This window comes from Barrientosiimonas humi, assembly GCF_006716095.1.
In the GTDB taxonomy this organism is placed as follows: Bacteria; Actinomycetota; Actinomycetes; order Actinomycetales; family Dermatophilaceae; genus Barrientosiimonas; species Barrientosiimonas humi.
Window position 1 is genome coordinate 1641869 of sequence record NZ_VFOK01000001.1, and the last position, 115343, is coordinate 1757211.

97 protein-coding genes, 1 tRNA gene, 3 rRNA genes, 1 other RNA gene and 1 riboswitch (2 of these 103 running past the window's edge) are annotated in these 115343 nt (G+C 72.8%); of the genes, 21 read left to right on the forward strand and 81 right to left on the reverse strand.

Annotated elements, in window-relative coordinates; genetic code table 11:
• Positions 1-432: the 5' portion of a replication-associated recombination protein A gene (locus FB554_RS07660; protein WP_170206809.1), read on the reverse strand. Its footprint begins 1128 nt before the window's first position; 432 of the gene's 1560 nt are visible here — the first part of the coding sequence; it begins with the start codon at positions 430-432; its stop codon lies off the left edge, out of view.
• Between the two features lie 182 nt (positions 433-614).
• Here FB554_RS07660 and FB554_RS07665 point away from each other — a divergent pair, with 182 nt between their 5' ends.
• The gene (locus FB554_RS07665; protein WP_142005419.1) at positions 615-1415 is read left to right on the forward strand and encodes a GNAT family N-acetyltransferase; all 801 of its coding nucleotides are present in this window, start codon (positions 615-617) and stop codon (positions 1413-1415) included.
• Positions 1416-1534: 119 nt separating this feature from the next.
• Here the strand turns inward: FB554_RS07665 and FB554_RS07670 are convergent, their stop codons facing one another.
• The 4 genes from FB554_RS07670 to FB554_RS07685 form a co-directional block, all read right to left on the reverse strand.
• Positions 1535-2968 carry an HNH endonuclease signature motif containing protein gene (locus tag FB554_RS07670; RefSeq protein ID WP_142005420.1) on the reverse strand — a complete coding sequence of 478 codons (1434 nt, stop codon included), beginning with the start codon at positions 2966-2968 and terminating at the stop codon, positions 1535-1537.
• 186 nt (positions 2969-3154) lie between these two features.
• Positions 3155-3775, reverse strand: coding sequence for an HAD family hydrolase (locus tag FB554_RS07675; protein ID WP_142005421.1), 621 nt, complete (start codon positions 3773-3775; stop codon positions 3155-3157).
• A complete protein-coding gene (gene aspS / locus FB554_RS07680; RefSeq protein WP_142005422.1) occupies positions 3756-5666 on the reverse strand; it encodes an aspartate--tRNA ligase in 1911 nt (636 codons plus the stop codon). Before aspS ends, FB554_RS07675 begins: the two co-directional genes overlap by 20 nt.
• A gap of 290 nt (positions 5667-5956) precedes the next feature.
• On the reverse strand, positions 5957-6337 hold the full coding sequence (locus tag FB554_RS07685; RefSeq protein WP_236022333.1) for a YchJ family protein: 381 nt from the start codon (positions 6335-6337) through the stop codon (positions 5957-5959).
• A gap of 55 nt (positions 6338-6392) precedes the next feature.
• On the opposite strand from FB554_RS07685, the gene argG reads away from it, so the two are divergent.
• Positions 6393-7811, forward strand: coding sequence for an argininosuccinate synthase (gene argG, locus FB554_RS07690; protein WP_142005423.1), 1419 nt, complete (start codon positions 6393-6395; stop codon positions 7809-7811).
• Positions 7812-7902: 91 nt separating this feature from the next.
• On the opposite strand, the gene FB554_RS07695 is transcribed toward argG, so the two are convergent.
• Positions 7903-9303, reverse strand: a complete 1401-nt coding sequence (locus FB554_RS07695; RefSeq protein ID WP_236022334.1) for a sugar porter family MFS transporter — start codon at positions 9301-9303, stop codon at positions 7903-7905.
• A gap of 80 nt (positions 9304-9383) precedes the next feature.
• On the opposite strand from FB554_RS07695, the gene arfB reads away from it, so the two are divergent.
• Both arfB and FB554_RS07705 read left to right on the forward strand, forming a co-directional pair.
• Positions 9384-9809: an alternative ribosome rescue aminoacyl-tRNA hydrolase ArfB gene (arfB, locus tag FB554_RS07700; RefSeq protein WP_142005425.1), complete on the forward strand. Its 426-nt coding sequence runs from the start codon at positions 9384-9386 to the stop codon at positions 9807-9809.
• Positions 9810-9893: 84 nt separating this feature from the next.
• Complete coding sequence (locus FB554_RS07705) at positions 9894-12332, forward strand: ATP-binding protein (protein WP_142005426.1); 2439 nt, start codon at positions 9894-9896, stop codon at positions 12330-12332.
• Positions 12333-12364: 32 nt separating this feature from the next.
• Here FB554_RS07705 and FB554_RS07710 read toward each other — a convergent pair whose 3' ends face one another.
• The 15 genes from FB554_RS07710 to FB554_RS07780 all read right to left on the reverse strand — a co-directional run bounded on the left by FB554_RS07710 (position 12365) and on the right by FB554_RS07780 (position 29838).
• Positions 12365-13372 carry a penicillin-insensitive murein endopeptidase gene (locus FB554_RS07710; protein WP_142005427.1) on the reverse strand — a complete coding sequence of 336 codons (1008 nt, stop codon included), beginning with the start codon at positions 13370-13372 and terminating at the stop codon, positions 12365-12367.
• Complete coding sequence (locus tag FB554_RS07715; protein WP_211344550.1) at positions 13360-14103, reverse strand: D-Ala-D-Ala carboxypeptidase family metallohydrolase; 744 nt, start codon at positions 14101-14103, stop codon at positions 13360-13362. Before FB554_RS07715 ends, FB554_RS07710 begins: the two co-directional genes overlap by 13 nt.
• An 87-nt stretch (positions 14104-14190) precedes the next feature.
• Complete coding sequence (locus FB554_RS07720; RefSeq protein ID WP_170206811.1) at positions 14191-14775, reverse strand: chloramphenicol phosphotransferase CPT family protein; 585 nt, start codon at positions 14773-14775, stop codon at positions 14191-14193.
• Positions 14772-15443, reverse strand: coding sequence for an NUDIX domain-containing protein (locus FB554_RS07725; protein ID WP_211344551.1), 672 nt, complete (start codon positions 15441-15443; stop codon positions 14772-14774). The genes FB554_RS07720 and FB554_RS07725 overlap by 4 nt, the downstream gene beginning before the upstream one ends.
• Positions 15440-17188 (reverse strand): CTP synthase, encoded by a 1749-nt coding sequence (locus tag FB554_RS07730; RefSeq protein WP_142005430.1) that lies wholly within the window; start codon positions 17186-17188, stop codon positions 15440-15442. Before FB554_RS07730 ends, FB554_RS07725 begins: the two co-directional genes overlap by 4 nt.
• Before the next feature lie 6 nt (positions 17189-17194).
• A complete protein-coding gene (locus FB554_RS07735; RefSeq protein WP_142005431.1) occupies positions 17195-18292 on the reverse strand; it encodes a glycosyltransferase family 4 protein in 1098 nt (365 codons plus the stop codon).
• A complete protein-coding gene (locus FB554_RS07740; RefSeq protein WP_170206812.1) occupies positions 18289-19923 on the reverse strand; it encodes a lipid II flippase MurJ in 1635 nt (544 codons plus the stop codon). The genes FB554_RS07735 and FB554_RS07740 overlap by 4 nt, the downstream gene beginning before the upstream one ends.
• On the reverse strand, positions 19920-20738 hold the full coding sequence (locus FB554_RS07745) for a hypothetical protein (protein WP_236022335.1): 819 nt from the start codon (positions 20736-20738) through the stop codon (positions 19920-19922). Before FB554_RS07745 ends, FB554_RS07740 begins: the two co-directional genes overlap by 4 nt.
• The gene (locus tag FB554_RS07750) at positions 20738-21679 is read right to left on the reverse strand and encodes a copper transporter (RefSeq protein ID WP_170206813.1); all 942 of its coding nucleotides are present in this window, start codon (positions 21677-21679) and stop codon (positions 20738-20740) included. The genes FB554_RS07745 and FB554_RS07750 overlap by 1 nt, the downstream gene beginning before the upstream one ends.
• Entirely contained in the window at positions 21676-22854 is a 1179-nt protein-coding gene (steA, locus tag FB554_RS07755) for a putative cytokinetic ring protein SteA (protein ID WP_142005434.1), read from the reverse strand. The genes FB554_RS07750 and steA overlap by 4 nt, the downstream gene beginning before the upstream one ends.
• 34 nt (positions 22855-22888) lie before the next feature.
• Positions 22889-24664 (reverse strand): DNA repair protein RecN, encoded by a 1776-nt coding sequence (gene recN, locus FB554_RS07760; RefSeq protein ID WP_142005435.1) that lies wholly within the window; start codon positions 24662-24664, stop codon positions 22889-22891.
• Positions 24665-24748: 84 nt separating this feature from the next.
• Positions 24749-27028: a 5-methyltetrahydropteroyltriglutamate--homocysteine S-methyltransferase gene (metE, locus tag FB554_RS07765; protein WP_142005436.1), complete on the reverse strand. Its 2280-nt coding sequence runs from the start codon at positions 27026-27028 to the stop codon at positions 24749-24751.
• A 158-nt stretch (positions 27029-27186) separates the two neighbouring features.
• Positions 27187-27322: riboswitch (cobalamin riboswitch) on the reverse strand.
• 204 nt (positions 27323-27526) lie between these two features.
• Positions 27527-28426 (reverse strand): NAD kinase, encoded by a 900-nt coding sequence (locus tag FB554_RS07770; RefSeq protein WP_142005437.1) that lies wholly within the window; start codon positions 28424-28426, stop codon positions 27527-27529.
• Positions 28423-29244: a TlyA family RNA methyltransferase gene (locus FB554_RS07775; RefSeq protein WP_236022336.1), complete on the reverse strand. Its 822-nt coding sequence runs from the start codon at positions 29242-29244 to the stop codon at positions 28423-28425. The genes FB554_RS07770 and FB554_RS07775 overlap by 4 nt, the downstream gene beginning before the upstream one ends.
• A gap of 138 nt (positions 29245-29382) precedes the next feature.
• On the reverse strand, positions 29383-29838 hold the full coding sequence (locus tag FB554_RS07780) for a hypothetical protein (protein ID WP_142005439.1): 456 nt from the start codon (positions 29836-29838) through the stop codon (positions 29383-29385).
• An 81-nt stretch (positions 29839-29919) separates the two neighbouring features.
• On the opposite strand from FB554_RS07780, the gene FB554_RS17320 reads away from it, so the two are divergent.
• Positions 29920-31575 carry a hypothetical protein gene (locus FB554_RS17320; RefSeq protein ID WP_211344552.1) on the forward strand — a complete coding sequence of 552 codons (1656 nt, stop codon included), beginning with the start codon at positions 29920-29922 and terminating at the stop codon, positions 31573-31575.
• Positions 31576-31828: 253 nt separating this feature from the next.
• On the opposite strand, the gene FB554_RS07790 is transcribed toward FB554_RS17320, so the two are convergent.
• From FB554_RS07790 to FB554_RS07900, 23 genes are all read right to left on the reverse strand, one after another.
• Positions 31829-32878 (reverse strand): HAD-IIA family hydrolase, encoded by a 1050-nt coding sequence (locus FB554_RS07790; protein ID WP_142005440.1) that lies wholly within the window; start codon positions 32876-32878, stop codon positions 31829-31831.
• Positions 32879-32935: 57 nt separating this feature from the next.
• Entirely contained in the window at positions 32936-33286 is a 351-nt protein-coding gene (locus FB554_RS07795; RefSeq protein ID WP_142005441.1) for a single-stranded DNA-binding protein, read from the reverse strand.
• Between the two features lie 135 nt (positions 33287-33421).
• Complete coding sequence (locus FB554_RS07800; protein WP_236022337.1) at positions 33422-34198, reverse strand: tetratricopeptide repeat protein; 777 nt, start codon at positions 34196-34198, stop codon at positions 33422-33424.
• A 669-nt stretch (positions 34199-34867) separates the two neighbouring features.
• A 5S ribosomal RNA gene (rrf, locus tag FB554_RS07805) occupies positions 34868-34985 on the reverse strand.
• A gap of 74 nt (positions 34986-35059) precedes the next feature.
• A 23S ribosomal RNA gene (locus FB554_RS07810) occupies positions 35060-38189 on the reverse strand.
• Positions 38190-38582: 393 nt separating this feature from the next.
• Positions 38583-40116: ribosomal RNA gene (locus tag FB554_RS07815) — 16S ribosomal RNA — on the reverse strand.
• Together the 16S, 23S and 5S rRNA genes form the textbook arrangement of a ribosomal RNA operon.
• A 384-nt stretch (positions 40117-40500) precedes the next feature.
• On the reverse strand, positions 40501-41763 hold the full coding sequence (gene tyrS, locus FB554_RS07820) for a tyrosine--tRNA ligase (protein ID WP_142005442.1): 1263 nt from the start codon (positions 41761-41763) through the stop codon (positions 40501-40503).
• Between the two features lie 61 nt (positions 41764-41824).
• Positions 41825-42460 carry a DNA-3-methyladenine glycosylase gene (locus tag FB554_RS07825; RefSeq protein ID WP_142005443.1) on the reverse strand — a complete coding sequence of 212 codons (636 nt, stop codon included), beginning with the start codon at positions 42458-42460 and terminating at the stop codon, positions 41825-41827.
• Positions 42457-43896 (reverse strand): argininosuccinate lyase, encoded by a 1440-nt coding sequence (gene argH / locus FB554_RS07830; protein WP_142005444.1) that lies wholly within the window; start codon positions 43894-43896, stop codon positions 42457-42459. Before argH ends, FB554_RS07825 begins: the two co-directional genes overlap by 4 nt.
• Positions 43893-44396: an arginine repressor gene (locus tag FB554_RS07835; protein WP_142005445.1), complete on the reverse strand. Its 504-nt coding sequence runs from the start codon at positions 44394-44396 to the stop codon at positions 43893-43895. Before FB554_RS07835 ends, argH begins: the two co-directional genes overlap by 4 nt.
• The gene (gene argF / locus FB554_RS07840; protein WP_142005446.1) at positions 44393-45334 is read right to left on the reverse strand and encodes an ornithine carbamoyltransferase; all 942 of its coding nucleotides are present in this window, start codon (positions 45332-45334) and stop codon (positions 44393-44395) included. Before argF ends, FB554_RS07835 begins: the two co-directional genes overlap by 4 nt.
• On the reverse strand, positions 45334-46545 hold the full coding sequence (locus tag FB554_RS07845) for an acetylornithine transaminase (RefSeq protein ID WP_142007503.1): 1212 nt from the start codon (positions 46543-46545) through the stop codon (positions 45334-45336). Before FB554_RS07845 ends, argF begins: the two co-directional genes overlap by 1 nt.
• 14 nt (positions 46546-46559) lie before the next feature.
• Positions 46560-47468, reverse strand: coding sequence for an acetylglutamate kinase (argB, locus tag FB554_RS07850; protein ID WP_142005447.1), 909 nt, complete (start codon positions 47466-47468; stop codon positions 46560-46562).
• Entirely contained in the window at positions 47465-48613 is a 1149-nt protein-coding gene (gene argJ, locus FB554_RS07855) for a bifunctional glutamate N-acetyltransferase/amino-acid acetyltransferase ArgJ (protein ID WP_142005448.1), read from the reverse strand. The genes argB and argJ overlap by 4 nt, the downstream gene beginning before the upstream one ends.
• 34 nt (positions 48614-48647) lie before the next feature.
• On the reverse strand, positions 48648-49685 hold the full coding sequence (gene argC, locus FB554_RS07860) for an N-acetyl-gamma-glutamyl-phosphate reductase (protein ID WP_142005449.1): 1038 nt from the start codon (positions 49683-49685) through the stop codon (positions 48648-48650).
• Between the two features lie 68 nt (positions 49686-49753).
• Complete coding sequence (gene pheT, locus FB554_RS07865) at positions 49754-52270, reverse strand: phenylalanine--tRNA ligase subunit beta (RefSeq protein WP_142005450.1); 2517 nt, start codon at positions 52268-52270, stop codon at positions 49754-49756.
• Positions 52270-53364, reverse strand: a complete 1095-nt coding sequence (gene pheS / locus FB554_RS07870; protein WP_142005451.1) for a phenylalanine--tRNA ligase subunit alpha — start codon at positions 53362-53364, stop codon at positions 52270-52272. Before pheS ends, pheT begins: the two co-directional genes overlap by 1 nt.
• Before the next feature lie 133 nt (positions 53365-53497).
• Positions 53498-54598, reverse strand: a complete 1101-nt coding sequence (locus FB554_RS07875) for a sensor histidine kinase (RefSeq protein ID WP_142005452.1) — start codon at positions 54596-54598, stop codon at positions 53498-53500.
• A complete protein-coding gene (locus FB554_RS07880; protein ID WP_142005453.1) occupies positions 54595-55392 on the reverse strand; it encodes a TrmH family RNA methyltransferase in 798 nt (265 codons plus the stop codon). Before FB554_RS07880 ends, FB554_RS07875 begins: the two co-directional genes overlap by 4 nt.
• A gap of 48 nt (positions 55393-55440) precedes the next feature.
• The gene (gene rplT, locus FB554_RS07885) at positions 55441-55836 is read right to left on the reverse strand and encodes a 50S ribosomal protein L20 (protein ID WP_142005454.1); all 396 of its coding nucleotides are present in this window, start codon (positions 55834-55836) and stop codon (positions 55441-55443) included.
• A 37-nt stretch (positions 55837-55873) separates the two neighbouring features.
• On the reverse strand, positions 55874-56068 hold the full coding sequence (gene rpmI / locus FB554_RS07890; RefSeq protein ID WP_142005455.1) for a 50S ribosomal protein L35: 195 nt from the start codon (positions 56066-56068) through the stop codon (positions 55874-55876).
• A 108-nt stretch (positions 56069-56176) separates the two neighbouring features.
• On the reverse strand, positions 56177-56731 hold the full coding sequence (gene infC, locus FB554_RS07895) for a translation initiation factor IF-3 (RefSeq protein WP_236022338.1): 555 nt from the start codon (positions 56729-56731) through the stop codon (positions 56177-56179).
• A gap of 322 nt (positions 56732-57053) precedes the next feature.
• Positions 57054-58235: an MFS transporter gene (locus tag FB554_RS07900; RefSeq protein ID WP_142005456.1), complete on the reverse strand. Its 1182-nt coding sequence runs from the start codon at positions 58233-58235 to the stop codon at positions 57054-57056.
• A gap of 232 nt (positions 58236-58467) precedes the next feature.
• Between FB554_RS07900 and FB554_RS07905 the strand changes: the two genes are divergently transcribed.
• Entirely contained in the window at positions 58468-60063 is a 1596-nt protein-coding gene (locus FB554_RS07905; RefSeq protein WP_142005457.1) for a catalase, read from the forward strand.
• Between the two features lie 140 nt (positions 60064-60203).
• On the opposite strand, the gene FB554_RS07910 is transcribed toward FB554_RS07905, so the two are convergent.
• The 5 genes from FB554_RS07910 to FB554_RS07930 are packed head-to-tail and all read right to left on the reverse strand — an operon-like array spanning position 60204 to position 66243.
• The gene (locus FB554_RS07910; protein ID WP_142005458.1) at positions 60204-61601 is read right to left on the reverse strand and encodes a xylulokinase; all 1398 of its coding nucleotides are present in this window, start codon (positions 61599-61601) and stop codon (positions 60204-60206) included.
• Positions 61602-61632: 31 nt separating this feature from the next.
• A complete protein-coding gene (locus tag FB554_RS07915) occupies positions 61633-63126 on the reverse strand; it encodes a mannitol dehydrogenase family protein (RefSeq protein WP_142005459.1) in 1494 nt (497 codons plus the stop codon).
• Positions 63123-63986, reverse strand: coding sequence for a carbohydrate ABC transporter permease (locus FB554_RS07920; protein ID WP_142005460.1), 864 nt, complete (start codon positions 63984-63986; stop codon positions 63123-63125). The genes FB554_RS07915 and FB554_RS07920 overlap by 4 nt, the downstream gene beginning before the upstream one ends.
• Positions 63986-64921, reverse strand: a complete 936-nt coding sequence (locus tag FB554_RS07925; RefSeq protein ID WP_142005461.1) for a carbohydrate ABC transporter permease — start codon at positions 64919-64921, stop codon at positions 63986-63988. The genes FB554_RS07920 and FB554_RS07925 overlap by 1 nt, the downstream gene beginning before the upstream one ends.
• Complete coding sequence (locus tag FB554_RS07930) at positions 64918-66243, reverse strand: ABC transporter substrate-binding protein (protein ID WP_142005462.1); 1326 nt, start codon at positions 66241-66243, stop codon at positions 64918-64920. The genes FB554_RS07925 and FB554_RS07930 overlap by 4 nt, the downstream gene beginning before the upstream one ends.
• A gap of 206 nt (positions 66244-66449) precedes the next feature.
• On the opposite strand from FB554_RS07930, the gene FB554_RS07935 reads away from it, so the two are divergent.
• Genes FB554_RS07935 through FB554_RS07950 form a run of 4 tightly spaced genes read left to right on the forward strand, consistent with a single transcriptional unit; the run spans position 66450 to position 70822 of the window.
• Complete coding sequence (locus FB554_RS07935; RefSeq protein WP_142005463.1) at positions 66450-67436, forward strand: sugar-binding transcriptional regulator; 987 nt, start codon at positions 66450-66452, stop codon at positions 67434-67436.
• Between the two features lie 10 nt (positions 67437-67446).
• Positions 67447-68850 (forward strand): dihydrolipoyl dehydrogenase, encoded by a 1404-nt coding sequence (lpdA, locus tag FB554_RS07940; protein WP_142005464.1) that lies wholly within the window; start codon positions 67447-67449, stop codon positions 68848-68850.
• A gap of 20 nt (positions 68851-68870) precedes the next feature.
• Complete coding sequence (locus FB554_RS07945) at positions 68871-69785, forward strand: patatin-like phospholipase family protein (RefSeq protein ID WP_236022339.1); 915 nt, start codon at positions 68871-68873, stop codon at positions 69783-69785.
• On the forward strand, positions 69782-70822 hold the full coding sequence (locus tag FB554_RS07950) for a 1-acyl-sn-glycerol-3-phosphate acyltransferase (RefSeq protein WP_142005465.1): 1041 nt from the start codon (positions 69782-69784) through the stop codon (positions 70820-70822). Before FB554_RS07945 ends, FB554_RS07950 begins: the two co-directional genes overlap by 4 nt.
• 337 nt (positions 70823-71159) lie before the next feature.
• Here the strand turns inward: FB554_RS07950 and FB554_RS07955 are convergent, their stop codons facing one another.
• From FB554_RS07955 to FB554_RS08035, 17 genes are all read right to left on the reverse strand, one after another.
• A complete protein-coding gene (locus tag FB554_RS07955; RefSeq protein ID WP_142005466.1) occupies positions 71160-73460 on the reverse strand; it encodes a heavy metal translocating P-type ATPase in 2301 nt (766 codons plus the stop codon).
• Positions 73457-73753 carry a metal-sensitive transcriptional regulator gene (locus tag FB554_RS07960; protein WP_142007506.1) on the reverse strand — a complete coding sequence of 99 codons (297 nt, stop codon included), beginning with the start codon at positions 73751-73753 and terminating at the stop codon, positions 73457-73459. The genes FB554_RS07955 and FB554_RS07960 overlap by 4 nt, the downstream gene beginning before the upstream one ends.
• Before the next feature lie 172 nt (positions 73754-73925).
• On the reverse strand, positions 73926-74627 hold the full coding sequence (locus FB554_RS07965) for an SseB family protein (RefSeq protein ID WP_142005467.1): 702 nt from the start codon (positions 74625-74627) through the stop codon (positions 73926-73928).
• Entirely contained in the window at positions 74624-75358 is a 735-nt protein-coding gene (gene priA, locus FB554_RS07970; protein ID WP_142005468.1) for a bifunctional 1-(5-phosphoribosyl)-5-((5-phosphoribosylamino)methylideneamino)imidazole-4-carboxamide isomerase/phosphoribosylanthranilate isomerase PriA, read from the reverse strand. Before priA ends, FB554_RS07965 begins: the two co-directional genes overlap by 4 nt.
• Before the next feature lie 26 nt (positions 75359-75384).
• Entirely contained in the window at positions 75385-76011 is a 627-nt protein-coding gene (gene hisH / locus FB554_RS07975; protein WP_142005469.1) for an imidazole glycerol phosphate synthase subunit HisH, read from the reverse strand.
• Complete coding sequence (locus FB554_RS07980; protein ID WP_142005470.1) at positions 76008-76631, reverse strand: hypothetical protein; 624 nt, start codon at positions 76629-76631, stop codon at positions 76008-76010. Before FB554_RS07980 ends, hisH begins: the two co-directional genes overlap by 4 nt.
• Before the next feature lie 2 nt (positions 76632-76633).
• Complete coding sequence (gene hisB / locus FB554_RS07985) at positions 76634-77233, reverse strand: imidazoleglycerol-phosphate dehydratase HisB (RefSeq protein ID WP_142005471.1); 600 nt, start codon at positions 77231-77233, stop codon at positions 76634-76636.
• Positions 77230-78351 (reverse strand): histidinol-phosphate transaminase, encoded by a 1122-nt coding sequence (locus tag FB554_RS07990; protein WP_142005472.1) that lies wholly within the window; start codon positions 78349-78351, stop codon positions 77230-77232. Before FB554_RS07990 ends, hisB begins: the two co-directional genes overlap by 4 nt.
• Positions 78344-79687: a histidinol dehydrogenase gene (hisD, locus tag FB554_RS07995; RefSeq protein WP_142005473.1), complete on the reverse strand. Its 1344-nt coding sequence runs from the start codon at positions 79685-79687 to the stop codon at positions 78344-78346. Before hisD ends, FB554_RS07990 begins: the two co-directional genes overlap by 8 nt.
• A 72-nt stretch (positions 79688-79759) precedes the next feature.
• Positions 79760-82771, reverse strand: coding sequence for a bifunctional [glutamine synthetase] adenylyltransferase/[glutamine synthetase]-adenylyl-L-tyrosine phosphorylase (locus FB554_RS08000; RefSeq protein WP_142005474.1), 3012 nt, complete (start codon positions 82769-82771; stop codon positions 79760-79762).
• On the reverse strand, positions 82768-84108 hold the full coding sequence (locus FB554_RS08005) for a glutamine synthetase family protein (protein WP_142005475.1): 1341 nt from the start codon (positions 84106-84108) through the stop codon (positions 82768-82770). Before FB554_RS08005 ends, FB554_RS08000 begins: the two co-directional genes overlap by 4 nt.
• Before the next feature lies 1 nt (position 84109).
• Positions 84110-85333 (reverse strand): MFS transporter, encoded by a 1224-nt coding sequence (locus FB554_RS08010; RefSeq protein WP_211344553.1) that lies wholly within the window; start codon positions 85331-85333, stop codon positions 84110-84112.
• A gap of 36 nt (positions 85334-85369) precedes the next feature.
• Positions 85370-86242, reverse strand: a complete 873-nt coding sequence (locus tag FB554_RS08015) for a M48 family metallopeptidase (RefSeq protein WP_211344554.1) — start codon at positions 86240-86242, stop codon at positions 85370-85372.
• 71 nt (positions 86243-86313) lie between these two features.
• On the reverse strand, positions 86314-87156 hold the full coding sequence (locus tag FB554_RS08020; protein ID WP_236022340.1) for a glycosyltransferase family 2 protein: 843 nt from the start codon (positions 87154-87156) through the stop codon (positions 86314-86316).
• A complete protein-coding gene (locus tag FB554_RS08025; RefSeq protein WP_211344555.1) occupies positions 87153-88145 on the reverse strand; it encodes a glycosyltransferase in 993 nt (330 codons plus the stop codon). Before FB554_RS08025 ends, FB554_RS08020 begins: the two co-directional genes overlap by 4 nt.
• A complete protein-coding gene (locus tag FB554_RS08030) occupies positions 88142-89209 on the reverse strand; it encodes a glycosyltransferase family protein (RefSeq protein ID WP_142005477.1) in 1068 nt (355 codons plus the stop codon). The genes FB554_RS08025 and FB554_RS08030 overlap by 4 nt, the downstream gene beginning before the upstream one ends.
• A complete protein-coding gene (locus FB554_RS08035) occupies positions 89206-90216 on the reverse strand; it encodes a glycosyltransferase (RefSeq protein WP_170206814.1) in 1011 nt (336 codons plus the stop codon). The genes FB554_RS08030 and FB554_RS08035 overlap by 4 nt, the downstream gene beginning before the upstream one ends.
• 256 nt (positions 90217-90472) lie before the next feature.
• Here FB554_RS08035 and FB554_RS08040 point away from each other — a divergent pair, with 256 nt between their 5' ends.
• From FB554_RS08040 to ppgK, 7 genes are all read left to right on the forward strand, one after another.
• Positions 90473-91474, forward strand: a complete 1002-nt coding sequence (locus FB554_RS08040) for a glycosyltransferase family protein (RefSeq protein WP_142005479.1) — start codon at positions 90473-90475, stop codon at positions 91472-91474.
• A complete protein-coding gene (locus tag FB554_RS08045) occupies positions 91471-92700 on the forward strand; it encodes a glycosyltransferase (RefSeq protein ID WP_142005480.1) in 1230 nt (409 codons plus the stop codon). Before FB554_RS08040 ends, FB554_RS08045 begins: the two co-directional genes overlap by 4 nt.
• Positions 92694-93761, forward strand: a complete 1068-nt coding sequence (locus tag FB554_RS08050; protein WP_142005481.1) for an acyl-CoA dehydrogenase family protein — start codon at positions 92694-92696, stop codon at positions 93759-93761. Before FB554_RS08045 ends, FB554_RS08050 begins: the two co-directional genes overlap by 7 nt.
• Positions 93758-95077, forward strand: coding sequence for a PIG-L family deacetylase (locus FB554_RS08055; RefSeq protein WP_142005482.1), 1320 nt, complete (start codon positions 93758-93760; stop codon positions 95075-95077). The genes FB554_RS08050 and FB554_RS08055 overlap by 4 nt, the downstream gene beginning before the upstream one ends.
• The gene (locus tag FB554_RS17865) at positions 95074-95955 is read left to right on the forward strand and encodes a glycosyltransferase family 2 protein (protein ID WP_211344556.1); all 882 of its coding nucleotides are present in this window, start codon (positions 95074-95076) and stop codon (positions 95953-95955) included. The genes FB554_RS08055 and FB554_RS17865 overlap by 4 nt, the downstream gene beginning before the upstream one ends.
• A 183-nt stretch (positions 95956-96138) precedes the next feature.
• Positions 96139-96999, forward strand: coding sequence for a type I methionyl aminopeptidase (map, locus tag FB554_RS08070; RefSeq protein WP_142005484.1), 861 nt, complete (start codon positions 96139-96141; stop codon positions 96997-96999).
• Between the two features lie 40 nt (positions 97000-97039).
• Positions 97040-97855: a polyphosphate--glucose phosphotransferase gene (gene ppgK / locus FB554_RS08075; protein WP_142005485.1), complete on the forward strand. Its 816-nt coding sequence runs from the start codon at positions 97040-97042 to the stop codon at positions 97853-97855.
• Positions 97856-97862: 7 nt separating this feature from the next.
• Here ppgK and FB554_RS08080 read toward each other — a convergent pair whose 3' ends face one another.
• Both FB554_RS08080 and FB554_RS08085 read right to left on the reverse strand, forming a co-directional pair.
• Positions 97863-99005, reverse strand: a complete 1143-nt coding sequence (locus tag FB554_RS08080) for a lipid II:glycine glycyltransferase FemX (protein WP_142005486.1) — start codon at positions 99003-99005, stop codon at positions 97863-97865.
• 20 nt (positions 99006-99025) lie between these two features.
• A complete protein-coding gene (locus tag FB554_RS08085; protein ID WP_142005487.1) occupies positions 99026-99682 on the reverse strand; it encodes an MBL fold metallo-hydrolase in 657 nt (218 codons plus the stop codon).
• Positions 99683-99816: 134 nt separating this feature from the next.
• Here FB554_RS08085 and FB554_RS08090 point away from each other — a divergent pair, with 134 nt between their 5' ends.
• The gene (locus FB554_RS08090) at positions 99817-101280 is read left to right on the forward strand and encodes a GuaB1 family IMP dehydrogenase-related protein (protein WP_142005488.1); all 1464 of its coding nucleotides are present in this window, start codon (positions 99817-99819) and stop codon (positions 101278-101280) included.
• 18 nt (positions 101281-101298) lie between these two features.
• Here the strand turns inward: FB554_RS08090 and FB554_RS08095 are convergent, their stop codons facing one another.
• The 4 genes from FB554_RS08095 to rnpB form a co-directional block, all read right to left on the reverse strand.
• The gene (locus FB554_RS08095) at positions 101299-102480 is read right to left on the reverse strand and encodes a class I SAM-dependent methyltransferase (RefSeq protein WP_142005489.1); all 1182 of its coding nucleotides are present in this window, start codon (positions 102478-102480) and stop codon (positions 101299-101301) included.
• Positions 102481-102565: 85 nt separating this feature from the next.
• A complete protein-coding gene (locus tag FB554_RS08100; RefSeq protein WP_142005490.1) occupies positions 102566-103051 on the reverse strand; it encodes a hypothetical protein in 486 nt (161 codons plus the stop codon).
• 169 nt (positions 103052-103220) lie between these two features.
• Positions 103221-103721, reverse strand: a complete 501-nt coding sequence (locus tag FB554_RS08105) for a hypothetical protein (protein ID WP_142005491.1) — start codon at positions 103719-103721, stop codon at positions 103221-103223.
• 1091 nt (positions 103722-104812) lie between these two features.
• Positions 104813-105185, reverse strand: an RNA gene (rnpB, locus tag FB554_RS08110) — RNase P RNA component class A.
• 26 nt (positions 105186-105211) lie between these two features.
• Here rnpB and FB554_RS08115 point away from each other — a divergent pair.
• Positions 105212-106303: a PLP-dependent cysteine synthase family protein gene (locus tag FB554_RS08115; RefSeq protein ID WP_142005492.1), complete on the forward strand. Its 1092-nt coding sequence runs from the start codon at positions 105212-105214 to the stop codon at positions 106301-106303.
• A gap of 10 nt (positions 106304-106313) precedes the next feature.
• Here FB554_RS08115 and FB554_RS08120 read toward each other — a convergent pair whose 3' ends face one another.
• Positions 106314-107759 (reverse strand): RNB domain-containing ribonuclease, encoded by a 1446-nt coding sequence (locus tag FB554_RS08120; protein WP_142005493.1) that lies wholly within the window; start codon positions 107757-107759, stop codon positions 106314-106316.
• 95 nt (positions 107760-107854) lie between these two features.
• Here FB554_RS08120 and FB554_RS08125 point away from each other — a divergent pair, with 95 nt between their 5' ends.
• Together FB554_RS08125 and FB554_RS08130 are read left to right on the forward strand one after the other, a co-directional pair.
• Entirely contained in the window at positions 107855-108610 is a 756-nt protein-coding gene (locus FB554_RS08125; RefSeq protein WP_142005494.1) for a YaaA family protein, read from the forward strand.
• Positions 108607-109689 carry an SLC13 family permease gene (locus FB554_RS08130; protein WP_211344557.1) on the forward strand — a complete coding sequence of 361 codons (1083 nt, stop codon included), beginning with the start codon at positions 108607-108609 and terminating at the stop codon, positions 109687-109689. Before FB554_RS08125 ends, FB554_RS08130 begins: the two co-directional genes overlap by 4 nt.
• A 25-nt stretch (positions 109690-109714) precedes the next feature.
• Here FB554_RS08130 and FB554_RS08135 read toward each other — a convergent pair whose 3' ends face one another.
• From FB554_RS08135 to FB554_RS08170, 8 genes are all read right to left on the reverse strand, one after another.
• Positions 109715-110686 (reverse strand): cation diffusion facilitator family transporter, encoded by a 972-nt coding sequence (locus FB554_RS08135; RefSeq protein WP_142005495.1) that lies wholly within the window; start codon positions 110684-110686, stop codon positions 109715-109717.
• Positions 110679-111887: a bifunctional RNase H/acid phosphatase gene (locus tag FB554_RS08140; protein ID WP_142005496.1), complete on the reverse strand. Its 1209-nt coding sequence runs from the start codon at positions 111885-111887 to the stop codon at positions 110679-110681. The genes FB554_RS08135 and FB554_RS08140 overlap by 8 nt, the downstream gene beginning before the upstream one ends.
• A complete protein-coding gene (locus tag FB554_RS08145) occupies positions 111884-112690 on the reverse strand; it encodes a zinc ribbon domain-containing protein (RefSeq protein WP_338070557.1) in 807 nt (268 codons plus the stop codon). The genes FB554_RS08140 and FB554_RS08145 overlap by 4 nt, the downstream gene beginning before the upstream one ends.
• Positions 112621-113463, reverse strand: a complete 843-nt coding sequence (locus FB554_RS08150; RefSeq protein WP_338070558.1) for a Nif3-like dinuclear metal center hexameric protein — start codon at positions 113461-113463, stop codon at positions 112621-112623. The genes FB554_RS08145 and FB554_RS08150 overlap by 70 nt, the downstream gene beginning before the upstream one ends.
• Positions 113464-113503: 40 nt before the next feature.
• Positions 113504-113576, reverse strand: a tRNA-Val gene (locus FB554_RS08155).
• 185 nt (positions 113577-113761) lie between these two features.
• Positions 113762-114463: a 4a-hydroxytetrahydrobiopterin dehydratase gene (locus FB554_RS08160; RefSeq protein ID WP_142005499.1), complete on the reverse strand. Its 702-nt coding sequence runs from the start codon at positions 114461-114463 to the stop codon at positions 113762-113764.
• 90 nt (positions 114464-114553) lie between these two features.
• Positions 114554-115012, reverse strand: coding sequence for a peroxiredoxin (locus FB554_RS08165; RefSeq protein WP_142005500.1), 459 nt, complete (start codon positions 115010-115012; stop codon positions 114554-114556).
• Positions 115009-115343: the 3' portion of a DUF3052 domain-containing protein gene (locus FB554_RS08170; protein ID WP_142005501.1), read on the reverse strand. It continues 109 nt past the right edge of the window; 335 of the gene's 444 nt are visible here — the last part of the coding sequence; its start codon lies beyond the right edge, outside the window; its stop codon occupies positions 115009-115011. Before FB554_RS08170 ends, FB554_RS08165 begins: the two co-directional genes overlap by 4 nt.

Sequence of the window (115343 nt, forward strand, 5' to 3'; positions counted from 1 at the left end):
GTCCTTCACGCCTGCGTTGATCGCCGACAGCTCCACGAACGCCCGACGAGGCGTCGCCCGGCCAGCCTCGCGACCTGCGCCCCCCGGCTCCCCCGCAAGGTCCTGTTCTCCCGCGCGGTTCTGTTCCCGCGCACGGTCCTGTTCCCCACCAGAGGTCCGTTCTCCCGCACGGTCGTGCTCCCCCGCACGCGCCACGAGGTGCGCCAGGGTCGTCTTCCCGGTGCCGGGCGGGCCCCACAGGATCGCCGACACCGGCCCGGCGGCGCCCTGCACGCCCTCGACCAACCGGCGCAGCGGACTTCCCTGCCGCAGCACGTCGCCCTGCCCGCGCACCTCGTCCAACGACCGCGGCCGCATCCGCACCGCGAGCGGCGCCGACGCCTGCGCCGCCCCGGACTCCGTCGCCGCACTCGAGAACAGGTCATCGCTCACGCCGACACGCTAATGACCAGCACACACAACCCCACCGACGCCCCGGCGCCCACCGCGCGCTGCGTAGCGCGTGCTGCGACACGGGCACACACACGGGCCCCGACGGCCCACCACGCGCTGCACGCTGCGGCACGGGCACCCCACGGACGTCCCGGCGACTCCCGCGTGCTGTGATCTGCCTCGTGCAGCACGTGGACGTCGAACCGCTGGAAGTCGCGCCGGAGCCGATCACCACCCAGCGGGCGCTCGAGAAAGCCAGCCAGCACGACCCGTACGTGCTCTACGACGGGGCGCTGGCCTCCGGTGACACGGGCTACCGCTGGGGCAGCGCCTACGCCCTGCGCACCATGCCGCACTCCCCGCGGCGACGCGGGCCCCGCGGCACCGTGCTCGGCCCCGACGATGCCGACGCCGCCGAGCTGCTGGCGTGGATCGCCCGCACGCGTCCGTGGGGCGACCTCGCAGGCATCTCGGTCGAACGACACCGCGAACCCACGCTGCACGAGCACTTCGTCGTCGGTGACGGCGGCAACTGGGACTGGTGGTGGAGCACGGTCGCGCCGCCACGGACCCCCGGCCAGGACCTGGTGGTCCCGCTCGACGACACCGCCGACGCCCAGGCCATCACGGCGCTCAACGAGATCGGCAACCCGACCGCCGAGTCGGAGCCGGGCACGGGACGCACCGAGCTGTGGGCCGGCATCCGCGACGAGCTGGACCCGTCCCGCGTCATCGCCGCGGCGGCGCTGCACCGCTCGCGGACCGGCCACGGAGTGCTGACCGGCATCGTCGTCGACCCGGCCCACCGAGGCCGGGGCCTCGGCCGCGCCGTCACCGCCGCGCTGACCCGCGGCTGCATCGAGGCGGACGGCGTGGCGACGCTCGGGATGTACGCCGACAACGACACGGCCCGCAGCCTCTACAGCAGCCTCGGCTACCGCGTGGCCCACGAGTTCGCGAGCCGCGCCATCACCCCGCGCTGACCAGTGCCCTCCGCGCTCGCTGCCGGCAATCGGGCAGCGGCCACCCGCCAGGGTCCGTGGGCGCACCTGAACCCGGGTCGGCACCGCAGCGCTCACCGTCGTCACCATCTCGCTCTCCCCTACTCGCGTCGGTGGATCTGGACGGTCTTGCGGCCGTCGGGGCCGGTGGTGATGGTGGCCCGGGTGCCGGGTTTGTGGATGTCGCGGTGGTCTCGCCCGCACAACGGGACCGCGTGCTCCAGGTCGGTGGCCCCGCCCCTGGACCAGGGATGCTCGTGGTGCAGCTCGGTCCAGGCGAACGGGCTGTCACACCCCAGCACCGCGCACTGGTCATACCTCGTAGCCAGCGCGGTCCGTTGCGCCTCGCTGAAGAACCGTTTCGCCCGACCCAGGTCCAACGGCTGCGACGCCCCGCCCAGCACCACCGGCACGATCCCGGCGTTGCACGCCAACCGGCGCGCGTCCCCCGCGGAGATGTCGTGCCCGGTGTCCAGATGCGCCGCGGCCAGATCCGCCACCAGCTGCTCCCGGGTCATCGTCACCACCACGGTCGCGGCGACCTTGCCGGGCAACCGATCGGTCGGCAGATGCTCCAACAGCTCCACCAACGCCAGGCCGTACCGGTGCGGCCAGTCCACCCCCACCCACGACCCCCGCCCAGCGCGGCCGTCCGCGGCAGCCGCGGCGCCGGCCGAGGCCGTGCCGCTGGCCGGGGCCGGTGCGCTCCTCGCAGCGCCGGTGGCCGTGGCCCCGGCGCGGGTAACCCCGTCGCCGGTCGCGCCCGCGGCGCCGGTGCCGGTGGTGCTGCCGCGGCGGGGCGCGGCGAGCTGTTGCACGGCCTTGCGCAAGATGTCCCCGGCCAGGCGGGGCAGCACGAACGACCCGGACACCGTGCCGTCGCTGTTGTCATGCATGCTCAACCGGCACCGGCCCAACGCCGAGGCTTCCTCCCCGCGCAGGACCTGGTCCTCGTGCTCATCGACCGCCTGCTGATCGGGCTCGACCACGGCCAGCGCCCGCCGGGCCGCACCCCGCAACCGGGCCGGGCTCATCCGGGCCGCGTCAGCGACCAGTGACGCCTCGACCCGCGCCACCTGCTCCGCGGTCAAACCTTCGGGCAGCTGCTTGATCGCCCACGCGATCACTGCCGCGTGCTCCGGCGACACCGCCCCCTCGGCCAGGGCCTGCCCGGTCACCGGCAGCACCGACTCCAACGTCTCAGCCAGGTCGGCCTCCCGGGTCGCGGCACCACCGGTGGTGTGCGTCCGGCTCGCCAACCACGCCCCGGTCGTGGAGAACCCCGACCGGCGCGCGACCTGAGACCGGTTCGCGCACGCCACCAACCGCAGCCGCAACGAGGCCACCCGCCGGGACAGACGCTCCACCTCCGAGACCGCCCGCCCGACCGCGTCCGCCTCGGCGACCACCGTCGCGTCCGGCTGATCACCCAGGGCGTCCAACGTCGCGTGCAGCTGCGCCAACGCCGCCGCCACCGTCAAACGCTCCGGGACAACACCCCCGGTCGCCGGTTCCACCGTCGTGGTCGCGGTCATGGCCTTCACCCCCCTGGTGAATCGCACTGATGTTCGATACCAGGAACACTAGACCCGGCCACCGACAAGCCCCCCGAACCCGCGCCATACCGGGGAAATCTCGGTGAACCAGGGTCTCGATACGGCCTCGCCCCTCGGCCTACTCGACCGCCGTGTTGTCGGCCTGCTCGACCGGCTTGAGCCGGCCTACGTGCGTATGCCTGCCTCGCGCAGGATGCGGCGCAGGCCGGCCACCCCAGCTGCGGGATCGTGGCGGTAGGCGCGGATGCCGAGCGTGCTCGCGGTCTCGACGTTCGCCGCGGAGTCGTCGATGAAAACCGTTGCGGCAGCGTCGATCCCGAGCTTGTCGAGCACGATCTCGAAGTATGCCGGCGAAGGCTTCATCGCCCCCAGCTCGCTGGAGTAGAACACCCCGTCGAAATGCTCGTCGTAACCCAGCGTCTCGCGCATGAACCGTACGCGGTGGTCCTGCTGGTTGGTGGCCAGGTAGCACGGCGTCCCCGCGGCGCGCACCTGCGCAATCAGCTCGAACGCCGCACCGTCGACGTCGATGTCGTCCCACAGCGACAGCACGTCGTCGGCGTCGACGCCCAGCGCCCTCCCCTGCAGCACCTCGGCCACGGCGTCGCGGAACGGCCGCTCCCCGCGAAGCGGCGCGAGCTCAGCCTCGAACACCGCGTCGGCGAACCCCTCTCCCCCGATCGCCGTGAGCCGCTCGAACCACCCGACCCGGGCGTGCTGCAGGACGCCGTCGGCGTCCCACAGCACGGCCCGGGCGAGCGGAACGTCAGTTCCCTTGCGTGCCAACGCTGTTCGACTCCGGCTCGACTCCGTCGGTCGCGCCCGGCCCTGTGTCCGAGCCGCCGGCCGAAGCCGCACCCGAAGCCGCGCCCGAGCCCGCGCCCGAACCCGCCTTCCCCGCGTCGCCCTTCGGCTCCGGCTTCGCGTCGACCCCAGCCTCCTTGCGCTGCTGCGCCGTGATCGGAGCCGGTGCGGCGGTCAGCGGGTCGTAGCCACCGCCCGACTTCGGGAACGCGATGACCTCACGGATCGAGTCGGTGCCGGCGAGCAGCGCGCAGATGCGGTCCCAGCCGAACGCGATGCCGCCGTGCGGCGGCGCGCCGAACGCGAACGCGTCGAGCAGGAAGCCGAACTTCTCCTGCGCCTCCTCCTCCGACAGGCCCATCACCGCGAACACTCGCTCCTGAATGTCCTTGCGATGAATGCGGATCGAGCCACCGCCGATCTCGTTGCCGTTGCAGACCATGTCGTAGGCGTAGGCCAGCGCCTCGCCCGGCTCCTGGTCGAACGTGTCGAGGAACTCGGCCTTCGGCATGGTGAACGCGTGGTGCACCGCGGTCCACTTGCCCGACCCGACGGCCACGTCACCCGAGGCGACCGCGTCGGCAGCCGGCTCGAACAGCGGCGCGTCGAGCACCCAAAGGAACGACCAGGCGTCCTCGTCGATCAGCCCGACGCGCCGACCGATCTCCAGCCGCGCGGCGCCCAGCAGCGCCCGCGACGACTTCGCGTCACCGGCGGCAAAGAAGATGCAGTCACCCGGCTTGGCGCCGACATGCGCTGGCAGCGCAGCCTTTTCGGCGTCGGACAGGTTCTTCGCGACGGGCCCGGTGAGCTCGCCCTCCTCCGTGAGCAGGACGTACGCCAGCCCCTTGGCTCCGCGCTGCTTGGCCCACTCCTGCCACGCGTCCAGCTGCCGCCGCGGCTGGCTCGCGCCGCCGGGCATGACCACCGCACCGACGTACGGCGCCTGGAACACCCGGAACGTCGTGTCGGCGAAAAGCTCTGTGCACTCGGTCAATTCGTTGCCGAAGCGCAGGTCGGGCTTGTCGGTGCCGTAGCGCGCCATCGCCTCGGCGTAGGTCATCCGCGGGAACGGCGTCTCGATCTCGACACCGATCACCCGCCACAGCGCCTTGGCGATCGCCTCGCCCAGCTCGATGACGTCCTCCTGGTCGACGAAGGACAACTCGATGTCGAGCTGGGTGAACTCCGGCTGCCGGTCGGCGCGGAAGTCCTCGTCGCGGTAGCACCGCGCGATCTGGTAGTAGCGCTCCATCCCCGCCACCATGAGCAGCTGCTTGAACAGCTGCGGGCTCTGCGGCAGGGCGTACCAGCTGCCCGGAGACAGCCGCGCCGGCACCAGGAAGTCGCGCGCGCCCTCCGGCGTGGAGCGGGTCAGCGTCGGCGTCTCGATCTCCACGAAGTCGCGCTCGGCGAGCACGCTGCGCGCGGCCGCGTTGACCTTGCTGCGCATCCGGATCGCCGCGCCCGGCTCGGGCCGGCGCAGGTCGAGGTAGCGGTACTTCAGGCGAGCCTCCTCGCCGACCGTCACCCGCTCGTCGATCTGGAACGGAAGCGGCGCGGACTCGCTGAGCACGTCGATGTTCTCGGCGACGACGTCGATCTCGCCGGTGGGCAGCTCGGAGTTGACGTCCTTGGCCTCGCGCGGCCGGACGGTCCCGGTGACCTGGATGCAGTACTCGTTGCGCAGCCCGTGCGCGGCACCGGTCAGCACCTCGTCGCGGGCCACCACCTGCACCACGCCGCTGGCGTCGCGCAGGTCGAGGAAGGCCACGCCCCCGTGGTCGCGGCGGCGGGCCACCCAGCCCGCCAGGGTCACGGTCGTCCCGGCGTCACCGGCACGCAGGCTGCCGGCGTCGTGCGTTCGCATCATGTGCGTCGTCCTCTCGGATCAGGTTCTGCCAAGAGGACACCGCTGGAAGCTCAGGGCGCCCCTTGTGCAGGACGGCAGCCCTGGAGGTGTGGGCGGGGGCCAGATCGCGGTGCCACCACACCTTCGCCGAGGGATCCTCGGCCTCTCGTCGGTACGCCGGACGCGCGGCCCCCGGCTGCCTCACCACCGACCGTGGTCGGGTGAGCCGGGCGGGTCGTCACGCCGCCACCAGGTGCACCTCCAGGGTAGGCTGCCGGCCGCCCCGGCGCGAACCCGAATCCGAGCTCGGCTCAGTCGCCCTGATCGTCGAGGTAGAACCACCGGCCCGCGCGTCGCTCGAACCGGCTGCGCTCGTGCATGGTGCCGCTGTCGTGCGTCGCCGTGAACTCCACGACACCCGCACCATCGTCGGCCCCGCCGTCACGAACGTCGTTGATCTGCAACGAGATCCACCGCACGCTCGGGTCGATCACCACGTCGACCGGGCGAGTCTTCGGGTGCCACGTCCGCCACAGGTGCTCCCGGTTGCCGTAGACGTACGCCGTGTAGCGCGAGCGCATCAGCTCCTCGGCGGTCTCGGCCAGCCGCTCGGTGCTCAGCAGCGGGCCGCAGCACTCGGCGAAGGTCTTGCCGGAGCCGCAGGGGCAGGGGTCGGGCACGGGATCGCTCACGTCCACAACGTAGCCACCCGCGCGGCCGCGCGCCGCCCGCAACTACCCTGGCCGCGTGTCCAAGGTATTGACGTCCCTCCCCGCCGGCGAACGAGTCGGCATCGCGTTCTCCGGCGGCCTCGACACGAGCGTCGCGGTGGCGTGGATGCGCGACAAGGGCGCCGTCCCGTGCACCTACACCGCCGACCTCGGCCAGTACGACGAGGACGACATCGAGTCGATCCCCGGCCGCGCGGGGCAGTACGGCGCGGAGCTGTCGCGCCTGGTCGACTGCAAGCCGCAGCTGGTCGAGGAGGGCCTGGCCGCCATCGCCTGCGGCGCCTTCCACATCCGCTCCGGCGGACGGACGTACTTCAACACCACTCCCCTGGGCCGCGCGGTGACCGGCACCCTGCTCGTGCGCGCGATGGCCGACGACGACGTCTCCATCTGGGGCGACGGCTCGACCTTCAAGGGCAACGACATCGAGCGGTTCTACCGCTACGGCCTGCTGGCCAACCCGGCGCTGCGCATCTACAAGCCGTGGCTCGACGCGACGTTCGTGACCGAGCTCGGCGGCCGCCAGGAGATGTCGGAGTGGCTCGTCGAGCACGGGCTGCCCTACCGCGACTCGGCCGAGAAGGCGTACAGCACCGACGCCAACATCCTCGGCGCCACCCACGAGGCCAAGACGCTCGAGCACCTCGACACCTCGCTGGAGACCGTCGACCCGATCATGGGCGTGAAGTTCTGGGACGAGTCGGTCGAGATCCGCCCCGAGGACGTCACGATCCGCTTCGAGCGCGGCCGCCCCACCACGATCAACGGCGAGACCTTCGACGACGTCGTCGCGCTGATGCACGAGGCCAACGCCATCGGCGGCCGCCACGGGCTCGGCATGAGCGACCAGATCGAGAACCGCATCATCGAGGCCAAGTCGCGCGGCATCTACGAGGCGCCGGGCATGGCCCTGCTGTTCACGGCGTACGAGCGGCTCGTCGCCGCCGTGCACAACGAGGACACCATCGCGGCCTACCACAACGACGGACGCCGGCTCGGCCGCCTGCTCTACGAGGGCCGCTGGTTCGACCCGCAGTCGCTCATGCTGCGCGAGGGACTGCTGCGCTGGGTCGCCTCGGCCGTGACCGGCGAGGTCACGCTGCGCCTGCGCCGCGGCGAGGACTACACCATCGTCGACACCCGCGGCGAGACGTTCTCCTACCACCCCGACAAGCTGTCGATGGAGCGCACCGACAACGCCGCGTTCGGCCCGACCGACCGCATCGGCCAGCTCACGATGCGCAACCTCGACATCGCCGACACGCGCGCCAAGCTCGAGCTGTACGCCGGTCAGGGCAGCCTCGCGCAGCGCGACACCTCGGTGCTCGGCGAGCTCGAGCCCGGTGGCGCCCAGCGCATCGCGGCCAACCCCGCGGTCGACGGCGACGAGGACGACGCGCTCGACGACGCCGCGATGGAGTTCGGCGCCGACTGAGCCTCGGAGCCGCGCGACGGACCGGCACAACGGTCGAAGAACCGCCCCACCGAGGCCTGTCGGTGGCGTTGTGCCGGTCCGGAGACCGGCGTCAGCGGGTGCGCCCCGCCGACGCCTGCAGGTCCGCGTCGATCTCCTCGAGGCTGCGGCCCTTCGTCTCGGGCATGCGTCGCCAGAGGAACACCAGCCCCAGCAGGGTGAGCACGGCGTACAGCGCGAACAGGCCGGACTCCCCGATCGCCGAGATCAGCGTCAGCACGGTGAAGGCGATGACCATGTCGAGGCCCCAGTGCGTGGCCGAGCCGAGCGAGGCGGCCTTGCCGCGGATGGGCGTGGGATAGACCTCGGAGTTGACCAGCCAGATGGCGACACCGAGGCTCGCGGCGAACGCGGCGATGTACACGCACAGCGCCACGACCACCAGATATCCCACGATCCCGTCGCGGCTCGGCAGCAGGTAGAGCACGGTCAGGGCGACCAGGGCGCTGAGCACCGCAGCGGTGCCGCCGAGCAGCAGCGGGCGCCTCCCCCAGCTGTCGATCCGGCGCAGCGCGACGAACGTGACGAGCATGTTGACCAGCCCGATCCCGACGGTCGACAGGATCGCGCCGGAGCTGCCGAAGATCTCCTGCAGGATCGTCGGCGCGTAGTAGATCACCGCGTTGACGCCGGCCAGCTGGTTGACCGCGGCGACACCGACGCCGAGCATCAGCGCCGGCCGCAGCCGCGGCCGCCGCAGGTCGGCCCAGCCCCAGCGCGACTCCTCCTTGGCCGCCTCCTGGATCTCGTAGACCTCCCGCTCGGCCTCCTCGACCGACCGGCTGCCGAGCAGCACCTCGCGCGCTTCCTGCGGGCGCCCCTGGTTGATGAGCCAGCGCGGCGACTCCTGGGCCCCGAGCATGCCCACGAACATGGCGACGGCCGGCACCGCGGCGAGCGCGAGCATCCACCGCCAGCCCTCGATCGGGGAGAACGCGAACCCGACCAGGTACGACGTGAAGATGCCCACCGTGATCATGAACTGGTTCATCGACACCAGGCCGCCGCGCCGCTCCTTCGGCGCCAGCTCGGCGATGTAGAGCGGGACGCACACCGACGAGATGCCGATCGTGACGCCGAGGACGAACCGCGCGACCACCAGCGTCCCGGTGCCTGGAGCGATGCCGGAGAGCACCCCGCCGATCGCGAACACCGCCGAGGCGATCAGCAAGGTGGTGCGCCGGCCGAGCCGGTCGGCGACCGCCCCGCCGGCGAGCGCACCGATCAGCGCGCCGACCAGCAGGATCCCGACCACGAACTGCTGCCCGTTGTCGTCGAGCCCGAAGTCGTCCTTGAGATAGATCAGGGCACCGCCGATGACCCCGGTGTCGTACCCGAAGAGGAACCCACCGAGCGCAGCGACTGCCGTCGCCAGCCCGATCCCGCGCCGCCTGGGGTTGTCCTCGTATCCGGGAGACTCCTGGCCTCCACGACCCCGACGCGTCCCGCTCACCATGCCGTCCTCCGTGCCGAGAATGTCGAGCCTCCCAGCGTACGAAAACGCCAGCTCTGCAAGGGATCTAGGCTGCACGCGTGGCTGAGGACCTCGTCGTGACCGACCAGCTGGTGATACCGGCGGTCGAGCTGCGCGAGCGCTTCTCCCGCAGCTCCGGGCCGGGCGGGCAGGGGGTCAACACGGCCGACTCACGGGTCGAGCTGACCCTCGACCTGAGGCGCTCCCCCTCGATCCCCGACCCGCTGCGCGCGCGGATGCTCGCCAGGCTGGGCAACCGGTTGGTCGACGGCGAGCTCACGATCGCCGCCAGCGAGCACCGCGGCCAGCTCGCCAACCGGCGCGCCGCCCGCGAACGGCTGGCCCAGCTGCTGCGCGAGGCCGCGGCTCCACCTCCCCCGAGGCGCCGACCGACCAAGGCCACCCGGGGATCGAAGGAGCGGCGGATCGCCGCGAAGAAGTGGCGCGGCGAGGTGAAGCGCAACCGCAGCCGCCCGGCGGATTAGCCGCAACCGACCTGGCCCGCCGGCCGACCGACGACCTAGGGTGAGCGTCGAGAACGTCGGTGCGCAACACGGGGAGGCGGCCGGATGGCCCACGAGTTCGGCCCGTTGCTGCGCTCCCTCCGCCGCCAGGCCGGGCTGACCCAGGAGCAGCTGGCCTTGGCGTCAGGGCTGAGCGTCGACGGCATCGGGGCGCTCGAACGCGGCCATCGGCTTCGTCCCCGTCGCGACACGATCTCCCTGCTGGTCGCGGCGCTGGGCCTCGACCAGGACGACGCCGCCACGTTGCAGTCCGCGGCCGTCCCCCCGCGCCGCAAACCCCCGCGCGCGGCCGAGCGTCGCCGCGTCGGATGGACCGGAACTCCGCACCAGCTGCCGGCTGCTCCCTCGGTGCTGGTCGGACGCGAGACGCTCGCGTCCGACATCGAGTCCAGCCTGACCGGACCGACGGGTCGTGCCGGCGCACGCCCGCGCGTCGTCGCGCTCACCGGCATGGGCGGCATCGGCAAGACCGCGCTGGCCCTCGTCGTCGCGCACCGTGCGGCACCGCAGTTCCCGGACGGCCAGCTCTACCTCGACCTGCGGGGGCACGGCAGGGCAGCCGGGCTCTCGCTCACCGACGCCCTCGCCCACCTCCTGACCTCGCTCGGGCTGCACGCCGACGACGTCCCCGTCGACGAGGACCGAGCCCTCGCTGCCTACCGCACCCGCACCAGCGGCTCACGCCTGCTGGTGGTCCTCGACAACGCCCGCGACGCCGCCCAGGTCGATGCCTTGCTGCCGAGCGGTTCCGAGAACGCGGTCGTGGTCACCTCGCGCGCCAGTCTGGGCGCCCAGCTCGAGGCGCGGCAGCATGCCCTCAGCCCGCTCCCTGAGGACGTGGCTCGCGAGCTGTTGGCCGAGCGCGTCGGCCACCAGCGCATGTCATCCGACGAACCCGCGAGCCGAACAGTGATCGCCAGCTGCGCCGGGCTTCCACTCGCCCTGCGCATCGTGGCCGCTCGGATGCAGGCGAGGCCGCAGTGGGCCGTGTCCGACGTGGCACAGCGGCTTGCCGATCGCGACACCCGACTCACCGAGCTGGACAGTCAGGGCCTCGCCGTGGCGACTTCGCTCGGCGACTCGGTCGACCAGCTGCGGGGCAGCCCCGACCCGACCGACCAGGACGCCGCGGAGCTGTGGCTGACCATGGGCGTCATGCCCGCGCCCCAGGTGGGCCTGAGCGGCATCTCGCACGCCTGTTCCTGGCCGCCCGACCGGACCGAGCGGGCCGTCGAGCGTCTCGCCGAGGTGAGCCTGCTGGAGGAGCCCGCGCCCGGCCGGTTCCGGATGCACGACCTGGTTCACGACCTGGCCCACCGCCGAGCAGGCGCTGAGCTCGGCCGAGCCGAGCAGGACGTACGTCGGCGTGCGGCGCTCGCGCACTACGTCGCTCTCGCGTGGCGCAGCCGCAGCCTCGTGCGGTCCACCCCAGAGGGGTTCGACGACGACTCCATCACCGCCGGTATGGACCCGGAGTGCTCGCCCCGCGACTGCCTGGCCGTGATCGACGAGGAGTCCGAGCAGCTGCTCCGGCTCCTCGACGAGGCGGGTGACGACGACAAGAGCGCCGAGCTGATCCCGCTGCTGGCACTGGGGTTGGTCTCCTTGTTCGTCACTCGGGTCGACAACACCCGGTGGGCCGACACCCTGGCCTTCGCCCTGGATCGCGTGCCGCAGGAGGCGACCGACGCACGGGTGTGGCTGCTGCAGGACCTCGCCATGGCGCACTCGGGACGCGGCCAGCACGACCTTGCCCTGCGCAGCGCCGAGCGCGCCGCCGACCTGGCCGGTGCCACCGGCCGCCGCGAGGCCGAAGCGGCTGCGCTGAACGCCTGCGCCATCGCGCTGCGGCGGCTCGGGCGGCTGACCGAGGCCCTCGACGTGTGCGGCCGCGCGCTGGTCCTCTTCGAGCGGGAGGGCGACGTCCGGGGTCAGGCGATCGGACTGCGTGACATGGGGCAGCTGCACTTCCAGAACGGCGACCTCGAGACCGGGATCGGCTTCGCGCGCCGGTCGCTGGCGATCTACGAGCAGATCGACGTGCCCCGCGGGCTCACGATGTCCCACCTCAACCTGGGGGTGATGCTGCGCGAGCGAGGCGACCTCACCGACGCGCTGCACCACCTTGCTCTGGCGGTCTCGCTCAGCCGTGACGTCGGCGACCTGGCGCTGGAGACCGAGGCGCTGGACGAGCTGGGCGAGTGGCACCTGCTCGCCGGGGACGCCCGCGAGGGCATCACCGTGCTCCGGGACGGCCTCGCGGTCATCGCCGACCACGGCAGTGGGCAGTGGGAGGCGAGCATCCGGCGACGCCTCGCGATCGCCCTGGAGAGCCTGGGCCGCCCGGCCGAGGCCGACGAGCAGTGGGGCGCGGCACTGCGCATCTGCGAGCAGCGCAGCGAGTCGGACCAGGCCGCACAGCTGCGGCAGGAATGGGCTCGCTGCCGCGCGGAGCGAGCACCGGCGAGCCGGGACGGGACCTGACCCCGCCCCGGCTCACCGATCACCTGCTCGCGTCAGCGGTAGCGCACGTGCAGATGGTTGTCGTGATTGTCGTACCGCGTGGTGAGGCCCTCGCTGATCAGCACCGGGTCGTTGAAGAAGATCAGCGCAACCCGGTCACCGGGCGCGGTCTCCCGGATGGCCTGGACGAGCCGTCGGGTGGCTGCCCGGTCGTACGTCGGCGACTCCCAGGTGATCCGGCCGGCGCTGCACTGGGCACCGTCGGTCCGGATCGGCCACACGTCGATGTCCACGCCGAGCTCGTGACTCACGTGCCCAGCGATGTCGCCGCCGTGCTCGTGGCTGATGTCGCCGAAGGGCACCTTGCCTTGTCCCGTGGTGGCGAACTGCCTTGCGGCTGCCTCGAACTGGCCGATCGACGAACCGGTCCCCCAGTTGGCGTCGGTGTTGCCGTCCGGGTCCTGGTCGCAGATGTTCGTCGTCGAGGGCTTGGCGTAGTGCCAGGCGAGCGCCTTCCAGGTCGCGGCGTCCACCACCCCGGTCGGCGCCACCCGAGCGTGCGACTGGAAGGCGGTGACCGCGGCCCGGGTGCCGGGCCCGAACATGCCGTCCACCTGCAGCCCGGCACCACGCTTCTTGTTGAGCAGCACCTGCACGGCCCGAACGGCCGAGGCGTTGCTGCCGGACGCGACGTCTGACGTCAGCTCGCCCCAGGTGAGCGGACCGACCTTGCCGTCCGGCTCCAGCCCGTGCGCCGTCTGGAAATCCTCGACCGCGGTCTGGGTTCCGGGACCGAAGACACCGTCAGCGGTCACCCCAGGATGCCCCGCCGCCTGCAGCAGGTACTGCACCGCCTGCACGTCGACCCCACGGTTGAACCGTTGGACCTGAGGGAAGGCGACCACGGGCGTCGCAGCCGTCACCGCCGTGTCCGCCGGGGGCGGGGCCGCCGACGCCTGAGCGCCACCCGCGCCGAGCGCCCCGGCCCCGACGACCATCGCCAGGGTCAGGGACGCCGCCGCCCGGGAACCGCGGCCGCGCACGGCAATCAGATCCCGCATTCCGGAGCCTTCCAGGTGTTGGCGTCCCAGTAGTCGACGTGCACGTGGTTGCTGTGGCCGGGGTAGCCCGGGCCCTTGATGCCGCCGTAGCCGGCGTACCGCGCCTGCCGCGCGATGTTGCAGTAGGTGAGCCCCGAGGTCGGCACCAGATCGAGCGCGCGCCCGGTCAGGTGCTGGCTGTCCGAGCTGCCCCCGCTGGCACTGTTGCAGGCGCTGTCCCGGAAGCCCGACGTCACGTTGAGCGGCTTGTCACCGAGCTGCCGACGCAGCGCCTGGGCCTGCCACATCGAGCGGCGCAGGTTCTCCTTCACCGACGCGCTGCCGGTGAAGCCCTTGCCGCAGTTCTTGCTGACCTCGGCGTAGGTGAAGTTGATCGGGGTGCAGTCCGAGTCGGTCAACGAGCGCAGCTTGGCGATCGTCGCTGTTCCGGCCTGCCCACTCTCCTGGGCCGTGACCGTGATGCCGTACGCCTTCTGGAACCGGGCGACAGCCTTCTGGGTCTGCGGTCCGTAGCTGCCGTCGACCAGCATGATGTCGTCGTACTCGACCCACCCGGCGAGCCGCTTCTGCAGCTCGGTCACTCCGGCCCCGGTGTCGTAGCGCTTCAGCGTGGTCCACGACTCGCAGGCCTGGGCGGCCGAGGCCTCGCCGGCCGTCGCCACCCCCAGCCCTGCCATCCCGAGCGCGAGCGCGGCCGTTGCGGTCAGCCGCTTCGTCATCTGTCGGTTCATCACGATCATCCCTTCCTGAATGAGGTGGGACCAGCGTGTTCGGGTCGCACGAGCCGGACCAGTGACAACCCGGACAACCCGCAATTGTCAGGGTCGGTGCAACCGGTCGAACGCCCGGCTCGCGGGCGGCGCCGCCAGCAGCCGGGCGATCTCGGCGGCGACCTGCTCGGGGCTGCGCCGTGTCGTGTCGACCTCCAGATCGTGCTCGCCGTGGGCATAGACGAGGTCGCGCTGCGCCAGCGCCACGCCCGGTTCACGGTCGTCGCGCTCACGCTCCCGGGCGGCCAGGATCTCCGGCTCCGCCGTCAGGTGCACCAGCAGCACGTCTGCGTCCGCCAGCACCTCCACCAGGTCGGCGATGCGCCACGGCTCGCTGAGCACGTGGTCCCCCACGACGTCCAGCCCGGCCTCGAGCAGGCCGGCGAGAGCGCGGTGATACCCGGCGCGAGTCCGCCGGAAGAGGCGCTGCCACGACTCCTCGTCCATGTCGTCGCGTGGCGCCGTCAGGTCGGGCCTGGACCGCTGCGCGTGCAGCAGGTCGACCGGGAAGACGACCCACGGCGTCGGCTGAGCGTCCGCGAACGCCCTTGCGACAGAGGACTTTCCGACGCTCGACGGGCCGTTGAGCAGCACCAGCCGCCCGGCCCGGTCCGGCACGTACGCCGGAGTCACCGGAACGCCGGATGCTCCGGCCAGGGCGCGTCGTGCGGCCGCAGCGTCTGCCACCCGCGGGCGCGTGCGGCGTAGGCCGCCAGCACCCCGGCCACCGTGCACGCGTTGTGCAGCCGGCCGGTCAGGACCGCCTCGACCGCCTCGTCGAGGGGCACCCAGCGCACGACGATGTCGGCCTCCTCGTGCTCGCGCGCGTGCGCGTCGGGCAGCGCCCGCAGACCCCGCGCGAGGAAGCAGCGCCAGTTCTCGCTGGAGCCACCGGGGCTGTTCATCCAGTCGGCGAGGACGTGCCACTCGTCGGCCGCGAAGTCCGCCTCCTCGGCGAGCTCGCGCGCGGCCGCGAGCCACGGCTGCTCGCCCTCGACGTCGAGCAACCCCGCGGGCAGCTCCCAGTCGCGCATGCCGACCGGGTGGCGGTACTGCTGGATCAGCAGCACCCGCTCCCGGTCGTCGAGCGCCACGCAGCCGACGGCCCCCGGGTGGTCGACGAACTCCCTTGTCACCACACCGGATTCGCCGAGGTCCACCTCGTCGCGCACGAGCGACCACACGATGCCCTCGTGCACCAGCTCGTGCGAGCGCACCGGGCGCGGGTCGATCACGTCGGCCAGCGGACCCTCGCCTGGCGTCTCGCCCCGCGGCCCGCTCACCTCGTCCGCCCCGCTCACGACGGCGACACGAACTCGGCCTGCTGCTCCGCAGCCGCGCCGTCACCGGCCGCACCGTCACCCTCACCGTCGGACGCCGGCTTGGGCCGCTCGACCTCGACCAGCCGCGTGGAGCGCTGTGCCTCGAGCGCGGCACCGATCAGCCCCGCGAACAGCGGGTGGGCCCGGTCGGGCCGGCTCTTGAACTCCGGGTGCGCCTGCGTGGAGACGTAGTAGGGGTGCACGTCACGCGGGAGCTCGACGAACTCCACGAGCCCCAGCTCCGGGTGCCGCCCGGAGACCACGAGGCCGGCCTGCTCGAGCTGGTCGACGAACCCGCCGTTCACCTCGTAGCGGTGGCGGTGCCGCTCGGTCACCGACGTCGACCCGTAGGCCTCGGCCGCGACCGACCCGGCCAGCAGGTCGGCCGGCTGCGCGCCCAGCCGCATGGTGCCGCCGAGGTCACCCGCGCCCTCGACGTACGCCTTCTGCTCCTCCATCGTCGCGACCACCGGAGCGGGGGTGTCGGGGTCGAACTCGGTCGACGAGGCGCCCTCGATGCCGGCGACGTCGCGCGCGAACTCGATCACCATGCACTGCAGCCCGAGGCAGATGCCGAGCGTCGGCACCTGCTGCTCGCGCGCCCAGCGCAGCGCGCCGAGCTTGCCCTCGATGCCGCGCACGCCGAAGCCGCCGGGCACGAGCACGGCGTCGACGCCGCCGAGCGCCTTGGCCGCGCCCGCGGGCGTACGGCAGTCGTCGCTCTTGACCCACCGGATCCTGGTCTTCGCGTCGTGGTGGAAGCCGCCGGCACGCAACGCCTCGGTGACCGACAGGTAGGCGTCGGGCAGGTCGATGTACTTGCCGACCAGCGCGACCTCGACCTCGTGCTCGGGGCGGTGCACCCGGCCGAGCAGGTCGTTCCAGTCGTCCCAGTCGACGTCGCGGAAGGGCAGCCCGAGTCGGCGCACGACGTAGGCGTCGAGCCGCTCACGGTGCAGCACCTTGGGGATGTCGTAGATGCTCGGGGCGTCGACGGCCGCGGCGCAGCCCTCCTCGTCGACGTCGCACATCCGCGAGATCTTGCGCTTGATGTCCTCGGGGATCTCCCGGTCGGCGCGCAGCACGAGCCCGTCGGGCTGGATGCCGACCTGGCGCAGCGCCGCCACCGAGTGCTGCGTCGGCTTGGTCTTCAGCTCGCCGCTCGGCGCGATGTAGGGCACGAGCGAGACGTGCAGGAAGAAGACGTTGTCGCGGCCGAGGTCCTGGCGCACCTGCCGGGCCGACTCCAGGAACGGCAGGCTCTCGATGTCGCCGACGGTGCCGCCGATCTCGGTGATGATGATGTCCGGCGGGTCCTCGATCTCCGCCTCGGCCCGCATGCGCGCCTTGATCTCGTTGGTGATGTGCGGGATCACCTGCACCGTGTCACCGAGGTACTCGCCGCGACGCTCCTTGGCGATCACGCTGGAGTAGATCTGCCCCGTCGTCACGTTCGCGCTGCCGCGCAGGTCGACGTCGAGGAAGCGCTCGTAGTGACCGATGTCGAGGTCGGTCTCGGCGCCGTCGTCGGTGACGAACACCTCGCCGTGCTGGAACGGGTTCATCGTCCCAGGATCGACGTTCAGATAAGGGTCCAGCTTCTGCATCGTCACGCGCAGACCGCGCGCTCGCAGGAGATGTCCGAGGCTCGAGGCGGTGAGCCCCTTGCCGAGCGAAGAGGCCACGCCTCCGGTCACAAAGATGTGCTTCGTGTGCTCCACCACGGACTCTCAGTGTACGTCATCGCGGGCCGTGCCTCGGACGAGACTCTCGTAGACCTCGACGGCCGCCGCCACCGCCGCATCCCGGTCGGGAAGTCGTTCGGCGCGCGAAACCGCTTGTGCGGCAAGGGATCTGCGCAGCTCGTCGTCGCCGTACACGCGGGTGATCGCCGCCGCGAGCGCCGTCGCGTCGCCCGGCGGCACCAGCAGACCGGCGCCGCCGAGCACCTGGGCCGTGCCGCCGGCATCGCTCGCGACGACGGGCAGGCCCGCCTGCAGCGCCTCCTGCAGCCACACCGGCTGCCCCTCCCACCGCGCGGCCGACACGGCGAGGTCGGCGGCGGCCATCAGGTCGGGCACGTCGTCACGCCGGCCCAGCAGCACCACGGGCAGCCCCTCCGCACCCACCCGCTCCTGCAGCCGGTCGCGCAGCGGACCGTCCCCCGCGACCGCGAGCAGCACGTCCAGCTCGGGGTCGACCGCGGCCGCGGCGTCGAGCAGCGTGTCGAGGCCCTTCTGCTCGGCGAGCCGCGCGACCGTCAGCGCGAGCAGGGCAGGATCACCCAGCTCCCGCCGTACGTCCTCGGCCAGTCTCCCCGCCCGTCGCCCCGGCGCGGCCGCGACGACGGCCGGCCGCACGTCACGCGCACCCCGCGCGCGCATGAGCCGCTCCAGATCGGGCGACACGGCGAGCACGACGTCGGCCCGGCGCGCCACGACCCGCGTCAGCAGCCCGAACAGCCGAGCAGACAGCCGCCCGGCCGGCGCGGCGTTGTGCAGCGTCACGACCACCGGCACGTCGCGCCGGACCCCCAGGCAGACCAGCGCCCCGGCGCGCAGCCCGTGCGCGTGCACCACCTGCGCCTCGGCCGCGGCCGCGCGCAGCCGCCGCACGGTGCGCAGGTCGGCCGGCTGCGGCCGGTCGGCGATCTCTACCTCGGTCACGTCGGCACCTGCGTCGGCGAAGGCGTACTGCTGCTCGACCGGCGCCGGGCAGGCCACCCCGACGCGCCAGCCGGCGCCCACCAGCCCCACCACCAGCTCGTGCACGTGCCGCCCGGCGCCACCGGCGACGAGGCCGACGACCTGCAGCACCCGCCCGCTCACGGACTGCTGCCTCTCGAGACGCGCCCGCGCAGCAGCCTCGCCAGCCCCGGGTCGGCCCGCAGCGCGATCGCGGCGAACACCACGACCGTCACGCCACCGGCGACCAGCCCGCTGCCCACCGCCGCCCACAGCCCCTCTCCCCCGACGCGCTCGGCGAACGCCCGCCCGAGCAGCGCGGCGGCGACGGCGGCGAGGAGCGCGGCCACGGCCGTACGCCCCGCCGCGGTGACCGCACCGGCACCCCACACCCGCGAGACCACGACCAGCAGCAGCAGCGCGCTGAGCGTCATGCCCGCCGTGCTGCTCCACCCGAGCACCTCCAGCGCCCGGGCCGACCCCACCGGCTCGCGCACCAGCACCAGCGGCACGACCGCGGCGACCAGCCACCCGGCCGCCACCGCGGCGCCGGCCGCCCAGGTCGCGCCGCGGGCGTAGGCCGCCCGCTGCAGCAGCGCGGCGACGGCGAAGCCCAGCAGGCCGGGGGCATACGCCGTGAGCGCGCCCGCCATCGCCGGCAGGCTCGAGCCCGCGGCCGAGCCGTGGCTCACGTCGAGCGCGGTGAAGAACGCCCCGACCGCGGGCGCCGCCGCGAGCAGCACCGCCGCCCCCAGCGCCCCGGCCGCCAGCACGCCCCGCAGCCCCCGGGTCAGCACCGCGGCGGGCGCGTCGTCGCCGTCGTGCGCCCCGACGAGGCTCGGGAAGGCGACGGTCGCGAGCGGCACGGCGAGCACGGCGTACGGCAGGAGGTAGACGGTCTGCACGTAGGTGTAGACGTTGACCGCACCGCGGTCGCCCCAGTGGTTGGTGACCCACAGCGTCGCCACCACGGCGACCTGCTGCGCGGCCAGCGCGAGCATGCCCGCGCCGGCGAGCCGACCGGCGCGGCGCGCCGTGCCCTCGGGGAAGCGCAGCGTCGGGCGCAGCCGGATGCCCGCGCGCCGCACCGGGATCAGCAGCGGCAGGCTCAGCGCCACGACGCCCAGCGTGGTGCCGCCGCTCAGCGCCAGCTCGGCCGCACCGGGCAGCCGCGCCGGGTCGCCCGCGGCGGACCCGTCGAGCACGCCGTAGGCGACGTAGCCCGCGATCACCACGAGGCTCGACAGCAGCGGCGCCAGCGCGGCGGCGAGGAACCGCTTGTGCGCCTGCAGCACGCCGGCGAGCACGATCGCGACGGCGTACAGCGGGACCTGGGGCGCGAACACCAGCAGCATCCGCACGGCGAGGTCGTCGCGCGCGGCGCTCTCGCAGGTGCCGCCGTCGCCGAGCAGCGCACCGGTGAGCGGCACCGCCAGCAGCGCCAGCAGCACCCCGAGCGGCAGCAGCACCGCGAGCGCCCAGGTGAGCAGGGCCGAGGCGATGCGATCGGCCTCGGCCCGGTCCTGCCGGGCCAGCGCGCGCCCGACGAGCGGGATGACGACGGCGGCCAGCGCACCGCCGGCGGCCACCTCGAACAGCACGTTCGGGAGCTGGTTGGCGGTGGCGTACGTCTCGCCCACGCAGGTGCCACCGACCGTGCCGGAGAAGACCAGCCAGCGCGCGAACCCCACGACGCGTGAGGCCAGCGTGACCGCAGCCACCAGCCCGGCGGCTGCGGCGATCCCCGTGGCCCGGTCCCGCGCGGCGTCGCTCACGCCGCGCTCCGGCCCCACTCGTCGAGGGCGCGCAGCGGGGCGTGGCCGGCGATGACGTCGGTGAAGCTGACCCGCTCGGAGGCGAGGGTCAGCGCGGCGAGCGCGGCCAGGGCGCCGACCCGACCACGGGTGCCCAGCTGCTCCAGCGCGAGCGCCCCCGCGAGGGCCCCGAGCGCGTTGGCGCCGGTGTCGCCGAGCATCCGTTCACCGCGCAGGTCCTCGGGCAGCGCGGCCACGGCGGTGCCCAGCAGCGCCCCGGCACCGAACCCCCCGCCGTACGCCATCGGCAGCCCGAGCAGCATCGTCACCTTGAGCGCGCGCCCGGGCCGCAGGTCGAACAGGTTGACCAGGTTCGCGGTGCCGGCGACCACGCCCGCCCCTGCCAGCGTGCCGAGGCCGACACGCCGGTCGGTCGCGGCGGCGGACACGAGGCCGACGACGCCGAGACCGATCACCTTGAGCGCCCCGGTGGTCACCTCGCCGCGGGTCAGCGCGCGCAGGTGTCCGCGCAGGCCCTTGGTGGAGGTGTCGCCGGCCAGGTCGTCCCACAGCCCCAGCCCGCCGGCGGCCAGGGCCGCGAGCCCCGCGGCCGGCGAACCCGCGGCGGCGACGCCGCAGCCGGCGACGACGGCTGGTCCCTCGACGAGGGAGACGGTCCGCCCGGCGTGGTTGGTGCGCTGCCAGCCGGGCCCCTGCAGCACCCGGGGCAGCACCGACGACCACAGCCGCACGCAGGCACCGGCGACCGCGGCCCCGGCCGCGGCCCCGACCGAACCCCCTGCCGCGGCCCCGGCGAGCAGCGTCCGTCGGCCCACTACGGCGACTCCACCTTGGGCGCGACGGCCGAGGCGTCCTTGTCGAGCCCGTAGTGGCCGGAGCGGCCGGCGTACTCCTCGCGCAGCGCGAGCACCATGGCCACCTGCCCGACGGGCCGGGCGCCGTCGTCGATCGTGCTCATCGCCCCGCTGACCTCGGCGCTGTCGCGCAGCGCGGAGACCAGGCCGTCGGGTGCGCCAGTGGCGGGGTCGGGGGTGCCGTTGGAGACGCCCACGACCGGCCGTCCCGACAGGCCGACGGCGGTCACCAGGTCGGCCCAGGCCGGTACGACGCGGTTCTCCCCGTCGGGCGCGGACAGCCCCGGCCACAGCACCACCGCCGAGTCGGCCCGGCGCGGCGCGTCGGGCGTGGCGCTCACCAGTCCGGCCTCCACGAGCACGTCGAGACCGGGGTTGGTGGCGCGGTCGCCGGGGTTGTCCTGCCGCACGCTGACCGCCTCGGCCAGCACCAGGCCGCCGAGCCGGTTGGCCGGGACGGCCTGCGGGTCGGTGCCCTGCTCGCCCGCGGCCCGGCGCAGCGCGGCGGTGCGCTCGCCCTGCGACCCCTCGATCCACGACTCGTCGACCTCGACGCGCCCCGTGGGCGTGGCCCCGGCCTTGCGCAGCGTGTCCTCGGTGCTGCGCACCAGCGCGTCGGGGGTGCCGGGCAGCGTGATCACGACGACGTTGCGCCGGGCGAGCTGGCCGCTCACCACCTGCGGGGTCACGTCGGTGACGAACTGGTCCTGCCGCCGGCCGGCCTCGGCCGACTGGTCGAGCTGGTTGCGCAGCCCCTGCTTCTCGCCGCGCAGCTGGGTGACCTGCCCCTGCAGGGTCCCGGCCACCTGGTCCTGCAGCGAGGTCGCACCGATCACCAGGCCGGTCGCGAGCGCGAGGAACACCGCCACGATCGAGACCAGGTGATAGCGGAAGTCGATCACGTGAACACCCCCGTCACCCAGGACCACACGTCGTCCCAGCGGGCGCCGAGGACCTGGAGCATCGCCCCACCCGCCTGGGTGACCGAGAGGGCGACGACGAGCGAGAGGAGCCCGGCGAGCACGAGCATCACGAGCGACCAGGTCGGCACGGTGTGGCGATAGAGCTGGCTCACGCCCTTGGCGTCGACCAGCTTGCCCCCGACCCGCAGCCGGGTGAGGAAGGTCGAGGCCATGCCGGCACGCCCCTTGTCGAGGAACTCCACGAGGGTCGCGTGCGTGCCGACCGCCACGATGAGGTTGGCGCCGAGGTCGTCGGCCAGCAGCATCGCGATGTCCTCGCTGGTTCCGGTCGCGGGGAAGACGACGGCGTCCTCGACCCCGAGCTCGCGCACCCGGTCCAGGCCGGGCGCCCGACCGTCGCGATAGGCGTGCACCACGATCTCCGCGCCGCCGGCGAGCGTGGCGTCGCTGACCGAGTCCATGTCGCCGACGATGAGGTCGGGGTGATAGCCCGCCTCGACCAGCGCGTCCGCGCCGCCGTCGACACCGATGAGCACCGGCTTCAGGTCGCGGATGAACGGCCGCAGGATCTGCAGGTCCTCCTTGTAGTGGTACCCGCGCACCACCACCAGCACCGGCCGGTTGTCCATGTCGGTGCGGATCTCGGGCACGCCCACGCCGTTGAGCAGCAGGTCGCGCTCCTCGCGCAGATAGCTCATGGTGTTCTCGGCGAACGCCTCCATCTGCACCGACAGGCCCGAGCGAGCCTCGTCCATCAGCGTCGTCACCGACTCGTCGTCGAGCCGGGTGCCGCTCGCGACCACGACCTCCCCGAGCCGCAGCGTGTTGTCCTCGACCACCCCCAGCTCGCCCTCGGCGATCTGCATGACCTCCTCGCCGACGTGGTCGACGAGCGGGATGCCGGCGTCGACGAGGATGCGCGGCCCGAGGTTGGGATAGCGCCCGCTGATCGAGCGGGCGGCGTTGACGACCGCCCGGGGACGGCAGGCGACCAGCGCCTCGGCGCTCACCTGGTCGATGTCGCGGTGGTTGATGATCGCGATGTCACCGGGGCGCAGGCGCTTGGTGAGGTTCTTGGTGCGTGCGTCGACCCGCACCGTGCCGCCGACACCGGCGGGCTGGGTGTGCTCTCGCCGACGCAGCGGGCTCCTCATCGCCGCCCATCGTGCCACGCGGGCCCCCGCCCGCTCAGGAGGCCGAGGCGCGGCGCCGCCGGCCCTTGCGCGGGGTCGCGGGCTGCTGCGCGGTCGCCGCCACCAACTCGCGCGCGTGCTGGCGGGCGGTCTTGCTGTCGCTCTGGCCGCCGAGCATCCGGGCGAGCTCGGCCTCGCGGTCGCTGCCGTCGACGACGACCACGCCGCTGGCGGTGACCTGCCCGTCGTCCTGCTTGCGCACCACGAGGTGCTGGTCGGCGTACGCCGCCACCTGGGCCAGGTGCGTCACGACCACCACCTGCGCGTGCTGGGCGAGGGCGTGCAGCCGCGCCCCGACGTCGAGGGCCGCGGCGCCACCCACCCCGGCGTCGACCTCGTCGAACACGAACGTCGGCACGTCGCCGGAGGCGGTGACCACCTCGAGCGCGAGCATCACGCGGGACAGCTCGCCGCCGGAGGCGGCCTTGGCCACGGTGCGCGGCGTGACGCCGGGCCCGGCGGCGAGCAGGATCTCGACGTCGTCGACGCCGTGCCCGTGGGCGGTCACGACCCGGCCGTCGGGCAGGGTGAGGCCCTCCTCGCCCTCGTGCTGGCGTACGTCCACGCTCACCTGGGCCGAGCCCATCGCCAGGTGCGCGAGCTCTTCGGTGACGCGGCGCCCCAGCTCCTGCGCCGCGGCCGTCCGGGCGGCGGTGAGGTCGGCGGCGGCCTGCCCCACCTGGGGTGCCAGCTCCTCGACCCGGGCCTGCAGCTGCTCGATGCGGTCGTCGGTGCCGGCCAGGTCGGCCGACTCGGCGGCGGCCGATCGGCTCCAGGTGAGCACCTCATCGATGGAGTCGCCGTACGTCCGCAGCAGCCCGGTGATGCGCGCGCGGCGGTCGTTGATCTCGGCCAGGCGCGCCGGGTCGCTGTCGAGGCCGGCCAGATAGCTGGCCAGGTCGCCGGACAGCTCGTTGACCAGGATGCCCAGCTCGGTGAGCCGGGCGGAGAGCTGGCCGAGCGCGGGGTCGAGGTCGGTCACCGGGCCGAGCGCGGCCCGCGCGCCTGCCACCAGCTCGACCACCGACGTCTGCTGCGGGTCGACCTGGTCCTCGTCGCCGGACATGGCGACCAGGGCGCTGCGGGCAGCCTCCTGCAGGGTGTCGACGTGACCGAGCCGCTCGGCCTCCTCGCGCAACCGGTCGTCCTCGCCGGGTTGCGGGTCGACCTTCTCGATCTCCTCGAGCGCGGCGGTGAGCATGGCGAGGCGCTGGGCGCGGTTGCGCTGCTCGGTCACCAGGTCGGCGAGCTCGCGCCGGGCGGCCTGCCACTGCTGCAGCAGGTCGGCGTAGCGCTCGCGCGGCGCGGCGACGGCCTCGCCGCCGAACGCGTCGAGCACCACCCGGTGCTGCTCGGGCCGCTGCAGGCGCCACTGGTCGGACTGTCCATGCACCGCGACGAGCAGGTGGCCGAGGTCGGCCAGCACCGACACCGGCGCCGACCGGCCACCGACGTAGGCCCGGGACCGGCCCGCCTCGGCGACGGTGCGGGCCAGGATCAGGCCCTCGTCGACGTCGCCCCCGGCCTCGGCGGCGCGGCGGGCGGCCGGGTGGTCGGCGGCCACGTCGACGAAGCCCTCGACCGAGGCCGACCCCGCCTGGGCGCGCACCCGGCCGCTGTCGGCGCGCTCGCCGAGCAGCAGCCCCAGCGCCGACACGACCATCGTCTTGCCGGCGCCCGTCTCGCCGGTCAGCACGTTCAGCCCAGGACCCAGCGGCACCGTGGCGTCGTCGATGACGCCCAGGCCTCGGATCCGGATCTCGCGCAGCACGCCGTCACTGTAGTGACGAGGCCGGACACGACCCCAGGCTGCCCGCCGGCGGGCGTGCCGGACGGGCAGCCCGGGGCCGCGCGCTCACCGGCCGGCGCGCACCTCGCGCGCCGAGCGCACCGCCCGCGCCGCGGCGACCAGGTTGGCGAGGGAGGCCCCGACCTCGGCCGACGACCGGGTCTTCAGCCCGCAGTCGGGGTTGACCCACAGCCGCTCCGCGGGCACCGCCCGCAGCGCCTCGCGCAACGAGGTCTCGATCTCGGCGACGGACGGCACCCGCGGGGAGTGGATGTCGTACACCCCGGGACCGACGCCCAGGTCGAACCCGACCTCGTTGAGGTCCTCGAGCACCTCCATGTGCGAGCGGGCCGCCTCGATCGAGGTGACGTCGGCGTCCAGCCCCGCGATCGCCTCGATCACGTCGCCGAACTCGGAGTAGCACAGGTGCGTGTGCACCTGCGTCGCGTCGGCCACGCCCGAGGTCGCGAGCCGGAAGGCCCCGACCGCCCAGTCCAGGTATGCCGGCCGCTCCGCCCGGCGCAGCGGCAGCAGCTCGCGCAGGGCCGGCTCGTCGACCTGGATCACCGCGGTCCCGGCCTGCTCGAGGTCGAGGGTCTCGTCGCGGATCGCGAGCGCGACCTGGTCGGCGCTGGCGGCCAACGGCTGGTCGTCGCGCACGAACGACCAGGCGAGGATCGTGACCGGGCCGGTGAGCATGCCCTTGACCGGCTTGCTCGTGCGGCTGCTCGCATAGCTGATCCAGTCGACCGTCATCGGCTCCGGCCGCGCCACGTCACCGAACAGGATGGGTGGGCGCACGCACCGCGACCCGTAGGACTGCACCCAGCCGGCCGACGTGGTGGCGAACCCCTCGAGCCGCTCGGCGAAGAACTGCACCATGTCGTTGCGCTCGGGCTCCCCGTGCACCAGCACGTCGAGCCCCAGCCCCTCCTGCAGCTCCAGCACCGCGTCGATCTCGGCGCGCATCCGCGCGACGTACTCCCCCTGGTCGATCCGGCCGCGCCGCAGGTCCGCGCGCGCCGACCGGATCTGGGCGGTCTGGGGGTAGGAGCCGATCGTGGTGGTGGGCAGCAGCGGCAGGTCGAGCCGCTCCGCCTGCAGCGCCCGGCGCTCGTCCGCGGGCAGCCGGCGCCGGTCGTCCTCGCCCAGCGCGGCGAGTCGGTCGCGCACGTCCTCCCGGTGCAGCCGCGGGTCGTCGCGGCGGCTCGCGAGGCCGGCCCGGGTGAGCTCCAGCTCGGCGGGCTCGTGGTCGGCGCCCGCGAGCGCGTCGGCGAGCGCGCGCACCTCGCGCACCTTCTCGGACCCGAACGCCAGCCAGGACCGCAACCGGGCGTCCAGCCCGGGCTCGGCGGCGAGGGCGTACGGCACGTGCAGCAGGGAGCACGAGGTCGACACCGCGACCGAGGCTGCGTGCGCCCGCGCCGTCTCCAGGGCGTCGAGCGCGCGGTCGGGGTCGGTGCGCCAGACGTTGCGTCCGTCGACGACGCCGGCGACGACGTGCTTGCCGCGCAGCACCTCCGGCGGCGGCAGAGCCCCCGCGACCAGGTCGATCGCCAGGCCCTCGATGCCCGTGTCGTGCAGCTCCCGCAGCGCCTCGTCGGCGCGGCCGAAGTAGGTCGCGAGCAGGATGGCGGGCCGCTGCTGCGCCCCCGCGAGCCCGTCGTACGTCCGGCGCACCTGCGCCAGCTCCTCGCCCGAGAGGTCGGTCACCAGGGCGGGCTCGTCGATCTGCACCCACGCCGCCCCGGCGTCGGCGAGCCGGGCCAGCAGGTCGGCGTACAGCGGGACGAGCTCCTCGAGCCGGTCCAGCAGCGGCGCGTCCGAGCCGACCGCCTTGCTCAGCCGCAGGAAGGTGACCGGGCCGAGCACGACCGGGCGGGCCGGCACGCCGAGCTCGAGCGCGTCGGCCTCCGCGAGCTCGGCGAGCAGGGTCTCCGGGTGCAGCGAGAACTGCGTGCCGGGCGAGATCTCCGGGACGATGTAGTGGTAGTTCGTGTCGAACCACTTGGTCATCTCCAGCGGCGCCAGCTCGTCGGTGCCGCGCGCCGCGGCGAAGTAGCCGTCGAGCGGGTCGGCGAAGCCGGTGTAGCGCTCCGGCAGCGCGCCCAGCAGCACGGCGGTGTCGAGCACCTGGTCGTAGCGGCTGAAGGTGCCCACGGGCACCGAGTCGAGCCCGGCGTCGGCCAGCCCGCGCAGCTGCGTCTCGCGCAGCGCGCGGCCGGTGGCTGCGAGCTCGTCGGAGGTGAGGTCGCCCGCCCAGTAGGCCTCGAGCGCCTTCTTCAGCTCGCGCTTGGGGCCGATGCGGGGCAGCCCCAGCACGGTGGCGGTGAACGGTTCGGTCATGCTTCGCTCCTGCGGTGCGGTCGGGAGGCCACCGCCCACGAGCGCGCACCACCGGACCGGGACGACGCCCCTTCGCGCAGGGGTCGACTCCGCAGCGGCCGGCACGCCCAGTCCACGAGGCGGGGACCGCCGGGCACGGCGTGCCCGGCGCAGCAGGCAGGTCTTCGGACTTGCAGGCGCGCGGCACGGCGCCGCTCCTACTGGCCGTCGCTTCCCGGGCGCACCCAGTGCTCTTGACGGCGGTCGTTCCTGCTCACCGCTGCGGGACAGTCCCGGAGTCTCACCGGGTTCCCTCTCACCCCCACCGGCTCGTACGCCGGCGCGGGCTCGGCCCGGCACGATCGCCACTCGAGGGGCTCCTCAGGCGGACCGAGCCGGAGAACCAGCTACGCGTTCGAGCCTAACCAATGCGGGGCGGTCGCCGTGGTCGCCGGGGTGAGCGGGCGGACCTCGCCGGTGACTCTCCGTTGGGGCGTGTCATGCACCACCCCGGACCGGTCAGCGGGGTCCGCGTCCGCGCCAGCCCTGCACGGGCAGGTCGAACTTGGCGACCAGCCGGTCGACGAACGGCGCGGGCGTGAGGCGGGCGAGGTCGACGTTGCGGTCGCTGCGGCGCGCCTCGACCCGGGCGCCGGGCGGCAGCTCGAAGGAGCGGCGCCCGTCGAACCACAGCACCCCGCGCGCCTCGGTGCGCGGCACCATCTCGATGGCGAGCCGGGCCTGCGGGCCCAGCACGAGCGGCCGCGCGAACAGCGCGTGCGCCGAGATGGGGCAGACCAGCATCGCCTCGACGCCCGGCCAGATGACCGGACCGCCGGCCGAGAAGGCGTACGCCGTCGACCCGGTCGGCGTCGAGACGACCACCCCGTCGCAGCCCCAGGTCGACAGCGGTCGCCCGTCGATCTCGACGACCAGCTCCAGCATCCGCTCGCGGGCGGCCTTCTCGACGGTCGCCTCGTTGAGCGCCCAGCTGTGGCAGACGATCTCGCCGTCGACGCGCGCGAGCACCTCGAGGGTCTGGCGGCTCTCGACGGTCCAGCTGCGCTGCACGATGCCCTGGACGATGTGGTGGATGTCGTCGGGCTCGGCCTCGGCGAGGAACCCCACGTGGCCGAGGTTGATGCCGAGCAGCGGGATGCCCGACTCGCGCACGAGCTCGGCCGCCCGCAGGATCGTGCCGTCGCCGCCGAGCACCACGGTCAGCTCGGTTCCGGGCGCGGGCTCGGACACCTCGACCGGTTCGACGCCGTCGGCGCCGAGCAGCCCGAACTCGGCCAGCTCGGTGGGGTCGCCGCAGACCACGATGTCGTTGGCCCGCAGGCCTTCCACCAGGTCGCGGGCGACCTCGATCGCGCGCGGGCGACCGGGGTGCCCGACCAGCAGGATGCGACGGGTCACCGGTCGGCTCGCTCGGCGGCGATGCGGTCAAACACTGCGCGCAGGTCCATCGCGCTCATCATGCCTTCCGTGCGCGCCGCGAGCCACAGCAGGTACTCCCGGTTGCCGGTGCCGCCGGTCACGGGGCTGTCGACCAGCCCGTGCGCGCGCAGCCCGTGCCGTGCCGCCTCGTCGACGACCGCCTCGGTGACCTCGGCCCGCTGCCGGGCAGAGCGCACCACGCCGGTGCGTCCGAGCACCTCGCGCCCCACCTCGAACTGCGGCTTCACCAGCACCACCACGTCTCCCCCGGGCGTCGCCAGCGCGGCGAGCCGGTCGAGCACCAGGCGCAGCGAGATGAAGCTGAGGTCGCTCACCACCAGGTCGAACGGCCCGCCGAGGTCGTCCGCGCCCACCTCGCGCACGTTGGTCCCGGACCGCTCGACCACCCGCGGGTCCTCCTGCAGCTGCGTGACGAGCTGGCCGTGCCCCACGTCCAGCGCGGTCACCTGCCGCGCGCCCCGCTCCAGCAGCACCTGGGTGAACCCCCCGGTCGAGGCGCCCACGTCGAGGCAGCGCCGGCCGGTCGCGCTCAGGCCGCGCGGCCCGAAGGCGTCGAACGCCCCCACGAGCTTGTACGCCGCCCGCCCCACCCAGCGCTCCTGCTCGCCCTCGAGCTCGAGCACGTCGTCCGGGCCTACGCGTTCGGACGCCTTGGCCACGACGACCCCGTCGCGCCGCACCCGCCCCGCGTCGACGTACGCCCGGGCCAGCGCCCGGCTGCGCGCCAGCCCGCGGGTGACCAGCGCCTGGTCGACCCGGGAGCTCCCCTCACCCACCTCCGGGGACCTCACCCCGCCACCCACGCCGGTCCAGCAGGCCCCAACATCCAAGCCGGTCGAGCAGGCCGCGAAACCCAAGCCGGTCGAGTAGGCCGTGAGGCACGAGCGGCCGTATCGAGACCCCCGCGGCCCGGCTCACGAATGAGCGTCACCGAGCCGCCGCTGCAGCGCCTCGTGCACCGCCTCGGCCGCACGCACATGGCTGGTCAGGTCGGCGCCCTGCGCCTGGTCGAACGCGGTCAGCGCCTCGTCCACCGCCGGGTCGCCCGTGCTGTCCCGGGCCGGCAGCTCCAGCCGTACGACGTCGGCCGCCTCCCGCTCGTCGCCGCCCTCCAGGTCTGGGTCCTGCTCGGGAGAGTTCTCGTCAGCGGCGTCGCGCCCTGCGGTATCGCGGTCGGCTTCGCCGCGCCCGGCGGCAACGTCGTCAGCGGCCTCGCGCCCGGCAGCCTCGCGGTCGGCTTCGTCAGAGGCCTCCCGATCAGCGGCGTGGCCGGGACCGGCAGCGCCCTCGGCGTCCTCGGCAGGCTCCTGCCCCGGCTGGCCCGATTCCCCCGCCCGGACGGCACCGGCCGCAACACCGCTGCCGCCCACCGCACCCGGCTCGGGTCGCGGGGAGCTGAAAGAACCTGCTCCAGGGCCCTGGGACCCGGGCGGCCCCGGCCGGGGGACGGCGTGGCCGCCCTCCCCCGCACCGGGCCGGGTGTCCTCGGACTCGGTCACGACGTGCTGTCGGCCGAGCGCGCGTCACCCGTGGTGCCGGCCGCATCGACCGAGGCGTCGTCCGCGCCGGAGCGGGTGCCCTCGGTCGGCTCGGTGCCCGTCGCGGTCGACGCGGTGTCCGCCGCCGACGCCGGGGTGGTCGCAGCCGGAGCGGCCGGGGTCGGGGCGGCGGTGGAGGCCGCGTCGTCACGGTCGGCCGTGCCCGAACCCGACTCCAGCGGCTGGGCCGCCGCGGGCGCGTTGTGGTCGCCGACCGGTGCGGCGTCGCTGGACGGTGCCGCAGCAGCCTGCGCGACCTCGCGCGTCGACTGCTTGGCGCCCGGCGCGCTGTCGGGGACCGACACCGGCTCCGGGCGTGCCGCCACCGGCTCGGGGCGGTCGCTGCCCGGCGTGCCCGACGACGACGCACTCGTGGGCGCGGTCGCCGAACCACCAGCAGCCGCAGGGCTGCTCGGCGTCGTCGTGCCAGCCCCGGTCGTGCTCGGCGTGGTCGTCTTGGCCGCCTGCTTCGTCGCGGCCTGCTTCGTGGCGGCCTGCTTCGTGGCGGCCTGCTTCGTGGCCGTCGTCTTCTTGGCGGCAGTCTTCGTCGCCGAGCCGGACGGCGCGGACTTCTTGGCCGCGCCCTGCTGGGCGGCACCGGCAGCGCTCGCCGGAGTCGCCTGCGTGCCGGTCGACGTCGTCGCCGCAGTCTTCTTGGCGGTGCTCTGCTTGGCAGTGCTCTTCGTGGCCGGCGTACCCGAGGTGCTGGCATTCTTCGCGCTCGACTTCTTCGCGCTGGACCTCTTCGCCGCCGCACCCGATGAGCCAGCCTGCTTGGTGGCGGACTTCTTCGTGGTGCTCTTCGTGGCCGGCGAGCTGGTGCTCCCCGACGAGGCCGACGTCTTCTTGGCCGGAGAGCTCGCACCCGAGGAGGTCGAGGACTTCTTCGCGGTCGACTTCTTGGCCGCCGAGGTCTTCGCCGCGCTCGAGGGCGCGGACTTCGCTGCAGACTTCTTCGCGGTGCTCTTCTTCGCCGCGGGCGAGCCAGCCGCGGACTTCTTGGTCGTCGACTTCTTGGCCGCCGACCCACCAGCCGTGGCCTTCGTGGTGCTCTTCTTCGCCGCGCTCTTCTTGGCGGCGCTCTTCTTGGCCGGTGAGGTCGCGCTGGTCCCGGAGGTCGTCGCCTTCTTGGCGGTGGACTTCTTCGCAGCGCTGCTCGACGACGTCGTCTTCGCCGGGGACTTCTTGGCGGTCGACTTCTTCGCCGCGGACTTCTTCGCCGCCGACCCACCAGCCGTGGCCTTCGTGGTGCTCTTCTTCGCCGTCGACTTCTTCGCCGCGGACTTCTTCGCGGTCGAGGTCGTGGCCGGGCTCTTCTTCGTCCCCGCGGGCTGGTCCGAAGCCGACTGCTCGGCAGCGCCACCGCGGGCGGTGCGCGCGATGCTGGAGCGCGCGGGCCGCTTGCGCGCGGGCCGGTCGGCCACCGCGTCCTCGGCACGTTCGACCAGCGCCGCCGGAACGATGGCCGCCTCCGGCGCGGCTGCGGAGCCGCGGCCGCGACGGTCGTCGGTGCCCCCCGGCAGACCGACCCGGCCGAGCTGGCTGGCGATCTCCTGGCGTACCAGCTGACGCACGTTCTCCTGGTTCGCGGCGGCCGCGGCGACGAGCTCGTCGGCGAGCTGGCCGACCTGACCGGCGGCCTGGCCCGCGCGTTCCCCCGCCCCCTGGACCCCAGGCAGCTGCGCGGGCAGCGAGAGCAGGGTCTGGGCTGCCTCGACCGCCTTGGCGCGGGTGAGCTCGCCTGCGCCAGAGAGCAGCTGCAGCGCTGCGCGGATGTTGTCCAGTGCCATGAGGTCTCCTCGGTGCGCTTGCAGGTGCGGCCTCACGACGTCGACGCCGCGCCGGGCCGGTGCCCCACGCTACTGCGAACCTGGGCACCGGCGACATCGGCATCGAGGCGTCCGTCGTCGACCAGATCCCACGCGAGAGCGACGGCCGCGCGGGCCGCGCCGATGCCGCCGCCCTCGACCTCGATCTGCGCGCCGTTCCACCGGGCCGTGGCACCGGCACAGCGCCACTCGCCGTTCCCGACCCGCTGCGGGCTCGCATACGGCACCAGCAGATCCGCCAACCCCTCGAGCAGCAGCTCCGGGCGCTGCTCCGCAGGGGCCGCTGCCGCGTCTCCCGGGCCGTGAACTCCGGTGAGCACCAACGCTGTTCGCATGCCTGCCGCCCGCGCGCCGGCGATGTCGGTCTCGAGCCGGTCCCCCACGCCGAGCATCCGTTCCGGTGCCCGGCCGAGCAGCCGGGCCGCCTGCTCGTACATCAACGGCCCCGGCTTGCCCACCACCTCGGGGTCGACGTCGACCGCCGCCCGCACGGCGGCGACGAGCGCTCCGTTGCCCGGAGCGATCCCGCGCGCCGTCGGCAGGGTTCGGTCGGTGTTGGTCGCGACCCACCGGGCACCGGCCTGGATCGCGTACGCCGCCTCCGCCAGCTGCGCGGCCGTCACCTCGGCGCCGTACCCCTGCAGCACGGCCACCGGCGCCGGCTGCGCGGGGTCGGCCCAGGTCACGGGTTCGAGGCCGGACTCGGTCAGCGCGACGCGCACCCCCTCGCCCCCGACGGCCAGCACGGCCGCCCCCTGCGGCAGGCTCTCGGCCAGCACCTGGGCTCCGACGGTGGAGCTGGTGAGCACGTCCGCGTCGTCGAGCGTGATGCCGAGCTCGCGCAGCTGGGCCGCCACCACCGCAGGCGTGCGGGAGGCGTTGTTGGTGGCGTAGCGCACCTGCGCGACCCCGCCCAGCCGTTCCAGGGCCGACACGGCTCCGGGCACCGCGGTGGCGCCGTGATAGACCACCCCGTCGAGGTCGCAGACGACCCCCTCCAGTCCGTCGACGGGCACACGGGGCGACTGATCGCTCAGGCTCATGCGCGCCATTGTGCGCGGTCGGTCGCGCGCGTCAGGTGACGGGCCGCGCCCGGGGCATCACCCCTTCACCCGTCTGACCGAGGCGGCCTCCACCTCGTAGCGCGAGGCAGCGCCCTGCGCGGTGCGGAAGAACCGGCGCCGCAACGAGCCCTCGACCTCGACCACGGTGTCCGCCGTCAGGGCCGCGGCGCGACGCCGGGTGGTCGCCGAGAAGCAGGCCACGTCGATGGTGTCGACCGGTGCGGCGTTGCGCCGGGCGGTGGAGGCCTTGCGTCTCACGACGACCCGAAGGGTGACGATCGGGTCGCCGCTCGGCAGCACCCGCTCGGCCGGCTCACCGCTCACCCGGCCCACCAGCCGCACCTCGTTCAGGTCGGGCGGCGCCTCAGCCGGTGCTGGCGCGGACATGATGCGTACGTCGGTGAAGAGTTGTCATGCCACCAGCCTGCTCGGGGCGTGCTCGTGCGACCACGGCCGCGACCCGGCCGGTGGAAAACTGCGCGCCCCACGACAGCCCTGTGGACAGCCGCGGCTACCTCTGGCTCAGGCTTGCTGGTCGTCGCCGCCGGTCGCGGCGGTCTCGTCCTCGCTCAGGTCCTCGTCGCCCAGCTCGATGTCGTCCTCGCCCTCGAGCAGGTCCTCCAGGACCACACCCTCCAGCTCCGCGATCCGCTCGGCGGCGTCGGTCTCCTGCTGCGCGTCCAGCGTCAGCGCCTTGCTGAACCACTCGTGCGCGCCGTCCTCGTCACCCGTGGCGAGCAGGGCCTCCGCGTACGCATAGCTCAGCCGGGCCGCCCACGGCTGCCGGCCGAGCTTGTTCAGAGCGGGGATGCGCAGCCCCATGAGCGCAGCCTCGGGCTGGCCCAGGTCTCGGCGCACCCCCGACACGACGATCGCCAGCTCGATGTTGTCGGCCTCCGGCAGCCGCTTCGCCTCGGGCGAGCTCGCGAGCTCCAGCGCACGTTCCAGCCGACCGAGCCCGCGCTCGGCGTCGACCATGTATGGCAGCAGGTGGTCGGAGCCGGACAGCCGCCGCGCCGTGCGGAACTCGCGGAGCGCGTCGGAGAACTCCCCGCGCCGGTACAGCACCAGCCCCAGGGCCTCCCGCGCCGCAGGGACGCGGCCCGCACGGCGGACCGCCGTCTGGGCGTGGTCGAGCGCGAGGTCCGGTTCGTCCTCCAGCAGCATCGCCGCCGCCGCGAGGTGCTGTGCCACGCCCTCGGCGTTCTCCTTGGTCAGGGTGCGCAGCTGGTGCCACACCGCCCGGTCCAGCTCCTTGCCGGTGATGCCCTCCGGGATCTCCGGCTCCTTGCGCCGCACCGGGCGGCCGCTGTCGTCGCGCGGGGTCTGCCGGTCCCACGAACGGGGCCCCGGACGGTCCCCGGCGTTCCGCTCGGCCCAAGGCCGGCCGGCTCCGCCACGGTCGTCACGACGCGGCCCACCACGATCGTCACGACGCGGCCCACCGCGGTCGTCACGACGGGGACCACCGCGGTCATCACGGCGCGGACCGCCACGATCGTCACGACGGGGCCCGCCACGATCGTCACGACGGGGCCCGCCACGGTCATCCCGACGGGGCCCGCCACGGTCTAAGCTTCTGTTCCCGTCGCGGCGCGGACCGCGCCGGTCACCGGTGCGGTCGTCCGACCCGCGGCGCGGCCCGGATCCACCACGGCTGCGATCGCTCCCGAACCGTCCCCGGTCCTGCGAGGGTCGGTCCTCACGACGGGGCGGACGCTCTTCACGGGACCGGCCGGCGTCGGAGCCGCTCTCCCGACGGCCCTCCGCCGGCGAGTCACCACCGGTCCGACCGGCACGCTTCCATCGGCCCTCGCCGGCATCCCCACCGCGGCCCTCCTCGGACCGCCTGTTCTCCGCACCGGTGCTGTCGGCGTCGCTCACGATGACTCTCTCCCGTCACGGAAAAAGGTGGACAAATGCGTAGGAGGGGGAACCATGACGGTTCCCCCTCCTACTTCAAGTTAAGTCCGGCGGTGTCCTACTCTCCCACACCCTACCGAGTGCAGTACCATCGGCGCTGAAGGGCTTAGCTTCCGGGTTCGGAATGTGACCGGGCGTTTCCCCATTCGCTATGACCGCCGTAACACTGTGAAACTATCAACCAACCAACGGGCCGGTGCTGTTTCAGAGTTGCATAGTGGACGCGAGTATCTTTGTGGTAACAAGTTATCGGCTTATTAGTACCGGTCAGCTCCACACATTACTGTGCTTCCACGTCCGGCCTATCAACCCAGTCGTCTAGCTGGGAGCCTCACCACCCAAAGGGTGTTGGAAACCTCATCTTGAAGCGTGCTTCCCGCTTAGATGCTTTCAGCGGTTATCACTTCCGAACGTAGCTAATCAGCGGTGCTCTTGGCAGAACAACTGACACACCAGAGGTTCGTCCATCCCGGTCCTCTCGTACTAGGGACAGGTCTTCTCAAGCTTCCTACGCGCACAGCGGATAGGGACCGAACTGTCTCACGACGTTCTAAACCCAGCTCGCGTACCGCTTTAATGGGCGAACAGCCCAACCCTTGGGACCAACTCCAGCCCCAGGATGCGACGAGCCGACATCGAGGTGCCAAACCATGCCGTCGATATGAGCTCTTGGGCAAGATCAGCCTGTTATCCCCGGGGTACCTTTTATCCGTTGAGCGACGGCGCTTCCACAAGCCACCGTCGGGTCACTAGTCCCGACTTTCGTCCCTGCTCGACATGTCTGTCTCGCAGTCAAGCTCCCTTGTGCACTTACACTCGACACCTGATTGCCAACCAGGCTGAGGGAACCTTTGGGCGCCTCCGTTACCTTTTAGGAGGCAACCGCCCCAGTTAAACTACCCACCAGGCACTGTCCCTGAACCAGATCATGGTCCGAAGTTAGGAGCCCAGAACGACCAGAGTGGTATTTCAACAACGACTCCCCACCCCGCTGGCGCGAGGGGATCAACATCTCCCACCTATCCTACACAAGCCGTACCGAACACCAATACCAAGCTATAGTAAAGGTCCCGGGGTCTTTCCGTCCTGCTGCGCGTAACGAGCATCTTTACTCGTAGTGCAATTTCGCCGAGTTCGTGGTTGAGACAGTGGAGAAGTCGTTACGCCATTCGTGCAGGTCGGAACTTACCCGACAAGGAATTTCGCTACCTTAGGATGGTTATAGTTACCACCGCCGTTTACTGGCGCTTAAGATCTCAGCTTCACACCCCGAAAGATGTTAACCGGTCCCCTTAACGTTCCAGCACCGGGCAGGCGTCAGTCCGTATACATCGAATTGCTTCTTCGCACGGACCTGTGTTTTTAGTAAACAGTCGCTTCTCCCTGGTCTCTGCGGCCCTCGCCCCTAACCCGAAAGGGTTTCAAGGCTCAGGCCCCCCTTCTCCCGAAGTTACGGGGGCATTTTGCCGAATTCCTTAACCACGATTCACTCGATCGCCTTGGTATTCTCTACCCAACCACCTGAGTCGGTTTGGGGTACGGGCGGCTCGAACCTCGCTAGAAGTTTTTCTCGGCAGCATAGGATCACCCTACTTCCCACTAACGTGGTCACTATCAAGTCTCAGCCTTCAAGGCACCCGGATTTACCAGTAGTGCCGGCCTACACTCTTAGACGGGGACAACCATCGCCCCGCGGAGGCTACCTTCCTGCGTCACTCCATCGCTTACCTACTACAAGATCGGGTCCCACGCGCCCCCGACACCCCTACCCCCGAAAGGGCAGTAAGCGCGGGTTAGGGTGGTTAGCATCACCTGATTCGATATGGGCGGTCCTTCGCCGGTTCCGGAATATCAACCGGATGTCCATCGACTACGCCTGTCGGCCTCGCCTTAGGTCCCGACTTACCCAGGGCAGATTAGCTTGACCCTGGAACCCTTGGTTATTCGGCGCACGGGTTTCTCACCCGTGATTCGCTACTCATGCCTGCATTCTCACTCGTGTAGCGTCCACACCTGGATCACTCCGATGCTTCACCCGCCACACGACGCTCCCCTACCCAACCACACCCCTGAACAACCAAAAGATTGCTAGAGTAATGTGTGACTGCCACAGCTTCGGTGATGTGCTTGAGCCCCGCTACATTGTCGGCGCGGAATCACTTGACCAGTGAGCTATTACGCACTCTTTAAAGGGTGGCTGCTTCTAAGCCAACCTCCTGGTTGTCACAGCAACTCCACATCCTTTCCCACTTAGCACACGCTTAGGGACCTTAGCTGGTGATCTGGGCTGTTTCCCTCTCGACTACGAAGCTTATCCCCCGCAGTCTCACTGCCACGCTTCACTTACCGGCATTCGGAGTTTGGCTGACGTCAGTAACCTGGTGAGGCCCATCAGCCATCCAGTAGCTCTACCTCCGGCAAGAAACACGCAACGCTGCACCTAAATGCATTTCGGGGAGAACCAGCTATCACGGAGTTTGATTGGCCTTTCACCCCTACCCACAGCTCATCCCCTCAGTTTTCAACCTAAGTGGGTTCGGTCCTCCACGCCGTCTTACCGGCGCTTCAACCTGGCCATGGGTAGATCACTCCGCTTCGGGTCTAGACCCAGCGACTCAATCGCCCTATTCGGACTCGCTTTCGCTACGGCTACCCCACACGGGTTAACCTCGCCACTGAGCACTAACTCGCAGGCTCATTCTTCAAAAGGCACGCCATCACCCACACAAAGTGCAGGCCCTGACGGATTGTAAGCACATGGTTTCAGGTACTATTTCACTCCCCTCCCGGGGTACTTTTCACCTTTCCCTCACGGTACTAGTCCGCTATCGGTCACCAGGGAATATTTAGGCTTGACAGGTGGTCCTGCCAGATTCACACGGGATTCCTCGAGCCCCGTGCTACTCGGGGTAACACGCCAACGAAGTCACGCACATTTCAGCTACGGGGGTACCACCCTCTACGCCACGCCATTCAAGACGCTTCGCCTATGCACGCGATTTATCACTCCGCGCCGACCTGTCAGAGCCAGCACGACGCACCCCAAACAACCCCCGCTCCGCAACCCCTGACAGGTATCACACGAAACAGGTTTAGCCTCATCCGCTTTCGCTCGCCACTACTCACGGAATCACATATTGTTTTCTCTTCCTGTGGGTACTGAGATGTTTCACTTCCCCACGTTCCCTCCACACACCCTATATATTCAGATGCGGGTAACACCTCATAACAGGTGCTGGGTTTCCCCATTCGGACACCCTCGGATCGCAGTCCGGTTATCGACTCCCCGAGGCTTATCGCAGATTCCTACGTCCTTCATCGGTTCCTGGTGCCAAGGCATCCACCATGCGCCCTTAAAAACTTGGCCACAAAGATGCTCGCGTCCACTATACAATTCTCAAACAACACACGAACACCAACCACCAACACACCCAGTGCGCCAGCCAGCTGGTCCCGTCCACGAGAAAACCCCCACCCCGCAAACCCCCACACCACACAACAGTGACGCGGAACCTTGCATCAGGCAGGTCCTGTTCCCTCAGGACCCAACAACGTGTCGACACCCCCACGCACTCCACAACCCGGTCACCAGCCCTCCACACCACCACCCCCACCCAACCAAGAAGGCTAAGCAGGAAGCGTGGTCGTACTAGCCGGCCCTGACCAGACCGAAGCGCCACGAGGCACCATGATCGATGTTCCACCCATGAGCACACCCCCAGCACACACACGGCACTGAAGAGGCTTAACAGCTCCTTAGAAAGGAGGTGATCCAGCCGCACCTTCCGGTACGGCTACCTTGTTACGACTTAGTCCCAATCGCCAGTCCCACCTTCGACCACTCCCCCCAGGAAAACCTGGTTAGGCCATGGGCTTCGGGTGTTACCAACTTTCGTGACTTGACGGGCGGTGTGTACAAGGCCCGGGAACGTATTCACCGCAGCGTTGCTGATCTGCGATTACTAGCGACTCCAACTTCATAGGGTCGAGTTGCAGACCCCAATCCGAACTGAGACCAGCTTTAAGGGATTCGCTCCACCTCACGGTCTCGCAACCCTCTGTACCGGCCATTGTAGCATGCGTGAAGCCCAAGACATAAGGGGCATGATGATTTGACGTCATCCCCACCTTCCTCCGAGTTGACCCCGGCAGTCTCCCATGAGTCCCCACCATCACGTGCTGGCAACATGGAACGAGGGTTGCGCTCGTTGCGGGACTTAACCCAACATCTCACGACACGAGCTGACGACAACCATGCACCACCTGTGCACCAGCCACAAAGGGAAACCACATCTCTGCAGTCGTCCGGTGCATGTCAAGCCTTGGTAAGGTTCTTCGCGTTGCATCGAATTAATCCGCATGCTCCGCCGCTTGTGCGGGCCCCCGTCAATTCCTTTGAGTTTTAGCCTTGCGGCCGTACTCCCCAGGCGGGGCGCTTAATGCGTTAGCTGCGGCACGGAACCCGTGGAATGGATCCCACACCTAGCGCCCAACGTTTACGGCATGGACTACCAGGGTATCTAATCCTGTTCGCTCCCCATGCTTTCGCTTCTCAGCGTCAGTAATGGCCCAGAGACCTGCCTTCGCCATCGGTGTTCCTCCTGATATCTGCGCATTTCACCGCTACACCAGGAATTCCAGTCTCCCCTACCACACTCTAGTCTGCCCGTACCCACTGCAGACCCGGAGTTAAGCCCCGGGCTTTCACAGCAGACGCGACAAACCGCCTACAAGCTCTTTACGCCCAATAATTCCGGACAACGCTCGCACCCTACGTATTACCGCGGCTGCTGGCACGTAGTCAGCCGGTGCTTCTTCTCCACCTACCGTCACCCCGAAGGGCTTCGTCAATGGCGAAAGGAGTTTACAACCCGAAGGCCGTCATCCCCCACGCGGCGTCGCTGCATCAGGCTTGCGCCCATTGTGCAATATTCCCCACTGCTGCCTCCCGTAGGAGTCTGGGCCGTGTCTCAGTCCCAGTGTGGCCGGTCGCCCTCTCAGGCCGGCTACCCGTCACCGCCTTGGTAGGCCACTACCCCACCAACAAGCTGATAGGCCGCGAGCCCATCCTTCACCGAAAAAATCTTTCCACAACACACCATGCAGTGCGCCGTCATATCCAGTATTAGACCCAGTTTCCCAGGCTTATCCCAGAGTGAAGGGCAGGTTACTCACGTGTTACTCACCCGTTCGCCACTAATCCACCCGAGCAAGCTCGGGCATCATCGTTCGACTTGCATGTGTTAAGCACGCCGCCAGCGTTCGTCCTGAGCCAGGATCAAACTCTCCGTAGAAAATCAAAACCTGGCCGAAATTGAACAGAGTTCAAAATCAACCAAACAAACATTTGGCATCAATCACTCGACACGCTGTTGAGTTCTCAAGAAACAGGTGCACACCTCGGACCCAGACCTTTGCGGTCTCGCTCTTTGGGGCAACTTCTCTAAGTTACCACGCTCGGTTGTCCTTGCCAAACCGCCGTTGCGGGCTGTTCAGGACTGTCGTTGTGGTGCCTCGCCATGGTCTCGTCGGACCCTGAGCGAGGAGATCGACCGCCGGACCGGCCAGCCTCTCGGCTGTCCGTGCCTCCTTGCGGCGACTCGGAGAACATTACGTCATCGCGAGCGCCATGCCAAATCGGGGGCGGCCCGGCGGTCGACCTGCGCCGTCGCGCCTGGTCAGACCGCCCGGCGGGCGGCCACCTGGTGCTTGCGGCCGCGCTTGATGAGGGCGGCCTCCCCGTGCAGGAAGTCGCTGTCGACGAGGACGTACTCGGGGTCGGCGACCTTGACGTTGTTCAGCGAGATGCCGCCCTCCCCCAGCAGCCGGCGGGCGCCGTTGCGGCTGTCGGCCACCCCGGTGGCCACCAGCACGTCGACGATCTCCTGCCCCGGTTCCGCCGGCCCCCCGGGGAGCTCGGCCAACGCGTCGCGCAGCGTCTGCGCGTCGAGGGCGCTGACGTCGCCCTTGCCGAACAGCGCGGCCGAGGCCGCCTCGACGGACGCGGTGGCGTCGGGCCCGTGCACGAGGGTGGTGACCTCGTGGGCCAGGCGCCGCTGGGCCGCTCGCCGGAACGGCTCCTCGGCCACCTGTCGCTCGACCTCGGGCAGCTCCTCCGGCGTGATCTCGGTGAACACCTTGAGCCGGTCGATCACGACGGCGTCCTCGGTGTTGAGCCAGTACTGGTAGAAGGCGTACGGGCTCATCAGCTGCGGGTTGAGCCACAGTGCGTTGCCCTCGGACTTGCCGAGCTTCTTGCCCTCGGCGTCGGTGATGAGCGGGGCCGTCTGCGCGTGCACCCGCGCGCCCTCGGCGGCGTGCACCAGGTCGACCCCGGACAGCAGGTTGCCCCACTGGTCGTTGCCTCCGACCTGCAGCGTGCAGTCGTACTCGCGGAACAGGTGCAGGAAGTCCAGCGCCTGCAGCAGCTGGTAGCTGAACTCGGTGTAGCTGATGCCCTGCTCGGACTCCAGCCGGCGGGCCACGATGTCGCGCTTGATCATCGAGTTGACGCGGAAGTGCTTGCCGATGTCGCGCAGGAAGTCCAGAGCGCTGATGCCCTGGGTCCAGTCGAGGTTGTTGACCATCCGGGCGGGGTTATCGCCGTCGAAGCGCAGGAACGGGCGCACCTGCTCCTGGATGCTGCTCACCCACTCGGCCGTCTGCTCCTTGGTGTGCAGGACCCGCTCGGAGGTGGGGCGCGGATCGCCGATCTGGCCGGTGGACCCGCCCACCAGACAGATGACGTGGTGGCCGGAGCGCTGCAGGTGGCGCAGGATGATCAGCTGCACGAGGTGGCCGATGTGCAGCGACGCGGCCGTGGGGTCGAACCCGCAATAGACCGTGACGGGCCCGTCGGCGAGTGCTCGGCGCAGCGCGGCCTCGTCGGTGGTCTGTGCCACCAGGCCGCGCCACTGCAGCTCGTCGAAGATGTCGCTCACGGTCGTCCGGTCCTCTCCTCGGCGCCGGAGCCGACCCCCGGCGGTGCGTGCTCAGCCTGCCCTATCGCCGGGCCGGCCTCCGACGGGGTTTCGCGGGGCGGTACGCCGACACCGTCGGGTCGCCGTCGATCCAGAAGCGCCACGGGAACCGTCCCCCGTCACCGCCGTCCCCCGAGACTCCGACGCGGGGGCCGGTGCGGACCTGCGCCGCATCGACCGGGTCGCCCCGCACCACGGTGACGGGCGCGGCGGGGTCGGTCGTGCGTACGCCGTCGTCTCCACTGGTGATGCCGAGCGCCTGGACCAGGCGCGCCGGCCCGCGCGCGAGGTCGCGGTCGGCGAGCCGGGTGGAGCGGCCGGCGGTGCGCCGCTCGCGGGCCAGGTCGATCCCGGTCACCACCTCGCCGGCGCGCAGCAGGACCGCCGACGCGCGGCCGTCCTCGCCGCACACGAGGTTGGCGCAGTGGTGCATGCCGTAGGTGAAGTAGACGTACAGCCCGCCGGGCGGGCCGAACATGACCCGCGTGCGCGGCGTCTCTCCCCGGAAGGCGTGCGACCCGGGGTCGTTGCTCCCGTCGTAGGCCTCGACCTCGGTGAGCCGGACCCCGACGCCTGCGTGGGTCACCACGCACCCGAGCAGCTCGGGGGCGACCTCGAGCACGGGCCGGTCGAAGAAGCCGGCGTCGAGCCGCGTCATGCCCGCTGCTGCGGTCCTACCGGCTGCTCGGCCCAGGCGCGCAGCTCGCCGGCCCGCTCGACGGCGCGGTCGAGCTGCTCGACGACCCGGTCGGGGGCGGTGCCGCCCTTGGCCGACCGCGACGCGAGGGATCCCGGCACCGACAGCACCTCGCGCACGCCGGGGGTCAGGTGCGGGCTGATGGCCGCGAGGTCGTCGTCGGTGAGGTCCCACAGCTCGATGCCACGCTCCTCGCACACCCGCACGCAGGCACCCGCCACCTCGTGGGCGACGCGGAACGGCACTCCCTCGCGCACGAGCCACTCGGCGATGTCGGTGGCCAGCGAGAACCCTTGCGGGGCAAGCGATTCGAGCCGGTCGGGGTGGAACGTGAGCGTGCCGACCATGCCCGCGACGGCAGGGAGGAGGACCTCGAGGGTGTCGACCGCGTCGAACACCGGCTCCTTGTCCTCCTGCAGGTCGCGGTTGTACGCCAGCGGCAGCGCCTTGAGCGTGGTCATCAGCCCGGCGAGGTCGCCGACCAGCCGGCCGGCCTTGCCGCGCGCGAGCTCGGCGACGTCGGGGTTCTTCTTCTGCGGCATGATGCTCGACCCCGTGGAGAAGGCGTCGTCGAGCGTGACGAAGGAGAACTCCTTGGTCGCCCAGAGGATGACCTCCTCGGACAGCCGCGACACGTCGACCGCGCCCATGGCCGCGACGAACGCGAACTCGGCGACGAAGTCGCGTGCGGCAGTGCCGTCGATGGAGTTGTCGGTGGCGGTGGCGAACCCGAGCTCGCGAGCCACCGACTCCGGGTCGAGGCCGAGCGAGGAACCGGCGAGCGCCCCTGAGCCATAAGGCGATTCGTCGGTGCGGGCGTCCCAGTCGCGCCAGCGGTCCACGTCACGCAGGAGGGCCCAGGCGTGGGCCAGCAGGTGGTGGGACAGCAGCACCGGCTGGGCGTGCTGCAGGTGGGTGCGCCCGGGCATCGCGACCCCGAGGTGGGTGCGGGCCTGGGCCGCGAGGGCGTCGACGACGTCGAGCAGCAGCAGCGAGCAGGCCCGGGCGTGGTCGCGCAGGTACATCCGCAGCAGGGTCGCGATCTGGTCGTTGCGCGAGCGGCCGGCCCGCAACCGCCCACCCACGTCGGCGCCCGCCCGCTCGATGAGACCGCGCTCGAGGGCGGTGTGCACGTCCTCGTCGTCCTCGGCGGGCAGGAACGCGCCAGAGCGCACGTCGTCGTCGAGCTGGTCGAGCGCGCGCAGCATGGCACCGAGGGCCTCCTCGTCCAGCAGCCCGGCCCCGTGCAGGACGCGCGCGTGCGCGCGCGAGCCGGCGAGGTCGTACGGCGCCAGTCGCCAGTCGAAGTGCGTCGACTTCGACAGCGCGGCCAGCGCGTCGGCCGGGCCCCCGGAGAAACGTCCGCCCCACAGGCTGGTCTTGGCGTCCGTCGTCATTCGTCGTTCCCTTCCGACATCGTGAGCAGCAGGTCGGCCACCTGCGGTCCGGTGTGCCCGGAGCGCGGGATGACCAAGATGGTGTCGTCCCCGGCGACGGTCCCGAGCACCGGGTCGAGCCCGGCGGTGTCGATCGCCGACGCGAGGAAGCTGGCCGCCCCCGGCGGGGTGCGCAGCACGACCAGGTCGCCGTTGCACTCGGCGACCACGAGCAGCTCGACGAGCACCCGCCGCAGACGCCCGTCCGGCGCCTCGCGACCGTCGCCGCCGGAGTGCATCGCGCGCTCCCCGCCCTCGGCGGGCACGGCGTAGACCAGCTGGCGGCCCTGGCGCACCTTCTCGGCGCCGAGCTCGACCAGGTCGCGCGAGAGCGTCGCCTGGGTGACGGCGACGCCGTCGTCGGCCAACCGGTCGACCAGCTCGGTCTGGGAGCGGATCGGCTCGCGACGGATGATCTCGACGATGCGCTGGTGGCGCGCCGAGCGGGTGCGCGGGATCATCCGTCGTCCCGGGCGCGGTCGAGCAGGAAGGCCAGCAGGGCCTTCTGCGCGTGCAGCCGGTTCTCGGCCTCGTCCCACACGACCGACCGCGGCCCGTCGATGACCTCGGCGCTGATCTCGAACCCGCGGTAGGCCGGCAGGCAGTGCAGCACGATCGCGTCGTCGGTGGCGTGGGCGAGCAGCTCCTGGTCGACGGCGAACGGTGCGAAGGGGCTGCTGGCGCCCTTGCGCTCGGCCGCCTCCTGCTCCTGCCCCATCGACATCCAGGTGTCGGTGATCACCACGTCGGCGCCGGCGACCGCCTCGACCGCGTCGTCGAGGACGGTCGCGGATCCCCCTGTCTGCGAAGCGATCTCGGCTGCACGCTGCACGATCCGGGGATCGGGCTGGTGGGTCGCGGGGCCGGCCACGCGGACGTGCAGCCCGGCGGTCGCCCCGCCGAGGAGGTAGGAGTGGGCCATGTTGTTGGCGGCGTCGCCGACGTACGTCATCGTCAGGCCGGGCAGGCGGCCCTTGTGCTCGCGCACGGTGAGCAGGTCGGCCAGGATCTGGCACGGGTGGAAGTCGTCGGTGAGGGCGTTGACGACGGGGACACCGGCGTACTGCGCCATGTCCTCGATGCGGTCCTGGCCGTACGTCCGCCACACCACCGCGCTGACCTGCCGCCTGAGCACGCGCGCCACGTCGGCGATCGACTCGCGGGTGCCGATCTGGGCGAGGTTGCCGTCGACCACCATCGGGAAGCCGCCGAGCTCGGCGACGCCGACCGAGAACGACAGCTGGGTGCGCAGCGTGGGCTTGTCGAAGATGATCGCGACGCCCTGCGGCCCCTCCAGCGGCCGCTCGGCGAACCGGTCGGCCTTGAGCGCGGCCGCGCGGTCGAGCACCGCGCTCTGCTCGGCGGGCGTGAGGTCGTCGTCGCGCAGGAAGTGACGCATCAGGCGGGATCCTCCTCGAGGACGCGGTCCAGGACGGGGGTCAGGTCGGCGAGGAAGTCGTCGACCTGACCGGTGGTGAGCACCAGCGGCGGCGCCAGGCGCAGCGCGTCGGGTGCGACGGGGTTGACCAGGTGCCCGGCCTCGCGCAGGGCGGTGGCGAGGGCCGGGGCGACCGGCCGGGTGAGGCCGACGGCGCGCAGCAGACCGAGGCCGCGGCTGCCGGCCACGAGCGGGTGATCCAGGCGGGCCACGCCCTGGCGCAGGTGCTCCCCCACGCGCTCGGCGTGGGCCATCAGGCCCTGGGACTCCACGACGTCGAGCACGGTGAGCGCGGCCGCCGCGGCCAGCGGGTTGCCGCCGAACGTGGTGCCGTGCTGGGTGGGCCCGAGCAGGCCGGAGACGTGGGAGCCGAAGGTGACCAGCGCCCCGATCGGCACGCCGCCTCCGAGGCCCTTCGCGACGGTGATCGCGTCGGGGGTGATGCCGGCGTGCTGGAAGCCGAACCAGCGCCCGGTGCGCCCGATGCCGCTCTGGATCTCGTCGACGACGAGCAGCGCGCCGCGCTCTGCCGTGACCGCGCGCGCGTGCTGCAGATAACCGTCGGGCGGCAGCACGACACCGGCCTCGCCCTGCACGGGTTCGAGCACGAGCGCCGCGGTGCGCTCGGTGACGGCGGCGTCGAGCGCGTCGGTGTCGCCGTAGGGGACGTGGGTCACCCCGGGCAGCAGCGGCTCGAACGGCTCGCGGTAGGCCGCCTTGGCGGTGAGTGCGAGGGCTCCGGTGGTGCGGCCGTGGAAGGCGCCCTCGGCCGCCACGATCTCGGTGCGGCCGGTGCGCCGGGTCAGCTTGATCGCCGCCTCGATCGCCTCGGCGCCGGAGTTGGCGAGGAACACCTTCGAGCCGGCGGGCGCGCCGGCCACCTCGATCAGCCGCTCCGCGAGGCGGATCTGGGCGGGCGAGGTGAACAGGTTGGAGACGTGGATCGCCTCGGCCGCCTGCTTGCTCACCGCCGCGACCAGCTCGGGGTGGCCGTGGCCCAGCGCGTTGACCGCGATGCCGCCGATGAGGTCGAGGTAGCGCCGGCCGTCGACGTCCCAGACGTAGCACCCCTCGCCACGGTCGAGCACGAGCGGCGGCGAGCCGAAGACCCCCAGCACGCTGTCGGAGTATCGCTGCAGCCAGTCTGCCTGTCCCTCAACGGGATTCATCATCTGCTCCGTGTCGGTCACGAGTCGTCCCCCGGCAGGATCATGGTGCCGATGCCCTCGTCGGTGAAGACCTCGAGCAGCAGCGAGTGCGGTGACCGCCCGTCGATGACGTGGGCCTGCGGCACCCCGCCCCGCACCGCACGGATGCACGCGTCGAGCTTGGGCACCATGCCCGCGTCGACCTGCTGCACGAGGCGCTCGGCCTCGCCGAGCGACATGCGCGACAGGAGGCTGTCGGGGTCGGGCCAGCGGGCGTACACGCCTTCGACGTCGGTGAGCACGACGAGCTTGTGCGCACCGAGCGAGACGGCCAGCGCGGCCGCGGCGGTGTCGGCGTTGACGTTGAGCACGGTCCCGTCGCTGTCCAGGTCGGGTGCGACCGAGGAGATCACCGGGATGCGGCCCGCGGCGAGCAGGTCGCGCACCGCGGTGGGGTTGACCGTCTGCACGTCGCCGACGAGGCCGAGGTCGACCTGCTCGCCGTCGACGACGGTCGTGCGGCGCCGCGCGCCGAACAGGCCGGCGTCCTCGCCGGACATGCCGACGGCCAGCGGGCCGTGCTGGTTGATCAGGCCGACCAGCTCGCGGCTGACCTGTCCGGTGAGCACCATGCGCACCACGTCCATGGCCTCGGGCGTGGTGACGCGCAGCCCGCCGCGGAACTCGCTCTCGATGCCGAGCCGGTCGAGCATCTGCTGGATCTGCGGGCCACCCCCGTGCACGACGACGACGCGCAGGCCGGCGTAGCGCAGGAACGCGATGTCGGCCGCGAACGCCGCCTTCAGGGCGTCGTCGGTCATCGCGTTGCCGCCGTACTTGACGACCACGAGGGCGTCGCGGAACCGCTCGAGCCACGGGAGCGCCTCGACGAGGGTGGCCGCCTTGCCTGCGGCGTCGGACAGGGACCGGGAGCTGCGCACGCTCATGTGCTGTAGGCCGAGTTCTCGTGGACGTAGTCGTGGGTCAGGTCGTTGGTCCAGACCGTCGCGGTGTGCTCGCCCGCGTGCAGGTCGACCGCGACGTGGACCTCGCGCGGCGTCAGGTCGACCAGCGAGCGGTCCTCCCCCACCCCGCACTGCCGGCACACCTGCACGCCGTTGACGGTGACGTCCAACTGCGTCGGGTCGAACTCGGCCGCAGTGGTGCCGACAGCGGCGACGACCCGCCCCCAGTTGGGGTCGTTGCCGAAGATCGCGGTCTTGAACAGGTTGTTCCGCGCGATGGCGCGCGCGACCTCGAGAGCGTCGGACTCGCTTGCGGCAGAACGGATCTCGATGGCGATGTCGTGGGCAGCGCCCTCGGCGTCGCCGATCAGCTGACGGGCGAGGTCGGCGCACACGGCGGTGACCGCCGCGGACAGGTCGCGGCGAGCCGGGCGTACGCCGGACGCGCCCGATGCGAGCAGCAGCACCGTGTCGTTGGTCGACTGGCACCCGTCGGAGTCGATGCGGTCGAACGTCACCGCGCACGCCTCGCGCAGCACCGCGTCGAGCTCGCCGGGCTCCGCCTCGGCGTCGGTGGTGAGCACCACGAGCATGGTCGCCAGGGCGGGAGCCAGCATGCCGGCTCCCTTGGCCATGCCGCCCACGACGAAGCCGTCGCCCTCGGCGGTGGCCTGCTTGGGGACGGTGTCGGTGGTCATGATCGCGGTGGCCGCGGCCTCGCCGTCGGGGCCGAGGGCGTCGGCGGCCGGGGCGATCGCGGCGAGCAGCCGGTCCATCGGCAGCCGTTCGCCGATCAGCCCCGTGGAGCAGACCGCGACGTCGCCAGCGGAGACGCCGAGCGTCTCGGCGACGGCCTCGGCGGTGCGGTGGGTGTCGAGGAACCCGGGCGGCCCGGTGCAGGCGTTGGCCCCGCCGGAGTTGAGCACGACCGCGTCGAGCCGGCCGTCGGCGACGACCTGGCGCGACCAGGTGACCGGCGCGGCCTCGACCCGGTTGCTGGTGAACACCGCCGCGGCCGACCGCTGCGGTCCGTCGTTGACGACCAGCGCGAGGTCGGGTCGCCCGCTCGGCTTGAGCCCGGCGACCACGCCGCTGGCCCGAAACCCTTGTGCCGCAGTAACACTCACGGCGTGGCCTCCTGGTGATCGGTGGGTGCGAGGGTCACGGGGCCAGGCCCGTGGTCGGCAGGCCGCGCGTCTCGGGCAGGTCGAGCGCGAGGTTGAGGCACTGCACCGCGGCGCCCGCGGTCCCCTTGGTCAGGTTGTCCTCGGCGGCGACCACGACGACGCGGCCCGCGTGCTCGTCGACCGCCACCTGCAGCTGCACGACGTTGGACCCCAGCACCGCGCCGGTCGCCGGCCACTCGCCCTCGGGGAGAAGCCGGACGAAGGGCTCGTCGGCATACGTCCGCTCGTAGGCCGCGCGCACGGCCGCCGGGTCGCCGGCGAGGCGAGCGGTGCAGGTGGCGAGGATGCCGCGCGGCATGGGCGCCAGGGTCGGGGTGAACGACACGGTGACCGGCTGCCCCAGCGCCGTGCTGAGGTTCTGCTCGATCTCGGGGGTGTGGCGGTGGCCGCCGCCCACGCCGTACGGGCTCATCGACCCCATCACCGCCGAGGCCATCAGGTGCGGCTTGGTCGACCGGCCAGCGCCGGAGGTGCCGGAGGCTGCGACGACGACCACGTCGTCGGGCGCGACCACACCGGCGGCGAAGGCCGGGGCCAGCGCGAGGGTTGCGGCGGTCGGGTAGCAGCCGGGGATCGCGACGCGACGCGCCCCGACGAGGTCGTCACGCTGCTTGCTGCCGTCGGCGCGGACCAGCTCGGGGAGGCCGTACGGCCAGGAGCAGGCGTGCGGGGTGTCGTAGAAGGAGGTCCAGCGCTGCTCCTCGACGAGCCGGAAGTCGGCCCCGCAGTCGAGCACCAGCACGTCGTCGGGCAGCTGGGCCGCCAGCTGCGCGGAGGCGCCGTGCGGCAGAGCGAGGATCACGACGTCGTGGTCGGCGAACGCCTGCGGGGTGGTCTCGACCAGCTCGCGGTCGCGCAGCGGGGCCAGGTGCGGGGCCAGCTCGCCAAGGCGCTGCCCGACGGTCGAGGCGCCGGTGACCGCTCCCACGCGCACGTCGGGATGACCCAGCAGCAGGCGCAGCGCCTCGCTCCCCGCGTAGCCGCTCGCGCCCGCGACACCCACCGTCAGCATGCGCATGACTATACCGGAGCACACATGATCATGCAGACCACCCCGCGGGTGGGGGTACGTCCGCGGGGTCAGCCGCGCTGGGCGGCGCCGTGGTCGGTGGCGGCCTGCTGGACGGCGGCGTCGCGCAGGTCGTTGACCTCCTCGGTCTTCAGCGTGCGGTCGGGCGCGCGGAAGACGAGGCGGAAGGCGAGCGAGCGCTGCCCGGCCTCCAGCTGGTCGCCGGAGTAGACGTCGAACAGCCGCACCGACTCCAGCAGGTCGCCGGCGCCGGCGCGCAGGCTCGCCTCGACGGCAGCCGCCGGGACGCCCTGGCCGACCACGAGCGCGACGTCGCTGTGCGCGGCGGGCTGCTGCACCAGGGTCGTCGCCTCGACCGACTCGGTGCTCGCGCCCACGAGCGCGTCGAGGTCGAGCTCCCCGGCGACGGTGCGCGCGGGCAGCTCGAGGCGCTGGACGACCTTGGGGTGCAGCTCGCCCACCACGCCGAGCCGGGTGCCGTCGGCGAGCAGCACCTCGGCGCAGCGGCCCGGGTGGAACGGCGGCTCGTCGCCGGCGCGCAGCGTGACCTCGACGGCCAGCGCCTCGGCGACGGCGCGCACGGTGGCGGTGGCGTCGGTCCAGTCCGCGGCGCGCCCCGCGCCCCACCAGCCGGCGCGCTCGAGCTCACCGCTCAGCACGAAGGCCAGGTGACGCGGCTGCTCCGGGACGGCGTCGCGGATCTGCTGCACGGCGTCGGGCCCGGGATAGCTGCCGACGTCGTACGTCGGTGCCTGGCCCTGGCGCCCGGTCGTCACCAGCCCGATCTCGAACAGCGCGAGGTCGGCGGTGCCGCGGGCGACGTTGCGGTGGGCGACCGACAGCAGCGACACCAGCAGGCTGGTGCGCATGAGCGGCTGCTCCTCGCGCAGCGGGTTGGTGAGCCGCACGGCGGTGCGGCGAGGGTCGTCGGCGGCGTAGCCGAGCGCGTCGAACGCCTCGGCGCCGACGAACGGCGGGCTGAGCACCTCGGTGAGGCCGCGCGCGGCCAGCATCCCGGCGAGCAGGCGACGCACCTGCTGGCCGTGGGTGAGCCCGCGCCCGCCGGGGGCCGGCGGCAGGATCGAGGGGATCCGGTCGTAGCCGTCGATGCGGGCGACCTCCTCGACGAGGTCGGGCCCGCCGCGCAGGTCGGGGCGCCACGACGGCGGCCGCACCGAGACGTCTCCGGAGCCGGAATCGTCGACGGCACAACCGATCTCGCGCAGGATCTCCACGACGCGCTCGCGCGGGTAGTCGACGCCGACGAGTCGCGAGGCGAGGCCAGGCTCGAACGCGATCGGCTCGACCGGGCGCCGCTCGTCGACGTCGGTGACCGCGGGGTCGGCGGTGCCGCCGCCGTGCTCGACGAGCAGGTCGACGGCCAGCTGGGCCGCCGCCGCCGCGACGTCGGGGTCGACGCCGCGCTCGTAGCGCTTGCTCGCCTCGGTCGACAGCCGGTGGCGGCGGCTGCTGCGCGCCACCGTGGTCGGGTCGAAGTGGGCCGACTCGATCAGCAGGTCGGTGGTCTGCGGGCCGACCTCGCTGGTGGCGCCGCCCATCACGCCGGCGATGGCCAGCGGCGTCTCGCCGGTGTCGGTGATGAGCAGGTCCTCGGGGGACAGCTCGCGCGCCACGTCGTCGAGCGTGGTGAGGCGCTCGCCCGGGCGAGCCCGACGTACGACGATCGGGCCGGTGAGGGCCGCGGCGTCGAACGCGTGGAGCGGCTGGCCGAGCGCGAGCATGACGTAGTTGGTCACGTCGACCGGCAGCGAGATGGGCCGCATGCCCGCCTCGGTGAGCCGGGTCTGCAGCCACGCCGGCGACACGGCGGCCGGGTCGACCCCGCGCACCACGCGCGCGACGTAGCGGTCGCAGCCGGGGTTGCCGCGCAGCGGCGCCTCGTCGCGCAGCTCGACGGGGAACCCGTCGCCGGTGGCGGCCGGGGCGCGCTCGGCCGGGGCCAGCGCCGGGTCGGTGAACGCCGCGCCGGTGGAGTGGGAGAACTCCCGCGCGATGCCGCGCAGGCTGAAGCAGTAGCCGCGGTCGGGGGTGATGTTGACCTCGACGGTCTCGCGGTCGAGCCCGAGCAGCGCGATGGCGTCCTGGCCCGGCACGAGGCCCTCGTCGGCCGACAGCACGATGATGCCGTCGGTGCCATCGCTCGGCAGGCCCAGCTCCTCGGCGGAGCAGATCATGCCGGCGCTCACGTGGCCGTACGTCTTGCGCGCCGAGATCTCGAACCCGCCCGGCAGCACCGCCCCCGGCAGCACGACCACCACGAGGTCGCCGACGCCGAAGTTGTGCGCGCCGCAGACGATGCCCTGCGGCTCGCCCGTGCCGTTCGCGTCGCCGACGTCGACGGTGCACCAGTTGATGGTCTTGCCGTTCTTCTGCGGCTCGGGCTCCTGGGTGAGCACCCTGCCGACCACCAGCGGGCCGGTGATGTCACCGCCCCGGATGCTCTCCTCCTCGAGGCCGACGCGCACCAGGTCGGCGGCGACCTGGGCACCGCTGACGCCTTCGGGCAGGTCGACGTACTCGCCCAGCCAGTCGATCGGGACGAGCATCAGACCTCCAGTCCGAACTGTGCGTTGAAGCGGACGTCGCCCTCGAACATGTCGCGCATGTCGGAGACGCCCGTGCGGAACATCAGGGCGCGGTCGATGCCCATGCCGAAGGCGAAGCCGGTGTAGCGGTCGGGGTCGACCCCCACCGCGGCCAGCACGTTGCGGTTGACCATGCCGCAGCCGCCCCACTCGATCCAGCCGGTGCCGGAGCAGGCGCGGCAGTCGGGGTCGCGCCCCTGGCAGACGAAGCAGCGCAGGTCCATCTCGGCGCTGGGCTCGGTGAACGGGAAGTACGACGGGCGCAGCCGGGTGGTGATGCCGTCGCCGAACAGCTCGCTCGCCAGCCGGTCGAGCGTGCCCTTGAGGTGGGCCATCGTCAGCCCCTCGTCGACGGCCAGGCCCTCGATCTGGTGGAAGACCGGCATGTGCGTGGCGTCGAGCTCGTCGGTGCGGAAGACCTTGCCGGGGACCCCGACGTACAGCGGGACGCCGCGCTCGAGCATCGCGCGCGCCTGCACCGGGGAGGTGTGCGTGCGCAGGACCAGCCCGTCCTGCGGCGGGTCGACGTAGAACGTGTCCTGCATCTGGCGCGCCGGGTGGTCGGCGTCGAAGTTGAGCGCGTCGAAGTTGAACCACTCGGCCTCGACCTCGGGCCCCTCGGCGATCTCCCAGCCCATGCCGACGAAGATGTCGGCGATCCGCTGGGCCATCAGCTCGACGGGGTGGCGCCGCCCGAGCGGCAGGCGCCCCGGCACCATCGTGACGTCGACGGCCTCCTCGACGAGGATGCGCGCGTCGCGCTCGGCCTCGAGCGCGGCCTGCCGCTCCTTCATCGCCTGCGCCACCCGGCCGCGCGCCTGCCCGACCCGCTTGCCGGCGTCGGCCTTGGCGGTGGGCGGCAGCGCGCCGATCTCACGGTTGGCGAGCGCCAGCGGGCTCTTGTCGCCCTGGTGCGCCGGGCGGACCGCCTTGAGCTCCTCGAGGGTGCTCGCCTCGGCGATCGCCTGCAGCGCGGCGTCGACGGCCGCCTCGACGTTGGCCGGGTCGAGCGCGCTCACCTCGACCGGGTCGTACTGGCTGTTGGGGCCGGACATCGATCTCATTTCGCGGGGACGGAACGGCAGCGACGCCCACGGCTGGGCCGCGGGCGTGCTCGTGGGACAAGTCTATCGACGGGCGCCGCGCCGCCGACAACGGAGTTTGCCCCCGGCGTACGTCCGTGCCGGCTCAGCGCGCCGGCGGCGGCTCGCCCACGGGGAGCCGGACGACGAACCCCGCTCCCCCGGAGGGTGCGGGCTCGTAGGCGACCCGGCCGCCGTGCGCCTCGACGAGGCTGCGCACGACGTAGAGCCCCAGGCCGCTGCCGCCGCGCGAGCGGCCCTGCCAGAAGCGGCTGAACACCAGCTCGCGCTGCTCCTCGGGCACTCCTGGACCGTCGTCGAGGACGCGCAGCACGACCTCGTCGGGGCCGTCGGGCTGCCGGTCCTGCTCGATGGAGACCCGCACCAGGCCGGCGCCGTGGCGGATGGCGTTCTCGAGCAGGTTGCCGACGACCTGGGTGATGCGGTCGGGGTCGGCCCACAGGTGCGGCGGCTGCGGGGCCGGGCTGACCTGGAACCGGTCGGGGCTGTGCCCGGCGGCGAGGAGGCCGGCCACCTGGCCGCTGACGATCTCGAGCAGGTCGACCGGCTGGCGCACGAGGGTGAGCCGGCCGGTGTCGATGCGCGAGACGTCGAGCAGCTCGCTGACCAGGCGGCTGAGCCGGTCGGCGTCGCCCTCGATGGCCTCGAGCATCCACATCTTCTGCTCGTCGCGCAGCTGGTCCCAGCGCTGGCGCAGGGTGCGGCTGAACCCGCGCACGCTGGTGAGCGGGGCGCGCAGCTCGTGCGCGACGGTGGTGATCAGCGCGAAGCTGTCGGCGTCGTTGCGCTCGCGGGTGCGCGGGTCGCGCAGGGTGACCACGACGCGGCGGACCGACCGGTCGGGGTCGCGCACGATGCGCGCGGCCAGCAGCACCGCCCGGCCCTGCGGCAGGTGCAGCAGCTGCTCGGTGAACCGGGTGCGGGTGTGCAGCCCGCCGAACGGGTCGAGCGCCTCCCACCAGGAGCGGTGCTCGCGGTCGTGCAGCGGCAGCGCGGTGGTGACGTCGTCGCCGAGGCGGTCCAGCAGCGGCAGCCCGGTGAGCTGCTCGGCGCGGGAGTTGGCCAGCAGCAGGGTGCGGTCGGCGTCGGCGAGGACGAAGCCCTCGGGCAGCACCTCGATGAGCTCGCTCAGGTCGGTGCTGATCGGCTCGAACGCCGGCGGCTCGCGACGCGACGCCGGGCTCACGACGGGCCCCGCTGGGCACCGGCCGAGGCGTAGAGGCACACGGTCGCGGCCATCGCGAGGTTGAGCGACTCGGCGTGGCCGTGGATGGGCACCCGGACCACGTCGTCGCAGCGCTCGCGCACCGCCTCCTCCAGCCCCCAGGCCTCGTTGCCCATCACCCAGGCGTGCGGCCCGGTGAGATCGACCTGCGGCAGCAGCGTGCTGCCGGCCCCGTCGGCGGCCAGCACCCGCAGCCCGCGCGCGCTGCACGCCTCGAGCGCCTGCTCGATCTCGACGCCGCGCACGAGCGGCAGGTGCCACAGCGAGCCGGCGGTGGAGCGGACCACCTTGGGGTTGTAGATGTCGACGCTGGCGGCCGACACCACGACGGCGTCGGCCCCGACCGCGTCGGCGCAGCGGATGACCGTGCCGGCGTTGCCGGGGTCGCGCACGTTGGTGAGCACCACGACCAGCCGGGGGTCGGGACCGAGCGCCTGCGCGAGCGGCACGTCGACGGGCCGGCAGACGGCGATCAGGCCCTGCGGGTGCTCGGTGCCGGCCATGGCGCTCAGCACCTCGGGGCTCGTCTCGTGGACGGGCACGCCGGCCGCGGCGGCGGCGGTCAGCAGGTCGGCGTGCCGCTCGGCGACGCCGGGCTCGGCGTAGACCTCGACGACGGTGCCGGGCGCGAAGGCCAGCGCCTCGCGTACGGCCTGCGGACCCTCCGCGACGAACCGGCCGGCCCGCTCACGCGCAGAGCGCCGACCGAGGGCACGCACCGACTTCACCCGCTGGGCGCGGGGATTGGTCAGCACGGGCACTCGGTCGGCGCTCTGCGGGAACAGTGGCTGCTCGGGGCGCGGTCAGGCCGCGGAGCCGGCCTTGTCGCCGGCGGGGGCCTGCGCGGGCACGTTGGCCTTGGCCACCTCGACCATCGCGGCGAACGCGGTGGGGTCGTTGACGGCCATCTCGGCGAGCATGCGGCGGTCGACCTCGACACCGGCGGCCTTGAGGCCCTGGACGAACCGGTTGTAGGTCATGCCGTTGGCGCGGCAGCCGGCGTTGATCCGCTGGATCCACAGCCGACGGAAGTCACCCTTGCGGGCGCGACGGTCGCGGTAGCTGTAGCCGAGGGAGTGGGTGACCTGCTCCTTGGCCTTGCGGTAGAGCCGCGAGCGCTGACCGCGGTAGCCGCTGGCCTGCTCGAGGACGGTGCGGCGCTTCTTCTGGGCGTTGACTGCCCGCTTCACGCGTGCCATGTCTGAATCTCCTGGGGTCTGGTGAGGTGAAGGGGGCTTACTTGCCGAGCAGGCGCTTGATCTTGGCCTCGTCGGCCGGGGCCACGACGACGTCGGGCACCAGGCGGCGGGTCTGGCGCTTGCTGCGCTCCTGGAACTTGTGCACGTGGCGGGCGCGCTGGCGCTTGATCTTGCCCGAGCCCGTCACGCGGAAGCGCTTCTTGGCACCGCTGTGCGTCTTCATCTTCGGCATGTGCCGATCTCCTCTTTCGCTGTCCTCGACGCCGTCAGGGCGTCGATCGATGGTGTCGCGAGGGGCTCGCGACAAGTTCTGGGGCGGCGGCCGGGGCCGCCGCGCGGCTCACTCCGCGGCGGTCGGCTCGCCCTGCTCGCGGGCGGCCTTCTCCTCGGCCTGGCGCCGGCGGCGGTCCTCCGCCTTGGCCTCGGCCTTCTTGCGGGTCGGCCCGAGCACCATGATCATGTTGCGGCCGTCCTGCTTGGGCGAGCTCTCGACGAAGCCCAGCTCCTGGACGTCCTCGGCGAGACGCTGCAGCAGCCGGAAGCCCAGCTCGGGGCGGGACTGCTCGCGACCGCGGAACATGATGGTCACCTTGACCTTGTCGCCCGCCTTGAGGAACCGCTCGACGTGGCCCTTCTTGGTGCCGTAGTCGTGCGGGTCGATCTTCGGGCGGAGCTTGATCTCCTTGATGACCGTGTTGACCTGGTTCTTGCGTGCCTCACGGGCCTTCATGGCGGCTTCGTACTTGTACTTGCCGTAGTCCATGAGCTTGGCGACCGGCGGCTTGGCCATGGGAGCGACCTCGACCAGGTCGAGGTCGGCCTCGGTGGCCAGGCGCAGCGCGTCCTCGACGCGGACGATGCCCACCTGCTCGCCGTTGGGCCCGACGAGGCGCACCTCCGGAACCCGGATGCGCTCGTTGATACGGGGCTCAGCGCTGATGTCTGCTCCTTCGTGTTGCGTGCGGTGACGCCCGGGAACGAGGAAAGGCCCCTCGCGACCGGGGTGCGCGAGGAGCCTTCGAAGCGATCGGGACCGGGCGACGCCGCAGCGCCGGACGACGACAGCGCGGCTGCCGACCGTCAGGTCCGTGACCGAGAACCCGGCGACATGCCTGTCGACGCGGGTGGAAGCGGGGCTTCTCTTGCACACTGCCGTGCGAGCACGACAGTCGGTGCCACCAGTGTACGCACCCGCGCCGTCTGCGCGAAATCTCGCCTCAGGCGGCCAGGGCCAGGCGGCGCCGGCGCGCGAACAGCGCCGAGGCGCCGCCGGCGAGCGCGACGGCCAGCCCCGCGACGCTCACGACCAGGATCGCCGGCTGGTAGCCGCCGTGGTCGATGACGAACCCGGCGACCGGTGCGGCCGCGGCCGAGCCCGCGGTCATGCACGAGCCGTGCCAGCCCATCGCCTCCCCGCGCGCCGCGGTCGGCACGACCCGGCTGACCGCCTCGACCGACGCGGTGATCGTCGGGGCGCACAGCAGGCCGGCGACGAACGCGAGCGCGGCGAAGGTGTAGGCCGAGCCGGCCAGGGCCATCGGCATGGTGACCACCGCGAGGCCGGCGAGCAGCAGGAACGGGGAGAAGCCGCGCGAGAGCGCGCCGTAGGTCAGGCCGCCGACGATCGACCCCAGGCCCCAGCCGGCGAAGACCAGTCCGAGAAGGGCGTACTGGCCCCAGCCCTGCAGCGCGGCCACGACCGAGACCTCGCTGCCGACCAGCACCAGGGTCGAGGCGGCGGCCGCGAGGCACAGCACGACGAAGCGCGGCCGGAACCAGCTCGCGCGCGGGAGGGCGACCGCGTCGTCGGCGGAGCCCTCCTCGCGCAGCGGCGGGTCGAGCAGCCACAGGACGCCTCCCCCGAGGACGGCCAGCATCTGCACGACGAACAGGGTCGGGGCGGTGCCCCACTGGGTGCCGGCCCACACGGCCACGGCCGGCCCGGACATGTACGCCAGCTCGACCGCGACCCCGTCGACCGAGAGCGCGGTGCGCCGCTCGTGGATCGGGACGGCGGCGATGATGCCCTGGCGCGCCACCGAGAAGATCGGCACGACGAACAGCCCGGCCACGCCGGCGAGCACGAGCAGCGGCCAGTAGCCGACGAACGGCGCGACCGCCCAGGCCGAGCCGGTGATCACCAGCGAGGGCGCGACGACCTTGCGCAGGCCGTGCTTGTCCAGCAGCCGCCCGCGCCACGGCCCGCTGACCGCGATCGCGATGGTCGCGACCGCCGACACCAGACCGGCCTCGCCCCAGCTGCGCCCCAGCTGGTTCACCACGTGCAGCATCAGCAGCACGCCGGTGCCGAAGATCGGGATGCGCAGCAGCAGCCCGAGCAGCAGGACCTGGCGAGCACGCGGGCGCGAGAGCACGCTGCGGTAGGCGGCGAAGGACATGCCGACCATTCTTCCAGATCGAAGTGTTTGCCGGCGAAGGAGATTTGGTCCAGTCCGGGAGACGTTCGTCACCCCTTACCCGTAGGTAGGTGGTGAGACCGCCCGCACGTCTTCTTGACTCGTTCCAGAAAGGTGTGATCGGCTGCGCGTGTTGGGAGTTCGCGGGCCGCACGGCCCCGACCGGACGAGTTCGCCCGCCCCACCGGGCGCGTACCCAGACCGAGGAGCAGTGATGGCAGACCAGCAGACCGACCCCACCCGGGAATCGATCCAGACCGCCCCGTCGAAGGAGGCGCAGCTCGGGTCGACCACCGACACCGGCGCTCCCGCGACGAGCGACCGCAACAGCCTCACCGTCGGTCCGGACGGGCCGATCCTGCTGCACGACGTGCACTTCGTGAACCAGATGGCCCACTTCAACCGCGAGCGCGTGCCGGAGCGCAACGTGCACGCCAAGGGGTCGGGCGCGTTCGGCGAGTTCGAGTGCACCGAGGACGTCAGCAAGTACACCAAGGCCGCGCTGTTCCAGAAGGGCAGCAAGGTCGAGATGCTCGCGCGCTTCTCGACCGTCGCGGGCGAGCAGGGCTCCCCCGACACCTGGCGCGACCCGCGCGGGTTCGCGCTGAAGTTCTACACGCCCGAGGGCAACTACGACCTCGTCGGCAACAACACCCCGATCTTCTTCGTGCGCGACACGATGAAGTTCCCGCACTTCATCCGCAGCCAGAAGCGCCGCGGCGGCTCGGGCCTGCGCGACAACCACATGCAGTGGGACTTCTGGTCGCTCAACCCCGAGTCGGCGCACCAGGTGACCTACCTGATGGGCGACCGCGGCATCCCCAAGACCTTCCGGCACATGAACGGCTACGGGTCGCACACGTACCTGTGGATCAACGAGGCCGGCGAGAAGCACTGGGTGAAGTACCACTTCCACAGCAACCAGGGCGTCGAGGGCCTGACCGGCGAGGAGGCCACCCGCATCGCCGGGCAGGACGCCGACCACCACCGGCGCGACCTGTACGACGCGATCGACCAGGGCGACTTCCCGAGCTGGACGCTGTCGGTGCAGGTGATGCCCTACGAGGACGCCAAGACCTACCGGATCAACCCGTTCGACCTGACCAAGGTGTGGCCGCACAGCGACTACCCGCTGATCAAGGTCGGGACGATGACCCTCAACCGCAACCCGGAGAACTTCTTCGCCGAGATCGAGCAGGCCGCCTTCGAGCCGAGCGCGGTCGTGCCGGGCATCGGGTTCTCCCCCGACAAGATGCTGCTGGGCCGGGCGTTCGCCTACGCCGACACCCACCGCTACCGGATCGGGCCGAACTACCTGCAGCTCCCGGTCAACCAGGCGCGGGCGGTGGAGAACCAGAACACCTACACCTTCGACGGCCCGATGGCCTTCCAGCACAGCGGTGACGCGCCGGTCTACGCGCCGAACAGCGAGGGCCGCGGCTACGCCGACCAGGTCGGGGTCGTCGAGGACGGCTGGGAGACCGACGGCGACATGGTGCGCCAGGCGTACACCCTGCGGGCCGAGGACGACGACTTCAGCCAGGCGGGCACGCTCGTGCGCGAGGTGTGGGACGACGAGCAGCGCGAGCAGTTCGTGCAGACCGTCGCCGGCCACCTGCTCGGCGGCGTGAAGTCGCCGGTGCTGGAGCGGGCCTTCGAGTACTGGAAGAACGTCGACGCCGACACCGGCAAGCGCATCGAGGAGCTCGTGCGCGCCGAGCAGGGCGGCGACAACCCCGGCGGCATGGCCGACGAGGCCAAGGTCGTCGAGGAGCCGGTCGTCGAGCAGGCGACGAACGCCTCCCGCTGACCCGCCGTACGCCCTCGCGGAGGCCCGTCGGACGGTGCGCCTGAGCGCACCCACCGGCGGGCCTCCGTCGTGCCGGGGGCCGGCCGGGAGCCGGCCGGAAACCGGTCCAGGGCCCGCGTCAGGGCCGCGTCAGGGGCGCATCAGGGGTGCTGGGCGCGGGCGGCGTACTGCTCGCGGATGCGGGCGCCGGCGCGCGGGTCGCTCGGCGCCGGCAGCTGCGTCTCGTCGGCGCGGGGCCAGTCGGGCAGCTCGCCGGTGAGCGCCCAGGCGGCCTGGCGCGCGGCGCCGCGCCCGACGTACTCCCCCGGCTGCGGCACGACGACCGGCACGTCGAAGATCTGCGGCGTGAGCTCGCGCACCGCGCGCGAGGCCGACGCGCCGCCGATGAGCAGCACCCGCTCGACCGGGATGCCCTGCGCCTGCAGGGCGCCCACGCTGAACTGCAGGTTGCACAGCATGCCCTCGACGTGGGCCCGCGCGAGGTTCTGCGGGGTGGCGTTGCCGCGGGTGAGGCCGCTGAGCGTGCCGGTGGCGTCGGGCAGGTTCGGGGTGCGCTCGCCGTCGAGGTAGGGCAGCAGGGTCAGCCCGCCGGCGCCCGGCTCGGCCTGCAGCGCCAGCTCGTCGAGACCGGGCAGGTCGGTGCCGAGCAGCGCGGCGCCCGCGGTGAGCACCCGCGCCGCGTTGAGCGTGCAGGCCAGCGGCAGCCGCCCGCCGCTGGCGCTCGCGAAGCCCGCGACATAACCCTGGGCGTCGCCGGTGGCCGCGTCGTCGTCGGCGAAGACCGTGCCGCTCGTGCCGAGCGAGAGCACCACGTCGCCGCGGCGCAGGCCAAGCCCGAGGGCGGCGCCCATGTTGTCTCCGGTGCCGGCGGCCACGAGCATCCCGTCGGCGGTGCGCCCGGCGGGCTCGGCCGGGCCCAGCACCTCGGGCAGGTGCAGGTCACGGCCGAAGGCCAGGCGGACGATGTCGCGGTCGTAGTGGCCGGTAGCCGCGGACCAGTAGCCGGTGCCCGAGGCGTCGCCGCGGTCGGTGACCCACCGCTGGAAACCGTTGCCGTCCTTGAGGATCCGGCCGGTGAGCCAGTCGTGCGGGAGGACGACCGTCGCGGTGCGGGCGGCGTTGTCGGGCTCGTGGCGGGCCAGCCAGCGCAGCTTGCTGACGGTGAAGCTCGCGACCGGCACGGCGCCCACCCGGTCGACCCACGCCTGCGGCCCGCCGAGCTCGTCGACCAGGTCGCGCGCGTCGCCGGCCGAGCGGGTGTCGTTCCACAGCAGCGCGTCGCGGACCAGCTCGTCGTCGTCGCCGAGCGTGACCATGCCGTGCTGCTGCCCGCCCACGGCGACGGCCTCGACGCCGTCGAGCAGACCGCCGTCGGTCGCCGTGCGGTAGGCGTCCCACCAGGCCTGCGCCGACACCTGCGTGCCGTCGGGGTGCGGCGCCCGGCCCTCGCGGACCAGCTCGCCGGTGGCGGCGTCGTGGACGACGACCTTGCAGGACTGCGTGGAGGAGTCGACCCCGGCGACGAGCCGTCTGCTCATGCGGCGGTCCTCGGCTGCGCGGTCATCCCGGTCACCGTAGCGAGGCCACGACGGCCTCGGTGGTCGCGTGCGCGCCGCGGGCGTGCAGCGACTCCAGGTGCCGCAGGTAGGGCTCGGTGAAGGCCGGGCGCTCGGCGAGGTCGCCGAACAGCGTGGGGTCGCGCAGGAAGGCCAGCGGGTCCTCGGCGCGACGGGCGGCCGCGGCCATGACGGCCTCCTTGCGGTGGTCGACGACCTCGATCGGCTCGCCCTGCTCGTCGACGCCCTCGGCGTAGCGGGCCCAGGACGCGACGACCAGCGCCGACCGCTCCACCGGCCGGCCCGCGTCGAGGTCGTCGCGGATCACCGGGACCAGCCACTTGGGGATCCGGTCGGAGCTCTCGGCGCACAGCCGCGCGAGCGTGTCGCGCACCTCCGGGTTGGCGAACCGCTCGACGAGGGTGCGGGTGTAGTCCTCGAGGTCGGCGCCGGGGACCTCGGGCAGCGTGGGCAGGCCCTCCTCGCGCATGTAGCCGAGCAGGAGGTCGACGAAGACGGGGTCCTGGCAGACCTCGTGGGCGTAGCGGTAGCCGGAGAGGTAGCCCAGGTAGCACAGCGCCTGGTGCGAGGCGTTGAGCAGCCGCAGCTTCATCAGCTCGAACGGCACGACGTCGTCGACCATCTGCACGCCGGCGTCCTCGAACGGCGGTCTGCCCGAAGGGAACTCGTCTTCCAGCACCCACTGGGTGAACGGCTCGCACACCACCGGCCAGCCGTCGTCGACGCCCAGCTCGTCGGCGACCCGACGCACGTCCTCGGACGAGGTGACCGGGGTGATCCGGTCGACCATCCCGTTGGGGAAGGCGACGTGCTCGCGCATCCAGTCGGCGAGCTCGGGGTCCAGCAGCCGGGCGAAGGCGGTGATGGTGCTGCGGGCGACGTCGCCGTTGCCGGGCAGGTTGTCGCACGACATCACGGTGAACGGCGCGACGCCCGCCGCGCGCCGTCGCCGCAGCGCCTCGACGATCAGGCCGAACGCGGTGGCGGGCACCGCGCCCGGCACGAGGTCGGGCTGGATCGAGGGGTGGTCGGGGTCGAACTCCCCCGTCGCCTGGTTGACCAGATAGCTGCCCTCGGTGATGGTCAGCGACACGATGCGCACCCGCGGGTCGGCCATCGCCTGCAGCACCGCCTCGGGGTCGTCCGGGGCGAGCAGCATGCGCACGATGCTGCCGACCACCCGCGCCTCGAGCCGGCCGTCGGAGTGCTTCTGCACCAGGGTGTAGAGGCCGTCCTGGGCCTGCAGCGTCTCGGCGATGCGCCGGTCGTGCGGCAGCACCCCGACGCCGACGATGCCCCAGTCGAGGGCCTCACCGCGGTTCATCAGCGCGTCGAGGTACATCGCCTGGTGGGCGCGGTGGAACCCGCCCACGCCCAGGTGGACGATGCCGGGGGTCACCCGGCCACGGTCGTACGTCGGGGTCGGGAGGCGGTCGGCGAGCTCGCCGATCGTGTTGTCCGACAACGGGATCGGGGCGTTGCTCATCGCACGGCTCCCATCGACAGACCCTGCACCAGCTTGTCCTGGGCGGCGAAGCCCGCGGCGAGCACCGGCAGCGACACCACGAGCGAGGCGGCGCAGACCTTGGCCAGGAACAGCCCCTGGCTGGTGACGAACCCGGTGAGGAAGACCGGCGCGGTCTGCGCCTGGGTGCCGGTGAGCACCCGGGCGAACAGCAGCTCGTTCCAGGAGAAGATGAAGCAGATCAGGGCCGCGGCCGCGACGCCCGGCATGATCACCGGCGCGATGATCTCGCGCAGCGTGCGGACCAGCCCGGCGCCGTCGACCTGGGCGGCCTCCAGCATCTCGTCGGGCACCTCGGCGAGGAACGAGCGCAGCATCCACACCGCGATCGGCAGGTTCATCGAGGTGTAGAGCACGACCAGCAGCCAGATGTTGTCGAGCAGGTTGACCTGCTGGGCGAACAGGTAGACCGGGAGCAGGCCCGCGACCACCGGCAGGAACTTGGTCGACAGGAAGAAGAAGAGCACGTCGCTCCACCGCTTCACCGGCTTGATCGACAGGGCGTACGCCGCCGGCAGCGCGAGCACGAGCACCAGGATCGTCGAGACGACGCTCGCGGTGAGCGAGTTCAGCAGCGGCGGCCACGGGCCGGCGTCGAAGAACGCGCGGTACCCCTCGAGGCTGAGCGGTGCTGCGAACCGGGGCGGGTTGGACGCGGCGTCGGTCTCGCTGTGGAAGGAGGTGAGCACCATCCACGCCACGGGGAGCACGAACAGGATGCCGACCATCCAGGCGAGGCCGGTGAGCAGCAGGCCCGAGCGTGGCCTGCGGCCGGCGGCCCGGGAGTCGGGGCCCTTCTGGGCCTCGGCGACGGTGGTCATCACGACTCCTCTCGGAACAGGCTGAGCACCGTGCGCAGCGCGAAGGTCGCGATGACGATGGTGCCCAGCACGACCACGACGCCGGCGGCCGAGGCCCGGCCGTAGTCGTGGGCGGTGTAGAAGGTCTGGTAGATGAAGTACGGCAGGTTCGCGGTCCCGAGCCCGCCCGAGGTGATCGTGAAGACCGCGTCGAAGTTCTGCACCACGTAGATCGCGCCGAGCAGCCCGGACAGCTCGATGTAGGGCCGCAGGTGCGGCAGCGTCATGTGGGTGAAGATCTGCCACGGCGAGGCGCCGTCGATGCGGGCCGCCTCGACGACGTCCATCGGGCGGCTCTGCAGCCCCGCCAGCAGGATGAGCATCATGAACGGGGTCCACTGCCACACCAGCGAGGCGACGATCGCGATCAGCGGGTTGTTCGTGATCCAGTCCGGCTGCGGCGCGTCGTCGCCGAGGACCGTCCGCAGCAGCCCGTTGAACAGGCCGTACTCGGGGTTGTAGAGCGCGTGCTTCCACAGCAGCGCGGCCGCGACGGGCACCACGAGGAACGGCGTGATCATCATGGTGCGCACCACTCCCCGACCGCGGAACCTGCGGTCCAGCAGCAGCGCGATGCCGAGGCCGAGCAGCAGCGAGAACAGCACGACCGACGCGGTGAGCACGATCGTCACGAGGATCGCCCGGCGTGCGCTCACGTCGGTCAGCACGGCCGCGAAGTTGCTGAAGCCGGCGAACCCGCGCTCGTCGGGGTAGTAGGCGTTCCAGTTCATGAACGACACGAACAGGGTGACCAGGAACGGCAGCTGGGTCACGACGATCAGGAACACCAGCGCCGGCAGCAGCGGGGCGCGCCTGGCCCAGCCGCCGGCCCGGGCCAGCGCGGGACTGGTCTGCGGACGCTCGGTAGTCGGACGCTCGTCGACGGCGGCGCTCATCCTCGCTCCCCCTCTCGGTAGGGACGGGCCACGTCGTCGGCCAGCTGCTGGCCGAGGTCGAGGGCGTCGCCCACGCTGGTCTTGCCGGCGATCGCCGAGCTGACCTCCTGGCTGACCTGGGTGCCGAGGTCGGGGAACTCGGGGATGCCGACGAACTGGATGCCCGGTGCGGGTCGTGGCTGCAGACCCGGGTTCGTGGGCATCGCCGTCTCGATGGCCTTCTTGGTGGCCGGGGCGAAGGCGCCGGCCGCCTGCAGGTAGCGCGGGTCGGCGTACGTCGAGGCGCGCTTGCCGGCCGGGACGCTGGACCAGCCGATGCGCTCGCCGACGAGCTGCTCGTACCGCTTGGAGCTGGCCCAGGAGACGAACTTCCAGGCCTGGTCCTTCTTGGTGCTGGCCTGCTCGATGGCCCACGCCCAGGTGTAGAGCCAGCCCGAGCTCTTGGTGCGCATGACCGGGGCGGGGGCATAGCCGATCTTGCCCTTGACCGGCGATCCCGCGGCCTCGAGCGAGCCGGCGCCGGAGGTGGCGTCGTACCACATCGCGACGTTGCCCTGGGTGAGGTTGTTGAGGCACTCGGTGAAGCCGGCCTGCGGCGCCCCGGACTGGCCGTGCTTGCGGACCAGGTCGACGTAGAAGGAGGTGGCCCGGGTGAACGCCGGCGCGTCGACCTGCGGTCGCCAGTCCTGGTCGAACCAGGTGCCGCCGAAGGTGTTGACGACGGTGGTGAGCGGGGCGAACAGCTGCCCCCAGCCGGGCTGCCCGCGCAGGCAGATGCCGCGCATGCCGGGCTGGGCGCCGTCGACCTTGGCCGCGATGTCGGCGACCTGGGTCCAGGTCGGGTTGGCCGGCATCGTGATGCCCTTCGCCGCGAGCACGTCCTTGCGGTACATGAGGAAGGAGGACTCGCCGTAGAACGGCTGCCCGTAGACCTTCCCGTCGACGCTGAGCGCGGTGCGCATCGGCCCGAGGATGTCCTGCTGGTCGAAGCCGGGGTCCTTCGCGAGGAAGGAGTCCATCGGGGCGACCCAGCCGCTCTTGGCGTAGATCGGGATCTCGAAGTTGCTCAGGGTCGCGACGTCGTACTGCCCCGACTGGCTGGAGAACTCCTGGCTGGCCTTGTCGCGCAGGTCGTTCTCGGGCAGCACGGTGAAGCGCACCCGGATGCCGGTCTCGCGGGTGAACTGCGGCGCCAGGCGCTGCAGGTCGACCATCTGCGGGTTGTTGACCATCAGCACGTTGATCGTGTCGGCGCCACCACCGCCGACCGACCCGCCCCAGCCGGCACACCCGGCCAGCGTCAGGACTGCCGCGCCGGTCATGGCCACCGCCCTGGTGGTGCGGCCTGCTGCGCTGCGTCCGCCCGCTGCTCTGCGTCGCACGGAAAACCCTCGCTCTCCGACGTGCGGCTCATGTGCTCATTTGAGCACCCGTCTGCACATCTGAGGTAGTGTGGCAGACATCACCCGCGACCGGAAGGATTCGCGGGCAGGAGTTCTCGACCACCCGAGCGAAGACGAGGTGCCGCATGCCGCGGTCGGACCGCAGCCCCAGCGACCAGCGGCTGATCACGACCGTGGCGCGGCGCTACTACCTCGACGACGAGTCGAAGGTGCAGATCGCGAGCGACCTCGGCATCAGCCGGTTCAAGGTGGCGCGGCTGCTCGACGAGGCGCGGGCCACCGGGGTGGTGCGCATCGAGATCGCCCCCGAGGCCGGGTCCGACGAGGCGCGGGGCGACCGGCTGGCGAGCGCGCTGGGGCTGACCCGCGCCGTGGTCGTCGACCTGTCGCTCGTCGGGAGCAGGGGCGAGGCGGCCGACCCGCGCGCCCGGCGACGCGAGCTCGGCCGGGTGGCCGCGCACGTGCTGCACCAGGCCATCGGCCCGCAGGACGTGCTGGGGCTGCCGTCCTCGCGCACCGTCGCGGCGATGATGCCCGAGCTGCGCGACCTGCCGCGCGTGCCGGTCGTACAGCTCAGCGGCGCGCTGGCCCTGGACAGCGACGAGGTCACCTCGGTCGACGTGGTGCGCGACGCCGCGCGGGTCAGCGGCGGGCCGGCGCACCAGTTCTACGCGCCGCTGGTCGCGACCGACCGGGCCAGCGCCCGCATGCTGCGCCGCCAGCCGAGCATCGCCGACACCTTCGCGAAGATCCCCGAGGTGACGGTCGCGGTCGTCGGGGTGGGCGCCTGGGCGCCCGGCGAGTCCACGCTGTACGCCCTCGCCACCGACGCCGAGCACCGCGCCCTGAGCCGGGCCGGTGCGGTGGGCGAGATCAGCGGCGCGTTCTTCGACGCCGACGGCGCCGCGGTGCACGCCGGCATCGCCGACCGGGTCATCTCGGTCGGCACCGACCAGCTGCGCGCGATCCCCGACGTCATCGGCATCGCGCTCGGCCCCGCCCGCACCGAGGTGGTGCGCGCGGCCGCCGGCGCCGGCCTCGTCGACTCGCTGGTGTGCGACGTGGAGCTCGCCGACGCACTCCTTGACGGGGCGGGCGAACCCACGGGATAGGCTCGGCCTCGTGGCTGATCACTTTGACGTCGTCGTGCTCGGTGCCGGTCCTGGGGGTTACGTCGCGGCGATCCGCGCGTCCCAGCTGGGTCTGAAGACCGCGGTCATCGAGAAGAAGTACTGGGGCGGGGTGTGCCTCAACGTCGGTTGCATCCCCAGCAAGGCGCTGATCAAGAACGCCGAGATCGCGCACACGCTGCTGCACGAGAAGGACAAGTACGGCATCGAGGGCGACGCGACGATGTCGTACGCCCCGGCGCACAAGCGCAGCCGTCAGGTCAGCGAGGGCATCGTCAAGGGTGTCCACTTCCTCATGCGCAAGAACAAGATCACCGAGATCGACGGGTGGGGCACCTTCACCGACCCCAGGACGATCCAGGTCGAGCTCAACGACGGCGGCCAGCAGACGGTCACCGCCGACAACGTGATCATCGCGACCGGCGCGGTCACCCGGATGCTCCCCGGCGTCGAGGTGTCCGACAACGTCGTGACCTACGAGGAGCAGATCCTCGACCCCGAGCTGCCGAAGTCGATCATCATCGCTGGCTCCGGCGCGATCGGCGTCGAGTTCGCGTACGTCATGAGCAACTACGGCGTCGACGTCACCATCGTGGAGTTCCTCGACCGGATGGTGCCCACCGAGGACGCCGACGTGTCCAAGGAGCTGCTCAAGCAGTACAAGAAGCTCGGCATCAAGGTCATGCTCGGCACCAAGGTCGAGTCGGTCGAGGACACCGGTTCCGGGGTCAAGGTCAGCGTCTCCCCCGCCGACGGCAAGGGCGAGGGCCAGGTGCTCGAGGCCGACAAGCTGCTCTCGGCGATCGGCTTCGCGCCCCGCCTCGAGGGCTACGGCCTCGACAAGATCGGCGTCGCCACGACCGACCGCGGCGCCATCGAGATCGACGACTACCTGCGCACCAACGTCGACGGCGTCTACGCCATCGGCGACTGCACCGGCAAGCTGATGCTCGCGCACGTGGCCGAGGCCCAGGGCGTCGTCGCGGCCGAGACGATCGGCGGCGCCGAGACCATGCCGGTCGACTACGACATGGTGCCGCGGGCGACCTACTGCCACCCGCAGATCGCCTCGTTCGGCTACACCGAGCAGCAGGCCAAGGACAAGGGCTACGACGTCAAGACGGCTTCGTTCCCGTTCAGCGCCAACGGCAAGGCGATGGGGCTCGGCGACACCGTCGGGTTCGCCAAGGTCGTCGCCGACGCGACGCACAACGAGATCCTCGGCGCCCACCTCATCGGGCCCGACGTCACCGAGCTGCTGCCGGTGCTGACGACCGCGCAGAAGTGGGACCTCACGGCTGACGAGGTCGCGCGCAACGTCTTCGCGCACCCGACGCTGTCCGAGGCGGTCAAGGAGGCCGTCGAGGGCATCGCCGGCCACATGATCAACCTCTGATCCGCCGCTCCGCACGCGTCGTGACCGCCCCGCGCACCGCCTTCGTGCTGGGTGGTGGCGGCATCCTCGGCGCCACCCAGATCGGGATGCTGCGCGCGCTCCTCGAGCGTGACCTTCGCCCCGACCTCGTGCTCGGCACGAGCATCGGCGCGGTCAACGGGGCGTTCCTCGCGGCCGACCCGACGCTCGCGGGGCTCACCCGGCTGAGCGGCGTCTGGGCCGACCTGGCCGGCGGGGCGCCCGCGCTCGCCGGACGCGAGCCCGCCGCCGCGCGGGGTCGCCGGCTCACCCGCCCGAGGACGTCGGCGAGCGACGGGGAGACTGCGGCGGACGTACGGCGGGAGCGGCGGGGTCGGTCGCGTCGCCCGGGACGGCGGGTGCCGATGCACCTGTATCCGCCGGGCCGGTTCCTGCGGATGCTGCGCCACCACCTGCCCGTCGAGGAGTTCGGTGAGCTCGCGGTGCCCTTCCAGTGCGTCGCGGCCAGCGTGGAGCGGTCGGTGGCCCACTGGTTCTCCGCCGGGCCGATCGCGCCCGCGGTGCTGGCCTCCTGCGCGGTGCCCGGCATCTTCCCGCCGATCCAGGTCGGCGACGAGCACTTCCTCGACGGCGGGCTCGTGCACTCGATCCCCGTGGGCCGCGCGGTGGCCCTGGGCGCCGAGCGCATCTTCGTGCTGCACGTCGGACGGGTCGAGCAGCCGCTGGAGGTGCCGCGCTGGCCGTGGGAGGTCGCGCAGGTGACGTTCGAGATCGCGCGGCGGCACCGCTACGTCGAGGAGATGGCCTCGCTGCCCGACGACGTCGAGGTGCATGCGCTGCCCAGCGGCGCCGACGACGCCCCGACCGTCTCGTTCCTGCACGCCAACGAGCGCTACGTCTCGCGCCGGGTCGAGGCGGCCTACGACGCGGCAGGTCGATACCTGGACCGGCGATGAGCGTGCCGGTCCCGCCCCTGGTCGTGCGCCGGGTGCTGCGGGACCCGCTGTGGCCGGTGCTCCTCGGGGCACTCGCGCTGCTGCTCGGGCTGCTGGCCCTGCCCCTGCTGGTGCTCGAGCCGTGGCGCCGGCGCAACCGGGCGCTGCGGCTGGTCCGGCTGGCGATCGCCGGCATCGCGGCCGACCTCGGCATCCTGCTCGGCTGCTGGTGGCTGTGGCTGCGTCACCCGCCGTGGCGCCGCGACCCGGTCGCCTGGCGCGAGCAGCACACGGCGCTGCTGGACCACCGGCTCACGACGGTGCTGCAGGTGGCCGAGCGCACCGTCGGGCTGCAGCTGCGCACGGACATCCCGCCGGTGGTCGCGCGCACGCCGCACCCGCTGCTGGTGCTGTCGCGGCACATCGGCTCCGGCGACTCGCTGCTGGTCGCCTACCTGGTTGCGCACACCTTCGGCCGCACGCCCCGGGTGATGCTCAAGCGGTTCCTGCTGTGGGACGCCGCCGCCGACCTGCTGCTCAACCGGCTGGGGTCCTACTTCCTGCCGCCGCGCCGGGTCAACGTCGCCGAGCGCGACCGCCGGCTCGAGGCGTTCGCCCGCTCGCTGGACGCCCACGACGCGCTGATCCTGTTCCCCGAGGGCGGCAACTGGTCGCCCCGGCGGCACGCCGCGTCGATCGAGTGGGCCGAGCAGAACGGCAACCCGGCGCTGCAGGAGTGGATCCGCGACCACCCGCGGGTGCTGGTGCCGCGGGCCAAGGGCACCCAGCAGATGCTCGAGGACAGCCCCGACCTGGTGCCGGTGATCATCGCCCACCACGGCCTGGACCGCACCGGCAGCCTCGGCCAGATCTGGCGGGCGGTGCCGCTGGCGCACCCGGTCGACGTGGTCGTACGCGTCGTCGACCGGCCGCGCAGCAGCGACCTGGAGGTGGTCGACCTGTGGCTGCGCGAGCACTGGTCGCAGATCGACCGGTGGGCCGGCGAGCTCGCGGCCGCCGTGGGTGAGCAGCCGCCACCCCCGTCGCGCCTGGACTGACGTCTCGCCCGGGGGCGCACGTTTCCCCCGATATCGGCGCGTGATGACGACCTGGAGCCCCGACCCACCGTCACAACCCCCGGTATCGGCGCTTGACGACGCCCCCGCGCCCCGACCCACCGTCACAACCCCCGATATCGGCGCTTGACGACGCCCCCGCGCCCCGACCCACCGTCACAACCCCCGATATCGGCGCTTGACGACGCCCCCGCGCCCCGACCCACCGTCACAACCCCCGATATCGGCGCTTGACGACGGCCCTGCGCCCTGACCCACCGTCACCACCGCCGATATCGGGGTTTGTCGGGCCGGGGTACGCGCGTGCCGCGTGGCCGGGTCAGGCGCGGCGCAGGGCGCGGAAGCTGCGCAGCCGCAGGCTGTTCAGCACCACGAACACCGACGAGAAAGCCATGGCGGCGCCGGCGAGCATCGGGTTGAGCAGACCCAGCGCGGCGACCGGGAGGGCGGCCACGTTGTAGGCGAACGCCCAGAACATGTTGCCCTTGATCGTCGACAGGGTGCGCCGCGACAGCCGGATGGCGTCGACCGCGGTCGCGAGGTCGCCGCTGACCAGGGTGAGGTCGCTGGCCTCGATCGCGACGTCGGTTCCGGTGCCCATCGCGAGGCCCAGGTCGGCCTGGGCGAGGGCGGCCGCGTCGTTGACGCCGTCCCCGACCATCGCGACGACGCGCCCCTGGTCCTGCAGCCGGCGCACGACGTCGACCTTGTCCTGCGGGAGCACCTCGGCGATCACCTCGTCGATGCCGACCTCGTCGGCGACCGACCGGGCGACGAGCTCCTGGTCGCCGGTGAGCAGGATGGGCCGCAGCCCCAGCTGCTTGAGGTCGGCGACCGCCTGCGCCGAGGTCGGCTTGACCGCGTCGGCGACCGCGACCGCTCCCCGCGCCCGGCCGTCCCAGCCGACGAGCACGACGGTCTCGCCGCGCCGCTGGGCCTCGTCGACGTCGGCGGCCAGCGCCTCGGGGACCGTCATGCCCTGCTGCTCCAGCAGGCTGGGTCGGCCGACGAGAACCGTTGTGGCAGAGCCGGATTCGCTGTCGGAGCTGACGGCTCCGGCGACACCGAGCCCGGCGTGGTTGGTGAAGTCGTCGACCGGGGGCAGCGCACCGTGGCGTGCGGCCGCCTTGGCGACGGCCTGCGCCACGGGGTGCTCCGAGGCGGACTCCACTGCCCCCGCGAGACGCAGCACCTGGTCGGGCGACTCGTCGGGAGCAGCCAGCACCTGGCGTACGGCCATCGCACCGGTGGTCACGGTGCCCGTCTTGTCGAGCACGACCGTGTCGACGGTGCGGGTGGCCTCGAGGGCCTCGGGGCCCTTGATGAGGATGCCCAGCTGCGCGCCGCGGCCGGTGCCGACCATGAGCGCGGTGGGCGTCGCGAGCCCGAGGGCGCACGGGCAGGCGATGATCAGCACCGCGACCGCCGCCGTGAACGCCGCGGACGCGCCGGCACCGATCAGCAGCCAGACGACCAGGGTGCCGAGCGCGAGCAGCAGCACCAGCGGCACGAAGACCGAGGAGATGCGGTCGGCGAGGCGCTGCACCGGGGCCTTGCCGGTCTGGGCGTCCTCGACGAGCTTGGCCATCTGGGCCAGCTGGGTGTCGGAGCCGACGCGGGTGGCGCGGACCACGAGTCGGCCGGAGGCGTTGACGGTCGCGCCGACGACGGTGTCGCCCGCGGCCACCTCGACCGGCACCGACTCGCCGGTGAGCATCGACAGGTCGACCGCGGAGCGGCCGCTGACCACCTCGCCGTCGGTGGCGATCTTCTCGCCCGGGCGCACGACGAAACGGTCGCCGACCGCGAGGTCGGCCACCGGGATGCGCTCCTCGCGCTCGGCGCCGGCCGGCCCGCGCAGCACCGCGACGTCCTTGGCGCCGAGGTCGAGCAGCGCCCGCAGCGCCGCCCCGGCCGCCCGCTTGGAGCGCGCCTCGATGTAGCGGCCGAGCAGGATGAACGTGGTGACGCCCGCGGCCGCCTCGAGGTAGATGTTGGACAGTCCCTCGCCGCGCTGCACGGTGAGCTCGAACGGGTGCTTCATGCCGGGCATGCCGGCGTGACCGAAGAACAGGGCGACGACCGACCAGGACAGGGCCGCGAGCGTACCGATCGACACCAGGGTGTCCATGGTGAAGGCCCCATGCCGCAGGTTGGTCCACGCGGCCCGGTGGAACGGCCAGGCGCCCCAGACCACGACGGGCGCGGCCAGGGTCAGCGACAGCCACTGCCAGTTGTCGAACTGGAGGGCCGGGACCATCGCCATGAGGATCACCGGGACGCTGAGCGCGGCGCTGACGAGCACCCGCTGGCGCAGCGTCTGCAGCTCGTGGTCGCGGGCGTCGGGCGCGGCGTCGTCATCCGCGTCGGCGCGCTCGGTGCGGGGCACTGCGGCCTGGTATCCCGCGGCCTCGACCGTGCGCAGCAGGTCGTCGGTGGAGACGTCGGCGGTGTGCTGGACGGAGGCCTTCTCGGTGGCGTAGTTGACCGTGGCGGTGACGCCGTCGAGCTTGTTGAGCTTGCGCTCGATGCGGTTCGCGCACGAGGCGCAGGTCATGCCGGTGATGTCGAGCTCGACGACGCCGTCGACGCGCGGCTGCTGACCGAGGTCGGTGCTCATGAGCGCACCAGCCGACCGATCGCGTCGCTCGCCTCGCGCAGCTTGCGCTGGGCCTCCTCGTCGTCACCGGCCTTCGCGGCGTCGACGACGCAGTGGCTCAGGTGCTCCTCGAGCAGCCCCAGCGAGACGGCCTGCAGCGCCTTGGTCATGGCGGACACCTGGGTGAGGATGTCGATGCAGTACTTCTCCTCCTCGACCATCCGCTGCAGACCACGCGCCTGCCCCTCGATGCGCCGCAGCCGCTTGAGGTAGTCGTCCTTGTTGCCGATGTAGCCGTGCGTGTGCTCGTCCATGCCCATGCCAACCAGCATACCCCCTTGGGGTATTTCACCCCGCATGAAACCCGGTCACGTGCATCTGACCTCAACGCATCAGGGTCAAACCCACGTAACCCGGTTTCATGCGGAGGTGCGGGGGTGGGGCGTGGGTCGTACGGCCGGGGGCGGGGTGGGCGTACGACTCGGGTCAGGCGGGCTGGATGGAGAAGGTGATGCCGTCGATGCGGGCGCGCACCTCGCCGTCCGTGGCGAGGCGTTCGCCGATGCGGGTCGCGAGCTGCTGCAGCTGCTCGGCGGAGCGGCCGGGCGGCACCGACAGCACGATGCGCAGCAGACCCGGCTCGAGGTCGTCGCCGGACTCGCACACGGCGGCGCGCACGTCGTCGTCGTCACGCGCGGCCAGCGAGACCGCTTGCTGCACAACAGGATCGGTGTACGCCGGCAGCCACGGCCGATCCTGCGCCAGCGCCCACACCATGCTGGGCCGCAGGACGAACGGGTGCTCGTCGGCGACGTCGACGACCATCACGTCGCAGCGCTCGGACACGGCGGCCTGGGCGGCCCGGGCGGCGGTGACGGGCGTGGGCCGGGCGGCGGCGTCCCAGGCCGCGAGGGCCGCGACGCCGGTGAAGACCGGGAGGGCCTGCTGACCGTCGGGGGCGCGCAGGGTCACCGCGGCCATGTCGGTGCCGGTGTCGTCGCCCTCCCCCGGCGCGGCCACGATCGGCACCAGCAGCCGGGCGGCGGCGATGGCGCGCATGGCGGCCTGCTCGTCGCCGGAGCGCAGCGCCGCCAGCAGCCGCGGGTCGGTCTCGCCGCTGTCGCCGTCGAAGCCGGTGCCGGACAGGCTGCGCCCGTGCCAGCCCTGGCCGCCGGAGTCGACGGTCACGGCCGGCCGGCGACGTCGAGCGCGTCGGGCAGGGTGAACGCGTCGCGGTAGAGCGCCGACCCGATGATCGCGCCCTCGACCCCCTCGGGCGTCAGCTCGCGCAGCGCGCGGACGTCGTCGAGGGTGGACACGCCGCCGGAGGCGACGACCGGGCGGTCGGTGCGGGCGCAGACGTCGCGCAGCAGCTGCACGTTGGGGCCCTGCAGCATGCCGTCCTTCGCGACGTCGGTGACGACGTAGCGCGCGCACCCCTCGCGGTCGAGGCGCTCCAGCGTCTCCCACAGGTCGCCGCCCTCGCGGGTCCAGCCGCGCGCGGCCAGGCGCGTGCCGCGCACGTCCAGACCCACCGCGACGCGGTCGCCGTGGTCGGCGATGATCGCGGCCGTCCACTCGGGGTTCTCCAGGGCCGCGGTGCCGAGGTTGACCCGGCGGCAGCCGGTGGCCAGCGCGGCCCCGAGCGTGGCGCTGTCGCGGATGCCGCCGCTCAGCTCGACGTCGATGTCGAGCCGGCGCACGATGCCGGTCAGCAGCTCGGTGTTGTTGCCGCGGCCGAACGCCGCGTCCAGGTCGACGAGGTGGATCCACTCCGCCCCCTGGTCCTGCCAGGCCTTCGCGGCCCCCCAGGGGTCGCCGTACTGACCCCCCGTGCCGGCCACGCCCTGCACCAGCTGCACGGCCTGACCGCCGGACACGTCGACGGCGGGCAACAGCTCGAGTCGCGGTGAGCTCATCGGATCTCCTTGTCGGACAACGGTTCTCACAACCGGTAGAGCCAGGAGCTCAGCAGCTGAGCACCGGCGTCGCCGGACTTCTCGGGGTGGAACTGGGTGGCGCTGACCGGCCCGTCCTCGACGGCGGCGACGAACCGGCCGCCGTGCTCGGCCCAGGTGGCCGCCGGCGCACGACCGGCGCGGGTCGGCGCCTCGTCGGCGGCGTAGGAGTGGACGAAGTAGAACCGCTCCTGCTCCAGCCCGGCGAACAGGTCGGACCCCTCGGGCGGCGCGACCTGCGACCAGCCCATGTGCGGGACGACCGGGGCCTGCAGCCGGTGGACGGTGCCCGACCAGTGGCCGATGCCCTGCTCCTGCGGTCCGCTGCTCGGCTCGACCGAGCCCTGGAAGAGCACCTGCATGCCGACGCACACGCCCAGCACCGGCGCGCCCGCCGCGACCCGCTCGCGCACCAGGCGCAGCCCGTCGACGGCACGCAGGCCCTGCACGCAGGCGTGGAAGTTGCCGACACCGGGGACGTAGAGCCCGTCGGCGCGCAGCACCGCGTCGGGCTGCGACGTCAGGCTGACCTCGGCGCCCACGCGCTCGAGCATGCGCACGACCGAGCGCACGTTGCCGCTGCCGTAGTCGAGCACCGTCACCCGGCGCCTCACGACTCCTCCCCCAGCTCGACCCGCAGCTCCTGGTCCTCGCGGATGTCGCGGTCGAACCGCTGCACCGCGCGGGCGTCGGGCGTGACCAGCACGGCCTCCTCCTTGGTGGGTACGCCCGTGCCGGCCAGCAGGTCGCCGCCGGGCAGGGCGAGGGCGGACACGAGCGCGGCCAGCATCGACGGACAGCTGCCGCCGCGGCGGCGCAGCACGCCGAGCACGCCCTCGCGCTCGGAGTCGGCGAGGCCGGCGACGCCCATCAGGTCGCGCACGGTGGCGGGCTCGTGACCGGGCAGCACGAGCGACCCGTGCTCGGACTCCCAAGCGAGCCAACGGGATCCGGACCGCCCGCCGCGCGGGTGGACGACCAGCACGGCGCGCTCGCCCACGACGAAGAAGCCCATCGCAGACCGCAGCTGGCCCGGGACCGGGCGAGCCGCGAGGACCGAGGTGGCGCCGTCATACGGCGGGGCGGCGGCGGACGGACCCGCAGGCACGACGGCGGTCCAGCCGCCGAGCGGGACGACGTATGCGGGCACGGTGCCGCGCCGCAGCCAGCTCCGCGCCTTCGCCGGCGCGGCCTGCAGCAGCAGGAGCCCGGGAAGCGTCGAGGAGGCGGACACCGTCAGAGGGACCCCTTGGCGCTGGGCACGCCCTGCACCCGGGGGTCGATCGCGACCGCCGCGCGCAGCGCGCGGGCGAGCGCCTTGAACTGGCACTCGACGATGTGGTGCGGGTCGCGGCCCGCGAGCAGGCGCACGTGCAGCGCCAGCCCCGCGTTGTGCGCGAGGGACTGGAAGACGTGCTGGGTCATCGAGCCGAAGTAGGTGCCGCCGATGACGGCGTACGCCTGCGCGTCGGGCTCGCCGCTGTGCGCGACGAACGGCCGCCCGGCGACGTCGACGACCGCCTGGGCGAGCGCCTCGTCGAGCGGCACCATCGCGTCGCCGAAGCGAGAGATGCCGGCCTTGTCGCCGAGCGCCTCGCGCAGCGCCTGCCCGAGCACGATCGCGGTGTCCTCGACCGTGTGGTGCCCGTCGACGTCGACGTCGCCGACGGCCTTGACCTGCAGGTCGATCAGGCTGTGCTTGCTGAAGCTCTCGAGCATGTGGTCGTAGAAGCGCACGCCCGTGGAGACGGAGTACTCCCCCGACCCGTCGAGGTCGAGCGACAGCTCCACGGTGCTCTCCGACGTGCGTCGGGTGAGCGAGGCCGTCCGGTTCATGCGGTCTCCTGCTGTCGGTGGTCGGCGACCAGGTCGCCCAGCGCGGTGAGCACGGCGTCGGTCTCGGCGGGGGTGCCCGCCGTGATCCGCAGGTGGTGCGGGATGCCGACGTCGCGCACGAGCACGCCCCGGTCGAGCAGAGCCTGCCAGGTTCGCGCCGCGTCGGCGAACCCGCCGACCAGCACGAAGTTGGCGTCGCTCGGCACGGGGTCGAGCCCGAGGTCGCGGGTGCCGGTGACGAGACGGTCGCGCTCGGCCTTGATCGCCTCGACCATGCCGAGCAGGGCGCCGGTGTGCTCCAGCGCCGCGCGCGCGGTGGCCTGGGTGACGCTGCTGAGGTGGTACGGCAGCCGCACCAGGCGCAGCAGCTCGGTGAGCGCGGGGTCGGCGGCGAGGTATCCCAGCCGCACCCCGGCGAACGCGAACGCCTTGCTCATCGTGCGGGTGACGACCAGCCGCTCGCGCCCGGGCAGCAGGGTGAGCGCGCTCGGCGTGCCGGGCCGGGCGAACTCGGCATAGGCCTCGTCGACGATCACCACGGCGCCCTGCGCCGCGTCGTGCACGGCCTCGACCACGTCGAGCCCGAGCGCGGTGCCGGTCGGGTTGTTGGGCGAGGTCAGGAAGACCAGCGCCGGGTCGGCCGCGCGGACCTGCTCGACCGCGGTGGTGACGTCGAGGTCGTAGGCGCCCGAGGGCGTACCGCGCAGGCCGTCGACCCAGGTCGTGCCGACCGAGCGGGCGATGATCGGGTGCATGGAGTAGGACGGGGTGAAGCCGAGCGCGACCCGGCCTGGCCCGCCGAAGGCCTGGACCAGGTGCGAGAGCACCTCGTTGCTGCCGTTGGCCGCCCACAGCTGCTCGGTGGCGAGCGGCTGACCGGTCGTGGCGGTCAGGTAGCCCGCGAGCGCCGCGCGCAGCGCGGTGAACTCACGGTCGGGGTAGCGGTTCAGCGTCGGGGCGACCTCGCCCACCGCCGCGACGATGGCCTCGACCACCTCGGCCGGCACGGGGTAGGAGCTCTCGTTGGTGTTGAGCGCGACGGGCACGTCGAGCTGCGGGGCGCCGTAGGGCTCCTGGCCCCGCAGGTCTTCGCGCAGCAGCGCGCGCAGGTCACTCATCGGCGAAACGCACGGTGACCGCCTGCCCGTGGGCCGGCAGGTCCTCGGCCTCGGCGAGCGTCACCACCGCGCGGGAGACCTCGCGCAGCGCGTCGCGGGAGTAGTCGACGACGTGGATGCCGCGCAGGAACGACTGCACCGACAGGCCCGAGCTGTGGCACGCGCAGCCACCCGTGGGCAGCACGTGGTTGGACCCGGCGCAGTAGTCGCCGAGGCTCACCGGGGCGTACGGCCCCACGAAGATCGCGCCGGCGTTGCGCACCCGCGCGGCGACCGCGGAGGCGTCGCGCGTCTGGATCTCGAGGTGCTCGGCGGCGTAGGCGTCGACCACCCGCAGCCCCGCCTCGACGTCGTCGACCAGCACGATCGCCGACTGCTCGCCCGCGAGGGAGACGCGGATGCGCTCGCTGTGCTTGGTGGCGGCGACCTGGGCGGTCAGCGCCTCCTCGACGGCGCCGGCGAGCGCGTCGCTGTCGGTGACCAGCACCGCGGCGGCGAGCTCGTCGTGCTCGGCCTGGCTGATCAGGTCGGCGGCGACGTGGCCGGGGTCGGCGCTGTCGTCGGCGAGGATCGCGATCTCGGTCGGGCCGGCCTCGGAGTCGATGCCGATCAGGCCCTTGAGCAGCCGCTTGGCCGCGACGACGTAGATGTTGCCGGGGCCGGTGACGAGGCTGACCGGCTCGCACACGGTGGTGCCGTCGGCCTCGCGGGCGCCGTAGGCGAACATCGCGATCGCCTGGGCGCCGCCGACGGCGTAGACCTCCTCGACGCCGAGCAGCGCGCAGGCCGCGAGCACGCCCGGGTCGGGGTAGCCCGCGAAGGCCCCGGTGTTGGTGCGCTGCGGCGGGCTGGCCACGGCGATCGAGGGGACCTGCGCCTCCTGCGCCGGCACGACGTTCATGACGACGCTGGACAGCAGCGGCGCCTTGCCGCCGGGGACGTAGAGCCCGACCCGGTCGACCGGCACCCAGCGCTCGGTCACCGTGCCGCCGTCGGCGAGCGTCGTGGTGACGTCGGTGCGGCGCTGGTCGGCGTGGACCGCCCGGGCGCGCTCGATGGAGGTCTCCAGCGCGGTGCGTACGTCGGGGTCGAGCTGCTCGAGCGCGCTCGCCAGGAGCTCGGCCGGCACCCGGAGCCGGGTGGGGCGCACGCCGTCGAACCGCTCGGACAGCTCGCGCAGCGCGTCGGCGCCGCGGTGATGCACCTCGTCGCAGATCGGTCGCACGGCGTCGAGGGCGGCCTCGACGTCGAAAGCGGCACGGGGCAACGCGTCGCGCAGGCCGCGGGCGTCGAGCGACGCCAGCGCGGGACCGCGCAGGTCGGTACGGCTGATCACCCCTCCAGTCTAGGGAGCGGTGGGAAGTGGCCCCGGCCACGTCTGGTGCCTGGGACGGCGGACGAGGTGGGGTCAGTGGCGGGCGGTGCGCGCCCCGGGACCGGGCGGGGTGCCGTAGAACACGTCGTCGACGACCGAGCGGGCGTGGCGCGCGCGGCGGCGGTACTCGTCGTGCAGCTGCGGGCCGGAGGCGGGCGGGTAGCCGAGGATGCGGCCGATGCCGTCGCCGTCGCGCAGGTCGGACGGCAGCGCGTCGACCGCGCGGCCGCGCCAGAGCACCGAGGCGTTGCGCAGCCGGGTCGCGAACGTCCACGCCTCGCGCAGCGCCTCGGCCTGCTCGGCGTCGAGCAGCCCCGCCTCGGCCGCGGCGGCCAGCGGGGTCATGGTGCCGGGGTGACGAAGCCCGGGCACCTCGCTCGCGTGCTGCAGCTGCAGCAGCTGCACGGTCCACTCGACGTCGGAGAGCCCGCCGTGACCCAGCTTGAAGTGGGTCTTGCGGTCGCCGCCGCGCGGGATGCGCTCGGCCTCCATGCGCGCCTTGAGCGTGCGGATCTGGCGCACGGCCGAGGAGGAGATGCCGCCCTCGGGCCAGCGCAGCGGGTCGATGAGCTCGACCATCCGCGCACCGAGGTCGCGGTCGCCGGCCACCGGGGTCGCGCGCAGCAGCGCCTGGGCCTCCCACCCCTCGCTCCAGCGGGAGTAGTACGAGCGGTAGGACTCCAGGCTGCGCACCAGCGGGCCGGACTTGCCCTCGGGCCGCAGCGAGGCGTCGATCTCGAACGCCGGGTCGGGGCCGTTCAGCTTGCCCAGCCGGCTCAGCTCGGTGACGACGGCGAGGGCGTGCTCCTGGGCGTCCTGGTCGTCGGCGCCGTCGTGCGGCTCGTGCACGAACATCACGTCGGCGTCGCTGCTGTAGCCCAGCTCGCGACCGCCGAACCGGCCCATGCCGATGACCGCGATCGCGCACGGGGCCGCGCCGTCGCGCTCGGCGGCGACCTGGCGCTCCGCCAGGTCGAGCAGCACCTGCAGGGTGGCCGCGGTGATCTCGGTGAGCCCCTCCTCGACGGTGTCGAGGTCGATCTCGCCGAGCAGGTCGGCGACCGACACCCGCAGCAGCTCGGTGCGGCGCACCGCCCGGACGGCGTGCGCCGCGGCCTCGAGGTCGTCGTGGCGGGCGGCAGCGCGCTGCATCTGCTCGGTGATCGCGGCCCGGTCGCGCGGGCGCAGCGGCTCGGAGCTGCTGAGCAGGCTGACGGCCGACGGCGAGCGCTCGAGCATCGCCGCGGCGTAACGGCTGCGCGCCAGCACCCGGGCGAGCTGCTCGGCGCCGCTGCCCTCGCGCAGCTGCTTGAGGAACCACGGGCTCGAGCCGAGCTCCTCGCTGATCTTGCGGAAGGCCAGCATACCCGCGTCGGGGTCGGCCTCCTCGGCGAACCACTGCAGCATCACCGGCAGCAGCGTGCGCTGCATGACCGCACGCCGGCTCACGCCGCTGGTGAGCGCCTCGACGTGCCGGATGGCACCGCCCGGGTCGCGAAAACCCAACGCTGCCAAGCGATCTCGTGCGTCGTCCAGGCTCAGGCGCGCGTCGTCGTCGTCGAGCCGCGCCACGGCGGACAGCAGCGGGCGGTAGAACAGCCGCTCGTGCATGCGGCGCACCTCACGGGCCTGCTCGCGCCACAGCCGGGTCACCGCCTCGGCGGAGTCGCTGCGCAGCCCGACCGACCGGCCCAGCCGCCGCAGGTCGGCCTCGGCCGTGGGCATCAGGTGGGTGCGGCGCATGCGATAGAGCTGGATCCGGTGCTCCAGCACCCGCAGCCGGCGGTAGGCGTCGTCGAGGTCGTGCGCGTCGGTGCGACCGACGTACCCCCGCTCGGAGAGGGCCTCCAGCGCGGCGAGGGTGCCCCGCATGCGGATGTTCTCGTCGGTGCGGCCGTGCACCAGCTGCAGCAGCTGCACGCTGAACTCGATGTCGCGCAGCCCGCCCGGGCCGAGCTTGAGCTGGCGCGCGGCCTCGGCGGGCGGCACGTGCTGCTCGACGCGCCGGCGCATCGCCTGCACGTCCTCGACGAAGTTGTCGCGCCGGGACGCCTGCCAGACCAGCGGACCCACGGCATCGAGGTACGCCTGCCCCAGCTCGGCGTCGCCGGCCACCGGGCGGGCCTTGAGCAGCGCCTGGAACTCCCACGTCTTGGCCCAGCGGTCGTAGTAGGCGCGGTGGCTCGCGACGGTGCGCACCAGCGGCCCCTGGGCGCCCTCGGGCCGCAGGTTGGCGTCGACGGTCCACAGGCTCCCCTCCCCCGTGGCCGCGGAGCAGGCGCGCATCGTGGCGGTCGCGAGCGCGGTGGCGACGGCGAGGGCATCGTCCTCGTCGGCGCCCTCGGCCGGCTCGGCCACGAAGATGACGTCGACGTCGGAGATGTAGTTGAGCTCCCGGCCGCCGCACTTGCCCATCCCGATGATCGCGAGCCGGCAGCGGTCGGCGCCCTCGACCTCCTCGCGCGCGATGTGCAGCGCCGCCTCGAGCGCGGCGGCGGCCAGGTCGGCGAGCGCGGCCGCGACCTGGGGGAACTGCGCCTCGGGGTCGCCGGTGAGGTCGACCGCGGCGATGCGCACCAGCTGGCGGCGGTAGGCGATGCGCAGCGCGTCGTAGCGCGTGCGGTCGTCGGGCCGGGCGTCGATGTCGGCCTGCAGGGCGGCGGTGAGGGTCTCGGCGTCGTCGATGCGCGCGTCGAGCAGGTCGTGCCAGTGCTGGGGGTGGCGCACCAGGTGGTCGGTGAGCGCGGTCGACCCGCCGAGCACCTGGACCAGCCGTTCGCGGCCCGCCCCGTCGTGCAGCAGCAGCCGGCGCAGCTCCTCGACCTCCGACCGCGGCAGCACCTCGGCGAGCCGGACCAGGCCCAGCAGCGCCTGGTCGGGGTCGGCGACCCGGCCGAGCGCCTCGACCAGCTCGCGCGCGCTGGCGTCGGTGACGTCGCGCACGCCGAGCTCGTCCAGCAGGCCGACGGCCCGGGAGGTGTCGGTCAGCCCGGCCCGGGCGAGCGTGCTGGCCTGCCCGTCGTGCCGCTTGGCGCGATCGCTCACAGCCGCTTGAGGTACTGGTCGAGCTCGAACTGGGTGACCTGCTCGCGGTAGGCGCTCCACTCGGCCCGCTTGTTGCGCAGGAAGAAGTCGAAGACGTGCTCGCCGAGCGTCTCGGCGACCAGGTCGGAGTCCTCCATGATGCGGATCGCCTCGTCGAGGGAGGACGGCAGCGGGTCGATGCCCATGGCGCGCCGCTCGCGGTCGGTGAGCTGCCAGACGTCGTCCTCGGCCTCGGGCGGCAGCTCGTAGCTCTCCTCGATGCCCTTGAGCCCGGCCGCGAGCAGCACGGCGTAGGCGAGGTAGGGGTTGCACGCGGAGTCGATGGATCGCACCTCGACGCGCACGCTCTGCTCCTTGCCGGGCTTGTGCATCGGCACGCGCACCATGGCGCTGCGGTTGTTGTGGCCCCAGCACACGTGCGCCGGCGCCTCGCCGCCGCTCCAGATGCGCTTGTAGGAGTTGACCCACTGGTTGGTCACGGCGCTGATCTCGTTGGCGTGGACCAGCAGGCCGGCGATGAACTGCCGCCCGGTCTTGGACAGCTGGTAGGGCGCGCCGGCCTCGTAGAACGCGTTGGAGTCGCCGTCGAACAGCGACAGGTGCGTGTGCATCGCCGAACCCGGTTGTCCCACCAGGGGTTTGGGCATGAACGAGGCGAAGACGCCGCGCTCCAGCGCGGTCTCCTTGACGATCGCGCGGAAGGTCATGACGTTGTCGGCGGTGGACAGGGCGTCGGCGTAGCGCAGGTCGATCTCGTTCTGTCCGGGGCCGCCCTCGTGGTGGCTGAACTCGACCGAGATGCCCATCTGCTCGAGCCGGGTGATCGCCGCGCGGCGGAAGTCGTGGGCGGTGCCGTAGGGCACGTGGTCGAAGAAGCCGGCCTCGTCGACGGGCTGGGGCGGGCGTCCGGGCTCGAGGTCGGGCTTGAACAGGTAGAACTCGATCTCGGGGTGGGTGTAGAAGGTGAACCCCTGCTCCCCCGCCTTACTCATCGCCCGGCGCAGCACGGTGCGCGGGTCGGCCTGGCTCGGGGTGCCGTCGGGCAACCGGATGTCGGCGAACATGCGCGCGGTCGTCGGCCCGCCCTCGCCGCGCCACGGCAGCACCTGGAAGGTCGCCGCGTCGGGGCGCAGCAGCATGTCGGCCTCGAACACGCGGGCCAGGCCCTCGATCACGCTGCCGTCGAACCCGATGCCCTCGGCGAAGGCCCCCTCGAGCTCGGCGGGCGCGATGGCCACCGACTTCAGGGTGCCGAGCACGTCGGTGAACCACACGCGCACGAACCGGATGTCGCGCTCCTCGATGGTGCGCAGGACGAACTCTTGCTGGCGGTCCATGTCACGATCCTCCCGCACGCGTCGGCCGCGGCGCAGGCGGGCGTCCGGTGACGGACGGGACGGACCGCCACAGCACCACCGCGGCCAGCAGCCCGATCACCCCCGACGCCGCGATCGCGGCCCCGAGCGAGAGCAGCGCGGTGAAGCCCGACAGCAGCGCCGGGCCGCCGGTGGCGCCGATGTCGGACAGCTCGCGCCAGATGCCGAGGAACTGCGCCCGGCCCACCGGGGGCGAGAAGTCGGCGCCGAGGGTCATGACCATCCCCGAGCCGATGCCGTTGCCGAAGCCGAGCACGCAGGAGACGACGGTGAACGCGACGAGGCCGCTGGTGAGCGGCATCGCGAGCAGCGCCAGGCCCATGACGAGCATCGAGGGCACGGTGACCCAGCGCCGGCCGCGCACGTCCATGACCTTGCCGGCGGGGTAGAACACGAGCATGTCGATGCCGCCCGCGACGCCGTAGACGATCGACGCGGTCTGCGGGGACAGCCCCAGGTTCTCGGCCCACAGCGGGATGACGACCTGGCGCGAGGCGCGCACCGCGGCGACGAGCATGATGCCGACGCCGACCGTGAGGAAGGTCCGCCGGTGCTCGCTCAGCACGCCGCGCACCGTGACGGGGGTCGCCGCGGATCCCGTGCTGCGCGAGGGCAGCTCGGGCAGCAGCGCACCCACGAGCCCGGCGACGACGAGCGCGAGGCCGCAGACGACGTACGCACCCCGCAGGTCGGTGAGCTGGATCGCCGCCGCGCCGAGGAACGGCCCGACGAACACGCCCACGCGCATGACCCCGCCGAGGGTGGACAGCGCCCGCGCGCGGTAGTGCGCGGGGATCGCCTCGGTGAGGTAGCTCTGTCGGGCGAGCATGAAGACCGAGGCGCTGACCCCGAAGAGCAGCACGCCGGAGGCGAAGACGGCCAGGCTCGGCGCGAGCGCGCACAGCACCGAGGCGACCACGCCGAGCGCCGCCGCGCCGACGATGGCCCACCGCTCGCCGAACCGGTGGGTGATGACCGACGCCGGCACGTTGAACAGCAGCGACCCGACGTTGATGAGCATGACCACGGCCGCCGCCATCGGCACGCTGGCACCGAGGTCGCGCGCGGACAGGGCGACCACCGGGAGGATCGCGCCCTCGCCGAGGCCGAACAGCAGGCTCGGGCCGTACGCCGGGATCGCCAGCCGGCGCAGGTCGACAGGGCGGTCGGTGGTCACCGTCGCCAACCTAGCCAGCGGCGACGGGTGCCGATCAGCGGGGCGTCACAGCATCCGGCCGTGCACGTCCCAGCCCTCGGTGGGCACCCGGCTGAGCGCCTTCATCCGGCGGAAGCCGACCGCGTGCCCGGACATCAGGTTGGCGAAGCTCAGCCAGAAGCCGTCCTTGTGCCGGTCGACGGAGCGCAGGTAGGCGGGGACGTCGACCTGCCGCGCGACGTTCTTGCCGGCGAACAGGGCGACCATGTCCATCGCGTGCTGCGGGGCGTAGTAGGCCCCGACCCGGTCGGCGGTGTACTCCTGCGCGCGGCTCAGGCTCGGGGCGAGCCGCAGCAGGGTGAGGACCGGCGTGATGCCCTGGCGCCACAGGTTCACGTGGCCGCACTTGATGTGCCCGAGCTCGTGGGCGAGCACGAAGCGCAGCGCGCCGGCGTTGCCGTGCACGTAGGCCAGGTCGGCGAGGTCGCTGTAGACCACGACGTAGCCGCGCTGCAGCTGGCACTTGGCGGCGAAGGCGTTCATCGTGCCGTTGCCGTTGACCATGTACAGCCGCGGGACCTGCGCCATCCGGCCCGGGCCCGCGCCGAAGCCCATCTGCCGGGCCAGGTCGGCGTAGATGGCCCACAGGTCGGGGAACTGCTCGTCGGTGACCTCGACCCCGTTGGCGATCTGCGTCCAGTACATCCACCGGATGTAGACGAGGCTGAGCACGGGCAGCGCGAGCCCGCCCAGCACGACGATCGACCACTGCGCGAGCTGCACGCCCGAGAGCAGCGCCCCGACCGCGCCGATCGCCACGACGGCGGTGAGCCCCACGCCGAGGGCGAGCATCGGCACCTCGGCCCGGTGCCGCAGCTGCGGCACGGTCGGGCCGGTCTCGACCGCCCGCGTCCGGTCGTCCTCGATGCGCACGGTCATGGCGCCCCCTCTCGTCGACGGCCGGCCCGGTCTGCGGCCGCACCTGTCGGCCGGCCGGCCGTGGGCCAACGCTAGCGAGGGGTCTCGGCCAGCACCCACCGATTGCGCCCGGCGTCGAGCCGGACGGCTCCGAGGCGCTGCATCTCCAGCAGCCAGCCGAGCATCGGGAACTCGCCCCAGCGCTCGTGGAAGAGGTTGGCGTTGCGCACGATCGACGCGGCGTGCTGCACCGGCGGGCGGCTCGTCGGGTGGTGCTGGTGGTAGGCGACCGCGCCCCCGACCCAGGTCATGCCGCCACCGAGCGCTCGCACCCGCCAGGCCAGGTCGGTGTCCTCGCCGCCGTAGCCGGTATAGGCCTCGTCGAAGCCGCCGACCTGCTGCCAGGACCCGCGGTCGATCGCGAACGACAGCGACCAGAACAGCCGCAGGTCGGCGCCGTGCACGACCTGGCCGGGCGCCGGGGCCGGTCGGGCCGGGTGCGGCCGGGAGCGGGCCAGGTCGGAGTCGTCGTACGCCGTCCGCCCCTCGGCGAGCGGGTCCAGGTAGTGCACGACGCCCGACCACAGGTGCGCGCGCCGGGTGGGCCGGGCGACCTCGGCATAGCGCGCGAGCAGCTGCGGCGCGGGGAGGCAGTCGACGTCGAGCAGCACCACCACGTCGGCCCCGCGCTCGAGAACCGTTGCGGCGCCGAGGTTTCGGGCCGCCGCCAGCGGGAGCTCGCGGTCGGCGAGCGGCAGGTGCAAGGTGGTCGCCGAAGGGGCGCCCTCGACGACCACCTGCTCGACCTCGGGGTCGCCCATGGCGACGACGACGTGCGCGTCGGGCGGCTGCGCCTGCCGCCGCAGGTGCGCCAGCTGCGCGCGCAGGTGGCGGTGCCGGCCGTGCACCGTCGTCACGAGCCCGATGCGCGTCACGGCGCCGCCTCTCCGTGCGCGACCCGCTCGAGCACCTCGGCGGCCCGGGCTGCGCCGCGGCCGTCGTTCCACAGCAGCCACTTCTCGGCCGGGAGAGCCGTCGCGCGCGCCAGCAGGTCGGGCCAGTCGTGCGGCTGCGGCCAGTCGTCGAGGGCGACGGCGAGGTCGAGCGTGCGCAGCGCCGCCACCGTCGCCTGCTGCTCGTCGAACGGGCGGGGCTGGGCGATCACCACCGCGGGGCGCTGGGCGGCGGCCACCTCGGCCACGGCGTTCTGGCCAGCGTGGCAGACCACCACCGCGGCCTCCTGCAGCAGCCGCCACACCTCGTCGCCCGACCGCTCGTCGCGCGACCCGTCGGCGAACACCCACCGCCAGCCCGGCGTCGCCTCGCGCGCCGCGCTCAGCTGCGCCGACGGCACCGGCCCGCCGCCGCCCCACAGGCACAGCACCGTCCGGCTGCCCGGGTCGGCCGACGCGACGGGCCGACCGTCGAAGCGGGACAGCGCCCCGACGTGCGCGGTGCGGGAGAGCACCTCGCGCGGCCACGGCTCGGGCGCGGCCGCGGGCCACGGGGCGACGAGCGCCTCGGCCACGTCGTAGGCCAGCCGGTGCGGCCGGTCGGACCGGTCGCCCCGCATGGCCATGACCACCACCGGCACACCCAGCAGGCGGCCGAGCGCTGCAACCTCGGCGGAGACGTCGACGACCAGGGCGCGCGGGCGTACGTCGGTGACCCAGGTGGCGATGCGCTGCATCCGGTCGCGAAAACCGTTGTGTTGCAACGGTGCCCAGTGAAGCGCGCCGTACGCCGTCACGTCGCCGTCGGGGCGCGGCTGGTCGTCGCGCGGCAGCTGGAGCCAGGGGCCGGAGTGCTCCAGCGGGCGGGCCAGGCTGCTGATGCCGGTGACCGGCAGGTCGAGCGCGGCGGCGATGCTCAGCATCCGGTGCAGGTGCCCCGAGCCCTGGTGGTGCACGTAGTAGCCGATCACCACGCCACCCCCTGGACCACCCTGCGGTAGCAGCGCGCGTGCGACGCGGCGATGTCGCGCTGCTGGCTGCGGCGCTCACCCTCCGTGGCCTGCCGCCGCTCCTGCGACCGCGCGAGCCCGACCGCCGTGACCAGCTCGTCGACCGCCCGGTCGTCGGTGCCCTCCGGCCAGTGCAGCAACCGGTGCTGCTGGTGCCAGTAGCCCCGGTCGGAGGCCAGGACCGCGGTGCCGGTGTCGTACGCCGCCTCGACCCAGCCGGAGTGGCTGCCCCACGCGTAGGGCAGGGCCAGGGCGTCGGCGTCGTCGAGCCAGGCGCGCACCTGCTCCTCGGGCACCCGCCGCTGCAGCGCCTCCACCCGCCAGCCCGGCTGCTGCGACAGCCGGCAGACCTCCCGGGCGATCTGCCGGTCACGCTCGTCGCGGGGCGCCTGCACGACCGCGAGGTCGAGCACGACGGTGCGCACGAGCGGCCGGTCGGCCGGCCAGCGCTCGAGCAGCTCCAACGCCTGCAGCACGTGCAGGTTGGCGCGAGCGGCCCGCACGGGCAGCAGGATCCGCGGGTCGGCGTCGTCGTCGCGGACGGGGTCGCGGGACGGGCCGACGAGGTGCAGCGGGAGCTGGTGCGGGTGCGGCACGACCGTGGCGTGCCGGCCCCACCGGCGCCGGATCTCGGTGGCGGCCCCGGGGGTCAGGGTCAGCACCTCCCCCGCCGCGTCGGTCACGTCGGCGAGCAACGCGTGGTGCCGGTCCTGGGTGCGCAGGTGCGGGTTGTCGATGTCGTGGACGGTCACGACCAACGCGATGCCCGAGTCGGCCAACGCCCTGATCCAGCAACGCATCTCGGCGTCCGACAGATGCTCGTAACCGAAGTGCAGATGGATCACGTCGACGTCGTCGGCGTGCGCCCTGACCCACTCCGGCGACAGTGCCGGCGAGGGCGACCATCCCTGCGCCGGCCTCGGCTCGCGATCCGTGACGTGCTGCACCCCCCACTCGCCGATGCCGGTCATCACGTGCCGGACGTACGGGTGGTCACCGGGGACGTGGCAGACCCGCAGGCTCACGCGACGCTCGGGGTGCGCTGACGCACGAGGTGGGCGTACAGCTCGAGGTAGCGCGCGACCATCAGGTCCAGCGACAGGTGCTCCTCGGCGAACGCCCGCACCCGCGCCCGGGACAGTCGGGTGGCCTCGCGCAGCGCGCCGGAGAGCGCGTCGACGTCGCCGGGCCGCACGAGGCGCCCGACCGCGGGGTCGGTGAGGGTCTCGGCGATGCCGCCGCAGGCGTACGCCACGACCGGGGTGCCGCACGCCAGCGCCTCGGCGACGACCAGCCCGAACGGCTCCGGCCAGTGCGGCGTCACGAGGGCCACCGCGGACCGGCCGACGAGCTCGGCGAGCGCCGGCGCAGCCAGGTGCCCGACGTACGTCGTGCGCGGGCCGAGGAGCGGACGGATCCGCTCGGCGAAGTAGACCGGGTCGTCGACCGGGCCGGCGAGCCGGATGGCCAGGCCCGCGCGGGCGGCCGCGTGGATCGCGTCGTGCGGCGCCTTCTCGGGCGTGATGCGACCGGACCAGACGACGTCGTCACCGCCCGGGCCGGGGCGCCACAGCCGCAGGTCGACGCCGTTGGGCACCACGCTCGGCGCGCGGTCCAGGCACCAGCTATCAGCGGTCGCCCGGCTGACCGCGGTGACCTCGCCGGCGCGCGCGCCGGCGACCTCGAACGCCGACTCCATCCACGCGATGGGCGGGGTGTGCAGCGTCGTGACCAGCGGGCAGGGCAGCGTCTCGGCGAGGCTGATCGGGAGGTGGTGCAGGGAGTGGTTGTGCACCACGTCGACGTCGGCGCGGGCCAGCGCGGTCATCGCCCGCAGGTAGGCGTGGTGCTCGCGCAGGAACCCGGCGGGCGGGGCGTAGCGGTCGCCCAGCGCCAGGTCGGACGGGCTCCACCCGCCCCCGTCCAGCTCCAGGCCCGGCGTGAGGAAGTCCGAGCCCTCGGGCGCGACCACGAGGGTCTGCACCCCCTCGGCCCGCAGTCCCCGGGCGAGGTTCCAGACCATCGCCTCCATGCCGCCGAGGAACGGCCGTCGCAGCGGGTGCCTCGACGGAGCTACCAGGGCTACCCGCAACGGACGACGCGTGATCGCCATCTGATCTTCGACTCCTTCGTCTCCTCCGCCGGCGCACACCCACGCACCGGCCCACCTCGGTCAACGTACGGTCGCGGGGGCCCCCCTCCCCACACCCCCCCGGAGGTTTCTGGGGGGCCCGAAAGCACCCGTGCGGGGGTAGTGACGTCGCCCCGTCTCTCCTAGCGTCGCAGGTATGGCGCAGACACCGACGTATGTCGTCGTGGGCCCGCAGGAGCACGGCGTCACGCGCCACGCGCTGGCCCTGGCCGGCGCGGGCGACGCGGTCGTGCGCCGCCTGCCCGCCCACCCGACGGTGGACGCGCTGCTCGCTGCCGCCGACGGGGCCGGCGCGGTGCACCTGCACCTGACCGACCACCTGCTCGCGGGCTCGCCCGCCGCCGCGGCCGACCTCGTCGAGGCCCTCGCCGACCGGTGCCGCACCACGCTGACCCTGCACGACGTCCCCCAGCCCGCGGAGGGCGCCGAGCGGTACGCCCGCCGGGCGCGGGCATACGGGCGGATGCGGCGGGCCGCCGCCGTCTGCGTCGTCGCCAGCGAGCACGAGCGCGAGGCGCTGGAGCGCTGCGGGGACAGCGACACCCCGATCGAGGTCGTGCCGCTGCCGGTCGAGCGCAGCGTGCACCGGCCCGCCGGGGCGAGCGCCGAAACCCCTTTTGCCGTGGCGGTTCTCGGGTTCGTCTATCCCGGCAAGGGCCACCTCGACGTGCTCGCGGCGATGCGTGACCTGCCGGCCGAGGTCGGGCTCGACGTGCTGGGCGCGCCCTCCCCCGGCCACGACGGGCTGCTGGACGAGCTGGCCGCCGGGGCCGCCGAGCAGGGGCGCCGGCTGCGGGTCACCGGTTATGTCGACGACGCCGACCTCGCGGGCGAGCTGACCCGCCCCGTGGTGCCCGTCCTGGCCCACCGGCACGCGTCGGCGTCGGGCAGCGCCGCCACCTGGATCGGGCACGGCCGGCGGCCGGTGGCGCTCGACGGCGGCTACGCCCGCGAGCTCGCCGCGCGGTACCCCTGGGCGGTGACCGTCGTCGACGACCTCGCCGCGGGGATGGCCGCCGCGCTGAGCGGCGAGGTGAGCACCTGGATCGACCCGGGCGACGGGCGTACGGCCGTCGTCGACACCGCCGAGGCGGCGCGCCTGGAGGCGCTGGCCGTCGGCGAACGGGCGCTGGCATGACCGGTCCCCGCGTGAGCGTCGTCGTCCCGCACTACGACGACCCCCAGCGCCTGCGGTGGGTGCTGCAGGCCCTGGAGCAGCAGCGCGGCGCACCTCCGATCGACGTGGTGGTCGCCGACGACGGCTCGCCCGAGCCGCCCGCGCTGCCCGACGTGCGCCTGCCGGTGCGCCTGGTGCGCCAGGACCGCCAGGGGTTCCGCGCCGCCGCCGCCCGCAACCTCGGGGCGGCGAACGCCTGCGGCGACCCGCTGATCTTCCTCGACGGCGACACGCTGCCCGCGCCCGGATTCGTGCGGGCGATGGTCGAGGCGATCGCCCGGCACGAGCGCGGGCACGGCGTGCTGGCCGTGGGGCGGCGTCGGCACGTGCGCCTCGAGGGGCTGGGCGACGCGCAGATCCTGCACCACCTGGTGCGCGAGCAGGTCCCGGCCGACCGTGACCTCGGCAGCCCCGCCTGGCTCACCGGGGGCTACGCCCGCACCCGCAACCTGACCGCGGCCGGTCCCGAGGACTTCCGGCTGGTGATCAGCGCGGTGCTGGCCACCACCCGGGGACTGTTCGAGCGGATCGGCGGGTTCGACGCGTCGATGGTGGGGTACGGCGGCGAGGACTGGGACCTGGCGTTCCGCGCGTGGGTGGCCGGCGCCGACCTGGTGCACGCCCCCGACGCGGTCGCCTGGCACGACGGGCCCGACCTGGCCGGTCGCGGCTTCGACATCCGCGACCGCAAGAACCTGGAGTCCCTCGCGCTCGCCGACCGGATCCCGCTGCGCTCGGCCCGCCCGCCGGGCGTGCACCACCCGGTGCCGCGGGTGCTGGTGACGCTGCGGCTCGGGCGCAGCGGAGCCGCCGCCGCGCTGACCTGCGTCGGGGAGCTGCTGCGCGGCGACGACGTCGGCGTCTGGCTCCTCGACCGCGACGAGGTGCCCGGCCCGCTCCGCCACGACCCGCGCGTGCACGCGGGCTCCCCGCCACCGGCGGCGCTGGCCCGATCGCCCCGACGGGTCGACCTGCGGCAGCCGCTGCTGCTCGGGCGCACCGTGGACCAGCTGACCGACCTGGAGGTGCCGAACCTGTTGTCCGCCAGGGACGCTCGCGATCTTGCCCGAGGAGTCACCCTGCCTCCCACTCCCCTGCCCGACGGCATGAGCGTGCTGCACGACGAGCCGTTCCTGGAGCGTCGCTGGGCCGTGGCGGAGGCCGAACGAGGAGCCGTGCCGTGCTGACCGACACCACCACCGACGGGGCCCTGCTCGACCCGTCCGACGACCTCGTCGGCAGGGTCACCCGCTGGGCCGGGGAGGTTACCGAGCTCGACGACCCGGTGGGCGCGACCCTCGGCCAGCTGCCGGGGCTCGGCCGGGAGGCCCCACGACCGGGCTCGGGCGACACCCTGCGGCTGTTCGACCTGCTCTCGCGGGTGGCGGCGGTCGACCTGGTCGTCGCGCGCACGGTCGAGCCGCACCTGGACGCGCTGTCGATCCTCGACCAGGCCCCCGAACCCCCGAACCTCGACGCCATCGGTGTCGGGCCGAGCGCGACCTGGGGCGTCTTCGCGGCCGAGGGCCCGGGCGTGCGCGTCACCGCGACCCGGCGCGGCGACGGCTGGACCGTCAGCGGGCACAAGCCGTGGAGCTCCCTCGGTCGCCGGCTCACCCACGCGCTGGTCACCGCCTGGACCGGCGAGCGCACCCGCCGGTTGTTCGCCGTGCCGCTGCGCCACGAGGGCGTCGCGGTCGAGTCGAGCGACCGGTGGATCGCGCGCGGCATGGCCCTGATCCCCTCGGTCGGCATCGACCTGACCGACGTTCCGGCCGTCCCCGTCGGCGAGGACGGGTGGTATCTCACGCGGCCCGGCTTCTGGTGGGGCGCGGTCGGGGTGGCGGCGTGCTGGTACGGCGGGGCCACCGCGGTCGCCGAGCTGCTGCACCCGCGCCCCGGCCGGGAGCCCGACCAGGTGGCCCTGATGCACCTCGGAGAGGCCGACACCGCGCTGTTCGCGGCGCGCACCGCCCTGCAGCACGCCGCGGCGCAGATCGACGCGAGCGGCCAGGGCGCCGCCGGCCGGTCCACCGAGCTGCTCGCCCGGCGGGTGCGCGGCCTGGTCCGCCAGGTCGGCGACGACGTGCTAGCCCGCACCTCCCGCGCGACCGGGCCCGGGCCGCTGGTCTCCCAGGAGCGGCACGCCCGCCGGGTCGCCGACCTGCACCTCTACCTGCGCCAGGAGCACGCCGAGCGGGACGCGGCCGCACTCGGTCAGGCGCTGCAGCAGGACGGTGCGTCATGAGCTTCCACCACGCGATGCGCGGCACGCCGGAGGCCGACTGGCTGACGGCGCTCGAGGACCGTCCGCCACCCGCGTTCGAGCTGCAGCCGGGCACCCGGCTGCTCGTGGTCGTCGCGGCCCACCCCGACGACGAGACGCTCGGCGCGGGCGGGCTGATCGCGCACGCCCACGGCCGCGGCATCCCGGTCGAGGTGCTGGTGCTGTCCGACGGCGAGGCCTCGCACCCCGACTCCCCCACCCGCACCCCCGAGGAGCTCGCCGAGATCCGCCGGCGCGAGGTGGCGCACGCCGTGCACGCCCTCGCCCCCGACGTACGTCCTCGGCAGCCGGGCCTGCCCGACGGGCGCCTCGCCGAGCACGTCGACAGCGCGACCTCGCTGCTGCGCGAGATCGTCGGCGACGTCGGCGTGGGTGCCGTGCTGGCGGCCCCCTGGGAGGGCGACCGTCACCCCGACCACGAGGCGGCGGCGCAGGCGGCCGAGCGGGTCGCGCGCGAGACCGGGGCGCTGCTGCTGGAGTACCCCGTCTGGGCGTGGCACTGGGGCCGGCCGCAGGACCTGCCGTGGGACCGGCTGGTCGCCCTGCCGCTGACGGAGGCCGACCACGCGGCCAAGCGCACCGCGCTCGCCCGGCACCGCAGCCAGGTCGAGCCGCTGTCGGACGAACCCGGCGACGAGTTGCTGCTGAGCGCCGACATGCTGGGCCACTTCGACCGCGGCACAGAGGTTTTCGTCGATCCGGCGGGAGACGCCACCCGGCCCGTGCTGGAGCGGCTGCACCGCCGCTCGGCCGACCCGTGGGCGGTCGGCGCGAGCGCCTACGAGCACGACAAGCGCGCGGCGACGCTGGACGCGCTGCCCGCCGGGCGCACCTTCGAGCACGTGCTCGACGCGGGGTGCTCGATCGGCGCGCTGACCGCCGAGCTGGCCGCCCGCGCGCACCGGGTCACCGCCCTGGACCTGAGCGAGACCGCCGTGGCTGCCGCGCAGCGGCGCCTGGCGGGGCTGGCCCACGTGGACGTACGCACCGCGCGGCTCCCGCAGGACTGGCCCGACGGGCGGTTCGACCTGGTGGTCGTCTCGGAGATCGCCTACTTCCTGTCGCCGGAGGAGCTCGACGGGCTCGCCGACCAGGCCCGCGCGGCGCTGGCGCCCGGCGGACTCGTGCTGGTGTGCAGCTGGCGGCACGAGGTCGACGGCTGGCCCTGGCCCGACGGTCAGGCGGCGCACGCGCACCTGGTGGCGGCGCTCGGGCTGGAGCCGACCCTGGAGCGCGCCGAGCGCGACTACCGACTCACGGTCCTGGAGGAACGATGATCGAGCGACCCGTCATGGGTGTGGTGGTGCCGGCGCGCGACGAGGAGGCGCTGCTGCCCGAGTGCCTGGAGCACCTGCAGGTCGCCGTCGACGAGCTGCACCGGCGCACGCGCTGGCGCGCCCGCGCGGTGGTCGTGCTCGACTCGTGCACCGACGGCAGCGCCGGCGCCGTGGCCGCGGCGGCCGGCGTGGAGGCGTTGACGATCAGCGCCGGCAACGTCGGGCTCGCGCGGGCGGCCGGCGCCGACCACCTGCTGCGCACGGGCGTCGCGGTGTCGTGGCTCGCGTGCACCGACGCCGACTCGCGGGTGCCGCGCAGCTGGCTGTGCGACCAGGTCGAGGCGCACTCGCTCGGCATCGAGCTCGTGATGGGCAGCGTGCTGCCCGACGCGCGCTCGCTCACGCCGGCGCAGCTGGCCGCGTGGCTCGCGCGGCACGACCTGGGTGACGGCCACGAGCACGTGTTCGGGGCCAACCTCGGGATCAGCGCCCGCGCCTACGCCCACGTCGGCGGTTTCGCCCCGCTGCCGCTGCACGAGGACGTCGACCTGGTGCGGCGGGTGCGCGCGGCCGGCTTCGTCTGGCACGCGCGCGGCGGCGACCCGGTGATCACCAGTGCCCGCCGGGTCGGCCGGGCCGCCGGCGGCTTCGCGACCGACCTGCGGCTGCGCCTCGCCGAGCCGGTGCCGACGGACCGACCGGCGGCGCTGGGGGCCGATGCGCCGCCGGTGCCTGCTCCGGCGGGTGGGCCTCAGCCGTTGTCGGTGGTGCCGTCGGCGGAGCCGCCCTCCTCCCAGGCGCGGTCCTCCTCGTCCCAGGCCTCGGTGCGCCTGCGCGCGAGCTCCAGGGCCGACTCGGCCTCCTCGCGGGTCTCGTAGGGACCCATCAGCTCGCCCTTGGGCTCGGTCTGACCGTCCTGCTCGACCTGACCGGTCGAGACGTTGTACCAGTACGCCATCGTCGGCTCCTCCTGTGCGCGTCGTGCTGCGTGCGCTCACGCACGCCCTCTTTCGCCCACTCTATGGGTGGCCGGTGACAGCGCCCCTCATACACTCGGGCGCATGTCCCAGACCACGGCTGTGCGTCCCGGCCGCGTCGCACCGCGACGCCCTGTGCCCTCGGCCATCGCCCGCCCGGAGTACGTCGACCGCACCTCTCCCGCCCCGTGGACCGGGCCGGAGGTCAAGGACGCCGGCACCATCGAGCGGATGCGCGTCGCGGGGCGCATCGCCGCCCAGGCGCTGCAGGCCGCGGGCGCGGCCGTCTCGCCGGGCGTCACCACCGACGAGCTGGACCGGGTCGGCCACGAGTTCCTGCTCGACCACGGCGCCTACCCCTCGACCCTGGGCTACCGCGGGTTCCCCAAGTCGCTGTGCACCTCGGTCAACGAGGTCATCTGCCACGGCATCCCCGACGACCGCCCGCTGCAGGACGGAGACATCGTCAAGATCGACATCACCGCCTTCGTCGACGGCGTGCACGGCGACAACTGCGCCACCTTCCTCGTCGGTGAGGTCGCCCCCGAGGTGCGCGACCTGGTCACCCGCACCGAGGAGGCGATGCACCGCGGCATCAAGGCCGCCCTCCCCGGCCGCGAGGTCAACGTCATCGGGCGGGTCATCGAGCGCTACGCCCGCCGGTTCGGCTACGGCGTGGTGCGCGACTACACCGGCCACGGCATCGGCGAGACGTTCCACTCCGGCCTGGTCATCCCGCACTACGACGCCGCCCCGGCGCACGCCGACGTCATCGAGCCGGGCATGACCTTCACCGTCGAGCCGATGCTCGACCTCGGCACCCCCGACTGGATCATGTGGGACGACGAGTGGACCGTTGTCACCGCCGACGGCAGCTGGTCGGCACAGTTCGAGAACACCATCCTGATCACCGAGTCGGGCCCTGAGATCCTCACCCGGCCGTAGACGTACATCACCCGCAAGACCTGGAGCACGAGGAGAATCCATGGCCAAGGCCAAGCAGTACCCGCTCGGGATCGACATCGGCGGCTCGGGCATCAAGGGTGCGCCGGTCGACCTCGACAAGGGCGAGTTCGCGAAGGACCGGCTGCGCGTGCCGACGCCGGAGAAGTCCACGCCGGAGGCCGTCGCCGACTGCGTGGTGCAGATCGTCGAGCACTTCTCCGCCGAGATCGGTGACGAGGCCGTGGGCATCACGATCCCCGGCGTGGTCACCCACGGCGTCGTGCGCACCGCCGCCAACATCGACAAGTCGTGGACCGACTTCCCGATCGAGGAGGAGCTGGAGAAGCGCCTCGGCCGCAACATCACCGTGCTCAACGACGCCGACGCGGCTGGGCTCGGCGAGTGGCACTACGGCGCGGCGAAGAAGTGGACCGAGGGGCTCGTCGTCATGACGACGCTCGGCACCGGGATCGGCAGCGCGCTGCTGAACAACGGTGTGCTCGTGCCGAACTCGGAGTTCGGCCACCTCGAGATCGACGGGTTCGACGCCGAGAGCAAGGCCTCGTCGCGGGCACGCACCGAGGAGGGGCTGACGTATCCGCAGTGGGCCGAGCGGCTGCAGCGCTACTACACCGTCGTCGAGAACCTCGTGTGGCCCGACCTGTTCGTCGTGGGCGGCGGGGTGTCCAAGGACGCCGACGAGTACCTCCCGCTGCTCGACCTGCGCACGCCGATCGTGCCGGCGAAGCTGAAGAACGCCGCGGGCATCGTCGGCGCGGCCCGCACCGCGCACGACCGGGCGGGCATGGCCAGCCGCACCGACAAGGGCGCCAAGAAGGGCGGCAAGAAGAAGTAGCCCCGGGCTACTGCTTCGCGCGCACCGCCCGGTCCCGCTCGCGCAGCTCGCGCACCGCGCCCCGGGGGTCGCGCGCGGCCTTCTTGACCGCGGGGAGCCCGCGCTTGAGCCCGGAGCGCACCAGCGGCAGGGCCGTGGCGAACGCGGGGTACAGCGGCGACAGCGGCTTCTCCCAGGTGCCGACGAGCAGGTCCTCGTGCTTGGCGAACTGGCGCTTGAAGTCGGAGATGCCGTCGTTGAGCAGCCCGTTGAAGTCGTACCGCTCGACGCCCTGGGCCTTGACGTGCTTCATGGCGTGGAACTTCAGGCCGTAGTTGAGCCGCAGCTTCATGCCGCGCGGGTTGACCCCGCCGTAGAGCTCGAAGGCGGTCTCGGCCGACACGACCAGCCACACGAACGCGACGACCTCGTCACCCTCCCAGGCCGCGAGCAGCTGCGACCGCTCGCCCATCAGGTCGCGGATGCCGCGGTGGTAGTCGTCGCTGTGCACCGCGAAGTCGGCGCGGCGGGCGGTCTCCCGGTTGATCGCGAGCACCTGCTCCAGGTCGGCGTCGGTGGTGACCTCGCCGAACCGGACGTTCTCCGCGCGGAACGACTTGCGCACGTTCTGCCGGGTCGAGGACGACAGCTCCTTGAGGATCGTGTCCTCGTCGCGGGTCAGGTCGACCACGAGCGTGCGCGGGATGAGGCCGGTGCTGGCGGAGCGGCGGAAGCCGGCCGCCTCGACCTGGGCGAGCCAGCCGGTCACCGGCTTGGCGAGCTCGGCCTCGGCGATGTCGTCGGCCTCGCCCTTGGGCATCGGCGAGAACGGCTCGGGCCAGTCGGGCTCGACGGTCAGCGCCACCGGCCCGTGCTCGCGGCGCACGTGGTCGGCGAGGGCGGACAGCACGGCGGCGCGGTCACCCTCGGCGGCCTGCGGCCCGCGCGGGACGTACGCCAGCGACCGGAACGGCGGCGGCAGTCGCCGCAGCAGGACCTGGGCCGAGCCGACCACCCGGTCGCCGTCGCGCACGACGTAGCGGTGGGCGGTCCACTCGTAGCGAGCCTTCAGCTCGCCCCAGCCCCACAGCTGCAGGGGGTGGCCGCCGGCGTCGTCGACGATGGCGTCCCACTCGGTGCGGTCGAGGACGGGTTCGACGGCAAGGCTCATGGCCGAAAGGCTATCGACCCTCAGCCGGACAGCTCGCGGGGCTGGCGGTCGGCGCCGTCCAGCACCTCGACGCCGCCCTCGAGGCCGAAGTCGCCGAGGTGCTGGAGGTACATCGCGCGGCCCTGCTCGGCCAGCAGCGCGTCGTGGATCGGGACGATCGCGCGGGTGGGCTCGATCCGGCGGACGAAGTCGAGCGTCTCGCGGATCGCGCACCAGGGCGCGTTGACCGGCACGCCGAGGTAGTCGACCCGGCCCGGGTCGGCGTCGAGCGCGTCGCCGGGGTGGAACAGGCGTACGCCGTCGGCCTCGAGCAGCAGACCGACGTTGGGCACGCGGGGCACCCACTGGTGGTTGACGGCGTGCAGCTCGCCGACCGGGGTGACCTCGAGGTCGCCGACCGTGAACGGCTCCCCGGGCACGGTCACGGTCGCCTCGATGCCGTCGGCCTGCAGCTGCTCGGCGGAGCCGGGGTCGGTGCGCAGCCGCGCGTCGGGGTTGGCGTCGAGCAGCGCCCGGATGCGCTCGCGGTCGAGGTGGTCGGCGTGCTGGTGGGTGACGAGCACGGCGTCCAGGCCGGTGACGTCGTCGAAGTCGGAGAAGCTGCCCGGGTCGATCAGCACCGACGTGCCGCCGGTCTCGACGAGCAGGCAGGCGTGCCCCAGATGCGTGAACCTCATGCCTGCAACGTAGGCCAGCCAAGCACGCCGACCAATCCAACCCAGGCCACTCAAGGCTGTGTCGACGATGCCGGGTGGCCGGAGCGTGCGACGGTCACCCGGAGGAGGAGACGCAGCAGAACTAGAATTCGCCCGTGAGATTTCTGAAGGACGAGCTGCCGCCGTACGACCTGACCTACAACGACGTGTTCATGGTCCCGTCGCGCTCGTCGGTGACGAGCCGGATGGACGTCGACCTGTCCACGCCCGACGGCATCGGCACCACGATCCCGCTCGTCGTCGCCAACATGACCGCGATCTCGGGTCGCCGGATGGCCGAGACGGTCGCCCGGCGCGGCGGCATGGCGATCCTGCCGCAGGACATCCCGGTGCACGCGGTGCAGGAGACGATCGACTACGTCAAGGGCCGCCACCCGGTGTTCGAGACGCCCGTGACGATCGGCCCCGACGCCCCGGTCTCGCAGGTGCTGGCGCTGATCGGCAAGCGCGCCCACCGGCTCGTGGTGGTCGTGGACGACCAGCGCCGCCCGCTCGGCGTGGTCACCGAGAAGGCCTGCCAGGACGTCGACCGGTTCGCGACCGTCGCCGACGTGATGAGCACCGACCTCGTCACGGTCGATGCGTCGGCCGACCCGAGCGAGACCTTCGACCGGCTCGCCCACCAGCACATCGCGCTCGCGCCGGTCACCCAGGACGGGCGCCTCGTCGGCGTGCTGACCCGCAAGGGGATCCTGCGCTCGGCGATCTACTCCCCCGCGCTCGACGCCCGGGGCCGGCTGCGGCTCGGCGTCGCGATCGGCATCAACGGCGACGTGCAGGCCAAGGCCGAGACGATGCTGTCGGCCGGCGCCGACGTGCTCGTGGTCGACACCGCGCACGGCCACCAGGACAAGATGCTCGACGCGCTGAAGCTGGTGCGTCAGGCGCGCGACATCCACGCCGACGAGCACGGCGTGCCCGTGCCGATCGCCGCCGGCAACGTCGTCTCGGCCGACGGCGTGCGCGACCTGCTGTCCGGCGGCGCCGACATCGTCAAGGTCGGTGTGGGTCCGGGGGCCATGTGCACCACGCGGATGATGACCGGCGTCGGCCGGCCGCAGTTCTCCGCTGTGCTGGAGTGCGCGGCCGCCGCGGTCGACGAGGGCGCCCAGGTGTGGGCCGACGGCGGCGTGAAGTACCCGCGCGACGTCGCCCTGGCGCTCGCCGCGGGTGCGGGCAACGTGATGATCGGCTCGTGGTTCGCCGGCACCTGGGAGAGCCCGGGCGACCTGGCCCGCGACCCCGAGGGCCGGATGTTCAAGGAGTCCTTCGGCATGGCCTCCGCGCGGGCGGTGCGCCAGCGCACCCAGGCGCAGAGTGCGTACGACCGGGCCCGCTCGGCGCTGTTCGAGGAGGGCATCTCCTCGTCGCGGATGTATCTGGACCCGGAGCGGCCGGGCGTGGAGGACCTGATCGACTCGATCGTCGCGGGCGTGCGCTCCAGCTTCACCTATGCCGGCGCGCGCAGCATCGCGGAGTTCCGCGAGCGCGCCCTCGTCGGCGTGCAGAGTGCCAGTGGCTACGACGAGGGGCGCCCGCGGGAGACGTCCTGGAGCTGAGCGCTCGGGGCTAGCCGCTCAGGCGGAGGCCGCGGCGCCGTCCGTGGCGTTCCCGGCGCCTGCCCGGTCCGCCCGCACGAAGCGGTAGGCCTGGTAGTCCTCCATCGCCGCCTCGTAGTGGTCGGTGATCGCCTCGACCATCGGGGTCGTCGACACGTGGACCATGCCGCGGTCGGTGAACTCCTTGACGATGTCGTGGGGGTACTGCCGGTGGCTGAGCCGGTTCTCCGGCTCGATCGCGAGGATGTTCGGGGCGACCCGGACCATCGCGTCGAACACCGGGGCGGCCTCGACCGGGTGCAGGTGCTCGATGACGGCCATCGTGTAGATCAGGTCGAACGAGTCGTCCTCGAACCCGGGCAGGATGTCGCCGGCCGGGCCGATGTGCACCTCACGCCCCTCCAGCTGGGGGTACTTCTCGCGCAGCATCTTCACGGCGTGCGGGCTGATCTCGATGCCGGCGACCTCGGGGTAGCCGTTGTCGTGCAGGTAGGCGATGTTGCGGCCCACGTTGCAGCCGACCTCGAGGATCTTGCTGTCGCCGTCGAGGTCCTTGATCAGCCGGTGCAGCGCGCGGCTGCGGTGGACCGGGCCGAGGTAGGCCTGCGGGGTGTTGCCGTGCGGCAGCGGCTGGCGCCAGAAGTCGTGCAGCGTCGACTGCGCCTCCATGCGGCGCAGCACCGAGATCGTCTCCTTCTCGGCGCCCTCGACGGGGTGCTCGGAGCGACCGGTGAAGCCGGCCTGCTCGAGCAGGCTGGTGCTGACGGTGACCTGCTCCTGCGGCTGGACGAGCACGACGGTGCTCGCGACCCGGGCGACGTGCCCGAGCAGCTCGCGGTCGAAGTCGGCGTCGGGCCCGCGGGTGGCCACGACCACGCGGAACTGGTCGTCGCCGAACGTGGCCAGCGCGGACGCGTCGGTGGTGGTCGTGATGGTGGAGAACCCGCGGGTGCGCAGCTCGGAGGCCACCCGCTCGACCTCGTCACCGAGCACGAGGATGCTGCTGGTCTTGGGCAGCGTGAAGTCGAACTCGGCGGTGATCGCCTTGGCGATCGGGTCTGCGGGCGGGGGCGGGGGCGGGCTCGACGTGGCGGGGGCGGCTCCGACGCCGACCTTGCGGGCGCGCAGGGTGTCGCGCACGGCCCGCGCCCCGGGGACCCGTCGAGCGACCTTCTTGAGGGTGTTCTTGGGTTCGGCCATCGCGCCAGTCAAGCATGCGGCCCTGTCCCGCGCTGAGGGCGCACTGGACTCGGGCTGAGTCCGCGCTCCTTCGGGGCCGCTGGTCTCAGGTGGTGGGCCGCACGGGGATGCTCGCGCTGGGCGCCCCGATGCGCTGGAACGTCACCGAGACCCGGTCGCCGTCGACCGAGACGACGCGCGCCTCGTAGCTCACCCGCTCCCCGTCGACCGTCGCCGAGCACCCGGAGTCGGCACCGACGTACCGCGGGATCGGGGTGCACCGCAGCGTGTCGGCCCGGCTGCCCGGGGCCGTCTTGCGCAGGTGCGCCTCCAGCTGCCGCGCGACCTGCGAGCCCGGCGCAGTCCCGGCCCGGCGGGGCGGCGTGGACGCGGACCCGGTGGGGTCGCCGGGGTCGCCGGTCGCGCTGCGCTGGCTGGGGTCGCTGGTCTCGGACGGCTTGGTCGGCGAGGGCGACGTGCTGGACGGGGCCGGCGCGGACGTACTCCCGCCCGGCTCGCCTCCCCCGCCCCCGTTGCCGCACCCGGTCACGGTGAGCGCGACCAGCGCGCCCAGTGCTGCCGCCCTGCGCATGGCTCTCGCCCCTTCCGTCGCTGGTCCGACCGTACGCCGCCCGCCCGGGAGAACCCTGCGCGGCGACTCTTCGTTGGGGCGCCTGGTGCACCAGTCCCAGGTGGTGCACGACCTGCCCCAACGAAGAGGGGCCACGCGGAGTCCCCGGCATCGCATCCCGCGTCAGGCGTCAGCTCACCTGCCAGGTGATGGGGGTTGCTCCGATGGCGGTGTACGTCAGCTTGTCCGCAGCCGCGCCCTTGTCGATTCCCAAGTAGACCCAGCCTTGCCGGCACTGACCCGGCGGCACTGTGTTGAGTCCATCCGGGAAGAGCGGGCGCGGAAAGGGGTCGGTGAAGCTGGAGTCAGGCGTCTGGAAGGCGATCCCGTCGGCCGTCGACGCCTCCCAGCCGACCCACGACGCCTCCACGGGAACGCTCAGTGCACAGATCTTGGCCTGGATGCGAGCCCACTGCTGCCCTGCCTTAAGACCGAGGAACTCCTGGTCCTCGTACGTCACGGTCACGGACGGTTCGAACTTCAGCGCGGTGATACTGAACTCGTCCTCGACGGTCGCCTCGGTCCCTAACGGCAGCGCCTGTCCGTCGTACGAGGTCGTCGCTGCGTCCGGTGCCGGGGGCGTGTCGGCTGCGTCCGCGCCTGCGTTGGGCGGGGAGGCAGTGACGGTCACCGTGACGGTTGACGGACTGGAGCTTCCTCCAGCGCACGACGCCAACATCATGACTGCGAGAACACTTGCGACTGCTACCGAACTCTTCATGGCCGCGCCCCTTATCGCCGTGAGGCTGACGGTATGACCGACCGCATGACCAGAACGGGTTCGCGACCCGAATTTTCCCGACGAGGGCGTACGCGCGTCGCCGGCGGTAGGTATGTCGGTTTCACCTGGTGTGGATTCAGGCGTGAAGCGCGGGGAGGCTGCCAACTCAGAACCACGGGGGCTCGGTCACGAGCCAACACGTCCTCGTGATCACGGCGAATGCCGCCGGGATGGCAGCGGGGCCTCCTGCTGCCCGCTGGGCGTTCCTGGTGGTGACGGTGGCCCTGACGGCGTGGGCGGTGTGTTTCTGGGGACGTCCGCGTCTGCGCCCTGACCAACCAGCGTCAGTACAAGGGCCAACATGGCGATCACGGCCCCGACCCCACTCCACGCCGGGTCCCTGAGGATCGTCAGCACCTTCGCAGCCAGCGTCGGGCTCGCCTCGCGGACCGCCTTCAGCTGCTCCTCCTCCGAGCGCCCTTCCTCGCGCAACTGGTGGAGTCTTTGCGCGAGCCGACGCGCGACCTCAGCCTCGACGCCAGCCTCGTGAACCGCGCGACTGAGAGCGGACACAACAGCCCGCGTGGTCGGCGGCCCGCTCCGCACCTCCGAGAGCGCGCCCCCAGACCCGGCGAAGACGCCGTCCAGCACGCGTGCCCAACCGCCGCATCCAGGGCAGGTGATCTGGTTTCCCGTGAGGTGGACCGTCGCGCCGGGCATGACGTCGATGAGGTCCGTGACGAACGCGACCCCGCAGCTCCCACAGACCGCCGGCAGACCACTCACGGGCCCTCCCCTGATCGCATGCGCAGAGGCTAGCCGGGCGCGGGCGTACAAGCTGTGCGGGAGCCAAGACTTTGGCCCGTCTCAGCGCGAAACGCCGCCCCCTGGTCCGTGTGAGGTCCGTGTCGAACGCAGCAGAACACGCCGATTCGCAAAGCGCGCTTCGATGCGCTTCCCTAGTTCAGCGGCCTGATTCCCGCCAGCTCCCCGCCCGGCAGTGGATGAGCCGGTCGATACGCCGGGTTCTGTCGCCGCGCACGGTTGCCCACGCGCGGCTGGCGACCATCCATCTAGGACGACTGTTGCCAGTCGCCTCCAGCGGTCTACCCGCATGCTCGGGCGGGCCGCCCTCGAACGCATGCTGTCCGACCTTGCTCCGGGTGGGGTTTACCTAGCCGCCCCAGTCGCCTGGGACGCTGGTGGTCTCTTACACCACCGTTTCACCCTTACCGGGCCGAAGCCCGGCGGTCTGCTCTCTGTGGCACTGTCCCGCGGGTCACCCCGGGTGGCCGTTAGCCACCACCCTGCCCTTCGGAGCCCGGACGTTCCTCGGCACGGACGGATCCGTGACGCGGCCGCCTGACCGGCTCATCCACCGGTGGGCCATCCTAGGTCCCGTGCAGCCCGTCCGCGATGTGACCGCCTCCGCCCCTGTCGACCGCAGCTGGACCCAGGAGGCCGTGCGCCGGCTGCTCGCCGACGCGAACCGCTCGGCGGACACGCACCTGCACAAGGTCAACCTGCCCGCCGGGTGGGACGTCGACCTCTACCTCAAGGACGAGTCCACCCACCCGACCGGCAGCCTGAAGCACCGGCTGGCGCGCTCGCTGTTCCTCTACGGCATCTGCAACGGCTGGATCGGCCCGGGCACCACGGTCACCGAGGCCTCCAGCGGCTCCACCGCCATCAGCGAGGCGCACATCGCGCGGCTGCTCGACCTGCCGTTCATCGCCGTCATGGCCCGCTCCACCAGCCCCGAGAAGGTCGCGCTGATCGAGGCCGAGGGCGGGCGCTGCCACCTGGTCGACGACCCCTCGGCGGTCTACGACGAGGCGCGGCGGCTCGCCGAGGAGACCGACGGGCACTACATGGACCAGTTCACCTACGCCGAGCGCGCCACCGACTGGCGGGGCAACAACAACATCGCCGAGTCGATCTTCGACCAGCTCGCCCTGGAGCGGCACCCGGTGCCGGAGTGGATCGTGGTCGGAGCCGGCACCGGCGGCACCAGCGCGACGATCGGGCGGTTCACCCGATACCGCGGCCTGGACACCCGGCTCGCCGTGGTCGACCCCGAGGGGTCGGCGTTCCTGAAGTCGTTCGCCGGCGAGGGCGGCACCGGCGCGGGGTCGCGCATCGAGGGCATCGGGCGGCCCCGCGTGGAGCCGTCGTTCGTCCCGCAGGTCGTCGACCGGATGCTCGGCGTGCCCGACGCCGCATCGGTCGCGGCGATGCGATTCCTGAAGAGCCGCACCGGGATCCGCGGCGGCGCCTCCACCGGCACGAACCTCTACGGCGCGCTGCTGCTCGCCTGCGAGATGCAGTCTGCGGGGCGCGCCGGCAGCATCGTGACGCTGGTCAACGACCACACCGAGCGGTACTGCCAGACGGCCGACGCCGACGCGTGGGTCGAGCAGCAGGGCCTGGACCTCGAGCCGTACGACCGGGTCCTGGCGCGCGCCTGGGACGACGGCGTCTGGGGCGGCTGAGCCGCGTCGCTCAGCCCTTCGCGAGCTCGAACGTCACCGTGCGTGCCGCGATGTCCGCGGCGACGACCGTGACCTGCACGGTCGAGCCCAGCTCGGCCTGACCCTGGCAGGTCGCGACGACGGGGAGGTCGACCAGCTGCACCTGCAGCTTCCCCTTGTCGCGCTGCTCGACCACGACTGCCGCGAAGGTCTGCCCGACCTTGTCGCTGAGGATCGCGGCCTCGACGGCGTCGGCGCTGCCGCGCTCGACCTTGCCCGCGATCGTGTCGCTCGCCTTCATCAGCTCCGGCAGCGTCGGGAGCGCCTCGCGCACCCACCCCGGCACCTCACGACCGTTCGCCACCGACTCGCAGATCACCAGCCCGAACCGGTCGACCAGCCGCCGCAGCGGCGCGGTGACATGGGCGTACGCCGCGGCCACCGCCGCCTGCTCGACCTGCTCCGGCGTGCTGCCGTCGAACGGGGTGTATCCGGCGCCGCGGAACAGCGACGTCGCCGCATAGATCAGCGCCAGGTGCTGGCCGTCGGTGCGCTCCAGAGTGCGCAGGAACTCGCCGTACGGCACGCCCTCCTCCCACGGCACCCCCAGCGCCTTCGCCTGGCGCCGGAACCGGGCGATCGCCTGCTCGTCGGCGGGCGGCATGGTGCGCAGGATGCCGACCTTGGCCTGCAGCATCAGGTCGGCCGCGGCCATGCCGGTCATCAGCGAGATCTGGGCGTTCCAGTCCTCGCTCGCGACCGGAGGGCGCAGGTGCATCCGGTAGGAGCCGTCGACGAGGGTGACCTCCTGCTCGGGCATCGGCAGCGACGCACCGCCACGGGCCCGCTCCAGCGCGATCCGCTTCTCGCCGATCTCCTTCAGCAGCGCGAAGCTCTCGCGTGGCGAGCCACCGTCGACCTCGGCCTGCACCTGCTCGTAGTCGAACCGCTCGGTGCTGCGCACCTGCGCGCGGTAGACCGTGGCGGAGGCGACCTCGCCCTGCGCGTCGAGCTCGAAGTCCCAGACGTACGCCGGGCGCACCTGGCCCGGCAGCAGGCTCCCCGCCTCCTCGCTGAGCACCGCCGGGTGCAGCGGGATGCGCATGTCGGGGAAGTACATCGTCTGGCCGCGGCGCCGCGTCTCAGCGTCCAGCGGACCGCCCGGAGTGACGAACGCGGGGACGTCGGCGATGGCGTACCGCACCCGGTATCCCTGGCCCGCCCGCTCCAGGAACATCGCCTGGTCGAGGTCCCGCGCGCTCGGCGGGTCGATGGTGAAGAACGGCACCGCGGTCTCGTCGCGCTCGGGCAGCGCCAGCTCGGCGATCGCGCGCTCGGCGTCGGCCACCGCCTCGGGCGGATAGGTCTCGCTGAGCCCCAGCTCCTCGCGCAGCGCCTGGAACGACTGCTCCAGCGGTCCGCGCTGCTCCGGCGATCCGGGAGTGGCCTGCGGGGCGACGATCGGTCGTTTCGGCATGTCCCACACCCTAGGCACCGCGCCGCCCGCGTCGGCGCAAGCCCATGACCCGGCCCAGCCTGCGCCACCCATGACGTCCCCTCTAACCTCGCGACGTGCTCATCCTGCTCCCGCCCTCGCAGACCAAGCAGACCCGCCCGCGCGGCCGCCCGGTCGACCTGGAGCGGTTGTCCTTCCCCGAGCTCACCGACACCCGTCGCCGGGTCGCCGACGCGCTGGCTGCGACCAGCGAGAAGCCTGACGCCGCAACGAGACTCGGCGTCAGCGCCAACCTCGTCGAGGAGATCGCGCGCAACACGCGCCTGACCTCGGCTCCGGCGCTGCCCGCCCAGGACCTCTACACCGGGGTGCTCTACGACGCGCTCGACGTCGGCTCGCTCGACGCCGCGGCACTGCGCCGCGCGCGACGCTGGGTGGTCGTGGTCTCCGCGCTCTACGGCGCCGTCCGGCTGCGCGACCGGGTCGCGCCCTACCGCGCGTCGATGGCGGTCAACCTCGAGGGTGTCGGGCCGCTCGCGAGCGCCTGGCGTCCCGAGCTGGCGCGCGTCCTGCCCGAGGCCGCCGGCCGCGGGGTGGTCGTGGACTGCCGCTCCTCGACGTACGTCGCCGCCTGGGCTCCCGAGGAGGAGCTGGCTCGTCGCTGGGTCCAGATCCGCGTGCCGGGGGCGACCCACATGGCCAAGCACACCCGGGGGCTGGTCACCCGGGCGCTGTGCGAGGCCGGGGTCGACGCCCGCACCCCCGCGCGGCTGGCCGAGGTGCTCGAACCGGGCTTCGAGGTCGCACTGCACGAACCGGCCCGCGCCGGTCGCCCCTGGATCCTCGACACCACCGCGCGCACGACGCCGTGACCGCCCTGGCGACGGAGGCGGCCGGGCGGGTGCTCCCCGTCCTGCTCTTCCTGCTCGCCATCACCGTCGTGGCCGAGATCGCAACGCTCGCAGGCGTGTTCGATGTCGCCGCACACCGGGCGGCACGGGCCGGGCGCGGCCGGACCTGGCTGCTGTGGCTGCTCGTCGTCGTGCTGTCCACGGTCAGCACCGTCCTGCTCAGTCTCGACACGACCGCGGTGCTCCTCACCCCCGTCGTGATCGCCGTCGCCCGCCAGCTGCGCCTGCCGGCGCTGCCGTTCGCCATGACGACGGTGTGGCTGGCCAACACCGCCTCGCTGCTCCTCCCGGTCTCCAACCTCACGAACCTGCTGGCGCTGCACCGCTTCCAGGAGCTCGGGCTCGGCACCCACGAGTACCTCGCGCTGGCCTGGGCGCCGGCGCTGGCGGCGGTGGTCGCGACCGTGGTGGCGCTCGCGGTGCTCTTCCGCCACGAGCTGTCCGGGCGCTACGCCCTCGCCCCGCCCGCCGGGGAGCACGACCGGTGGCTCCTGGCCGGCAGCACCGGCGTGCTGGTCGCGCTCGCCGCCGCGGTGGTGGCCGGGGTGCCACCGGCGGCGGCCGCCACGGCCGCGGCGGTCGCACTCGTGGTGCTGACGGCGTGGCGCGACGCTGCCCTGCTCCCCCAGGTGCAGCTGCCCTGGCGGATGATCGGGCTCACCGGCGTCCTGCTGCTCCTCGTCCTGGTCGTGGCGCAGACCGCTCCGGTGGAGACGCTCACCCGGCACCTGTCCGACGCGCCCCTGTGGCAGGTGCCGGCGGTCGCCGCGCTCCTCGCCAACGGGGTCAACAACCTTCCCGCCTACCTCGCGCTCGAGCCCGCGCTCGACCACGACCCGACCCGGCTGATGGCGCTGCTGATCGGCACCAACGTCGGCCCGCTGATCACCCTGCACGCCTCGCTGGCGACGCTGCTGTGGCGCGACCGCTGCCGCCGCGCCGGCGTGGTGGTCGAGGCTCGCGCGTTCGCCGCCCGTTCGGCCCTGGTCGTGGGTCTAGCCGTCGCGAGCGCGACCGCCGCTCTGCTGCTGCGGACCTGAGGCGCCGCGACCTGCGCGGGCAGCCTCAGGGGCGCGGCGGGCGCGGCAGCGCGGGCATCCCCGGCGTCGACAGCGTGAGCACCGCCTGGTCGACGAACTGCACCGCGGTGAGCTCCTGCTCCACCCGGTTGACCACGGCAGCGACCTCGTCCTCCGACCGGTTGCCGGTGAGGTCGACCGCCGCGATGAGCAGCACCCGCGCCGGCCCGACGAACTCGGGGTGGACGAACGTGACCTTCTCGATCTCGGGGTTGTCGTACAGCGCGCGCAGCATGTTCTCGCGCACCGCCGGCAGCACCGGCTGACCGACGAGGAAGTCGAGGTTGCGGCGGATCAGGAAGACCGCCATCACCCCGAGCAGCAGGCCGACCGCGATCGAGCCGAGCGCGTCGTAGACCGGGTCGCCGGTGATCTGGTGCAGCGCCAGCCCGGCACCGGCGAGCAGCAGACCGATCAGCGCCGAGGCGTCCTCGACGAACACCGCGCGCAGCGTGGGGTTGGAGGTGCGCTCGATGAACCGCAGCGGGCGCAGCCCCATCTTCGCCCCGTCGGTGCGCGCCTGCCGCACCGCCTGCCGGAACGAGGTGCCCTCGAGCACGAACGCGATGGCGAGCACGACGTACGCGACGAGGTAGTCGGTGTCGCCCGTCTCCGGCGCGTCCAGCGACGTGATGCCGTGCCACACCGACACGCCGGCACCGGCGACGAACAGGCCGAACGCCGCGAACATCGACCAGACGTACGCCGCCCGCCCGTAGCCGTACGGGTGCAGCTTGTCGCTCGGCCGCTGGGAGGTCCGCTCGGCGATGAGCAGGAAGACCTCGTTGCCGGTGTCGGCCCAGGAGTGCGCGGCCTCGGCGACCATCGAGGCCGACCCGGTGATCAGGGCGGCGACCGACTTGGCGACCGCGATCAGCGCGTTGGCGGCGAGCGCCACGAGCACCGTCAGCAGGCTGGCCGGCTTCGGCGCGGCGGCCGCCGCGGCCTGGTCAGGCATCCCCGTGGTGGTGCGTGTCGTTGGTGAACGCGACCGACATGACGCCGTCGGCCCAGACCTCGACGCCGGTCAGCGAGGCCGGCGCCGCCGCCAGGCGCCAGGAGCGCTCGGTCGTGAGGCCGAGCACGTGCTGCAGCACGACCATGATGGGTTTGCGGTGCGTGGCGACCACGACGGTGCCGCCAGGCCCGGCGAGCTCGACCGCCCGCTCGAACGCCGCGACCACCCGCTCGGCCAGCTGCCCGTGCGACTCGCCGCCCTCGACCGAGAAGTCGTCCTCGACGCGCATCTGCTGCAGCTGCTCGGGGAAGGCCGTGACCAGGTCGCGCATGCTCATGCCGTCCCAGTGACCGAACGCCTGCTCGTCCCAGTCGGCGTCGACGGTGGTGGGCACGCCGAGCGCGTCGGCGACGGCACCACCGGTCTCCTTGGCCCGCGCGAGCGAGGACGTCACGACGTGCACGCCGTCGACGCCCGCGACCCGCTCGGCCACGCCCTGCGCCGCCCGCTTCGCCTGCGCGACGCCGCGCTCGCTGAGGCTCGGGTCGGCGCCGCCGCGGCCGTCGAGGCGCCCCTGCTCGGTGAACGACGTGACGCCGTGCCGCACGAGCAGGATGCGCGCCGGCTTCCCGGCGTCCGGCGGGCTCGCCGGGCTCTCGTCGGTCGAGAGCACCACCTGCTCGGCGACCTCGACCACGGCCGGTTCGGCGGGCGGGGAGTCGCTCGAGTCCGCTTGTGCCCCCACCGATCCCGACGTACGCCAGTGGTCGCGTCGGACGGTCTCGCCGTCCATCCCGTCGTTGGACAACGCGTCGGCCACCGCGTTGTCGGCGCGCGGGATCCAGGCGTAGTCCACGCTCCCGCCGGCCTGCTCGATCCGGGTCGCGAGCTCGCGCGCCTCGATCGCGAGCCGGCGCATGTCGGCGTGCTTGATCTTCCACCGGCCGGCCATCTGCTCCACGACCAGCTTGGAGTCCATCCGCACCTCGACGTCGGCGCCGGGCTCGATCTCCAGCACCGCCTCGAGGCCGGCGATCAGGCCGGAGTACTCCGCGACGTTGTTGCTCGCCTTCCCCAGCGGCGCGGCCCGCTCGGCGAGCAGGTCACCGGTCTGCAGGTCGCGCACCACCGCGCCGTAGCCGGCCACCCCCGGGTTGCCCCGCGAGCCGCCGTCGGCCTCGACGCCCAGCCGGCGGCTCACAGCCCCGACTCGGCCGTGCGCACCAGGATGCGACCGCACTCCTCGTGCCGCAGCACCTCGTCCTCGGGCGCGTTGCGGATCGCCGTGAGGTCGGCCGGCGTGAGCTCCAGGTGGCAGCCGTCGCAGCGGCGCTGCAGCAGCGCGGCCGCCCCGACCCCGCCGTGCTGGGCCCGCACCCGCTCGTAGAGCCCCAGCAGGTCCTCGCCCAGACCCGGCGCCAGCTGCTCGCGGTCGCGCTGCACCTGCGAGCGCTCGCGCTCGATCTCCTGCAGCGCCTCGTCACGCTCGGCGCCGAGGTCGCGCACGTCGCCCTCGGCGTCGGACAGCGACGTCTCCTTCACGCCCAGGTCCGCGCGCAGCGACTCGGCACGCTCCATGACCTCCAGCTCGACGTCCTCCAGCTCGGACTGCCGCCGGGCCAGCGCCTGCTGCTCGTGCTGCATCGCCTGCAGCTCCTTGGCGCTGCCCTGGCCGCTGTCGAGGCGCTGGGTGTTGCGCGCGGCGCGGTCACGCACCAGCTGCACGTCCTGGTCGGCCTTGCTGATCTCGCGGTCGACGTCGCCGACAGCGGTGCGCGCGAGCACGACCTCCTCCTCCAGCGACGAGCGACGCTTCTCGGCGTCGGCGAGCCGGGTCAGCACCGGCATGGTGCGCTCGCGGTGGGCGAGCTGGTCGAGCCGCGTGTCGAGCTTCTGCAGGTCGAGCAGACGCCACTGGCGGGTCAGGTCGGCTTTCAGCGGGGGCCTCCGGTCTGGTCGTCTCGGGTCGTCCGGGGATCGCCGCTCGGCACGAGGAAGTCCCACGGGTCGGTGCGGCGCTGCGACACCTCGATCTCCACGCTATCCGCCGCGGCGCCGAGCGCACCGGCGATCCGCTCACGGGCGCCCTCCAGCCACAGCCACTCGGTGGCCCAGTGGCCGGCGTCGATCAGGAACGGCGTCCCGCCCCGGGCCTCCTCCCGCGCCTCGAGCGCGGGGTGGTGGCGCAGGTCGGCGGTGACGTAGACGTCCGCCCCGCTCGCGCGTACGGCGTCGAAGGCACCGTCGCCCGCGCCCCCGTGCACCGCCACCCGCCGCACGGTCGCGTCGGGGTCGCCGGCAACGCGCAGACCCACCGGCGCGGCCGGGAGCCGTCCGGCGAGCTGCTCGGCAAAAGCCTTGAGGCTCAACGGTTCTCGCAAGTCACCCACGATGCCCAGCGGCTGGTCGTCCTCGTACGTCAGCGGCTCGCCGGCCACGACGCCCGCGGCGTCGGCGAGGGCGTGGTTCACCCCCGGGTCGGCCACGTCGGCGTTGGTGTGCGCGACGTACAGCGCCAGGTCGGCCACCACGAGCGCCGTCACCGCCGCGCCCTTGGCCGAGGTCGTCGCCACCGAGTGCACGCCGCGGAGCAGCAGCGGGTGGTGGGTGATCAGCAGGTCGACGCCGGCCGCGCGGGCGTCCTCGATGACCGCCAGGGTCGGGTCGACCGCGAGCATGATGCGCTGCACCGGCTGCTCCGGGTCGCCGCTCACCAGACCCACCTGGTCCCACGACTGGGCGGTCTGCTGCGGGTAGAGCTGGTCCAGGACGGCCACGACGTCCGCGAGCCGAGGGTCAACGGGCGGGGTGTTCACGTGGGCCCGGCCGGGATCGAACCGACGACCTACGCGGTGTAAACGCGGCGCTCTACCAGCTGAGCTACAGGCCCTGGACGTTCTTTGTCGCATCTCCTCCTCCGGCCGGGCTCGCAGGCTCACCCGGTCGGCATCGTCGTTGCGACGTTCAGTCTCTGTCGCAGCTCCTCCTCCGCCCGGGCTCGCAGGCTCACCCGGTCGGCATCGTCGTTGCGACGCCGTGGATCCTACGCACTCGCCGGACCCAGGACGAACTTGCTCAGTCCGTCGGCACGGCGGACTGATCGACGCAGAGCACTCCCCGGTTGCCGTCCTGGTCGGCGATCACGGTGAGACCGTCGCTGTCGTCGACGACCGTGCCGCCCGCGGCGACGGCGGCGTCGATGCGCGACCGCGCGGTCTCGGGCGCGACGTAGACCTCGACGTGGAACCGCGCGTCCGCCGACCCGCCCTCCTCGAGGTCGCCGAACCACAGGTTGGGCACCCGCCCGGTGGCGTCGCGCACCTCCTCGCCCGGCGTCCCCCTCCCCTGGGCGTCGGCGTCGCCGGTCAGCAGCGCCGCCCAGACCGGGGCGACGGTCGCGGCGGCGGCCGTGTCGAGCCCGAGCTCGGCCTCGCTCACCGCGGCCGGGTCGGGCGCCAGCCCCTGGTCGGCGGCGAGCTGAGAGATGCGCCGGGCGAGGTCGACGTCCTGCTGGGTCACCCACTCGACGACGTGCTCGGTGCCGTCGTCCGCGCGGTAGACCGCGTCGTCGCTGACCAGCTCCAGGTCGACGTGCCCCGGGCCCATCGCGACCTTCGGGTGGTGGCCCACCGTGTCGCCGACCTTGCCCACCGCCGCGAGGAACCGGACACCGGTCCCGAAGTCGGCGACGAGATACCGCGCGTGCAGACCCTGCGCCAGCTTGCGCCAGTCGGCGAGGCCGGCGGCCGCGATCTGTTCACCCCGAAGCAGGTCCATGGCCTCGACGCTAGCGGCGCCGACCGCCCCGGCGCGCCGGATTGGCGAGGCTCCCGGCGAGGCGCAAGAACGGCGCGGAGCCGCCGGGGCCTACTGCAGCGCCTGCTCGAACGAGGCGAGGTCGCGAGCCTCGCCCGGCCCGTTGACCAGCGACCACCGGACCGTGCCGTCGGTGCCGATCAGGAACGTGCCGCGGATGGCCATCCCGGCCGCGTCGTCGAACACGCCGTACGCCTGCGCCACCTGGCCGTGCGGCCAGAAGTCGGACAGCAGCGGGAAGTCGTACCCCTCCTGGTCGGCCCAGGCCTTGAGCGAGAACATCGGGTCGCAGGAGATCGCGACCGTCTGCACCCGGTCGTTGCTGAACCGGGTGAGGTCGTCGCGCACCGAGCACAGCTCGCCGGTGCAGATGCCGGAGAAGGCGAACGGGTAGAAGACCAGCAGCACGGCGCGCTCGGCGCGCAGGTCGCGCAGCGAGGTCTCCTGGCCGAACTGGTCCTTGAGCGTGAAGTCGGGCGCGCTCGCGCCCACGGTGACCGGCTCGCTCATCGCTGCTTCGCCGCCCCGCCCTGGACCAGCTTGGTGCCGATCCACTCCTCGCCCGCCTTGCTGGAGGAGGAGGCGTTGAGCCCGGCGGTCTGCGCGGCTTCCTGGATGTCGCTGGCGTCGACGTGGTCGGGGTGCCCCGCCCGCGGCACCAGCAGGGCGATGAACCCCTTGTCGGCCAGCCCGGCGAGCGCGTCGACGCAGTCGTCGATCAGGTCGCCGTCGCCGTCGCGCCACCACAGCAGCACGGCGTCGACGACGCCGTCGTAGTCCTCGTCCTCCAGCGGCGAGCCGACGGCGTCCTCGATCTCCTCGCGCAGCGCCTCGTCGACGT

Excerpts from the sequence above, each read along its gene's own strand:
- FB554_RS07715 (WP_211344550.1), bottom strand. The coding sequence starts at position 14,103 with ATGAACCGACAGATGACGAAGCGGCTGACCGCAACGGCCGCGCTCGCG.
- FB554_RS07950 (WP_142005465.1), top strand. The coding sequence starts at position 69,782 with ATGAGCGTGCCGGTCCCGCCCCTGGTCGTGCGCCGGGTGCTGCGGGAC.
- FB554_RS08005 (WP_142005475.1), bottom strand. The coding sequence starts at position 84,108 with ATGGACCGCCAGCAAGAGTTCGTCCTGCGCACCATCGAGGAGCGCGAC.
- FB554_RS07910 (WP_142005458.1), bottom strand. The coding sequence starts at position 61,601 with ATGAGCAGACGGCTCGTCGCCGGGGTCGACTCCTCCACGCAGTCCTGC.
- FB554_RS07925 (WP_142005461.1), bottom strand. The coding sequence starts at position 64,921 with ATGAGCGCCGCCGTCGACGAGCGTCCGACTACCGAGCGTCCGCAGACC.
- FB554_RS07670 (WP_142005420.1), bottom strand. The coding sequence starts at position 2,968 with ATGACCGCGACCACGACGGTGGAACCGGCGACCGGGGGTGTTGTCCCG.
- FB554_RS17865 (WP_211344556.1), top strand. The coding sequence starts at position 95,074 with ATGATCGAGCGACCCGTCATGGGTGTGGTGGTGCCGGCGCGCGACGAG.
- FB554_RS08040 (WP_142005479.1), top strand. The coding sequence starts at position 90,473 with ATGGCGCAGACACCGACGTATGTCGTCGTGGGCCCGCAGGAGCACGGC.
- FB554_RS08015 (WP_211344554.1), bottom strand. The coding sequence starts at position 86,242 with ATGACCGTGCGCATCGAGGACGACCGGACGCGGGCGGTCGAGACCGGC.
- argF (WP_142005446.1), bottom strand. The coding sequence starts at position 45,334 with ATGCGTCACTTCCTGCGCGACGACGACCTCACGCCCGCCGAGCAGAGC.
- FB554_RS07990 (WP_142005472.1), bottom strand. The coding sequence starts at position 78,351 with ATGAGTGACCTGCGCGCGCTGCTGCGCGAAGACCTGCGGGGCCAGGAG.
- FB554_RS08100 (WP_142005490.1), bottom strand. The coding sequence starts at position 103,051 with ATGCGCAGGGCGGCAGCACTGGGCGCGCTGGTCGCGCTCACCGTGACC.
- FB554_RS07710 (WP_142005427.1), bottom strand. The coding sequence starts at position 13,372 with ATGCGGGATCTGATTGCCGTGCGCGGCCGCGGTTCCCGGGCGGCGGCG.
- FB554_RS08120 (WP_142005493.1), bottom strand. The coding sequence starts at position 107,759 with ATGCCGAAACGACCGATCGTCGCCCCGCAGGCCACTCCCGGATCGCCG.
- FB554_RS08080 (WP_142005486.1), bottom strand. The coding sequence starts at position 99,005 with ATGAGCCTTGCCGTCGAACCCGTCCTCGACCGCACCGAGTGGGACGCC.
- FB554_RS07935 (WP_142005463.1), top strand. The coding sequence starts at position 66,450 with ATGCCGCGGTCGGACCGCAGCCCCAGCGACCAGCGGCTGATCACGACC.
- FB554_RS08095 (WP_142005489.1), bottom strand. The coding sequence starts at position 102,480 with ATGGCCGAACCCAAGAACACCCTCAAGAAGGTCGCTCGACGGGTCCCC.
- FB554_RS07845 (WP_142007503.1), bottom strand. The coding sequence starts at position 46,545 with ATGATGAATCCCGTTGAGGGACAGGCAGACTGGCTGCAGCGATACTCC.
- metE (WP_142005436.1), bottom strand. The coding sequence starts at position 27,028 with ATGACCGAACCGTTCACCGCCACCGTGCTGGGGCTGCCCCGCATCGGC.
- FB554_RS08160 (WP_142005499.1), bottom strand. The coding sequence starts at position 114,463 with ATGGACCTGCTTCGGGGTGAACAGATCGCGGCCGCCGGCCTCGCCGAC.
- FB554_RS08035 (WP_170206814.1), bottom strand. The coding sequence starts at position 90,216 with ATGGAGGCGATGGTCTGGAACCTCGCCCGGGGACTGCGGGCCGAGGGG.
- steA (WP_142005434.1), bottom strand. The coding sequence starts at position 22,854 with ATGAGGAGCCCGCTGCGTCGGCGAGAGCACACCCAGCCCGCCGGTGTC.
- rplT (WP_142005454.1), bottom strand. The coding sequence starts at position 55,836 with ATGGCACGCGTGAAGCGGGCAGTCAACGCCCAGAAGAAGCGCCGCACC.
- FB554_RS07795 (WP_142005441.1), bottom strand. The coding sequence starts at position 33,286 with ATGTCCGCGCCAGCACCGGCTGAGGCGCCGCCCGACCTGAACGAGGTG.
- FB554_RS07900 (WP_142005456.1), bottom strand. The coding sequence starts at position 58,235 with ATGTCCTTCGCCGCCTACCGCAGCGTGCTCTCGCGCCCGCGTGCTCGC.
- FB554_RS07705 (WP_142005426.1), top strand. The coding sequence starts at position 9,894 with ATGGCCCACGAGTTCGGCCCGTTGCTGCGCTCCCTCCGCCGCCAGGCC.
- FB554_RS07915 (WP_142005459.1), bottom strand. The coding sequence starts at position 63,126 with ATGAGCAACGCCCCGATCCCGTTGTCGGACAACACGATCGGCGAGCTC.
- argC (WP_142005449.1), bottom strand. The coding sequence starts at position 49,685 with ATGCTGACGGTGGGTGTCGCGGGCGCGAGCGGCTACGCGGGGAGCGAG.
- FB554_RS07790 (WP_142005440.1), bottom strand. The coding sequence starts at position 32,878 with ATGAGCCTGAGCGATCAGTCGCCCCGTGTGCCCGTCGACGGACTGGAG.
- FB554_RS08055 (WP_142005482.1), top strand. The coding sequence starts at position 93,758 with ATGAGCTTCCACCACGCGATGCGCGGCACGCCGGAGGCCGACTGGCTG.
- rpmI (WP_142005455.1), bottom strand. The coding sequence starts at position 56,068 with ATGCCGAAGATGAAGACGCACAGCGGTGCCAAGAAGCGCTTCCGCGTG.
- map (WP_142005484.1), top strand. The coding sequence starts at position 96,139 with ATGTCCCAGACCACGGCTGTGCGTCCCGGCCGCGTCGCACCGCGACGC.
- FB554_RS08085 (WP_142005487.1), bottom strand. The coding sequence starts at position 99,682 with ATGAGGTTCACGCATCTGGGGCACGCCTGCCTGCTCGTCGAGACCGGC.
- FB554_RS07930 (WP_142005462.1), bottom strand. The coding sequence starts at position 66,243 with ATGACCGGCGCGGCAGTCCTGACGCTGGCCGGGTGTGCCGGCTGGGGC.
- FB554_RS07960 (WP_142007506.1), bottom strand. The coding sequence starts at position 73,753 with ATGGACGAGCACACGCACGGCTACATCGGCAACAAGGACGACTACCTC.
- FB554_RS08045 (WP_142005480.1), top strand. The coding sequence starts at position 91,471 with ATGACCGGTCCCCGCGTGAGCGTCGTCGTCCCGCACTACGACGACCCC.
- pheS (WP_142005451.1), bottom strand. The coding sequence starts at position 53,364 with ATGTCCGGCCCCAACAGCCAGTACGACCCGGTCGAGGTGAGCGCGCTC.
- ppgK (WP_142005485.1), top strand. The coding sequence starts at position 97,040 with ATGGCCAAGGCCAAGCAGTACCCGCTCGGGATCGACATCGGCGGCTCG.
- FB554_RS07825 (WP_142005443.1), bottom strand. The coding sequence starts at position 42,460 with ATGACGCGGCTCGACGCCGGCTTCTTCGACCGGCCCGTGCTCGAGGTC.
- hisB (WP_142005471.1), bottom strand. The coding sequence starts at position 77,233 with ATGAACCGGACGGCCTCGCTCACCCGACGCACGTCGGAGAGCACCGTG.
- priA (WP_142005468.1), bottom strand. The coding sequence starts at position 75,358 with ATGAGCTCACCGCGACTCGAGCTGTTGCCCGCCGTCGACGTGTCCGGC.
- pheT (WP_142005450.1), bottom strand. The coding sequence starts at position 52,270 with ATGCTCGTCCCGATCGACTGGCTGGGCGAGTACGTCGACCTGCCCGAA.
- FB554_RS07905 (WP_142005457.1), top strand. The coding sequence starts at position 58,468 with ATGGCAGACCAGCAGACCGACCCCACCCGGGAATCGATCCAGACCGCC.
- FB554_RS07955 (WP_142005466.1), bottom strand. The coding sequence starts at position 73,460 with ATGAGCACCGACCTCGGTCAGCAGCCGCGCGTCGACGGCGTCGTCGAG.
- FB554_RS08135 (WP_142005495.1), bottom strand. The coding sequence starts at position 110,686 with ATGCCTGACCAGGCCGCGGCGGCCGCCGCGCCGAAGCCGGCCAGCCTG.
- FB554_RS07920 (WP_142005460.1), bottom strand. The coding sequence starts at position 63,986 with ATGACCACCGTCGCCGAGGCCCAGAAGGGCCCCGACTCCCGGGCCGCC.
- argB (WP_142005447.1), bottom strand. The coding sequence starts at position 47,468 with ATGAGCGTGCGCAGCTCCCGGTCCCTGTCCGACGCCGCAGGCAAGGCG.
- aspS (WP_142005422.1), bottom strand. The coding sequence starts at position 5,666 with ATGATGCGAACGCACGACGCCGGCAGCCTGCGTGCCGGTGACGCCGGG.
- FB554_RS07835 (WP_142005445.1), bottom strand. The coding sequence starts at position 44,396 with ATGATCCCGCGCACCCGCTCGGCGCGCCACCAGCGCATCGTCGAGATC.
- FB554_RS08165 (WP_142005500.1), bottom strand. The coding sequence starts at position 115,012 with ATGAGCGAGCCGGTCACCGTGGGCGCGAGCGCGCCCGACTTCACGCTC.
- argH (WP_142005444.1), bottom strand. The coding sequence starts at position 43,896 with ATGACGACGGACGCCAAGACCAGCCTGTGGGGCGGACGTTTCTCCGGG.